Source organism: Pseudophaeobacter profundi (assembly GCF_029697505.1).
GTDB lineage: Bacteria > Pseudomonadota > Alphaproteobacteria > Rhodobacterales > Rhodobacteraceae > Pseudophaeobacter > Pseudophaeobacter profundi.
This window is the reverse complement of sequence record NZ_JARJEF010000009.1, coordinates 1-113,131: the sequence shown is the minus strand read 5'-3', so window position 1 is coordinate 113,131 and position 113,131 is coordinate 1. Positions and strand designations below refer to the sequence as shown.

At 60.7% G+C, this 113,131-nt stretch carries 109 protein-coding genes and 1 tRNA gene (1 of these 110 cut by a window edge); 46 read left to right on the top strand and 64 right to left on the bottom strand.

From position 1 onward, the window contains the following. The 3 genes in view from P2081_RS14885 to P2081_RS14875 are tightly spaced (at most 2 nt apart) and all read right to left on the bottom strand, a layout consistent with a single transcriptional unit that may run on beyond the window. Nucleotides 1-487: the 5' portion of an Hsp20/alpha crystallin family protein gene (locus P2081_RS14885; RefSeq protein ID WP_278923654.1), read on the bottom strand. 41 nt of this gene lie to the left of the window's left edge; the window shows 487 of its 528 coding nt (coding positions 1-487); it begins with the start codon at nt 485-487; the stop codon falls past the left edge of the window. After that, nucleotides 462-1,424: a Crp/Fnr family transcriptional regulator gene (locus P2081_RS14880; protein ID WP_278923653.1), complete on the bottom strand. Its 963-nt coding sequence runs from the start codon at nt 1,422-1,424 to the stop codon at nt 462-464. Before P2081_RS14880 ends, P2081_RS14885 begins: the two co-directional genes overlap by 26 nt. Before the next feature lie 2 nt (nt 1,425-1,426). After that, entirely contained in the window at nt 1,427-1,879 is a 453-nt protein-coding gene (locus P2081_RS14875) for a host attachment protein (RefSeq protein WP_278923652.1), read from the bottom strand. 209 nt (nt 1,880-2,088) lie between these two features. Here P2081_RS14875 and P2081_RS14870 point away from each other — a divergent pair, with 209 nt between their 5' ends. After that, nucleotides 2,089-2,862: a Crp/Fnr family transcriptional regulator gene (locus tag P2081_RS14870; protein WP_278923651.1), complete on the top strand. Its 774-nt coding sequence runs from the start codon at nt 2,089-2,091 to the stop codon at nt 2,860-2,862. A gap of 72 nt (nt 2,863-2,934) precedes the next feature. Here P2081_RS14870 and P2081_RS14865 read toward each other — a convergent pair whose 3' ends face one another. Genes P2081_RS14865 through P2081_RS14855 form a run of 3 tightly spaced genes read right to left on the bottom strand, consistent with a single transcriptional unit; the run spans nt 2,935 to nt 4,246 of the window. Further along, nucleotides 2,935-3,486: an HPF/RaiA family ribosome-associated protein gene (locus P2081_RS14865; RefSeq protein WP_278923650.1), complete on the bottom strand. Its 552-nt coding sequence runs from the start codon at nt 3,484-3,486 to the stop codon at nt 2,935-2,937. Between the two features lie 54 nt (nt 3,487-3,540). Continuing rightward, a complete protein-coding gene (locus P2081_RS14860; protein WP_278923649.1) occupies nt 3,541-3,960 on the bottom strand; it encodes a CBS domain-containing protein in 420 nt (139 codons plus the stop codon). Between the two features lie 58 nt (nt 3,961-4,018). Further along, nucleotides 4,019-4,246 carry a hypothetical protein gene (locus P2081_RS14855; protein ID WP_278923648.1) on the bottom strand — a complete coding sequence of 76 codons (228 nt, stop codon included), beginning with the start codon at nt 4,244-4,246 and terminating at the stop codon, nt 4,019-4,021. Here P2081_RS14855 and P2081_RS14850 point away from each other — a divergent pair. The 5 genes from P2081_RS14850 (at nt 4,231) to P2081_RS14830 (ending at nt 9,418) form a co-directional block, all read left to right on the top strand. Beyond that, nucleotides 4,231-4,902, top strand: a complete 672-nt coding sequence (locus P2081_RS14850; protein ID WP_278923647.1) for a DUF2267 domain-containing protein — start codon at nt 4,231-4,233, stop codon at nt 4,900-4,902. The genes P2081_RS14855 and P2081_RS14850 overlap by 16 nt on opposite strands. A gap of 273 nt (nt 4,903-5,175) precedes the next feature. Further along, nucleotides 5,176-7,044 carry an ATP-dependent zinc metalloprotease FtsH gene (gene ftsH / locus P2081_RS14845; RefSeq protein WP_278923646.1) on the top strand — a complete coding sequence of 623 codons (1,869 nt, stop codon included), beginning with the start codon at nt 5,176-5,178 and terminating at the stop codon, nt 7,042-7,044. Between the two features lie 365 nt (nt 7,045-7,409). Beyond that, nucleotides 7,410-7,745 (top strand): hypothetical protein, encoded by a 336-nt coding sequence (locus P2081_RS14840; protein ID WP_278923645.1) that lies wholly within the window; start codon nt 7,410-7,412, stop codon nt 7,743-7,745. An 86-nt stretch (nt 7,746-7,831) separates the two neighbouring features. Next, nucleotides 7,832-9,280, top strand: a complete 1,449-nt coding sequence (locus P2081_RS14835) for an oleate hydratase (protein ID WP_278923644.1) — start codon at nt 7,832-7,834, stop codon at nt 9,278-9,280. Nucleotides 9,281-9,283: 3 nt separating this feature from the next. After that, on the top strand, nt 9,284-9,418 hold the full coding sequence (locus tag P2081_RS14830; RefSeq protein ID WP_278923643.1) for a hypothetical protein: 135 nt from the start codon (nt 9,284-9,286) through the stop codon (nt 9,416-9,418). Between the two features lie 59 nt (nt 9,419-9,477). Here P2081_RS14830 and P2081_RS14825 read toward each other — a convergent pair whose 3' ends face one another. From P2081_RS14825 to P2081_RS14770, 12 genes are all read right to left on the bottom strand, one after another. Beyond that, nucleotides 9,478-9,945, bottom strand: coding sequence for a c-type cytochrome (locus P2081_RS14825; RefSeq protein ID WP_278923642.1), 468 nt, complete (start codon nt 9,943-9,945; stop codon nt 9,478-9,480). Between the two features lie 150 nt (nt 9,946-10,095). Further along, on the bottom strand, nt 10,096-10,986 hold the full coding sequence (locus P2081_RS14820) for a F0F1 ATP synthase subunit gamma (protein WP_278923641.1): 891 nt from the start codon (nt 10,984-10,986) through the stop codon (nt 10,096-10,098). Next, nucleotides 10,973-12,541 (bottom strand): F0F1 ATP synthase subunit alpha, encoded by a 1,569-nt coding sequence (locus tag P2081_RS14815; RefSeq protein WP_278923640.1) that lies wholly within the window; start codon nt 12,539-12,541, stop codon nt 10,973-10,975. The genes P2081_RS14820 and P2081_RS14815 overlap by 14 nt, the downstream gene beginning before the upstream one ends. Before the next feature lie 2 nt (nt 12,542-12,543). Next, entirely contained in the window at nt 12,544-13,320 is a 777-nt protein-coding gene (locus tag P2081_RS14810; RefSeq protein ID WP_278923639.1) for a F0F1 ATP synthase subunit B family protein, read from the bottom strand. Between the two features lie 3 nt (nt 13,321-13,323). Further along, entirely contained in the window at nt 13,324-13,611 is a 288-nt protein-coding gene (locus P2081_RS14805) for a F0F1 ATP synthase subunit C (protein ID WP_278923638.1), read from the bottom strand. A 1-nt stretch (nt 13,612) separates the two neighbouring features. Further along, the gene (locus tag P2081_RS14800; RefSeq protein ID WP_278923637.1) at nt 13,613-14,305 is read right to left on the bottom strand and encodes a F0F1 ATP synthase subunit A; all 693 of its coding nucleotides are present in this window, start codon (nt 14,303-14,305) and stop codon (nt 13,613-13,615) included. Nucleotides 14,306-14,308: 3 nt separating this feature from the next. After that, nucleotides 14,309-14,623: an N-ATPase subunit AtpR gene (locus tag P2081_RS14795; RefSeq protein WP_278923636.1), complete on the bottom strand. Its 315-nt coding sequence runs from the start codon at nt 14,621-14,623 to the stop codon at nt 14,309-14,311. Then, entirely contained in the window at nt 14,616-14,909 is a 294-nt protein-coding gene (locus P2081_RS14790) for an AtpZ/AtpI family protein (protein WP_278923635.1), read from the bottom strand. Before P2081_RS14790 ends, P2081_RS14795 begins: the two co-directional genes overlap by 8 nt. Further along, complete coding sequence (locus tag P2081_RS14785) at nt 14,909-15,295, bottom strand: ATPase (RefSeq protein WP_278923634.1); 387 nt, start codon at nt 15,293-15,295, stop codon at nt 14,909-14,911. Before P2081_RS14785 ends, P2081_RS14790 begins: the two co-directional genes overlap by 1 nt. After that, nucleotides 15,292-16,716 carry a F0F1 ATP synthase subunit beta gene (gene atpD / locus P2081_RS14780; RefSeq protein WP_278923633.1) on the bottom strand — a complete coding sequence of 475 codons (1,425 nt, stop codon included), beginning with the start codon at nt 16,714-16,716 and terminating at the stop codon, nt 15,292-15,294. The genes P2081_RS14785 and atpD overlap by 4 nt, the downstream gene beginning before the upstream one ends. After that, nucleotides 16,713-17,393, bottom strand: coding sequence for a phosphoribosyltransferase (locus P2081_RS14775; RefSeq protein ID WP_278923632.1), 681 nt, complete (start codon nt 17,391-17,393; stop codon nt 16,713-16,715). Before P2081_RS14775 ends, atpD begins: the two co-directional genes overlap by 4 nt. A 493-nt stretch (nt 17,394-17,886) precedes the next feature. Next, nucleotides 17,887-18,243 carry an SPW repeat protein gene (locus P2081_RS14770; protein ID WP_278923631.1) on the bottom strand — a complete coding sequence of 119 codons (357 nt, stop codon included), beginning with the start codon at nt 18,241-18,243 and terminating at the stop codon, nt 17,887-17,889. Between the two features lie 199 nt (nt 18,244-18,442). Here P2081_RS14770 and P2081_RS14765 point away from each other — a divergent pair, with 199 nt between their 5' ends. After that, a complete protein-coding gene (locus tag P2081_RS14765) occupies nt 18,443-18,871 on the top strand; it encodes a phasin family protein (protein WP_278923630.1) in 429 nt (142 codons plus the stop codon). Continuing rightward, nucleotides 18,871-19,272 carry an adenine nucleotide alpha hydrolase family protein gene (locus tag P2081_RS14760; RefSeq protein WP_278923629.1) on the top strand — a complete coding sequence of 134 codons (402 nt, stop codon included), beginning with the start codon at nt 18,871-18,873 and terminating at the stop codon, nt 19,270-19,272. The genes P2081_RS14765 and P2081_RS14760 overlap by 1 nt, the downstream gene beginning before the upstream one ends. A gap of 142 nt (nt 19,273-19,414) precedes the next feature. On the opposite strand, the gene ppsA is transcribed toward P2081_RS14760, so the two are convergent. Then, nucleotides 19,415-21,811, bottom strand: a complete 2,397-nt coding sequence (gene ppsA, locus P2081_RS14755) for a phosphoenolpyruvate synthase (protein ID WP_278923628.1) — start codon at nt 21,809-21,811, stop codon at nt 19,415-19,417. A 143-nt stretch (nt 21,812-21,954) separates the two neighbouring features. Here ppsA and P2081_RS14750 point away from each other — a divergent pair, with 143 nt between their 5' ends. Further along, nucleotides 21,955-22,308: a hypothetical protein gene (locus P2081_RS14750; protein ID WP_278923627.1), complete on the top strand. Its 354-nt coding sequence runs from the start codon at nt 21,955-21,957 to the stop codon at nt 22,306-22,308. 157 nt (nt 22,309-22,465) lie between these two features. Here P2081_RS14750 and P2081_RS14745 read toward each other — a convergent pair whose 3' ends face one another. From P2081_RS14745 to acsA, 6 genes are all read right to left on the bottom strand, one after another. Next, nucleotides 22,466-23,413: a 1-phosphofructokinase family hexose kinase gene (locus P2081_RS14745; protein WP_278923626.1), complete on the bottom strand. Its 948-nt coding sequence runs from the start codon at nt 23,411-23,413 to the stop codon at nt 22,466-22,468. Between the two features lie 193 nt (nt 23,414-23,606). Continuing rightward, on the bottom strand, nt 23,607-24,590 hold the full coding sequence (locus P2081_RS14740; protein ID WP_278923625.1) for a zinc-dependent alcohol dehydrogenase family protein: 984 nt from the start codon (nt 24,588-24,590) through the stop codon (nt 23,607-23,609). Between the two features lie 207 nt (nt 24,591-24,797). Beyond that, entirely contained in the window at nt 24,798-25,043 is a 246-nt protein-coding gene (locus P2081_RS14735; protein WP_278923624.1) for an acyl carrier protein, read from the bottom strand. After that, nucleotides 25,040-26,227: a dihydrolipoamide acetyltransferase family protein gene (locus P2081_RS14730; protein ID WP_278923623.1), complete on the bottom strand. Its 1,188-nt coding sequence runs from the start codon at nt 26,225-26,227 to the stop codon at nt 25,040-25,042. Before P2081_RS14730 ends, P2081_RS14735 begins: the two co-directional genes overlap by 4 nt. Further along, nucleotides 26,227-28,224, bottom strand: a complete 1,998-nt coding sequence (pdhA, locus tag P2081_RS14725; RefSeq protein ID WP_278923622.1) for a pyruvate dehydrogenase (acetyl-transferring) E1 component subunit alpha — start codon at nt 28,222-28,224, stop codon at nt 26,227-26,229. The genes P2081_RS14730 and pdhA overlap by 1 nt, the downstream gene beginning before the upstream one ends. Beyond that, the gene (gene acsA / locus P2081_RS14720) at nt 28,221-30,404 is read right to left on the bottom strand and encodes an acetate--CoA ligase (RefSeq protein WP_278923621.1); all 2,184 of its coding nucleotides are present in this window, start codon (nt 30,402-30,404) and stop codon (nt 28,221-28,223) included. Before acsA ends, pdhA begins: the two co-directional genes overlap by 4 nt. A gap of 262 nt (nt 30,405-30,666) precedes the next feature. Between acsA and P2081_RS14715 the strand changes: the two genes are divergently transcribed. The 5 genes from P2081_RS14715 to P2081_RS14695 all read left to right on the top strand — a co-directional run bounded on the left by P2081_RS14715 (nt 30,667) and on the right by P2081_RS14695 (nt 34,413). Next, on the top strand, nt 30,667-31,122 hold the full coding sequence (locus P2081_RS14715; RefSeq protein WP_278923620.1) for an Hsp20/alpha crystallin family protein: 456 nt from the start codon (nt 30,667-30,669) through the stop codon (nt 31,120-31,122). A 97-nt stretch (nt 31,123-31,219) separates the two neighbouring features. Continuing rightward, nucleotides 31,220-32,599, top strand: coding sequence for a Do family serine endopeptidase (locus tag P2081_RS14710; protein WP_278923619.1), 1,380 nt, complete (start codon nt 31,220-31,222; stop codon nt 32,597-32,599). A 149-nt stretch (nt 32,600-32,748) separates the two neighbouring features. Then, on the top strand, nt 32,749-33,699 hold the full coding sequence (locus P2081_RS14705) for a DnaJ C-terminal domain-containing protein (RefSeq protein WP_313790349.1): 951 nt from the start codon (nt 32,749-32,751) through the stop codon (nt 33,697-33,699). Beyond that, on the top strand, nt 33,696-34,103 hold the full coding sequence (locus P2081_RS14700) for a chaperone modulator CbpM (protein WP_278923618.1): 408 nt from the start codon (nt 33,696-33,698) through the stop codon (nt 34,101-34,103). Before P2081_RS14705 ends, P2081_RS14700 begins: the two co-directional genes overlap by 4 nt. A gap of 4 nt (nt 34,104-34,107) precedes the next feature. Next, nucleotides 34,108-34,413, top strand: a complete 306-nt coding sequence (locus P2081_RS14695; RefSeq protein ID WP_278923617.1) for a hypothetical protein — start codon at nt 34,108-34,110, stop codon at nt 34,411-34,413. Between the two features lie 66 nt (nt 34,414-34,479). On the opposite strand, the gene trpS is transcribed toward P2081_RS14695, so the two are convergent. Beyond that, nucleotides 34,480-35,508 carry a tryptophan--tRNA ligase gene (gene trpS / locus P2081_RS14690; protein WP_278923616.1) on the bottom strand — a complete coding sequence of 343 codons (1,029 nt, stop codon included), beginning with the start codon at nt 35,506-35,508 and terminating at the stop codon, nt 34,480-34,482. Between the two features lie 198 nt (nt 35,509-35,706). Between trpS and P2081_RS14685 the strand changes: the two genes are divergently transcribed. After that, on the top strand, nt 35,707-36,393 hold the full coding sequence (locus tag P2081_RS14685; RefSeq protein ID WP_278923615.1) for a rhomboid family intramembrane serine protease: 687 nt from the start codon (nt 35,707-35,709) through the stop codon (nt 36,391-36,393). A 105-nt stretch (nt 36,394-36,498) separates the two neighbouring features. On the opposite strand, the gene murJ is transcribed toward P2081_RS14685, so the two are convergent. From murJ to P2081_RS14670, 3 genes are read right to left on the bottom strand one after another with little or no spacing between them, the layout of a single operon-like run. Beyond that, a complete protein-coding gene (murJ, locus tag P2081_RS14680) occupies nt 36,499-38,055 on the bottom strand; it encodes a murein biosynthesis integral membrane protein MurJ (protein WP_278923614.1) in 1,557 nt (518 codons plus the stop codon). After that, nucleotides 38,052-40,886 (bottom strand): [protein-PII] uridylyltransferase, encoded by a 2,835-nt coding sequence (locus P2081_RS14675; RefSeq protein ID WP_278923613.1) that lies wholly within the window; start codon nt 40,884-40,886, stop codon nt 38,052-38,054. The genes murJ and P2081_RS14675 overlap by 4 nt, the downstream gene beginning before the upstream one ends. After that, nucleotides 40,846-42,015 carry a penicillin-binding protein activator gene (locus P2081_RS14670; RefSeq protein ID WP_278923612.1) on the bottom strand — a complete coding sequence of 390 codons (1,170 nt, stop codon included), beginning with the start codon at nt 42,013-42,015 and terminating at the stop codon, nt 40,846-40,848. Before P2081_RS14670 ends, P2081_RS14675 begins: the two co-directional genes overlap by 41 nt. Before the next feature lie 86 nt (nt 42,016-42,101). On the opposite strand from P2081_RS14670, the gene rsmI reads away from it, so the two are divergent. From rsmI to gshB, 3 genes are all read left to right on the top strand, one after another. Continuing rightward, a complete protein-coding gene (gene rsmI / locus P2081_RS14665; protein ID WP_278923611.1) occupies nt 42,102-42,959 on the top strand; it encodes a 16S rRNA (cytidine(1402)-2'-O)-methyltransferase in 858 nt (285 codons plus the stop codon). Between the two features lies 1 nt (nt 42,960). Further along, a complete protein-coding gene (locus P2081_RS14660; RefSeq protein ID WP_278923610.1) occupies nt 42,961-43,335 on the top strand; it encodes a YraN family protein in 375 nt (124 codons plus the stop codon). Between the two features lie 85 nt (nt 43,336-43,420). Then, the gene (gshB, locus tag P2081_RS14655; RefSeq protein WP_278923609.1) at nt 43,421-44,365 is read left to right on the top strand and encodes a glutathione synthase; all 945 of its coding nucleotides are present in this window, start codon (nt 43,421-43,423) and stop codon (nt 44,363-44,365) included. A 42-nt stretch (nt 44,366-44,407) separates the two neighbouring features. On the opposite strand, the gene P2081_RS14650 is transcribed toward gshB, so the two are convergent. The 4 genes from P2081_RS14650 to cobU all read right to left on the bottom strand — a co-directional run bounded on the left by P2081_RS14650 (nt 44,408) and on the right by cobU (nt 47,949). Beyond that, nucleotides 44,408-45,910 carry a YifB family Mg chelatase-like AAA ATPase gene (locus tag P2081_RS14650; RefSeq protein ID WP_278923608.1) on the bottom strand — a complete coding sequence of 501 codons (1,503 nt, stop codon included), beginning with the start codon at nt 45,908-45,910 and terminating at the stop codon, nt 44,408-44,410. 183 nt (nt 45,911-46,093) lie between these two features. Then, nucleotides 46,094-46,777 (bottom strand): glutathione S-transferase, encoded by a 684-nt coding sequence (locus tag P2081_RS14645; RefSeq protein ID WP_278923607.1) that lies wholly within the window; start codon nt 46,775-46,777, stop codon nt 46,094-46,096. A 75-nt stretch (nt 46,778-46,852) separates the two neighbouring features. Beyond that, the gene (locus P2081_RS14640; RefSeq protein ID WP_278923606.1) at nt 46,853-47,434 is read right to left on the bottom strand and encodes a histidine phosphatase family protein; all 582 of its coding nucleotides are present in this window, start codon (nt 47,432-47,434) and stop codon (nt 46,853-46,855) included. Next, nucleotides 47,431-47,949 (bottom strand): bifunctional adenosylcobinamide kinase/adenosylcobinamide-phosphate guanylyltransferase, encoded by a 519-nt coding sequence (gene cobU / locus P2081_RS14635; protein WP_278923605.1) that lies wholly within the window; start codon nt 47,947-47,949, stop codon nt 47,431-47,433. The genes P2081_RS14640 and cobU overlap by 4 nt, the downstream gene beginning before the upstream one ends. Nucleotides 47,950-48,272: 323 nt before the next feature. Here cobU and P2081_RS14630 point away from each other — a divergent pair, with 323 nt between their 5' ends. The 7 genes from P2081_RS14630 to P2081_RS14600 all read left to right on the top strand — a co-directional run bounded on the left by P2081_RS14630 (nt 48,273) and on the right by P2081_RS14600 (nt 55,517). Further along, the gene (locus tag P2081_RS14630) at nt 48,273-49,151 is read left to right on the top strand and encodes an RNA polymerase factor sigma-32 (protein ID WP_278923604.1); all 879 of its coding nucleotides are present in this window, start codon (nt 48,273-48,275) and stop codon (nt 49,149-49,151) included. Then, nucleotides 49,148-50,062, top strand: coding sequence for a ChaN family lipoprotein (locus P2081_RS14625; protein ID WP_278923603.1), 915 nt, complete (start codon nt 49,148-49,150; stop codon nt 50,060-50,062). The genes P2081_RS14630 and P2081_RS14625 overlap by 4 nt, the downstream gene beginning before the upstream one ends. A 134-nt stretch (nt 50,063-50,196) precedes the next feature. Then, a complete protein-coding gene (coaBC, locus tag P2081_RS14620; protein WP_278923602.1) occupies nt 50,197-51,411 on the top strand; it encodes a bifunctional phosphopantothenoylcysteine decarboxylase/phosphopantothenate--cysteine ligase CoaBC in 1,215 nt (404 codons plus the stop codon). 52 nt (nt 51,412-51,463) lie between these two features. Beyond that, complete coding sequence (dut, locus tag P2081_RS14615; protein WP_278923601.1) at nt 51,464-51,919, top strand: dUTP diphosphatase; 456 nt, start codon at nt 51,464-51,466, stop codon at nt 51,917-51,919. Continuing rightward, nucleotides 51,919-52,962 (top strand): HesA/MoeB/ThiF family protein, encoded by a 1,044-nt coding sequence (locus P2081_RS14610; RefSeq protein ID WP_278923600.1) that lies wholly within the window; start codon nt 51,919-51,921, stop codon nt 52,960-52,962. The genes dut and P2081_RS14610 overlap by 1 nt, the downstream gene beginning before the upstream one ends. Before the next feature lie 19 nt (nt 52,963-52,981). Further along, on the top strand, nt 52,982-53,332 hold the full coding sequence (locus P2081_RS14605) for a hypothetical protein (RefSeq protein ID WP_278923599.1): 351 nt from the start codon (nt 52,982-52,984) through the stop codon (nt 53,330-53,332). A gap of 166 nt (nt 53,333-53,498) precedes the next feature. Beyond that, nucleotides 53,499-55,517, top strand: a complete 2,019-nt coding sequence (locus P2081_RS14600; protein ID WP_278923598.1) for a M3 family metallopeptidase — start codon at nt 53,499-53,501, stop codon at nt 55,515-55,517. A 136-nt stretch (nt 55,518-55,653) separates the two neighbouring features. On the opposite strand, the gene P2081_RS14595 is transcribed toward P2081_RS14600, so the two are convergent. From P2081_RS14595 to P2081_RS14565, 7 genes are all read right to left on the bottom strand, one after another. Then, entirely contained in the window at nt 55,654-56,580 is a 927-nt protein-coding gene (locus P2081_RS14595) for a 2-hydroxyacid dehydrogenase (protein WP_278923597.1), read from the bottom strand. Further along, nucleotides 56,577-56,987, bottom strand: coding sequence for a VOC family protein (locus P2081_RS14590; protein WP_278923596.1), 411 nt, complete (start codon nt 56,985-56,987; stop codon nt 56,577-56,579). Before P2081_RS14590 ends, P2081_RS14595 begins: the two co-directional genes overlap by 4 nt. A gap of 165 nt (nt 56,988-57,152) precedes the next feature. Then, entirely contained in the window at nt 57,153-58,292 is a 1,140-nt protein-coding gene (gene rodA / locus P2081_RS14585; protein WP_278923595.1) for a rod shape-determining protein RodA, read from the bottom strand. Beyond that, nucleotides 58,289-60,235, bottom strand: a complete 1,947-nt coding sequence (gene mrdA, locus P2081_RS14580; protein WP_278923594.1) for a penicillin-binding protein 2 — start codon at nt 60,233-60,235, stop codon at nt 58,289-58,291. Before mrdA ends, rodA begins: the two co-directional genes overlap by 4 nt. After that, the gene (locus P2081_RS14575) at nt 60,232-60,771 is read right to left on the bottom strand and encodes a rod shape-determining protein MreD (protein ID WP_278923593.1); all 540 of its coding nucleotides are present in this window, start codon (nt 60,769-60,771) and stop codon (nt 60,232-60,234) included. The genes mrdA and P2081_RS14575 overlap by 4 nt, the downstream gene beginning before the upstream one ends. After that, the gene (gene mreC, locus P2081_RS14570) at nt 60,764-61,729 is read right to left on the bottom strand and encodes a rod shape-determining protein MreC (protein ID WP_278923592.1); all 966 of its coding nucleotides are present in this window, start codon (nt 61,727-61,729) and stop codon (nt 60,764-60,766) included. The genes P2081_RS14575 and mreC overlap by 8 nt, the downstream gene beginning before the upstream one ends. A 71-nt stretch (nt 61,730-61,800) precedes the next feature. Then, nucleotides 61,801-62,847, bottom strand: coding sequence for a rod shape-determining protein (locus tag P2081_RS14565; protein ID WP_278923591.1), 1,047 nt, complete (start codon nt 62,845-62,847; stop codon nt 61,801-61,803). A gap of 300 nt (nt 62,848-63,147) precedes the next feature. Between P2081_RS14565 and P2081_RS14560 the strand changes: the two genes are divergently transcribed. Then, nucleotides 63,148-63,936: a 23S rRNA (adenine(2030)-N(6))-methyltransferase RlmJ gene (locus P2081_RS14560; RefSeq protein WP_278923590.1), complete on the top strand. Its 789-nt coding sequence runs from the start codon at nt 63,148-63,150 to the stop codon at nt 63,934-63,936. A 229-nt stretch (nt 63,937-64,165) separates the two neighbouring features. Here the strand turns inward: P2081_RS14560 and P2081_RS14555 are convergent, their stop codons facing one another. Further along, nucleotides 64,166-65,740, bottom strand: coding sequence for a 2-isopropylmalate synthase (locus P2081_RS14555; RefSeq protein WP_278923589.1), 1,575 nt, complete (start codon nt 65,738-65,740; stop codon nt 64,166-64,168). 291 nt (nt 65,741-66,031) lie between these two features. Continuing rightward, a complete protein-coding gene (locus P2081_RS14550; RefSeq protein WP_278923588.1) occupies nt 66,032-67,549 on the bottom strand; it encodes an MORN repeat-containing protein in 1,518 nt (505 codons plus the stop codon). Between the two features lie 194 nt (nt 67,550-67,743). On the opposite strand from P2081_RS14550, the gene P2081_RS14545 reads away from it, so the two are divergent. After that, on the top strand, nt 67,744-69,402 hold the full coding sequence (locus tag P2081_RS14545; RefSeq protein ID WP_278923587.1) for an NAD+ synthase: 1,659 nt from the start codon (nt 67,744-67,746) through the stop codon (nt 69,400-69,402). A gap of 193 nt (nt 69,403-69,595) precedes the next feature. After that, entirely contained in the window at nt 69,596-70,909 is a 1,314-nt protein-coding gene (locus P2081_RS14540; protein WP_278923586.1) for an NAD(P)/FAD-dependent oxidoreductase, read from the top strand. Nucleotides 70,910-71,017: 108 nt separating this feature from the next. Here P2081_RS14540 and P2081_RS14535 read toward each other — a convergent pair whose 3' ends face one another. Beyond that, nucleotides 71,018-71,959, bottom strand: a complete 942-nt coding sequence (locus tag P2081_RS14535) for an MBL fold metallo-hydrolase (RefSeq protein WP_278923585.1) — start codon at nt 71,957-71,959, stop codon at nt 71,018-71,020. Between the two features lie 309 nt (nt 71,960-72,268). Between P2081_RS14535 and gltX the strand changes: the two genes are divergently transcribed. Beyond that, on the top strand, nt 72,269-73,594 hold the full coding sequence (gltX, locus tag P2081_RS14530; protein ID WP_278923584.1) for a glutamate--tRNA ligase: 1,326 nt from the start codon (nt 72,269-72,271) through the stop codon (nt 73,592-73,594). A 122-nt stretch (nt 73,595-73,716) separates the two neighbouring features. On the opposite strand, the gene P2081_RS14525 is transcribed toward gltX, so the two are convergent. Next, entirely contained in the window at nt 73,717-74,286 is a 570-nt protein-coding gene (locus P2081_RS14525) for a gamma-glutamylcyclotransferase family protein (protein WP_278923705.1), read from the bottom strand. A gap of 110 nt (nt 74,287-74,396) precedes the next feature. Here P2081_RS14525 and P2081_RS14520 point away from each other — a divergent pair, with 110 nt between their 5' ends. Continuing rightward, the gene (locus P2081_RS14520) at nt 74,397-74,897 is read left to right on the top strand and encodes an RrF2 family transcriptional regulator (RefSeq protein ID WP_278923583.1); all 501 of its coding nucleotides are present in this window, start codon (nt 74,397-74,399) and stop codon (nt 74,895-74,897) included. Here the strand turns inward: P2081_RS14520 and P2081_RS14515 are convergent. Together P2081_RS14515 and P2081_RS14510 are read right to left on the bottom strand one after the other, a co-directional pair. Next, entirely contained in the window at nt 74,894-77,452 is a 2,559-nt protein-coding gene (locus tag P2081_RS14515) for an ABC transporter permease (protein ID WP_278923582.1), read from the bottom strand. The genes P2081_RS14520 and P2081_RS14515 overlap by 4 nt on opposite strands. Then, nucleotides 77,449-78,156: an ABC transporter ATP-binding protein gene (locus P2081_RS14510; RefSeq protein WP_278923581.1), complete on the bottom strand. Its 708-nt coding sequence runs from the start codon at nt 78,154-78,156 to the stop codon at nt 77,449-77,451. The genes P2081_RS14515 and P2081_RS14510 overlap by 4 nt, the downstream gene beginning before the upstream one ends. Nucleotides 78,157-78,206: 50 nt before the next feature. On the opposite strand from P2081_RS14510, the gene P2081_RS14505 reads away from it, so the two are divergent. Further along, nucleotides 78,207-78,872, top strand: a complete 666-nt coding sequence (locus P2081_RS14505) for an arylesterase (RefSeq protein ID WP_278923580.1) — start codon at nt 78,207-78,209, stop codon at nt 78,870-78,872. Nucleotides 78,873-78,954: 82 nt separating this feature from the next. On the opposite strand, the gene P2081_RS14500 is transcribed toward P2081_RS14505, so the two are convergent. Then, nucleotides 78,955-79,161 (bottom strand): cold-shock protein, encoded by a 207-nt coding sequence (locus P2081_RS14500; RefSeq protein WP_027241328.1) that lies wholly within the window; start codon nt 79,159-79,161, stop codon nt 78,955-78,957. A 303-nt stretch (nt 79,162-79,464) separates the two neighbouring features. Then, nucleotides 79,465-80,040, bottom strand: a complete 576-nt coding sequence (locus P2081_RS14495; protein ID WP_278923579.1) for a L,D-transpeptidase — start codon at nt 80,038-80,040, stop codon at nt 79,465-79,467. Between the two features lie 160 nt (nt 80,041-80,200). On the opposite strand from P2081_RS14495, the gene trxA reads away from it, so the two are divergent. Further along, nucleotides 80,201-80,629 carry a thioredoxin gene (gene trxA, locus P2081_RS14490; RefSeq protein ID WP_278923578.1) on the top strand — a complete coding sequence of 143 codons (429 nt, stop codon included), beginning with the start codon at nt 80,201-80,203 and terminating at the stop codon, nt 80,627-80,629. On the opposite strand, the gene P2081_RS14485 is transcribed toward trxA, so the two are convergent. From P2081_RS14485 to ettA, 3 genes are all read right to left on the bottom strand, one after another. Continuing rightward, the gene (locus P2081_RS14485) at nt 80,616-80,831 is read right to left on the bottom strand and encodes a hypothetical protein (RefSeq protein ID WP_278923577.1); all 216 of its coding nucleotides are present in this window, start codon (nt 80,829-80,831) and stop codon (nt 80,616-80,618) included. The genes trxA and P2081_RS14485 overlap by 14 nt on opposite strands. Nucleotides 80,832-81,026: 195 nt before the next feature. Further along, on the bottom strand, nt 81,027-81,398 hold the full coding sequence (locus P2081_RS14480) for an eCIS core domain-containing protein (RefSeq protein WP_278923576.1): 372 nt from the start codon (nt 81,396-81,398) through the stop codon (nt 81,027-81,029). A 339-nt stretch (nt 81,399-81,737) separates the two neighbouring features. Beyond that, nucleotides 81,738-83,405 (bottom strand): energy-dependent translational throttle protein EttA, encoded by a 1,668-nt coding sequence (gene ettA, locus P2081_RS14475; protein ID WP_278923575.1) that lies wholly within the window; start codon nt 83,403-83,405, stop codon nt 81,738-81,740. Between the two features lie 303 nt (nt 83,406-83,708). Between ettA and P2081_RS14470 the strand changes: the two genes are divergently transcribed. Then, nucleotides 83,709-84,365 (top strand): nicotinate-nucleotide adenylyltransferase, encoded by a 657-nt coding sequence (locus P2081_RS14470; protein WP_278923574.1) that lies wholly within the window; start codon nt 83,709-83,711, stop codon nt 84,363-84,365. 195 nt (nt 84,366-84,560) lie between these two features. Next, on the top strand, nt 84,561-86,069 hold the full coding sequence (gene dacB, locus P2081_RS14465; protein WP_278923573.1) for a D-alanyl-D-alanine carboxypeptidase/D-alanyl-D-alanine endopeptidase: 1,509 nt from the start codon (nt 84,561-84,563) through the stop codon (nt 86,067-86,069). Nucleotides 86,070-86,132: 63 nt separating this feature from the next. Here the strand turns inward: dacB and P2081_RS14460 are convergent, their stop codons facing one another. The 3 genes from P2081_RS14460 to P2081_RS14450 all read right to left on the bottom strand — a co-directional run bounded on the left by P2081_RS14460 (nt 86,133) and on the right by P2081_RS14450 (nt 89,059). Beyond that, complete coding sequence (locus P2081_RS14460) at nt 86,133-88,184, bottom strand: molybdopterin-containing oxidoreductase family protein (protein ID WP_278923572.1); 2,052 nt, start codon at nt 88,182-88,184, stop codon at nt 86,133-86,135. 122 nt (nt 88,185-88,306) lie between these two features. Beyond that, nucleotides 88,307-88,729 (bottom strand): tellurite resistance TerB family protein, encoded by a 423-nt coding sequence (locus P2081_RS14455; RefSeq protein ID WP_278923571.1) that lies wholly within the window; start codon nt 88,727-88,729, stop codon nt 88,307-88,309. Between the two features lie 150 nt (nt 88,730-88,879). After that, nucleotides 88,880-89,059, bottom strand: a complete 180-nt coding sequence (locus P2081_RS14450; protein WP_278923570.1) for a hypothetical protein — start codon at nt 89,057-89,059, stop codon at nt 88,880-88,882. Here P2081_RS14450 and P2081_RS14445 point away from each other — a divergent pair. The 3 genes from P2081_RS14445 to P2081_RS14435 all read left to right on the top strand — a co-directional run bounded on the left by P2081_RS14445 (nt 89,037) and on the right by P2081_RS14435 (nt 93,777). Further along, a complete protein-coding gene (locus tag P2081_RS14445) occupies nt 89,037-89,276 on the top strand; it encodes a hypothetical protein (RefSeq protein ID WP_278923569.1) in 240 nt (79 codons plus the stop codon). The two genes, P2081_RS14450 and P2081_RS14445, sit on opposite strands and share 23 nt — an antisense overlap. A 138-nt stretch (nt 89,277-89,414) precedes the next feature. After that, nucleotides 89,415-91,052 carry a lysine--tRNA ligase gene (locus P2081_RS14440; RefSeq protein WP_278923568.1) on the top strand — a complete coding sequence of 546 codons (1,638 nt, stop codon included), beginning with the start codon at nt 89,415-89,417 and terminating at the stop codon, nt 91,050-91,052. A 439-nt stretch (nt 91,053-91,491) separates the two neighbouring features. Next, the gene (locus tag P2081_RS14435) at nt 91,492-93,777 is read left to right on the top strand and encodes a glycosyl hydrolase family 28-related protein (RefSeq protein WP_278923567.1); all 2,286 of its coding nucleotides are present in this window, start codon (nt 91,492-91,494) and stop codon (nt 93,775-93,777) included. Nucleotides 93,778-93,864: 87 nt separating this feature from the next. On the opposite strand, the gene P2081_RS14430 is transcribed toward P2081_RS14435, so the two are convergent. Both P2081_RS14430 and P2081_RS14425 read right to left on the bottom strand, forming a co-directional pair. Then, nucleotides 93,865-94,359: a HugZ family pyridoxamine 5'-phosphate oxidase gene (locus P2081_RS14430; RefSeq protein ID WP_278923566.1), complete on the bottom strand. Its 495-nt coding sequence runs from the start codon at nt 94,357-94,359 to the stop codon at nt 93,865-93,867. A gap of 62 nt (nt 94,360-94,421) precedes the next feature. After that, nucleotides 94,422-95,123, bottom strand: a complete 702-nt coding sequence (locus P2081_RS14425) for a hypothetical protein (RefSeq protein WP_278923565.1) — start codon at nt 95,121-95,123, stop codon at nt 94,422-94,424. 183 nt (nt 95,124-95,306) lie between these two features. Here P2081_RS14425 and P2081_RS14420 point away from each other — a divergent pair, with 183 nt between their 5' ends. Together P2081_RS14420 and P2081_RS14415 are read left to right on the top strand one after the other, a co-directional pair. After that, the gene (locus tag P2081_RS14420) at nt 95,307-95,633 is read left to right on the top strand and encodes an antibiotic biosynthesis monooxygenase family protein (RefSeq protein ID WP_278923564.1); all 327 of its coding nucleotides are present in this window, start codon (nt 95,307-95,309) and stop codon (nt 95,631-95,633) included. Nucleotides 95,634-95,793: 160 nt separating this feature from the next. Continuing rightward, nucleotides 95,794-96,204 (top strand): universal stress protein, encoded by a 411-nt coding sequence (locus P2081_RS14415; RefSeq protein WP_278923563.1) that lies wholly within the window; start codon nt 95,794-95,796, stop codon nt 96,202-96,204. Between the two features lie 99 nt (nt 96,205-96,303). Here the strand turns inward: P2081_RS14415 and P2081_RS14410 are convergent, their stop codons facing one another. The 4 genes from P2081_RS14410 to P2081_RS14395 all read right to left on the bottom strand — a co-directional run bounded on the left by P2081_RS14410 (nt 96,304) and on the right by P2081_RS14395 (nt 100,022). Beyond that, nucleotides 96,304-96,915 (bottom strand): hypothetical protein, encoded by a 612-nt coding sequence (locus P2081_RS14410; protein WP_278923562.1) that lies wholly within the window; start codon nt 96,913-96,915, stop codon nt 96,304-96,306. Nucleotides 96,916-96,989: 74 nt separating this feature from the next. Further along, nucleotides 96,990-98,021 carry an ABC transporter substrate-binding protein gene (locus P2081_RS14405; protein WP_278923561.1) on the bottom strand — a complete coding sequence of 344 codons (1,032 nt, stop codon included), beginning with the start codon at nt 98,019-98,021 and terminating at the stop codon, nt 96,990-96,992. Further along, a complete protein-coding gene (locus P2081_RS14400) occupies nt 98,000-99,364 on the bottom strand; it encodes a sensor histidine kinase N-terminal domain-containing protein (protein ID WP_278923560.1) in 1,365 nt (454 codons plus the stop codon). The genes P2081_RS14405 and P2081_RS14400 overlap by 22 nt, the downstream gene beginning before the upstream one ends. After that, nucleotides 99,357-100,022, bottom strand: coding sequence for a response regulator transcription factor (locus tag P2081_RS14395; RefSeq protein ID WP_278923559.1), 666 nt, complete (start codon nt 100,020-100,022; stop codon nt 99,357-99,359). Before P2081_RS14395 ends, P2081_RS14400 begins: the two co-directional genes overlap by 8 nt. 107 nt (nt 100,023-100,129) lie before the next feature. Between P2081_RS14395 and P2081_RS14390 the strand changes: the two genes are divergently transcribed. The 7 genes from P2081_RS14390 (at nt 100,130) to P2081_RS14360 (ending at nt 107,214) form a co-directional block, all read left to right on the top strand. After that, a complete protein-coding gene (locus P2081_RS14390; protein ID WP_278923558.1) occupies nt 100,130-101,116 on the top strand; it encodes a Bug family tripartite tricarboxylate transporter substrate binding protein in 987 nt (328 codons plus the stop codon). Nucleotides 101,117-101,191: 75 nt separating this feature from the next. Further along, nucleotides 101,192-101,674: a tripartite tricarboxylate transporter TctB family protein gene (locus P2081_RS14385; protein ID WP_278923557.1), complete on the top strand. Its 483-nt coding sequence runs from the start codon at nt 101,192-101,194 to the stop codon at nt 101,672-101,674. A gap of 1 nt (nt 101,675) precedes the next feature. Then, a complete protein-coding gene (locus P2081_RS14380) occupies nt 101,676-103,190 on the top strand; it encodes a tripartite tricarboxylate transporter permease (RefSeq protein ID WP_278923556.1) in 1,515 nt (504 codons plus the stop codon). 172 nt (nt 103,191-103,362) lie between these two features. Then, complete coding sequence (locus P2081_RS14375; RefSeq protein ID WP_278923555.1) at nt 103,363-103,575, top strand: hypothetical protein; 213 nt, start codon at nt 103,363-103,365, stop codon at nt 103,573-103,575. Nucleotides 103,576-103,955: 380 nt separating this feature from the next. Beyond that, nucleotides 103,956-104,912 (top strand): TAXI family TRAP transporter solute-binding subunit, encoded by a 957-nt coding sequence (locus tag P2081_RS14370; protein WP_278923554.1) that lies wholly within the window; start codon nt 103,956-103,958, stop codon nt 104,910-104,912. Between the two features lie 53 nt (nt 104,913-104,965). Continuing rightward, nucleotides 104,966-106,753, top strand: a complete 1,788-nt coding sequence (locus P2081_RS14365; RefSeq protein ID WP_278923553.1) for a TRAP transporter permease — start codon at nt 104,966-104,968, stop codon at nt 106,751-106,753. A 383-nt stretch (nt 106,754-107,136) separates the two neighbouring features. Next, nucleotides 107,137-107,214, top strand: a tRNA-Arg gene (locus tag P2081_RS14360). A 152-nt stretch (nt 107,215-107,366) separates the two neighbouring features. Here the strand turns inward: P2081_RS14360 and P2081_RS14355 are convergent. The 4 genes from P2081_RS14355 to P2081_RS14340 all read right to left on the bottom strand — a co-directional run bounded on the left by P2081_RS14355 (nt 107,367) and on the right by P2081_RS14340 (nt 113,073). Then, the gene (locus P2081_RS14355; RefSeq protein ID WP_278923552.1) at nt 107,367-109,235 is read right to left on the bottom strand and encodes a TniQ family protein; all 1,869 of its coding nucleotides are present in this window, start codon (nt 109,233-109,235) and stop codon (nt 107,367-107,369) included. Nucleotides 109,236-109,551: 316 nt separating this feature from the next. After that, the gene (gene bla / locus P2081_RS14350; protein WP_278923551.1) at nt 109,552-110,655 is read right to left on the bottom strand and encodes a class A beta-lactamase; all 1,104 of its coding nucleotides are present in this window, start codon (nt 110,653-110,655) and stop codon (nt 109,552-109,554) included. Continuing rightward, nucleotides 110,652-111,173: an HdeD family acid-resistance protein gene (locus P2081_RS14345; protein ID WP_278923550.1), complete on the bottom strand. Its 522-nt coding sequence runs from the start codon at nt 111,171-111,173 to the stop codon at nt 110,652-110,654. The genes bla and P2081_RS14345 overlap by 4 nt, the downstream gene beginning before the upstream one ends. 256 nt (nt 111,174-111,429) lie before the next feature. Continuing rightward, nucleotides 111,430-113,073, bottom strand: coding sequence for an amidohydrolase family protein (locus tag P2081_RS14340; protein ID WP_278923704.1), 1,644 nt, complete (start codon nt 113,071-113,073; stop codon nt 111,430-111,432). Between the last annotated feature and the right edge of the window lie 58 nt (nt 113,074-113,131).

The following is a 113,131-nucleotide window of genomic DNA, read 5'->3' as shown; positions in this document are numbered from 1 at the left end:
TCGCTTCCGGGGTCTTTGGTAACGTCACGGTCAACACGCCATTGGCGAAATCTGCAGAAACGGCATCGGCGTCGACACCGGAGGGCATGGAAAGGGTGCGCTGGAATTCCCCGTAGCGGCGTTCACTGACGAGGTAGTCTTCCTTCTCCTCTTTCTTTTCCTCCGATTTTTCACCGCGAATGGTCATCGTTCCATCGCTCAGCTTGATGTCGATGTCCTCGGCGGTCATGCCCGGCAATTCGGCCGTGACCCGGTATTCACCGTCACATTCCACGAACTCCGTCGCCGGCTGCAGCGCCCACTCAGCGCTTTCGGGGAACAATGAATGGACCCGGCGCGGCAGCAGCGGTTGCCGCCAGAACCCCGTACCGAAATCGTCGAACAACCGATCAATCTCGTTTCTGAGCGAAAGCATTGATGGCCACCCCTCGACGGTCGCTGGTGGTGTCTCTCTGCGAACTTCAATCTCGGACTTTTTCTTGGACATCCTCAGGTCTCCTTCTGGCAAGGCCGCGCTTCTGCACGGACACAGGTTTCATGACAGCGTTTAATCTATTTGCACCGTGCCCCAGTGCATTGACGGCGGTCATCCGGTGGCCAGATTTCAGCGACCTGAAGCAGGTTTCCATCCGCTTTGAGTGGTCACCCTCTGCCACGCGACGAGCGGGCAGTTCCACGCCCGCAATGGTCGCGAGCGAGTCGAGATCGTGAATCCGGAACCGGTAGGGTGTAAGGCAGGTGATCAGCTTTTTCCCTTCCAGATATCGCAACGTCCGGCTGATCGTCTCGACGACGGTATTGGTCAGGTCCCCCCAGTCGCCCCGGTCGAGTTCCATGCTCAGGATAAGGCTCCCATCGGGGAGCGGCTCGGTCGGCATGAACTCGACTGCACTGATGAGGAAGCCAATGATCCGCTCGCGGCTGGTCAACGAACCATTGTGCCAAAGCGCGTCCAAAAGTCGGTGGTGCTGATGGTTCATTTCCTGCAGCAGTGACTTTCGGAAAGGCTGGTTGATTTCCAGCTGCCGCTTGATCGTCGCGCTGTCGTAAGAACAGATTTCGATGTCGGTGGCGGCATCGAAATCATAGCCATGCTCCTGACTGAGAAGCCCGCCAACGATGTCTCCGGGTATCGCTAGTCCCACCAGGATGCGTTTACCGCTCACCTTTATTACTGATCTTCGTGCATACCCGCGTCGGACAATTCCGAAAAAGCCGCTGCTCTGATCTTGTTCGAAGATTCGCTCTCCGCGGCCAAAACGGCGCAGAATTGGCGGATGAGTGCCGAAAACAGGCTCATTCTTGATGATGCGGCAAAGTTGAGAACCGCGTAACTTGCATGTGCGACACGCTTTGAATGCTGCGTGGATCTCGGTTCGGGGCCGAGGCAAACCCATTCCTAAATCACGTGCAGTCTGAATCATGTCTATGGCTCCTTTCTAATTGCCCGGAGTACGGCGTCGCGCAGATCCGTCTCCGGCAGGTTGATAAGATTGAGATCGCGTTCGAGGATCACGGCACGACTCAGGGTGGCGGATATTTCTCGGCGCAAGATGCCCAGCATCTTTGGTGCGGCGAAAACCGCCAGTCGGGTCAGATGCCCCTCACGAAAGTTGTCTTCCAGAACGCTGAGGGTTTCCCGCGCAAAATCCTGCATGTCGCGCAGGACCGGGTCGGACCCGGGTTCCATGGCAGAGCGCCGCCCTTCGCCGCCCGATGCGAAGCTGCGGCCCGCCTTGTCGGAGAGATATTCGCGCAGACGCGTCGATTTTGCCTTGCTGACGAGTTCTATCGGGTCATGCGAATCGCCGTCTTCGAGGTGCCGCAGAATGCGGGCACGGACGCCATCACTTATCAGGGCCCATGTCTTTTGACGCATCACATCCTCCACTGTGCACAGGTTGCGCATCTGGTATGGAAACCGATTTGCACCGAAAGGTCATTGATACCTGTCAACGCTGCCCCCGGTTCAGCGGTTTGCCACTTGTAGTCGTAGCGGCGGAATCATGGTACTGATCAAATACTGGTGATCAACACGAAGGTGGCGCGACTCGTTGAACTGGTCTGACAATTGGGGGGCACGGGGGGATGACGAAAAAGACTCACAAAGGGGTGCGCCTGGCTTTGTCTGGATCGATGGCGTTTTCGCAGCTTCGCCCCGAAACACGGGACGCGCTGAACGCGATGTGCCATTCGAAAAGCTATCGCGCTGGACAAACTGTCATTCATGCGCAGGAGAAATGCGATTTCATCGGCTGCGTTCAGTCCGGCATTTTTCGAATTCAAAGGACTTTGGCCGATGGGCGAGAGCATATCGTCGGGCTTCTTGTCGAGGGGGACACATTCGGAAGGGCTTTCGACGGCGCGGCAGAGTTTTCCATCGAGGCAGCGACAGACGCGGAAATCTGCGCCTTTCCCCGTGCGGAATTCGAGGCCCTGCTGACGCGATCGCCCGACCTTGAACGCGCTGTGATGTTGGCTATCACCAATGAGCTGGATCGGGCGCGCGAGTGGCTGATCATTCTGTCTAACCAGAAGATCGCCGGGCGGATTGCCGGATTCCTGCTCCTGATGTGTTCGCGCTTTCGCGATATCGACCATATCCTGCAGCCAGGTCCGCAGGGCATCGAGGTCAAGATACCTATCAGCCGTGCCGATCTGGCCCATCTGCTGGGCACACGGCCGGAATCGATATCTCGCTCCCTGCATGCGCTCAACGATCAACGGGTTATCGACATTCTCGAACCCAACCGCATTTTGATCCGGGACACAAAAGCCTTGGCCCGTGTGGCGGACGAAGACGAAATCGAGGCCCTTGCCACTCTGCAGGATCTGTTGAAGAACCATCGCCCCGCGCACTGAATGATGTCGAGAGGTCGGCCCGGATCGCGGTGGCTATTCGCATGTCAGCGGTTCCGCCACTGCTGATTGCCCTCAATCTGCAATCGTCACCGACGCGGCGTAGGCGCCCTTGTCGCCCTGCATCTCGCGAAACCGGAGCCGGGTGCCTTTGTCCAGGCGCTCCCAGTTGTCAGAGGTCAGGCTGTCGCGCTGGAAATATACCTTGCGTCCATCATCGGCCTGGACCCAGCCATATCCCAGCTCAGACTCCAGTTCGGTGATTTTGCCGTGATGCACGGGCGGATGGTGCTTTACCTCAATACCGTCCATCTTCTTTTTGCGCTTTTTCAATGCCTTTTCGGCGGCGGTGAAAGCGCGGTTCACGGCTAGAATCAAATCGTTCTGCGCGCTGCCTTGTGCGCTTTCCCGGGAAATCGACACATCCGGGCCGGGCAGATGCAGGTTGAGCCGTACCTGGAAGACGCGCCCGTGCCGTTTCCTTTTCTGTGGTGCCTCCATCGTCACCTCGCATCCGGTGAGCTGGTCATCCCGCCGTTCCAGCGCCTTGATGCGCCGACGCACGAGGTTCTCGACCGCCGGTGAGTGATCAATATTGTGATAGAAGATGATCGGTTCAATCTGCATCTTTGGGCCCCGTATCGCGGATATCACGGAAATCGAGCACGCAGGCGCTGCGGATCAGGGATGGTGATCCGCCACGGCATGCAGAAGCTCGCCGGACAATTCCCTGCTGACCGCGTGGGAAATGTCGCCGAGGCTCAGCATTCCCACAAGCCGCTTGTCATCGTCGATGACCGGAAGACGGCGGATTTTCTTCTGATCCATGAGATGAATGGTGTCTTCCACCGTCTCGGTCGTCCGGCAATAGACGATGCCCTTGGTCATGATCTCCTCGGCGGTTGTTTTCGCCGGATTGCGTCCCTCCGCAACCACCCGAAGCGCGATGTCACGGTCGGTGACCATGCCGACCAGCTTGTCATCTTTGCCGATCGGAATCGCGCCTATATCGTTTATCTGCATTATCTTTGCCACCTCGCTGACTGGCGTGTCGGCGCTGGCCCAATCGGCCTGTCGGTGCATTGCCGCAGTAATTTCCATTTGGGAACTCCTTTCAGCTTTGTTTTGGGGACATGATAGGGGCTATGGCGCGCCAGTTTCATTGACTGCCGTCAAGCGGATGATGCAATCGCTTGATCGTATCGGTAATCAGCTGGGAAAATGTCAGGACGCGCATGCGGTCGGCTAGGGTGCCGCTGGTTGCCGCAACAGCGGCAACGCTGTCGGTCAAGGTGATGGTGTCGACCAGAGTGGTCTGTGTGAAAAGGCCGAGATCGCCGCATTCGTGATCAGATCCTGCGTTGCGATGGCATGCACTTCGGGGCACCGTGGGCGCGCACCGCCTGTCACCTCCAGTGCCTCGCGCTCCTCGTGCCGGGAAATCTCGAATTCCCCGATCTGGGCAATCTGTCGAACCATCCTGTCGGATCTGTTGAGCGCAAAGAAAAGCAAATCCCGTCAACGCGGGCCGGGACGCTCTCGGCATTGACGGCCATCAATGCACTGCGCGCGATTACCACCCATCATGAAGTTCAACGATATTCAAGCGACAGGTGTTTCATGTCCACAACCGGTATCGCCACGCTCGATCATGCCCCGCAGGTTTTTGCCGAATGGCTGAATGAACTCTGCGATGATCTCGGTTTTTCAAAGCCACGGGCATACATGCTTCTACACGAAACGTTGCACGCCATTCGTGATTTTCTGACGGTTGATGAAGCCGCAGATCTTGCAGCGCAGCTTCCGGTGCTGGTGCGCGGCGTTTACTTTGAAGGTTGGAACCCTTCAAAAACCCCAGCCAAGCCACGCAACAAAAGTGACCTGATCGAACGGGTCGCATCGCGGTTTCAGAGGGATCCTTTGGAGGAGCCGGACCGGGCAGTGGCGGCGGTCATCGACCTTTTGCGTCGGCATGTATCCTGGGGCGAATTCGAGCAGGTCAAGCACGCCATGCGCAAATCTGTTCAGGAACTTTGGGAATAGGCGTAGGCCACATGTCATTGCCCGTCGGCACCCTGGCTCAAACGGAATGCGATCCGGTTGACCTGTCGCTGAAGGGCAAACGCGAATTCCTCAAGAAAGGGTGGCCCTGGCCGAATGAGCCGCCACCGGACTGTATCGAAACCCAGGCGTCCTATGTCTTATTCACTCGGGACCGGTTAAATTGGCCGTCATTGCCGCGACACCGGACGAAGTCAGGAAGGATCGCGAATGTCAAACTCTCCGTCTCGCAAACCGCCAACCGATGATCCCCAGATGCGGCGGATGATTTTTGCTCTCTGGGCACTAATTCTTGCGGCTTATGCGTTTGCCTCACTCACCAGTGTTGATTCCAGCATTCAGATCGTTTCCTACAGTGAAATCAAGCAGATGATCCGAAACGGTGAAATTGGTCAGGCGCTTCTGGAGGAGCACGCGATAACGGTCTCGGGTGAGGATGACGTTGCCGCAGCGCCGCCGCGGTTCCGCGCAGTGACACCTTCACAGGGCGATCCCGAGCTTCTGCCGCTGCTGGAGACGCATGGCGTCAAGATCACCGCCGAAGAACCCCGGCGGGTGTCGGTTCTCAGCTATCTCCTGCCGTGGGTTCTGATCCTCGCGGTCTATTTCTGGTTCCAGCGGCGGATGCTGAGCCAGATGGGAGGCGGATTTGGTGCGGGCGGCCTTGGCCCGGGCGGGTTGGGGGGGCTGTTCAGCGGACGGTTTTCCAAGCCCAACGAAAGCGGAACTAGGACAACCTTCGCCGATGTGGCCGGTCAGGACCAGGCGAAGAAGGAGGTGGCCGAACTGGTCGAGTTTCTGCGCGAACCCGAACGCTTTCAACGCGTGGGCGCCGAAGTGCCGCATGGGGTGCTTTTGATGGGCGCTCCCGGTACCGGCAAGACGCTTCTGGCCAAAGCGCTGGCGGGCGAGGCTGATGTTCCGTTCTTCTCGACATCGGGTTCCGAGTTCATCGAGGTTTTTGTCGGTGTCGGTGCCGGCCGTGTGCGCAAGATGTTCGAGGCGGCGCGCAATGCTGCCCCGTCGGTCATCTTCATCGACGAGTTGGACAGCATCGGCCGCACCCGGGGTACTGGGCTTGGCGGCGGCCATGATGAGCGCGAACAGACGCTGAACCAGATTCTGGCTGAGCTTGACGGGTTCGAGGGTAAAGAGGCAGTAGTGGTATTGGCCGCGACCAACCGACCCGATGTGCTTGACCCTGCTCTTCTGCGCCCCGGACGCTTTGATCGGCATGTTGTGCTCAATCTGCCCGACCGGTTGGATCGGCGGGCAATCCTCGACATCCATGCCAGGGTACTGCCGCTTGCCGATCCTGCGGATCTGGGTGCGATCGCTGATGGCACGCCGGGATTTTCAGGCGCCGATTTGAAAAACCTGCTGAACGAGGCCGCGATCCAGGCCGCCCGACGCAGCGCGGCCTCCATCACCATGGCGGACCTTCAGGAGGCCCGCGACAAGGTGATGATGGGTACCGTGCGCACGCTGGCAATCCAGCCCGAGGAAAAACACCGTCTGGCCGTGCATGAGGCGGGTCATACAGCGGCGGCATTTTATACACCGGGGGCCGATCCGCTCTACAAGGTGACGATCATTCCGCGCGGGCGCAGCCTGGGCGGCACACACATGCTCGAGCGTGAGGAGCATCACACCCTGCCCGAGAATTACCTGAAAAGCCAGTTGACCATCCTGCTGGCGGGGCGCGCGGCAGAAAAACACCTGCTTGGTACTGTCAGCTCCGGTGCCGACGACGACATCAAACGCGCCACAGAATTGGCCCGCTCGATGGTTGCCCGGTGGGGTATGAGCGACGACATAGGCCCGGTGGACCTACGTCAGAGTGAGGACCATCCCTTCCTCGGCCAGTCAATGGCCCAGCCGCGCGAACATGCCGACGAAACCGCCGCCCGGGTCGACAATGCAGTATCAATGCTTCTCAAAGATGCCGAGGCAGAGGCGACCGGCATCATCACCCGCCACGAAAAAGAGGTCCGTGCGCTGATCGACGAGTTGGAGGGCAAGGAGGTGCTCGATTTCAAGGAAATCGAGACCTGTCTGAAATCGGTCGTATCCGTGGTCAGGCCGCTGTCGCGCAAAAACGATGACAACGAAAGCGAAACGTGAACGGTGGCACCATCCAATCCTGCCAGATGTTGCCTCCCCTTATCCGTGACCTCCTCCCCGATGGCGGAACACACGGCATCGTCAAATCCTGAAAATACCCGCCATAGACGCCAAAGCCAGGCTTATCGGGTGCAGCGCAGCTACATTGGCTTGCGGTACGTTCATTTCTGAGACGGTTGTCAAATACGTGCGGTTTGATTGACTGGGGGCATCTCCGGGCAACCGATGCGCGTCGATATGCGGAATATGGCCAACGTAACATGGTCCAACGGCGCGGGAAACCATCCCGATTGACGACTGACAATGTGGCGAATCTGAGAATCGCCATACTCCATCTGGTTTCTACTTTTGGAGGGGGTTACGCAATGACGAGATTTGATGATGATGCGGCACTCAAAGCGGATGACCCATCGGTCCTCGCCTCTGAGAGTAAACCGTGGGTTCTTTTTCCAATGCGGCATACCGAATACCAGAATTGCCGAGACGATGCCGAAGATCTGCTCGGTCGGCATCCCGAACGGGCGGTTGCGACCTTTCGCGACCTTGGGCTGAGTGACGATGAGATCGCCAGGTATTTCAACGTCTCACCGTGCAGGATCAAGCGCCTGTCGGGTGGCGGCCAGCAATCAGACCGATCCGACAGCCTGCATGACGTTGCAAAGTTGATGCGGGTGAAGCTCTTTGGCGGGACAGACGGATAACCCGACCTTCGCCATTGATCCTGGTCAAGGCATACGGGCAGATTGTCCAGGATGAGCGGAACCAGAGTGAACAGGAGCCTCGCGCCATGCCGAGCGACGACGCCAAAGGGCAGCACCATATCGTCGGCGGCGGCATCGCCGGCCTTGCCACGGCAGTATTCCTGATCCGCGATGCCGGGGTCGCGGGCAAGAGTATCCGGATCTACGAACAACGCGACGTCGTCGGCGGGTCGCTGGATGGCGCGGGTGCAGCCGAATCCGGCTACGTGGTTCGTGGCGGTCGGATGTTCGAAGACCACTTCGCCTGCACCTTCGACCTGCTCGATACGATCCCCTCTGCCGACGATCCGGGCTTGACGGTCAGCCAAGACATCCGGGCCTTCAACAAGATGGTGCCCGGTTCATCCAATTGCCGCTTGGTGCGTGACGGAAAGCCCGCCGAGGATCGCTACGATCTCACGCTTGGCGCTCACGACATCGTCGACATCAACCGGCTGTTGCTGCATCCGGAACGCACATTGGGCGCGCGCAAGATCGATGATTGGTTCCGGCCCGAATTCTTCGATAGCAATTTCTGGCTGATGTGGGCCACTATGTTTTCGTTCCAACCCTGGCATTCGCTCATTGAGATGCGGCGCTATCTGCGACGCTTCATCCACCTGTTTCCCGGGTTCAGCCGGATCGCCGGGATCTTGCGGACGCGCTACAACCAGTATGACTCGCTCATTGGGCCGATTGTGACCTGGCTTCAGGAAAGGGGCGTTCAGATTGCGACCGGCGGGCAGGTCGCCAACGTAAGGATCGAGGGTACCCGGCAGGATCGCCGCGTTGTCGCGCTGGTCCTCGCTGGTGACGAAAGGGTGCCGATCAGCGAGGCAGACCGCGTTTATCTCACCTTGGGGTCCATGACCGAAGGGTCGGTTCTGGGGTCAAACACCAAGGCGCCCAGTCGCGACGATCACGAAGGCGGTGCATGGGCGCTTTGGCGCAGCCTTGCGGCAGAGCATGAAGGGTTGGGTAACCCCGAAGCCTTCTGCGGCGACATAAGCAAGACCGCCTGGCATTCCTTCTCCGTTACGATGGACAGCCCTGACTTCTTTGAATTCATGGAGGATTTCACCAACAATCGCACGGGCACGGGCGGGCTGATCACCTTTGCTGCGTCGGGCTGGACGCTTTCTATCGTGCTCATCCATCAGCCGCATTTCTGCGGGCAAAAACATGGCACATATGTCTTTTGGGGCTATGGGCTGCGCGGTGATCGCAAGGGCGATTTCGTGTCCAAACCGATGTGGGAGGCCACGGGCAACGAGATCATCGAAGAACTCTGTGGGCACCTGAACCTTAAGGCTGCACGGAGGAAATGGTTCAAAGACGCCCGCTGCGTGCCCTGCCGGATGCCCTTCATCACCAGCCAGTTCATGCCGCGCATCCTCGGCGACCGCCCTGACGTGCGCCCCCAGGGTGCCCGGAACTTCGCGGTGATCGGGCAATATGTCGAACTGCCCCGCGACTGCGTCTTTACCGTGGAGTAATCTGTGCGATCCGCGCGCACCGCCGTGGCAAGCCTGACCGGAAAGGCCGATCCGCCGCCGCCTGTCGCGCGCACCGATCTGGACCCGATGGTGCTGATCCGCGCGGCGCGGGTCTTGGTGGGCATGGGGGCAGCGTGATCATCGGCCACAGCGGCATCACCTTGCCGGATCAGGTCGGTGCAGGCACGATGACAATGTTAGTTCTCTGGCTCTGCGTCGACTGCCTGTATTGATTGCAGATAGTGGACCAGTTCATAGATGCGGTTGCGCACCCGGGTTTCGTTGATTTCATCCGGTCCGTATTCAGACATGACGGCATCCATGTACCGATCACCCCAGACTGGCATCTGGCGATCGCCATGTGCGGCGACTTCGGTTCGGCCATCGATGACCGAAAAGATGCGTTCCATCGGGAATGTGCCATCATTGCGGGCCGAAAGCTGGGTCAAGTCACCAGGGTCGATACCGCGAAACAGGCGCGTCAGAAAGCCCGCGCCCGTTCCGTCCCTTCCGTGGCAGGACGCACAGGAATTCAAGAACTCCCGCTCCATCGGTTCGATTATCACGGGTTCCCAAGGATGGGGCTGTTCTGTCGGCCCCTGGGCTTGCAATGGCGCTCCGGTTCCCAAGAGCAAAATGGCCAGGACTGCGGCTGTGCGTATCATGTTGCGCTCTCCTTTTTTTCAACAGGGTTGCGCCTCCAGCATCTCTGACTTGCCTTGCGGTGGCATTGACGCCGGACAACGGCCACTGCGGGCTTTTCTTATCTGGCACTTTGAAACCTTGGGATCAGTTCCTACCCAACGCGGCGGCTTCTACCGCTTGTCTAGCGCGGTTGCCCCTGCCAGCACGTCCAGCATTTCGCTGGTAATCTGCTCTTGGCGCCGAAACCGGAACGCGCTGTTCATTTCAGCCAGCCGGTCACCTATGCCCTTTTCGGCGGATTGCATGGCAGCCAGCCGCGAGGCATGTTCAGAGGCCTGCGCTTCAGCCAGAGCACGGAAGATACGGACGAAGACATGCTCGCGGATCAGGCAGGTCAGAACGATATTGCGCTCTTCGGTATAGATGGGCAGGTGCCGCGACGGCCATTTCCGGTTGGCCTGATGGCACAGATAGGCGGGCGAGACCGGTAACAGCGACATGGTCACCGGGCGGGCAGGGGACTCTGGTGTCTGGACGGCGTGGACAATGCGCAGCCGGGCGATGCCTCGCTGCGTGCGCCAGTGATCGGCCAGGGCCAGCAGGTTGCGTGTCGACGCGCGCAGTCCCTCGACCGAACCTGGCGTGGCATGAATCACGTCCGGTGTATGGCCGGTGCCTGCCAGCAATTCGGCGGCGCGGGTGCCGATCGCGGCCAGAGCGACATTTTCGGCTTGGCCAGACAGGATATTTTCCAAGGCGGCATTCAGGACAACTTTGTTGAACCGACCACAGAACCCGTGGTCCGACCCTGCCACGATCAGCCCCATAGGCCCGGTCTTCCGCTCCGCCTCAGAGGCGGCAATGGCGGCATCGGCGACTTCCTTGTCGCGTAGAACGATCTGCAGGCCATGGTCGATGGTTTCGTCATAGGCGCGCACCGCTTGGGCCGCGCGCTCGCAGCGCCGGATCGTGATCGAAGACAGTGTCTTCATCGTCTTCACGATGGATTGCAGGTCGCGCGTCGTGGCGATCCGGCGCTGAAGCAGTTCAAGCGTCTCCATTACCGCCCTCCTGTGTCAATGGCGCAAGGGCCTGCCGGATGGTCGAGATGAGGGCCGTGCGCGCGTCGTCGTCAAAAGACTCGCCATTCTCAATTCGGCGGCAGAGCGGGGCCTCCGTCTCCCGGATCGCCTGGGATATGGCTCGCTCGGCATCGGCCACGCGATCTAGCGGCAGTGCGTCCATCAAGCCATGGGTTGCGGCCAATAGCACCGCGATCTGTTCGGGGGGCGCTGGCCGCGCCTGCTCGCGTTGTTTCAGTGCCTCGCGTACACGGCGACCGCGTGTGAGTTTCAGCTGCGTAGCTTTGTCCAGGCGCGTCCCAAAGCGCGAAAACACCTCCAGTTCCTCGAACTGGGCAAAGGACAGAAACAGATCGCTGGCAACGCTGCGATAGGCGGGCAGCTGCGCTTTGGCGCCCACCCGGCTGACTGATCGCCCAAGGTCAACCGCCGGCAGCATGCCTTTTTCGAACAGAACCGGGGACAGGTAGATCTGACCGTCGGTGATCGAGATCAGGTTGGTCGGGATATAGGCGGCGATGTTCTGCGCCTGGGTTTCGACAATCGGTAGGGCGGTCAGCGACCCACCGCCCCGTTCGGGGCGCAGATGGGTCGCACGCTCAAGAAGCCGCGAATGAATATAGAAGATATCGCCGGGATAGGCTTCACGCCCTGGCGGTCGGCGCAATAGCAGCGACAGCTCGCGATAGGCGCGGGCATGGCGGGTGAGATCATCATAGACAACAAGGACATCCTCGCCGCGAGCCATGAAGAACTCGGCTATCGAAGTGGCGGCATAGGGGGCGATGAACTGCAGTCCCGGCGTGTCCTCGCTGCCTGCCACCACGACCACGGTGCGTTCCACCGCGCCCGCGCGGCGAAGCGTGTCGATGACGCGCGCAACCGCCGAGGCGCGCTGCCCCACGGCGCAATAAACGCAGAGCCCCGGTTTCGCAGCCGGTCCCTGACCGCCGGGCCGCCCTGCCTGGTGGTTGAGCATGGCGCTGACGGCGATGGCGGTCTTGCCGGTCTGACGGTCGCCGATGATCAATTCGCGCTGGCCACGCCCAATGGGGATGGCGGCGTCCACGGCCTTGACCCCGGTTTGCAGCGGGACTTCAACCGGGGCACGATCAAGGATCGCCGGGGCTGGGCGGTCGACCGGCCAACACTCTGTCGCACGCAGCGGGCCGGCTTCGTCGATGGGATGGCCAAGCCCGTCAACGACCCGCCCCAGAAGCGCCTGCCCCACGGGAACGTCGATGGCGCGGCCGGTAGGCCGTGCCTCGCTTCCGACGGCCAGCGCTGCGGCCGGGTCAAGCAGGATCACCCCGACGCGTTTTTCGTCAATATCCAGGGCAGCGCCCATAAGCCCGCCGGGAAAGGCAATCAGCTCGTCTGCGCCCAGTTCAGTGAACCCTTCAACATCCGCAACTGCTGCGCCCACCCGGACAACCGTGCCGATCTGTTCACTGCGCAGGCGCGCGTCGTAGGCGTCGAGCCCACTGTCGAGCGTGGCCAGAAGGTCCTTTGCGATGCCGTCGAATACTCCCATGGCTATTCCGCAGCCTCCTGTCCGTCCTCGCGGCCCATCCACGCGCCGATTTCCTTTTCCAAATCGTCGAGATAGGCATTCACGTTCCAGTGCAGGGTCTGGCCGCGCACCTTCAGCTGGATCCCACAGCCGATCTGTGCGTCGCGCAGAAAATCGGGCTGCGCCTCTTCGTGCAGGACCGCACACACCGCTTTGCGCAAACGGTTGCGCACCGGATCGGGCAGATCGAAGGCGCTGGTCACGGTGATCCTGCCGCCGGCCTCGGCCTCGGCGCGCAGATTATCGAGCGTCTTGCCTGTCAGCCCGTTCAGCCGGGTGATGAAAGTGTCGGCCATCGCCTCTTCCAGACGCACGTCGGCCAGATCGCCCAGAACCCGGCGGGCCACCCGCCCAACATGCCCTGCTACTTCGCGCCGAAGATCAACAAGGAAGGCTGCCGTCTCTCGGTCGACCTGCCTTTGCCAGGCGGCGCGCTGCGCAGCAACGCGCTCGTGCGCTTTTGCTTCCAGTCTTTGTTCCAGGTCCTGCGCCTCTTGTTGAGCCTGTGCCAGCATCGCCGCGCGCCGCTGTTGGAGCCCCAACTGTTGCTGTTTCAGTGTCTCGGCTTCCCTGGCGGCCTCGGCCTCGCGCTTTTCGGCCTCAGCGAACCGGTCGCTGATCGCCGCCTCCCGGTTCCGCATGGCCCGAACGATGGGCCGATAGAGCAGCCGCTGAAGCAGCCAAACCAGCACCAGGAAGTTCGCGATCTGGGCGGCGACGGTGATCCAGTCGATTTGCATCACCTAGCCTCCTGCTGCGGTCCCCGCCTGCATCGCGGCATCCCAGAACGGATTGGCGAAAATCAGGATCATCGCAACGACGAAACAGTAGATCGCGGTGGATTCGATCATCGCGAGGCTGACGAACAGGGTTCTGGTGATCGTGTTGGCCTCGTCCGGTTGTTGGGCGATCGAAGCCAGTGCCTGAGCGGCGGCCCGCGCTTCGCCAAGTGCCGGTCCAATCGAACCGATGGCGATGGTCAGCCCGGCGGTGAGGATGGATATTAGCCCGATCAGGGTCGCGTCGGTCATGTCAGTCTCCTTTCGCGGCATCGGCGCCGTGGTGCTCATGCGTTGCCGATGCGATATAGACCATCGCGAGGATGGCGAAGATATAGGCCTGGATCACCCCGGTCAGCAGCCCCAGAAGCTGCATCAGGATCGGAAAGAAGAAAGGGGCAATCGAGATCAGAATTCCGGCGATCACGGTGCCGCTCATGACGTTTCCGTATAGCCGGATCGCCAGCGCCAGCGTGCGTGATATTTCGCCAATAATGTTGAAAGGCGCCATCAGCGGTGTCGGCTGAATGTACGAGCGCAGATAGGTGCCAACGCCCCTGCGCGCCAACCCAAAGAGCGGCACCGCGATCAGCACGCAGATCGCCAGCGCCGTGGTGGTCGAGAGCGAGCCGGTGGGAGGTTGGAAACCGGGCACCACCGCCAGTATGTTCGACACCGCAATGAATACGAAAAGCGTACCTACGAAGGGCAAATAGGGGCCTGGCTCCTGGCCGCTGACCTCGCGGATCTGGGTGCGCATGGTCTCGACGAGCGCCTCCCAGAAGTTTTGGGCCGCTGTGAGATCGCCGGTCTGCGAAAGGCGCAGGCGCACCACCAGGGCGGAAAGCACGAGCAGCGCCATCACGACCCAGGTAAAAAAGATCGTCGCATTGATCGGCACCGGGCCAAGCATCACGACTATCCATGTGTCGGGGGTCAGTCCCATGGCCTATTCCCTTCGCCTTTGCCGTCCGGCTGTGATGTGACGAACAAGGCCAAAGCCAAGAACGCCTGCCAGCAGCTGTGCGGCCTCCGCGCCTGCTGCCAGCGCCAATACCAGAACCACCAGCGTCAGGGTCATGCGCATGGCAAAGCCGAGAAACAGGCGCGTAGCGCCAATCTGTTGCCTGTTGCCCGGCGCGCCACGCAGCCCGGTCAGATCCTGCGAAGCGCGCCACAACAGCCGGAAATACAGCGCCCCGAAACCCGCGCCCAGCAACAGCGACAGCAATAGACTTGCTCCAAGGGCCCATGCGTCAGTCATCGTTTCCGCTCTCCTTGCTGACCCACCACCAGGCGTTGATGCACCCTAATGCGACGCCGCCCAGCAGTAGCGCGAGCGTCCAGGAAAACTCTCCCGGTGCTGCGCGATCCAGCCATGCGCCCAGGGCGACCCCCAGGAGCGTCGGCACCGCCACAGCCCAGCCAACCAGCCCGAACATGCCCATCCCAAACCAGAAGGTGCGGCGCTTGCCACTTTCCTCGGCCTGCTGCTTGCGTTCGGCCTTGCGTGCTATGGCGTCCGCCTTCTCTTGTTCCTGTGCGCACACTATCGACGCTCCAGTTCGAGTATGCGCCTCAGCACGCCCGCCTCCAGACGGGCCAGTGCGCTGCGTGCAGCCATTTCTTCTTCGTCGAAGGTGACAAATTCCGCTTGCACCCGCCGTCGTAGTTCGGCCAGGTCGCGTCCCGGCAAGGCGCGCCGAACCGCGACCGTTACATCATCCGCGCATTTTACGAGAATGCCTTCGTCGATGCCGAAATACTGCGTCTTGCCGTCCATGCGATCACATAGCAGCACACCAGCGACCAGCGGAGCTGTCATGTCTATATGCCGTGGCAGCAGGGTGAATGCGCCATTCGTGGCCTCGGCCGTTACCTTGGCAACATCGCCGTGAAACACCTGGGCCTCTGGGGTCAAGACTGTCAGCTTCATGGCGCCTGCCTTTCGGTAACCTCGTCGATAGTGCCGGCCATGTAGAACGCGCTTTCGGGCAGGCCGGAGACCTCGCCCGACAGGATCCGTTCGCACCCTGCGAGGGTTTCGTCCAGCGTCACAAACCGGCCCGCCGATCCGGTGAACTGCTCGGTGGAAAAGAACGGTTGGGTCAGAAAACGGTCCAGCCGCCGGGCCTGTGCCACCGTGGCGCGGTCAGCCTCGGTCAGCTCTTCGATACCCAGCATGGCGATGATGTCCGCCAGCGCCTCGTATTCCGCAAGCACGCGCCGCACCTCGCGCGAGATACGGTAGTGTTGGTCCGACACGGTGCCGGGCGTCAGCATCTTGGAGGTGGATTTCAGCGGGTCGATGGCGGGGTAGAGCCCCTCGCTGGCCCGCTTGCGCGAAAGCGCCACTGAAGCGGAGAGGTGCGAAAATACATGCGTCGCGGCCGGATCAGTGAAGTCGTCGGCTGGGACATAGACTGCCTGGATCGAGGTGACGGCGCCCGCTTCGGTGTTGCAGATGCGCTCTTCCAGCTCACCAAGTTCTGTACCCAGTGTCGGCTGGTATCCCACGCGCGAAGGGATGCGCCCCAGCAGGCCTGAGACCTCCGCCCCTGCCTGGACAAAGCGGAAAATGTTGTCGATCAACACCATTACATCGCGATTCAGCTTGTCGCGGAAATGCTCGGCTATGGTCAGGGCCGTATGCGCCACACGAAAACGGGCGCCGGGGCTTTCATTCATCTGGCCGAAAACCAGAACGGCCCCGTCCAGCACGCCGGTCGCCTGCATTTCACGGTAGAGTTCTTCGGCCTCACGGCTTCTCTCGCCGATGCCGCAGAACAGGCTCACGCCTTCGTATTCGGTGACCATGTTGTGGATCATCTCTGTGATCAGCACTGTCTTGCCGACGCCGGCACCACCGAAGAGACCGGCCTTGCCGCCGCGCTCGATTGGCGAAAGCAGATCAATGGCCTTGATGCCGGTCTGGAAGATCTCACCGCCGGGACGGCGGTGGGCAAACGGGACCGGCGGGCGGTGGATAGCCCGGTATTCAACATCCTTGATCGGCCCCTTGCGGTCGAGCGGCGCACCAAAAACATCGATCATCCGGCCAAGCAGCCCGGGTCCAACCGGGGCCATCAGTGGGCCGCCACTGTCGACGACCTCCATGCCAAGCGCGATACGTTCGGCGGGATTCAAGAGCAGGCCTTGAATGGTATGCATATCAATCAGGCCGGCAACCTCGATCACCGATTTGCGGTCCGGCCCGGCAAACAGCTGCGTATTGATCGTTGGTGCTGTGCCTGGAAAACGCGCCTCAACCACCGCCCCGCGGATCGCCGTGATGACCCCCCGCCCTGCGGTTTCTTGAGACCTGGAGTTTCTCTCAAACGCGCCCGTACCCGTCATGACATCACGTCACCATGGGACCTGCCGCTGTCAGTCAGCCGATGGGCATGGCGTTCGATGATTTTGGACACGGTTGCATCTGAAACCTGCCCGAAATCGCGGTAATGCATCCCAACCGCACGGAATTCAGCCGGGCATTCAAGGCAGATTACTTCGTCGCAGTCATCCTCAAGCGCCGCAATCGTTGCCGCCGACCCAACGGGAATTGCCGCGATAACCTGTGCCGGATCTGCATCGCGGACCAATTGCAGTGCCGCGCGCATTGTGGCCCCCGTCGCTATGCCGTCATCAACGACAACCACGATCTTTCCCGCAAGTGGCACGTGCGGACGTCCATTTAGGTAAATGTCGCGTCGCCGCTGTATTTCTGGCAATTCGCGCTCGGCAAGCCGGGCGATGTCAGCATGGTCGAGCCCGGTCATCCGCGCCACATCCTCGTTGACCGTGATTTTCGGGTTATTGCCATCGGTCACCGCCGCAACCGCAAGTTCCGGCTGTCCGGGAACGCCAACCTTGCGGACAAGCACAATGTCGAGGGGGACGGCGCGCGCGTCTGCAATCACGTCGGCAACGGGCAACCCGCCGCGCGGTAGCGCCAGAATGACTGTGTTTTCGGGATCAAGCTGCCCCAGGTGTTTCAGCAGTCTCTGACCGGCCTCACGTCTGTCCGTAATCATGCGGATTGTTGCCTCCAGTGCTTGTCTCAGGGTGCGATGACCACCTTGCAGTTGGCGTGGTGCAGTGGCTGTTGTGGCAGGCGACCAAGCGGTACGTCCCGCATAGGGCCGCCTGTTGCCACAACGATTTTGTCTGCCATTGCTCCTTGCTCCATCGTCGATGCGTAATGTCGCCCAATCATCGCATGTTACGCGGTTTATGACATTGCGTGGCGTCAATGGGGGCAGAGCGGCGGTGGCTGACACTGGTGCTGCCAACCGGGGGACGATGGAACGGGCCAAAACGATCAAAGTTGTCTTCTCGGTCCGCCGTTGATGACCCTGTCGATGCCGTCAAGATGCATGGCGCCACAGTCGGGAAAGCGCTTGCGGACTATCAAGCACAGGCTCCCATGGTGCGGTGCCTAGGTTGCAATCTCTCTAGCTCACCTGAGCGCTCTGGAGTGTCAGCCTCCGAGCAAGCGGGCCGGGCACGGGAATGTCGCATAGGGTGTCAGTAGGCATGTTCGCCATTCTCCTCCACGGTTCTCCAGATCCCCATGGCAGCGATCACAATGCCGCAGGCAAACGCAATCCACATGGCCATTGGCGAATAGGTGAATCCCAAGACCCATGGCGAGGCCACGAGCCAGACACCAAGCACGATGTCGAGCCACTCTTCCCATTTCCTGAAATAGAAGAGAGCGGCCGCACCGAGAATGATGGCGGCGACACCCGCGATCGCGAAGTTGGCGATCAGCAGCGTCAGGCTCATACCCTCCGGCGGCGTGATCGCGAAAACGAAGGGGGTAGCAACAAGTACGACACCAGCAACGAGCGTGATACCATCCTGAAAATGCATCCGTTCCATGATTTCTTCCTCCAGTAAAAAGACATGGTCGGGCATTGTGCATTGGAAATGCCGAGTCTTCATTGACTGTAATCAACGGCTGTCCGTTCGTAGCGAATTTTTCATCCTCTGGTCTTGAATGACGGTATCGTGTTGTCCGCCGTCAATGCGTGAGAAACTGCATCCCGCAAAGTTCGACTCGCGAAAAAGGAGGAAACCGATGACCAAGACAAAACAGGAGCGCAGAGCGCGCCCGAATGGAGAAACGGCGTCACCGTTCAACTCTCCGCTTGATTTTTTCCAGCTTTGCGGAGCCATAGCTAAGGTTCAGGCAAGCGGATGGCAGCAGGTGGTTCGGATGAACCAGGAGTATCTTGAATTCCTGAACCGACGGCTGGAACGGGATCGCGAACTGGCCACTGACCTTGCGGACCGGAAGGATCCTGCCGAAGCCTGGGCGGCGTGGGCCGCATTCTATCAGGCTGCACAGCGAGATTACTCAGAGGAGGTCGACCGATTGACCGAACTTTATGCGAATGGTGCTCGCGCCGCGACAGCTGACATCCAGCAGCAGTTGGAGGAAACGGCTGCTATGGCGATGAACAGTGCATTTGCCGCCACGAGCGCGACAAAATCAGAGGCAGTGTGATGTTGGTCCAGACGGGGCTGACATGGTTTGACGGTTCGCCGGAGGGAGAGGCGCAATTGCAGTCTGCGATAGATGTTGCGCTTTGGTTCAAGGCACACCTCAGCGTGGCATCCGTCTCCTATATTCCCGAATTCCGGCCCTCCGCGCAATATACACCAGAACGCATCGTGCTTCGGATGCAGGCGGTGAAAGAAGCGTTGGACCGTACGCGGCTGGTGTTCGCCAGGCTCGACGCACAAGATGTCCCTGGCGTTGCGTTTCCGTTTGTCACGACACGGAAAAATTTCAAACGACAGTTCAAGGGTCTTTCACGATGCGCTGATATTATCGTGCAGTCCGAAACGTTGCGGCTCATTGAAGATAGGGCGTCGCCCTTTGGCGCACAGAAGATGACCGCCTGATAGGCCCGTGAAATCCATCTTGATGTGTGAAGACAGGTTTTCTTTCCCCTCCCCGAAATGGAGCGCGCCTTCAGAGAGCTATCAAATGGCCGTTCGAAATGATCTTTAAGCGGTTTCGCTGATCTTCCTTAAACCAGAGCAATCAAGCCTGATCATTGCTGACGTTATCCTTCTCGGCCTGCGCCACATTGCGTTTGACGTTCAAAAAACTGTCCGGCGTCACCGAGATCGTGTCGATCCCGGCGCTTACCAGCAGGCGCGCGAAATTCGGGTCATTGCTGGGCGCCTGACCGCAGAGCCCGACCTTCCGTCCTGCCTCGTGTGCACGCAGAATGGCGGTTTCGATCATCCAGAGCACCGCCGGGTCACGCTCGCGGAACACATCGGCCAGCGCTTCGCTATCGCGATCAACGCCCAGCGTAAGTTGGGTCAGATCATTTGATCCGATGGAGAAGCCGTCAAACCGCGCGGCAAACTCCTTGGCCCGGATCACGTTCGATGGGATCTCGGTCATCACGTAGACTTCGAGACCATTCTCTCCACGTCGAAGGCCATTTGCGGCCATTACTTCCAGCACCTTGTCCGCCTCTTCGGGGGAACGACAGAAGGGCACCATCGCGATGACGTTGGTAAAGCCCATGTCGTCCCTCAACCGCTTTAGTGCGGCGCATTCCAGCGCAAAGGCATCGCGGTAGAAAGCCGAATAATAGCGCGCGGCACCTCTGAGGCCGATCATCGGGTTTTCTTCTGATGGTTCGAAATGACGACCGCCCAGAAGGTCGGCGTATTCATTCGACTTGAAGTCGCTCAACCGGACAATCACCGGTTTCGGATGCCAGACAGAGGCAATCCGCGCCAGGCCCATAGCCAGCCGCTGTGTGAAATAGCTGGGGCCGTCCTGATATCCCTTCATCAGTTTTGTAATGGCACGGAACTCAGCCGCGTCCGTCACCTGCTCGGGCTTCAGCAGCGCGAGCGGGTGCACCTTTATTTCGTTGCTGATCAAGAATTCCATCCGGGCCAACCCGACGCCGTCCGCAGGGAGACGCCACCAATGGGCGGCGGCCGAAGGATTGGCGATATTCAGCATCACGCCGGTCTGCGTCTGTGGCACGTCGTCAAGCGAGATGTCGCTGACCTCGATCTGTCCGAGCCCATCATAGACCGCCCCAGTTTCCCCTTCGGCGCAAGAGACGGTAACGTCCTGACCTTCGTGCAGTATATGAGTTGCGTTGCCTGTGCCGACAACTGCCGGAACTCCCAGTTCTCGGCTGACGATGGCAGCGTGCGATGTTCGTCCGCCGTGGTCGGTGACAACGGCAGCGGCACGTTTCATGATCGGCACCCAATCGGGGTCGGTGGTCGAGGTGACAAGCACCGAGCCATCAACGAAGCGGTCGATCTCCTGCGCTGAGCGGATCAGGCAAACTCGGCCCATGGCGGCTGCATCCCCGACACTCAGCCCCTGTACTATCAGCTTGCCAGCGGGTGTGACGTTGAATGACTGGAACACCGCCCCAGACTTGCGTGATTGTACAGTTTCAGGGCGCGCCTGAACGATGAACAAATCACCGGTCTCGCCGTCCTTTGCCCATTCCATGTCCATGGCGACACCGTAATGCGCCTCGATGATCTTCGCATATCGGGCCAGTTCCACGGCTTCGGCGTCGCTCAATGTGAAACGCTCGCGTTCAGCCACCGAGGTTGGCACGTTGCGTGTCGCGGCTTCGTCGGACCGGCCATAGATCATCTTGATCTCCTTCGTGCCCAGGGTCTTGGCAATGATCGGCAGTCGGTCGGCATCGTCCAGGAAGGGCTTGAAAACCTGGAATTCATCCGGGTTCACCGCGCCTTGAACAACGTTCTCTCCCAACCCCCAGGCACCATTTATCAGCACGAAACGGTCACACCCGGTCTCTGTGTCTATCGAGAACATGACACCTGAACTGCCGATGTCAGAGCGCACCATGAACTGAACGCCAACCGACAAGGCGACTTCGGTCCGACCGAACCCCAGGAGTTGACGGTAACTTATTGCCCGGTCGGTAAAGAGCGAGGCATAGCACCGGCGGCACGCATCAAGCAGCGCCGCCTCTCCGGTGATGTTTAGAAAGGTCTCTTGCTGTCCGGCGAAACTCGCATCTGGCAAGTCCTCGGCAGTGGCGGACGACCGGACGGCAACCGATGGCTCTTTTTGACCACTGCGTTTTGCGAGCTCTCGATAGGCGGCGCGTATCGCTTCCGCTGTTTCCTTGGGCCATTTGGCGGCGATGATCGCGGCTCGAATGGCCGCACCCGCCTCATGCAGCGTCGTGTGTCCGTCCTCCAGCGCCTCAATCCGCTTGGTGATGACAGGTTTCAGACCGTTGGCCGCGATAAAGCCGCGATAAGCCCAGGCTGTCGTGGCAAAGCCGTCTGGCACTCGGATGTTCTTGGCCGATAGGGTCGAAATCATCTCGCCCAATGACGCATTCTTGCCGCCCACGACTGCGATATCGCTACGGCGCAGTCCATCGTACCAGACCAGGTGTTTGTCCAAATTCCATGCTCCTCAGCCAGTCTTGCAACAAACTGTGACACGCGAGGTCGCGCCGTCATTGATGGCAGTCAATGCGCAGGGGATCAGGCGCGTGGCACATTCTCGCAGGGCAATGCGAAATTGCGGCAAGGGGACCCGTGAACATGAAACTGCTGGCTGCGGCGGAGAGGATCGAGACGGTGGCGACACAACTGACCAAGGCTGAGGTTGCCCCTGTGCTTGAAGCGATCCGCAAGGTGCGGCCGGATCTCGCGGTGACGGAGGCAGAGTTGTGCTCGGTTGAGCAACTGCTGCACTTTGTTGATCGGGTGGTGCCGGGTTGGAGCATCCTGCTACGGGGCGATGCGCTGGAGCCTGACGGTCATTGGCGCTGCACATTGCGTGAGAATGTCTCACGGGACAGTGACGAATATATCGGGGTTGGCAAGGGGGCGTCCCTTTCATCCGCTATTCTGGCCGCAACCCTGCGCGTTATCGATTCCCAGGTATCCCCCTAGGCGTACAAATGACAATAATCCTATTGTCATTTGCCAGTTTATCATCAGATTTGGCGGATGAGGATGCGCAGATTGGTTGCATCGGATATCGGGGTTTCGCGCCGGAAGTTTGAGCAATCAAGAGATGTGTTGATCGTTGGGTTCAGCGCCAGTGATCCTAGCAATTCTCCAATCGGCATTGCGGCAATAGGGCCTTGGTTTCGGAGAGGTCGCAAAAGGTGGTGCCTTTGGTGCCAACTGTAGCGGCAGCAGCTGCAACGCCCCATCTGAGGGCCTGTTCAGGCCTGTCGCCACGCGAAAGCGAGAGGGTAAAGGCCCCTACGAAAGCATCACCTGCACCAATTTTGCTGCGCTGGGGGACTTTGGGGGCGTGGCAGAAAAATCTTCGATGTCCGGCAACCATAACTGACCCCTCTGCGCCGTGACCTGTCACGACAATCCTCGCAACCCCGCGCCGCACGAGCTGTTCGCTATAGGCTAGATTGTCGGAAATCGACCGCACCGGGTGCGCAACCGCCTTTTCGATTTCGCTGCGATCCAGCCTCAAGACATCAAGAGGGGAAACCGGGGCTTCAATCAGGCGCAACAGCGGTGCCTTGGATGTGTCGACAACCAACCTCCCATTGCGCCGCGAAACAGCTGCCTGCACATCTTGCGGATAGGTGTCAGCTAGGCCATTGGGGATGCCACCGCTGAGCACGACATAATCGTCACCTGCCAGTTTGCCAGAGATCTGGTCCAGTATTTTTTGAGCGTCACTTTCATCAACAGACGCACCGGGCACAGTAAAACGAAACTGTTCTTCGGTCTCTTCGTCGGTAACCGCTAGGCTGTAGCCGGTTTCTGCGGCAATCCGGCATTGCTCAACGGGGACGTTTTCTGCTGCCAACAACTGCAACAGGCGATTGCCCATTGCTCCGCCAACCACAACAAACGCCATGACAGGCCCACCCAGCTTGACAATCGTTCGGGCAACGTTGACCCCGCCGCCACCGGGATCAATCTGCGGTTGGCGGCAATACAGTTTCGGCCCGGCAGTCACATGGCTTGTCGATGTTGAATAATCAACGGCCGGTTTGAGGGTGATCGTCAGGATCTTGCGCATGATTTCCATTCTTATCTCGGCCTGCTCTCTGGACAAGAGGGTACGGCATGGTGGGCTTCACCGCTCTGCAACGAAAGGCGCGGGCCGCCTGCAGAAACGATACCGGCCTGGGGGCCCTGATCTGTTGCTTCGGCCTGTTCTCTCTGATCAAGATTCACGCTTTTGTCTTGGCAATCAGGACCAGGCCCATGCATCAGGGAACCAGAACGGCGGCCCCGGTGAACCGACCGGAGCGAAGGTCCTCCAGCGCAAGATTGGCCTGTTCCAGAGGATAGGTCGTGGTTTCGGTCTTGATACCGGCCTCAATGGCCAGCGGTAGAAACTCCTCTCCATCGGCACGCGTCAGGTTCGCGACCGAGCGGATGATCCGTTCATGCCAGAGGTCTGCGTAGGGAAAGGCAGGTATATCACTCATGTGGATACCGCCCGACACGACGCTGCCGCCCCGGCGCACCACCTTCAGCGCCTTGGGAACCAGCGCGCCGACTGGTGCAAAAATCAGCGCGGCATCCAGCGGTTCGGGCGAGCGGTCCTCGGACGAGCCAGCCCAGACCGCGCCCAGACGACGGGCGAAGGCCTGCGCCGACTGGTCGCCGGGCCGGGTGAAGGCATAGACCTTCTTGCCCTGCCAGACGCAGAGCTGGCACAGGATATGCGCCGCCGCCCCAAATCCATAAAGCCCGATATGGTCGGCGGCACCGGCGAGCGTCAACGTGCGATATCCTATCAGTCCGGCGCAAAGCAGCGGTGCCAGTTGCACCGGGTCTGCATCCTCGGGCAGAGGAAAGACATATCCGGCGTCGGCCACACAGAGTTCGCCATATCCGCCATTTTGGCTGTAGCCAGTGAATTCAGGCGCGGCGCAGAGGTTTTCGCGATGCGCACGGCAATGCGGACATGTCCCGCATGTGCGGCCAAGCCAAGGCACCCCGGCCCGCTGGCCCAGTGTCAGGCTTTTTACACCCGCGCCAAGCGCGTCGACACGGCCGACGATCTCGTGCCCAGGTATCAGCGGGAGCTTGGGGTGCGGCAGCTCGCCATCCAGAATATGCAAATCGGTGCGACAGACACCGCAGGCCTCCACCCTGAGCCGCACTTCGCCCGGCCCCGGGGCGGGGTCCGGCAGATAACGGAGGATCAGCGGGGCGTTCTGTTTTTCCAGGACCATCGCGCGCATAGGTGTCTTTACTTAGGTTGGCGGCCTATATGGCCGCATCAGTTATGGACCCCTTCAAGATGAGAGACCCTTCGGGAGGGGTGGCAAAATAGAAGGTCGGGTCGTTCCTCGCGGGTTCTGAAACCGCCGTTTGACTTTCCCGCTGAACAATCCGCACCGCATTGACGACGCTCAATTTCCGCCGCAATTCGGCTGCGCCGTCGTTGGTCACTTCACCCGGGCGGCCAGATAGGACAGTGCCAGCGCCAGGGTGGCGATCTGCGGATAATCCGTTTCCGGGATGTCGACATTCAGCCGCCGATGCAGGGCGGTCACCAGATTCAGGACATCCATCGAGTCGAGCTCCAGATCGTCCTGCAGGTGATCATCCTCGCCCAGGGTGGCCGGGTCGATGTCGGGGGCGATGGCGGTCAGTTCCTCGATGAAAGCGGTGCGAATGTCTGCCTTGGTCATAGTGTCTCCGGCGATGCGATACGGGATTGGAATTCGGCGATGAAGCGCGCTGCCTGCCGGCCGTCGCTGACGCGGTGATCGACGGACAGGGTCAGGGTGACAACGGTCCGTGGCACAACCGCGCCGTTCACCACCCATGGGCGCAGCTTGGGCGCCCCCAGACCGACCAGCGCGACCTGCGGCGGAAAGATAACACCGGCCATCGCCTCGGCCCCGGTCTCGCCGAGGCTGGAAATCGTGATGCTACCGTCGGTCAGTTCCGAGGACCGGAGCCGCCCGGCCCGTGCGCGCAGGACCAGGTCGCGCATGCCGGCCATCGTTTCATCGACGGACATCGCGCCCGCGTCGATCAGCGCCGGGGCTACCAGGCCGCCCCCCCGCAAGGCCACGGCGATACCGGCGTTTACCCGGTCTGAGGGGCAAAAAGCGCCGTCGACGTATCGCCCGTTCACCGACGCCACCTTCGCGGCAGCCAAGGCCGTGGCCCGCACAAACAGCGCCCCCAGAAGCAGCCGGTCAGAGGGCAACCGATCTGCGTTCCGGGCGTCCACCCACTCGTGCGCGAGCTGCACGTCTATGGTTTCTGACAGGTAGAAATGCGGGATCGTCTGCTTGGACCGCACCATCGCTGCGGCGATGGCCCTGCGCATTTCCGCCATCGGCGCGGCGGTCTGTCCTCTCGTTGCGGCCGACTTTGGTGCCTCCAGATCCGTCAGCAGGACCGCACCCGCCGGGCCGCTACCGGTGACCGTCGCCAGGTCGATGCCCAGTTCACGGGCCCGCAGGCGCGCGGCGGGCGAGGCAGCGGTAGCACTGCGGGGCAGGGTGGCCGCAACCGCTGGGCCGGGCGCGGCTTTGGGTTTGTCGGCAACGACCTCATTGGGCGCGGCTTCCGGCTTGGCGGCAACGGCAGGCGCTTTGGGCTTCTTTGGTTCCGGCGCAGTCTCGCCGGGGCCAAGGATCAGCGCCAGCGGCGCACCTACGGGCAGGGTCGCACCCAGATCGGCCTGCAATTCCTGCACTTTGCCATCTTGGAAACATTCGATCTCGATGGCGCCTTTCTGGGTCTCGACCACTGCAACCACGTCGCCCCGGTGCACCTCGTCTCCGGGTTTCACCAGCCACTCGACCAGCGTGCCCGCTTCCATATCGGCCCCCAGCGACGGCATGGCGAAGATACCCATCAGGCCCGCCCCAACATTGCGCGTGCGGCGGCCAGGATGTCGGGCGCTTGCGGTATCGCGGCGTCTTCCAGGTGTTTGGGATAGGGGATCGGCACTTCTGCCGCGCAGACGCGCCCCACTGGCGCATCAAGAGACCAGAAGGCCTGCTCCATGATCCGGGCCGAGATCTCGGCGGCCAATGATCCGCTGCGCCAACCCTCGTCCACGATCAGCGCGCGGCGCGTCTTGGCAACAGAGGCCATGATCGTCGCGTCATCCAGCGGGCGCAGGCTGCGCAGGTCGATGACCTCGGCCTCGATGCCGTCCCCGGCCAAGGCCTCCGCCGCCTGCAACGTCTTGAACAGCGACCCGCCATAGGTGATGAGGCTCAGCTCGCGCCCCTCGCGCCGCACAGCTGCCCTGGAAATGTCGACCGCACCGGCGTTGCTGTCGATCTTGCCCGTCATGTTGTAAAGCATCACGTTCTCGAAGATCAGCACCGGGTCGGGATCTTCCAGCGCTGTCCACAACATGCCGCGCGCGTCCTCCAATGTGGCGGGGGCCAGCACCTTCAGCCCCGGAATATGGGCATACCATCCCTCCAGACTGTGCGAATGCTGCGCCGCCAGCTGCTTGCCCGCGCCGGTCGCCATGCGGATCACCAGCGGGACGCCGAATTGCCCGCCCGACATGTGCCGGAGCGTCGCCGCCGTGTTCATGATCTGGTCAAGGGCCAGCAGCGAGAAATTGACGGTCATCAACTCGACGATCGGCCGCATTCCTGCCGCCGCCGCGCCGATGCCCGCGCCGGTGAACCCGCTTTCCGACAGTGGCGTGTCGCGGATCCGGTCCTCTCCGAATTCCGCCATCAGGCCTTTCGAGACCGCGTAGCAGCCGCCATAGGCCCCCACATCCTCGCCCATCAGGAAGACCCTGTCGTCGCGGATCATTGCGTCGCGGATCGCCTGTTTCACCGCCTCGCGGTAGGTGGTTTCCACCAGCTCACCCGAGGGTGTCGTTGGCTCTGGCGGTTCCGGCGCGGGGCCATGCACGTGCTGTGCCAGCTGATCAACCGGCTCCCATGTTGCACCCTCGGCAAAGGCCACGGCGCCTGCGATCTCGGCATCGGCCTCAGCTTCGATCTGGGCCACGTCGCTTTCGTGGATCAGGTGGTTTTCCAGCAGCCAGCCCTGGAAGCGGATGATCGGGCCGTGCTTGCGCCACTCCTCGATCTCGGCCTTGTCACGGTAGAGCTGCGCGTCAAACATGGAATGCGGCCGGAACCGGTAGGTCTTGCACTCGAGGAACACCGGCTTGCCGGTCTCGCGGATCTTGCCGATGGCCTTGCGCGCCGCTGCCTCCACCGCGACGACGTCCATGCCATCGACCTGGCGCGCCTCCAGCCCGTAGGAGGCTGCTTTCTTGTGGATATCAGTTTCCGACTCGGTCCGGGCCAGCGCCGAACCCATCGCGTAGCTGTTGTTCTCGCAGATGAACAGCACCGGCAGAGACCAGAGCACGGCCAGGTTCATCGCCTCGTGGAACTCCCCCTCGGCCACGGCGCCCTCGCCAAAGAAACAGGCCGTCACCGTGTCCGCACCCTGCATCCTGTCTGCCAGCGCGAGGCCACTCGCCAGCGGCAGACCGCCGCCCACGATGGCGTTGCCGCCGTAGAAATTGCTGTCGACATCAAAAACATGCATCGACCCGCCGCGCCCGCCCGAGCAGCCTTCGGCCTTGCCATACATCTCGGCCATGATTTTTGTCATCGGCACGCCACGGACCAGCGCGTGCCCGTGCTCGCGATAGGTGGCGACGACCCGGTCCTGTGGTGCGAGCACCGGGATGACCCCGGCGGCAATTGCCTCCTCCCCGTCATAGAGATGCAGGAAACCGCGGATTTTTTCCTGGGTGTATAGCTCGGCACATTTGTCCTCAAAACGGCGGACGCGGATCATGTTGCGGAGCAGCGCAAGAACGTGATTCCGGTCAAGTTTGGGTTTGTCGAGCGCGCTCATTTCTCATCAGTCTCCAGAGTGGAAATGTCACCTTCCGGAAGGCCCAGTTCCCGCGCCTTGAGCAGCCGCCGCATGATCTTGCCAGAACGGGTCTTGGGCAGGTTTTCGCGGAACACCACCGCGCGCGGAGAAACCGCCGGGCCAAGCCTTTTGCGGGCGTGGCCGCGCAAGTCGCGCTCCAACACCTCGTTGGCCGTGAAACCTGGATTCAGCGTGACATAGGCCTTCACGATCTCGCCTGCGGTTTTGTCCGGCAGGCCGATAACGCCTGCTTCGGCCACCGCAGGGTGTTCGATCAAAACGCTTTCCACCTCGAAAGGGCCGACCAAGTGGCCGGAGGTCTTGATCAGGTCGTCTGCCCGTCCGACAAACCAGAAATACCCGTCCTTGTCCCGCCTCGCGAGGTCGCCCGACAGGTACCATCCGTCCACGAAGCACTTGTCGTAGCGGGCCTGCTCGTTCAGGTAGGCCCGCATCATCGACGGCCAACCGGGCCGGAGCGCCAGTTCGCCGACCTCACCGGTGCCGAGTTCCTTGAGCCTACCATTCCCATGTTCGACGATGCCCGCCCGGATCCCCGGCATGGGCTTGCCCATCGAGCCGGGCTTGACCGTCATGCCGGGCAGGTTGGCGATCATGATCCCGCCGGTTTCGGTCTGCCACCAGTTGTCGTGAAATGGCTGGCCGAAGACCTTTTCAGACCAGATGACCGCCTCGGGGTTCAGCGGCTCTCCCACACTTGCAAGGAACCTCAGCGAGGAAAAGTCATAGGGTTTCGCCACATCCGCGCCCGCGCGCATCATCATCCGGATCGCGGTCGGCGCGGAATACCAGACTTCGACCTTCTCCCGCTCAATCGTGGCGTACCAGCGATCCAGGTCGAACTCTGCCTCGTCCACGATCATCTTTACCCTCTGAACCAGCGGCGCGATGATGCCGTAGGATGTGCCGGTGACCCAGCCGGGATCAGCTGTGCACCAGTAGGTCGTCCCCGGCGTCAAATCCAGCGCGTGCCGCCCTGAGAAGGCGTGGTAGAGCACCGCTTCGTGGACATGGACCGCGCCTTTCGGCCGCCCCGTCGTGCCGGAGGTGAAATGGATCAGCGCCGGATCTTCGGGCCGGGTAGGGATGGTGTCGAAATCGGGCGATGCCGCTTCCATCGCGGGACCAAGAGCAACGCAGCCCTCGGCGGCGTCTTCGCCGGTGACCAGGATCAGTTTCAGCGTGCCGATCTTGTCGCACCATGCCGCGATCTTGCGCTTGTAGAGTTCCGGCGTTGTGACCAGCACCCTCGCGGCGCCGATCTCCATCCGGGTGCGGATGGGGTCCGGCCCGAAGGCCGAGAAGAGCGGTGTGAAAACCATGCCGGCCTTCAGCGTACCGATCGCGGCTATGTAAAGCTCGGGAATGCGCCCCAGCAGCGCGAAGACATTGTCGCCAGGTATGAGCCCCTGGGCGGCAAGGAGGTTGGCGAAACGCGAGGATTGGCGGGCTAGCTCGGCATAGCTCAACTCCTGCCGATCTCCTCCTTTGCCAAGCCAGAGCATCGCCGTTTCATTCCCGTGCCCGTGTTTCACATGCCGGTCCACCGCCTCATGGGCGATGTTCAGCATACCGCCGGGCATGTCGAGCATTGCACGGGCTTCGGCCCAGGAGGCCGTAGTCCAATCGGACAGAACCGCGTTGAGCGCTACCCAGTCGGTATACTCGATATCAGCAGAAAGATCGGCTGACGGATCCTTTAGCGCAAGAATGCGGCGCATCACGAAACGGCGGAAAATGTCGTACTCAGAGGGTTTGTAGGCACCCGCCACCTGTTCGACCCGATTGGGGGTCCAGCCGGTGGCTGAGGTGAAATCGGTCAGAATTTTCTCCAGTGCCTGCCAGTCTTCGGCTTCGTGACCCGCAGCGACAAGTGAGACTGAAAGGAACAGACTGGGCAACGCAGACAGGGTGCCGGCATGTTTGGCGCAGAACTCCGTCAGCGCTTTCTGGTAGCGCCCGCCATGGATCGATGCTGCCAGCAACACCGCATCGAAACGCGTCAGGTCGATGTCATCTGCATCGGCAATCGGCAGGAGTTCGGCCATATGGCCCGCATCCGCAAGCCAATCCGCAGCGACGCGGCAAATCTTGCGGGTTTGACCGTCGGTCGAGGCGTAGGCGACGAGAATTTTCATGACTCTCCTCTTTAAATCGCTTCGGTTCCGGCAGCATTGACGGCTGTCAATCTGATCGGAGACCAGCGTTGCGCGGCTACGATGGGAATGCCTTGACGGCGATCAATGGCGGCGTGGCATCTGAGAGCTATCATCTAGGTGCTGGAGGGGGCGGCGTCCTCCAGATCGTGATTGGTCGCCCGGAAGAGGACAAGCCGAGGAAATGACAGTGACGGGATCTTGATCCTGGGCGCGCTACGGATGCCGAAAGGAGGAGAAAGACATGAAGATCAAAGATTTGATCCCTTGGGCGCGCAAAGACCATGCGCCCGAACCGAAGACCGACGATGAGAACTCCATTTCCAGTCTGCAGCGTGAAATGAATCGCGTGTTCGATAGCTTCTGGGCCCGCGCGGGCGATCTTGACTGGCCGTGGGCTGGCGGAGAGGCGAAATCCGACATGGTCGAAACGAACGACCGCGTCGAAGTCTCGATTGAACTTCCCGGTATGGACATGTCGGACATCGAGGTCACGGTCACCGACGACACGCTGACCGTGAAGGGCGAGAAGAAGGTCGAGCGGCAGGAAGAGAAGAAGGGGTATTACCTCTCTGAGCGCAGCTATGGCGCGATATATCGTATGATCCCGCTGCCCCCAGGCGTCGATGGCGAAAAAGCCGAGGCCAGCTTCAAGAACGGTGTGCTGACCGTCAAGCTGCCGCAACTCCCAGGGGCCTAGGTCAAGGCAAACGTGTCGCGGCTCAACCCGCCCGGCCCCGTCTCAAGGTGCCGCCGTGGGCGACCCCGGCGACGCGACTTTGCAAAGGAGATCAACCATGCTGAGCCGACTGGCTTTTCTTTTCGTCTTGTCGATTAGCGTTGCTGCGGGGGCCGCTTCTGCCCAAGTGGAAGCGCTAGAGCCGGATGAGCGCGGGATCCCGACCATCGCGCCGCTGATTGATGCTGTGGACGATGCGGTGGTCAATATTGCAGTCGTCTCTGAACGGCCTGCGCAGATGTCGCCCCTCTTTCGTGATCCATTCTTCCAGCCCTTTTTGCCGCCGCTTGATCAGCTGCCTCCACAGCGGCAGATGAGTGCTGGTTCCGGGGTCATTATCGACGCTGGTGAAGGGTTCATTCTGACCAATAATCACGTCATCGAAAACGGGGATGAAATCCGCGTCATCCTGCGCGACAACCGGACTTTCGAGGCCGATTTGATTGGCCGTGATCCATCCACTGATATCGCGGTGCTCAGGATTGCGGCGGGTGAACTCACAGAGGTGCCGTTGGGAAATTCCGAGAACCTGCTGGTTGGTGACTTCGTGGTCGCCATTGGCAATCCGTTTGGCCTCGGCCAGACTGTTACCAGCGGCATAATTTCGGCGCTTGGCCGGTCGGGGATCAATCCCGAGGGCTACGAGGACTTCATCCAGACTGACGCCTCGATCAACCCCGGTAATTCGGGTGGTGCGCTTATCACCCTCGATGGAAATCTCGTCGGCATCAACACGGCGATTATCGCCCCCAATGGCGGCGGCAATGTTGGTATCGGCTTTGCCGTGCCGATCAACATGGCGCTGGCCGTCATGGATCAACTTGTCGAATTCGGCGAGGTTCAGCGCGGGCGTCTCGGAGTTATAATCCAGGACCTTACGCCTGATCTGGCGGAGGCGTTTGATGTCGAAGCGGAGACTGGTGTCATCGTGAACTCTGTCGAACCTGGTATGCCCGCAGACGATGTCGGCCTTGCTGCCGGAGACGTCATCGTTGCGGTGGACGGCAAAACAGTCGAGGGTTCTGCCGATCTACGCCAGAAGATCGGGTTGCGCCGACCGGGCGATGAGATTGAAATCACTTATGTGCGCGACGGCGAGCGCCGCATGGTAGAGGTGGCGCTGGCCGATGCTGGTGGGCCGCGGAAGACCAAGCGTGAGCCTGGCGGATCCGACGCCCTGGCCGGTGTCCATCTGTCGATCCTGGACGGTTCGCACCCGGCATGGGGCGAGGTCGAGGGTGTTGTCGCCTCCGAGATCGCGCCCGGCAGCCGCGCTGCGCGTGCGGGGCTTGAAGTCGGCGACGTGATCACCGCCGTCAATCGGCGGTCGGTGGAAACGATACGCGAGATCGACCGCGCGTTGAAAGAAGCGCCCGGCGCTGTCGCCCTGACAATATGGCGCGATGGCCGGACGATGTTGATCGTGCTAAGGTCGTAGTCGGCCAAGGGACGCGTGACAGGGGTGCTTGGGAGTTGACGACCAATGCTCGGGCCGCCTGAGACTGAGGTGCGGCGGGCAACGCGCACGCGGCATAAGGCATAGGAGGGTTTCGGTCGGTTGCAGAACAGTCGCCCGGCCGACAAAAAATGATGAACTCAGATCCCTACAAGATACTTGGCCTGACCAAGACTGCGACGCAGGACGAAATCAAGAAAGCCTACCGCAAGCTGGTTAAGGATCTGCATCCCGACCTGCACCCGGACGATGCAGCCAAGCAGGAGCGTTTCAAGGCTGTGTCAGCCGCCTATGGTCTTCTCTCTGACCCCGAAAAGCGGCGCCGCTTTGATGCGGGCGAGATCGACGCGAGCGGGCAGGAGAGGCCGGAACGCCAGTATTATCACCAATATGCAGACCGGGAAGACGGTCACCGATATGACCCCAGAACCGGTTCAGGTACGGGGATGGGTGAGGACGACCTTGGAGGCATCTTCTCGCAATTCTTCGGTCGCGGCACCGGTGGTCAGGGGCGGGGCGGCTTTCGCCAAGAGATGTACGCCCGCGGCCAGGACCTGCGCTATCATCTTGAGGTTGATTTTCTCGATGCTGCGCGTGGCACGAAACGGCGCGTTACCATGCCGGATGGCAACGATATCGATATCACCATTCCACCGGGCCTGAAGGACGGCCAGACCCTGCGTCTGCGCGGCAAAGGGGCGCCGGGATTCGGCCAGGGCAAACCGGGGGACGCGCTGGTGACCGTCGCGGTGCGCCCGCATCCCGTGTTCAGCCTGTCCGGCGATGATATCGAGATGGAGTTGCCAATCACCTTCGACGAGGCCGTTCTGGGCGTAAAAGTTAATGTGCCGACCGTGTCGGGGTCGGTGTCGGTGACAATTCCCGAGGGCGCGTCTTCCGGGCAGCGCCTGCGCCTGCGTGGCAAGGGCATCAAGGGCTCCAGGGGAAAGGTCGGAGACCAGATCGTTCGGCTGAAAATTGTGCTGCCCAAACATATCGATGGAGACCTGAAAGACCTGGCGCGCCGCTGGCGAGACAAAGCCGGTTTTGACCCGCGGGCCGAATTGCGGAGGATGACATGAGCCACACGGAAGAGATGGTTCTGGCCGAGATCCACCGGCTGACCCCTCGCGAACTCCGTCTTTGGGTGCGCGAGGGATGGGTGCGACCGGTAATAAGCGAGACCGGGCCGCTCTTTGATGACCTCGACGTTGCGCGAATTCGCCTCCTTTGCGATTTGCGCAAGGATATGGCGCTGCCCTCAACCGCTGTACCGGTGGTTCTGACGCTGATCGACCGGCTGCATCAGACCCGGCGTGACTTGTTCAGCTTGTTGGAGGTGATCGAAGATCAGCCCGACAGTGTCAGGCACGCGGTTGTGGCACGCCTTCGCGCGCGGTTTGGTGAAAATGCACCAGGGGGACCAACTGATGAAAGTCAACGCCGTGGTCATCCTGGCGAGGAAACGTGGGGAAAAGGAGGGTAGTTGGATGCACAGAGCACTGACCGCACATTATCGCCTATTGGCGGTGGCCTATCGTCGCTATGTAGACGCCGATTTCAGGCTGATGAAGGCACGGAATGAATTGCGTTCGTTCTTTCCGGTCGATCGGGCACCATATCGCCGCACCATTGGCGCGCCGGGGTCGGCCATTCGCCGTCTTCACAAGGAGCGCGATCAGGCCTTGCTCCGATTTCAGTCGGCCTATGCGAAATTCAAAACGGCGAAAGCGCGCGTTCATCAAAGAGAAGCAAGCCGCCGGATAACGCTGCTTTTGAGCGTTCAAGGCGAATAGCGCGCCCCGCCTTCCCTCTGTTTCAGGTTAAAGGCGGGGCGCTTTGATCGTGCCAGACCCGAAGGCTTAGATGGTGACGGGGGGCACCATGCCGACGATGTCATAGGTTTGACGCAGGATTGGCGCGGTGATGGCGCGTGCGCGTTCAGAGCCGCGGGTCAGGATCTTGTCGATCTCATCCTGGTGCTGCATCAGCCGGGCCATCTCGGTTGAGATGGGGGCCAGTTTGGCAACTGCCAGGTCCACCAGCATTGGCTTGAACTCTGAAAACTGCTTGCCCCCGACATCGGCCAGCACCTGATCAACGGTTTGTTCGTTGAGCGCGGCATAGATGTTGATCAGATTTCGGGCCTCTGGCCGGTCTTCCAGGCCCTTGGCCTCGCTAGGCAGCGCGTCAGGATCGGTCTTGGCCTTGCGGATCTTCTTGGCGATGGTCTCGGCATCGTCGGTCATGTTGATGCGGCTGGCGTCAGAGGGGTCGGACTTGGACATTTTCTTGGCGCCGTCTCGCAGGCTCATCACGCGGGTGGCCGCGCCTTCGATCACCGGTTCTGTCAGCGGGAAGAAATCAACGCCATAGTCGTGGTTGAATTTGGTGGCGATGTCGCGGGTCAGTTCCAGATGCTGTTTCTGATCCTCACCCACTGGCACATGGGTGGCGTGGTAGATCAGGATATCTGCCGCCATCAAGGAGGGATACGCCAGCAGGCCAAGCGAGGCATTTTGCGCGTTCTTGCCGGCCTTGTCCTTGAATTGGGTCATCCGCTGCATCCAGCCCATGCGGGCAACGCAGTTGAACACCCAGGCCAGTTGCGCGTGCTCGGGCACCTGGCTCTGGTTGATCAGGATGGATTTTTCAGGGTCGATACCCGCGGCAATGAAGCCGGCGCAGAGTTCACGGGTGGCCTGACGCAGATTGGCGGGGTCCTGCCAGACGGTGATCGCATGCAGGTCAACCATGCAATAGATGCTTTCGACATCGTTGGCCTGCCAGTCGACAAAACGCTTCAGGGCGCCAAGGTAATTGCCCAGGTGCAGGTTGCCGGAGGGCTGAATGCCGGAAAAGACACGCGGCGTGAAGGTGGTGTCGCTCATGTGGGCGTAACTCCCGTCTGGAATTATGGTCCCTAGTCGCTTACCCATGGGTTTCGGCAGCGTCAACAGGCAGCATCAACAGGCGGTATCCAGCACGGTATCGGGGGCCCGATCCAGGGCGGGCCCCGGACAGGTCCCGGGGCGAGGCCCGAGCGTTACAATAAGGGTTGGTAAGGCCACCCAAGGAGGACAAGATCCATGAGCAATGATACGAATATCTCTCCGGTTAATCCGCTGCCGCCCGCCGTTGTGGCGCTCGTGCTGGTGATCATGGGGATCGAAGCGGTGTTCTCGCTGGGGCAGCGCGGTATCCTGGGCGGCCCCGAGGCGATTGGCTGGCGATTGGAGGCCTTTCAATCCTACGCGTTTTCGCCAGAAATATTCTGGTGGATGGTCGAGACGGGACAATGGCCGACCGAACATCTGATCCGGTTTCTGTCTTATGCCTTTGTACATGGGGCCTTTACCCATGCCTTGTTCGTCTGTGTCTTTGTGCTGGCCATGGGCAAGATGGTGGGGGAGGTCATGGGGGATTTGGCGATGGTCCTCATTTTTGTTCTCTCGGCCACCGGCGGCGCGGTTGGCTATGCGGTGCTGATCGACAGCGCGGCGCCGTTGATCGGTGGTTTTCCCGCGGTTTATGGCTTGATCGGGGCCTTTACCCATATCCTTTGGCGCCAGTTGTCGCTGGTGGGGGCACAGCAAAGCCGCGCCTTTTCGCTGATTGCCTTTCTTATGGGGGTGCAGCTGTTGTTTGGCCTGTTGTTTGGCGGCTCACAGGACTGGGTGGCGGATCTATGTGGGTTTGCCACCGGGTTTGGGCTGTCGTTTTTTCTGGCACCTGGCGGCTGGGCGCGGATCCGCAGTAAAATCAAACGCGACTAGTGGCTGCCCGCCGAGCAAGGGCTCCCGCCCGGATGGCGGCCGTGAAACACGGCCTTATCCCGTTGGGCCCGGCGCCGCGCTGACGCGCGGCGCGGCAGCGCTGGATTACCCGGATTGGCGCTTGCCACGACGCAGGGAGGTTTTCAGCTCTGCCAGATTGAAGGCCTTGAGCAGATATCCGGCGATAAAGAAGGTGATTGCACCGCTTAGGACCAGGGCCAGCAGGGCGAGGTAGCGCCAGCTTGGCAGGGTGAAGAATGCGCTGAACTGTTGCACGGTTAGGACCAGTTGCGCGCCCATGACCAGCGCGGCCAGAAGAATGCGCAGGCTGCAGCGGTAGAACCGGGCATCAAACCGGGCGGCGCTGCCCATGCGCGCAGTCCCCAGCCAGAGCAGGACCACCATGGCCCAGCCGGCCATAGAGGCGGCAATCGCAGGCGAGATCCAGCCCACCACGGGCTTCAGCCCCACCGCCAGCCCGGCGTTCACCACCATGGCCACAACGGCATAGGCAAAGGGCGAGCGCGTGTCTTCGCGGGCAAAATACAGCGGCTGCAGCACCTTTTGCAAAATGAAGGCCGGGAGGCCCGCGCCATAGATGGCCACCGCCAGGGCGATGGCGGCCGCGTCTTCAGGCCCGGTGGCACCACGTTGGTAGAGCACGGACACCAGTGGTAGCGGCACCAGCATGAAGGCCACAGCCGAGGGCAGGGTAAAGAGGAGCGAGAATTCACCAGCGCGCGACAGGGCATTGCGCGCGCCGTTGCCATCGCCATTGCGCAACCGGCGGGCCAGGTCCGGCAACAGCACGATGCCAACTGCAATGCCAATGACCCCAAGCGGCAGCTGATACAGCCGATCCGCGATGAACAGCCAGCTGACCGCGTTTTCAATATCCGACGCCACCAGTTGGCCAACCACCAGATTGATCTGCGTTACCCCCATGGCCAAGGCAGCAGGTATGGCCACCCGTACCAGGCGGCGCATTGCCGGGGTCACCCTAGGCAGGCCGGGGCGCAGGTGAATCCCGGCGCGGCTGCTGGCACGCCAGACCAGGGCCAGCTGGGCAATGCCTGCCACCGGGATGGTCCAGACCAGCCAGTCCACCACCGAGCCGCCTATCCAGGCGGCCAGGATCATGGCGCTGCAGGCAAAGATATTGAGCAACACTGGTGCGGCGGCTGCCGCCGCAAAGCGACCGGTGGCATTCAGCACCCCGGAAAACAGCGCCGCCAGTGACATGCACAGGATATAGGGAAAGACGATATAGCCAAAGCCAACCGCGATGTCGAAGCGGGCATCACCCTGAAACCCCTTGGCCGTGGCCCAGACCAGCGCGGGCATAAAGACCATGCCCAGCCCAACCAGCGCCAGAACGGCAGCCCCCAGCAGATTGAAGGCATCCTGGGCAAAGCCCTGCGGGTCTTCTCCGCTTTCCAACCGTTTGGAAAACTGCGGTACAAAGGCGGCGTTAAAGGCACCCTCGGCAAAAAAGCGTCGAAACATATTGGGCAGCCGAAAGGCCACCACGAAGGCATCCAACAGCGGGCCTGGGCCGATATATGCGGCGATCAGGATTTCGCGCAAAAATCCCAGAACACGGCTGGCCAATGTCCAGAAACCAACTGTGACAAAGCCGGAGAACAATCTGACCGGTTTCATGAACGTGCCTTTTTCGAGCCTTCTGAAATGGCCTCGCGCAGCTTCCGCTCCAAAAAGTCCTGTTTGGACTTGGAGTGGTATTTCAGGCCAAACATGTCTTTGACATAGAAGGTATCAACCACCTGTTCGCCATAGGTCGCAATCACGGCATTGGCGATATAGACATTGGCCGCCACCATGGTGCGCGCCAGATCATAGAGCAGCCCGGTGCGATCACGGGTGTCGACCTCGATGATGGTGTAGATTTCCGAGCCTTCGTTATCAAAGGTGATATGGGTCGGCACCTTGAAGGCTTGTTCCCGTTTCTTGAACTTGCCGCGGGTTTCCAGCGCCTCTCCGGCGATCACCTCGCCCTTCAGGGTTTTTAGGATCATCTGGTTCAGCCGGGGCAGGCGCGAGGCCTCAAAGGGGTGGCCCTCGGCGTCTTGGATCCAAAAGGCATCGGTGACATAGCCGTCTTTGGTGGTATAGCTGCGCGCATCGACCACATTGGCCCCGACCAGTGCCAAAGCACCGGAAATGCGGGCAAAGATGCCGGGGTGGTCAGCCATGACAAAACAGGCGCGGGTGGCATCTCGATCATCATCCGGGTGCAGCCGAATGACAATGCCGCCGGGATCGTTCTTGGCTTCCAGCTCTTTCAGCATTTCGGCAAAATCGACATGGGCGGTGACATGCAGCCCCTGCCAATAGGGATCATAATGCCGCCCGATTTCGCGTTTCAGATGGGCCTTTGGCCAGTCGGCCAGGGCCGCGCGCAGGGCTTTCTTGCCAGCCGCACCGCGATGTTCCCTGTTCAGCGCCTCCATGCCGTTGTCCAGCGCTTCGCGGGTCTGGTTATAGAGCGCGCGCAGCAGGGCCGCTTTCCAATTGTTCCATGTGTCCGGGCCGACGCCGCGAATGTCACAGACCGTGAGCAGCAGCAACAGATCCAGCCGCTTTACAGATTGCACCGCCTTGGCAAAGCCGCGGACGGTACGCGGATCGGCAATATCGCGTTTCTGCGCCATATCGGACATCAACAGATGATTGCGCACCAGCCATTCAACGGTTTCGCTGTCGGCCTTGTTCAGTCCAAGGCGCGGCGCAACCTTGCGGGCGATCTGCGCCCCCAGGATCGAGTGATCCTGTTCGCGGCCCTTGCCGATATCATGCAGCAGCATGGCCACCAGCAGGACCTTGCGGTTGATGCCCTTGCGGATCACCTCTGATGACAGCGGCAGCTCTTCTTCCAGTTCACCTTTGTCGATGGCGGTGAGGTTGGAAATCACCTGAATCGTGTGCTCATCCACCGTATAGGAATGGTACATATTGAACTGCATCATTGCCACGATGGGTTCAAATTCGGGGATAAAGGCGGCCAGCACGCCCAGTTCATTCATCCGGCGCAGGGCGCGTTCCGGATTGCCGTGTTTTAGCAGCAGATCCAGGAAAATGCGTCGCGCTTCCTTGTCGTTGCGCATGTCATCGTCGATCAGGTGCAGGTTGGCGGTGACCAGGCGCATTGCGTCCGGGTGGATCAACATGCCAGTGCGCAGTGCTTCCTCAAAGATCCGCAACAGGTTGAGCTTATCGTTCAGAAATGCATCCGGATCCGCAAGATCCAGCCGGTTGTTAACCACGTGGTAATCGGGTTTCACCCTGGGGCGGCGGCTGAAGATGCGTTCCAGAAGCGGCGCGCGTTTTTGTTGGCTTGCCTCCAGCTTGGTCAGCAGGATCCGGGTCAGATCGCCCACCGTCGTGGCGTGGCGGAAATAGTCCTGCATGAAGACTTCAACACCGCGCCGCCCGGCGCGATCCTTGTATCCCATGCGGTTGGCAACTTCGACCTGCAGGTCGAAATTCAGCTGTTCGGTGGCGCGTCGGGTGGCCAGATGCAGGTGCGATCGTACCGCCCATTGGAAATTGGCGGCGGTGGAAAATGTTTCCAGCTCTTCCGGTGTAAAAAGCCCAAGCGGCACCAGATCCGCCACGTCCTGGACCTTGTAGACGTATTTTGCAATCCAGTAGAGAGACTGTAGATCGCGCAGGCCGCCTTTGCCCTCTTTGACGTTGGGCTCCACCATATAGCGCTCTCCCTGTTTCAGGTGGCGCTCGTCGCGTTCGGCCAGTTTGGCCTCGATGAATTCGGTGACTTCGCGGTTGAACAGCTCTGTGCGCAGCCGTTCTTCCAGTTCTTCGGCAAGGGCGCGATCACCGATAAGATAGCGCTGTTCCAGCATGGCGGTACGGATGGTGAAATCCTCGGCCCCCAACCGCAGGCAATCCTTGATGGTGCGGCTGGAATGGCCAACTTTGAGACGCAGATCCCACAGAATATAGAGCATCGATTCAATGACGCTCTCGGCCCAGGCGGTGATCTTGTACGGGGTCAGGAACATCAGATCGACATCGGAAAACGGCGCCATTTCACCACGGCCATAGCCGCCTACCGCAATCAATGCGATCCGCTCGGATGAGGTTGGCGCACCGACCGGGTGCAGATAGGTGGTGGCCACATGAAAGGCGGTCAGCACCAGCCCGTCCGTCAGATAGCTGTAGGATCGGGTCAGGGCACGGGCCGAAAATGGCGCTTCGGCAAAGTGCTCGGCGATGAGATCGCGGCCCTGGGTATTGGCGGTGCGCAGCATGTTGACAATGCCGTTGCGCAGGGCGTCGGGCGGGGTTTCTTGTGCCAGCTGGGCAATCTTGTCCTGTATCTCGGCCAGATCAAAGATGGCCCGCGCATCGCAAATCAGCCCGGAGGGAAGAGACCCTCCGGGCTGATCGTCCTGGGGTGTCTGGGCTGGATCAGAATCCGGCGCCCGAGAAGCTTCTGGGGGCTGCGTCAAGGATGACTACCTTCTGTTCTTGAATCGTTGCAATGGCCAAACCGCGTTCATTGGTGCCATCGGCGCGCAGGCGGAAAATACCACCCGTGCCCTGGAAACCAGCCCCCTGGGTCAGGGCTGCGGCGGTCAAAGCATCGGATTTCCCGGCACTGACCAGGGCACCAATCGCGGCGATGCCATCATAGGCCAGCCCGCCAATCGCATGGGGGGGCGATCCATAGGTGGCTTCATAGCGGTCGCGAAAGCCCTTGGCCTTGCCGGGGTCGGGCATGGCAAACCAGCTCCCCTGTACACCGGGTAGAGCCAGGGTCTGGGCCGGTACATCCCAACGGGTCAAGCCCATATACTGGATATCTTCGGGTTTGACACCGGCCTCTGGGAGGAGCTGAGTCAGCAGAGGCAGCGCGCCGGCCGTGGTCGCGGTCAGGAACAGCGCATCAGCCCCGCTGCTCGTGGCTGATCGGATTTGCGGAATGGCATTGATCACGCCGGTCTGCGACAGATCATAGTCAATGGAGCTGACGATGGTCGCGCCGGACTGCGCCGCCGCATTGCGGATTGCTGTCTGCCCGGCAATCCCGGCGGCGTTATTACCCCCGGCAATCACGATCCTGCCCTTGCCCTGCGCCTTGGCATAGCTGGTCAGGCGACGGGCGGTATTGTCAAAGGTTGGCCCCAGGATAAAGACATTGCCCCCTGCGATGGAGGTGGTGTTGGAAAAGGCGAGGACATTGACGCCGCGTTTGGCAGCGGCGATCCCGGCGGCATTGGCCGCTTCGGCATAGACCGGCCCCAGAATGATGCGTGCGCCGCCCTTCACCGCCTCGGTGGCGGCAGCGGCTGCGCGGGTCGGGTCGCCTGCGGTGTCATAGATGCGCAGATCGACCTGCACACCCTGCAGATCGGCAATCGCCAGGCGGGCAGCGTTTTCCAGGCTCTGCGCCAGAACGCTGTCCCCGGACTGCGCCGATCCACGTGGCACCAGCAGCGCGACGGGGACGGGTTTAGAGGTATTGATGCTTGGGCCGCCGCCCATGGCGATTGGATCGCAAGCGGCCAATGCAAAAGTTGAAATAGCGGTGACGGCATACAATGTTGCCTTGCGGGCCCGTTTGAAAACAGCAAACATAATGGACTTGAAACTCCCCTTCGTCCGGCGCTTTGCACCGTGTTGGTTCGGGAGCGATAATAAACGACCAAAAAGGCGGGTCCAGCGTGAATCATCAGATCGTCAATTTGTTGCCGGGGTTATATTTTGTGGCAACACCTTTGGGCACGGCCCGCGACATTACCCTGCGCGCGCTGGATGTGCTGGCCTCGGCGGATTTGATCGCCGCCGAAGACACCCGGTCGCTGCGCCGCCTGATGGAAATTCATGGTGTGCCGATGCGGGATCGTCAGGTGATTGCCTACCATGATCATAGCGGGGTGGCTGCACGCGGTAAAATCCTGGCAGCGCTGGAGGTTGGGAAATCTGTCGCCTATGCCTCTGAGGCGGGAATGCCGCTGATCGCGGATCCGGGTTATGCCCTGTCAAAGGCGGTGTCCGAGGCGGGGTATCTGGTGACCACGGCACCGGGGGCGACGGCGGTGACCACGGCGCTGGCGCTGGCCGGATTGCCGACGGATGCATTCTTTTTTGCGGGCTTTTTACCCAATGCCAGCGGTGCCCGGCGCAAACGTCTGGAAGAGCTGCGTGCGATTCCGGCCACCCTGGCCTTTTACGAATCCCCCAAACGGGTGGCGGCTTCGGTGGCGGATATGGCGGATGTGCTGGGCAATCGCCCGGCGGCGTTGTGCCGCGAGCTGACCAAGAAATTTGAAGAGGTCCGCCGCCTGCCGCTGCAGGAACTGGCCGCCAGTCTGGTGGAGACTCCGGTCAAGGGGGAGATCGTCCTGCTGGTAGACCGCGCTGCTGCCGGGGTGGTCAGCGAGGGCGATATTGAAAGCGACCTGCGCGCTGCACTGATCGACAATAGCGTCAAAGACGCCGCTGCCATCGTTTCCGAGGCGCATGAGATGCCGCGCCGCAAGGTGTATCAGATGGCCCTGAAACTGGCGAAAGAGGACTGAGATGTCCAGGCCGCCTGTCGCTACCGGATTGCGGGCGCATCTTGCCGGTGCCGCGGCAGAAGAGCAGGCGGCGCGTGCCTATGTGGCGCGCGGCTACCAGTTGGTTGAACAGCGCTGGCGCGGGGCAGGGGGCGAGATCGATCTGATCCTGCGCCAGGGCGCGCTTTGGGTTTTTGTCGAGGTGAAGACCGGCCCCAGTTATGCGGCGACGGTTGCCCGGATCACCCCGCGACAGATGCAGCGGGTGCAGGCCTCGGCCGCGCTCTATCTTGATCAGCAGGCGGGCGGCGCCCTGGCAGAGGCGCGCATCGACGTGGCGCTGGTGATCGGCACCCAAGAGGTTGAAATTCTGGAAAATGCCTATGGTCAGGGCTGACGGCTTTCACGGCTTGTTGAACAAGGCATATTGAACCTTGCTGCGCCCTGCGTCATCTATGGCGAAAGAAACAAGGAAAACTGCCATGAAAATCGCCTTTCAGATGGACCCGATCATGGGTGTCGACATTAACGCCGACAGCAGCTTTCGCCTGGCGGAAGAGGCCCAGGCGCGTGGCCATGAGCTGTTTTTCTATCTGCCGGATCAGCTGGCCTACCAAGAGGGCAGGATTACCACCCGTGGTCAGGACATGACGGTGCAGCGGGTGGCGGGAACACCAGCCATCCTGGGCGAGATGCGCGAGGTGGATCTGGCCGATTTCGATGTGATCTGGCTGCGCCAGGACCCGCCCTTTGACATGCATTACATCACCTTGAGCCATCTGTTGGACCGGCTGAAGGATGACTGCCTGGTGGTCAATGATCCCTTCTGGGTGCGCAATTACCCGGAAAAGCTCTTGGTGCTGGATTTCCCCGACCTGACGCCGCCCACGGTGATTGCCCGCGATCTGAACACCATCAAGGATTTCAAAGAACGGCACGGCGATATTATCCTCAAGCCGCTCTATGGTAATGGCGGTGCCGGGGTGTTCCGGCTGGACGCCAATGACCGCAATCTGACCTCGCTGCACGAGTTGTTCACCGGCTTCAGCCGTGAGCCGCTGATCGCGCAGAAGTTCCTGCCCGATGTCAGCAATGGCGACAAACGGGTGATCCTGGTTGACGGCGAACCGGTTGGCGCCATCAACCGGGTGCCCGCCGCGGGTGAGACGCGCTCCAATATGCATGTGGGGGGGCGGCCAGAGAAAATCGGGCTGACCGAACGCGACCTCGAAATCTGCGCCGCCATCGGGCCGTTGCTCAAGGAAAAGGGGCAGGTCTTTGTCGGTATCGATGTGATCGGCGATTATCTGACCGAAATCAACGTAACCTCCCCCACCGGCATCCAGGAGCTGGAGCGATTTGACGGGGTGAATATCGCTGAAAAGATCTGGCTGGCGATCGAAGGCCGCGTTGCGGCGCGAGGCTGAAGCCAGGGGGCTGTGGTCTTCGTGCCGTGGCCCCCGTGTGTGTTACACGCCTGTGCGAAAGTTCAGCGCCTCGGCCAGATGCGGGCGCTGCACCTGTGGTTCGGCAGCCAGATCGGCGATGGTGCGCGCCACCCGTAGCACCCGGTGATAGCCGCGTGCGCTCAGCCCAAAGCGTTCAGCAGCCTGTAGCAACAGCGCGCGGCTTTCTGCCTGCAGGGCCACGGCCTTCTCCAGCACATCACCCTCGGCATCGGCGTTCAGGGTGATTTCAGCGTTGTCGCGATAGCGATCAGCCTGGATCTCGCGGGCGATTGCAACCCTCTGGGCCACCTCGGCAGAGCCTTCGCTGGCGGCGGGCAGGTCCAGATCCTTGAAGGCCACCGGCGGCATTTCGATGCGCAGGTCAAATCGGTCCAGCATCGGGCCAGAGATACGACCAAGATAGTCTTCGCCACAGCCCGGTGCGCGGGCGCAGGCACGGGCTGCGTCTGCCAGATAGCCGCATTTGCAGGGGTTCGCCGCCGCCACCAGCATGAAACGGCAGGGATAACGGATATGAGCATTTGCACGGGCAATCATCACCTCGCCGGTTTCTAGCGGCTGGCGCAGGGTTTCCAGCACCACGCGACTGAATTCCGGCAGTTCATCCATGAACAAGACGCCATTGTGGGCCAGGCTGATCTCGCCCGGCTGCGCCCGCTGCCCGCCGCCGACAATCGCCGCCACAGACGCGGTGTGATGTGGCTCGCGGAAGGGACGGCTGCGGCAGATGCCGCCGGCATCGATCAGCCCGCACAGCGACTGGATCATCGAGGTTTCGAGTGCCTCGACCGGGGTGAGCAGCGGCAGGATAGAGGGCAACCGGGCCGCGAGCATGGATTTGCCCGACCCCGGAGGCCCGGTCATCAGCATATGGTGGCGCCCGGCGGCGGCGATTTCCAGCGCGCGTTTTGCCTGTTCCTGGCCCTTGATGTCGCGTAGATCGCGCAGGGGTGCAGGTTGGCTCACCTCGCCGGGTCGGGCTGGGGTCAGGGGAAATTCGCTGGTGAAATGGCGCACCACCTCGGTCAGGCTGGCGGCACCAATGACCAGCGCATCGCCGGCCCAGGCTGCCTCGGCGGCGGATCCTTTGGGGCAGAGCAGCTGATGGTTGGCGCTGGCCGCAGCCATCGCGGCAGGCAGCGCCCCGGTGACCGGCATCAGCTGGCCGTCCAGCGACAGTTCCCCCAGGGCGAGGGTGTCGGCAACCGCCTCTGGCGGGATCAGACCTATGCCCGCCAGCAGCGCCAGGGCGATGGGCAGGTCAAAATGGCTGCCCTCCTTGGGCATATCGGCGGGCGACAGATTGATGGTGATCCGCTTGGCTGGCAGCGCAATCGACATGGCGGCAAAGGCGGCACGCACCCTCTCGCGGGCTTCGGACACGGCCTTGTCTGGCAGGCCAACGATGGCAAAGGCAGGCAGCCCAGCCACCAGCGAGCACTGCACCTCGACGGGGCGCGCGTCTATGCCGTGAAAGGCTACCGTATTGGCGCGGCTGATCATCTGGGCTCATTCCCTTGAACTGGCAAGGAAAAACAATAGGCACCGTTGGGGCAGAGTCAGCAGCAGAACTGTGGTTTTCGGGTATTTTACGGTGATTTCCCGCAAGCCTGCCACAGCCATCGGTCAGAAATGGACAGCGGCATGGCTTGTGGGCAGGGGCGGACGCGGGCGTCTGGGCACCGCCTAGTTGATGGGCCAGGGGCTGCGGGCGAGATCCTGGGCGTAGGGTTCCGGGTCATAGCTGACCTCGCGTGCCTGCGCCTGCCACTGCCGCACTGCCGGATCCGACAGCAGCATTTCGCAATAGCTGCGGGTTTGCGGCGCGACTGGCAGGTCATAGCCAACGATCCGGGCAGCAACGGGGGTGTAAAACACCTCTGCCAGACAGTAATCCCCAAAGAGATACCCCACCTGCGCGCCAGAGATGCTGCGGGCATGGGCAAACAGCGCTTCGATGCGGGCCAGGTCCGCCAGCACCGCCTGTGAGGGATCAAACCCCTGCCAGACATGCGACAGCTGCATCGGGCAGTCGCCCCGCAGGGCGGAGAACCCCGAGACCATCTCGCTTGCCAGCCAGCGCGCGGTGGCACGCTGATCCGCCGCCACAGGCCAAAGACCCGCAGTCGGAAAGGCCTCGGCCAGGGTTTCGGCCATGGCAAGGCTCTCGCCAATTACCAGGCCCTGGTCGGTTCTGAGCGTCGGCACCAGACGCGCCGGGGCCAGATGCGCCAAATCCTGGGCCATGGTGCCGGAATAAAGCCCAACCAGATGGGTTTGATGCGGGATTGCAAATTTTTCGAGCATGAGCCAGCCGCGCAACGACCAACTGGAATACATGCGATCACCAATGTAGAGTTCATAAGACATGAGGGCAGGCTAGCGCCTAGTTTAACATCTTGAAACGGAATATTTGTTGGTGAATATATCACGAAACCTGATGTTTCAGGGTGTCTGATTAAGCGCCCCACTGCGCCAGCCGTCCGGGCCATAGCTGAGGGTGCTGAGCGACAGATTGTCTATCTTGTGGGAAAAGGCGGCGGTGGGGCTTAGCCCTTCGGCCCGCTGGATCTGCGTCAGGATCTGACCAAAATGCCCGACAATCACCAGATCACGCCCTGCATGGGTCTGAAGCAGGTGATCCACCGTATCATTGACGCGGGCGCAGACCTGGTTCCAGCTTTCGCCGCCGGGCGGCGTGGTGTCGCCCGGTGTTTCCCAATAGGCGCGGATGCGGTCGGGGTCTTCGGCGTCAACTTCTTTCCAGCTGCGCAGCTCCCAGCTGCCAAAATGGATTTCACGCAGACCGGGCATATGCGGCAGACGTTGGCGCGGGCCCTGGATGGCGCTGGCGGTATCCACTGCGCGGCGCAGATCGGAAGACACCACAAGCGCCTCGGGTGGCAGGCTGGCTTCAAGCCGGGCCAGGGCGGCGGTATCGGATAGATCGGCTGGTAGATCGGACCAGCCCACCATGGCCTTGGCATGGGTCGGCCCGTGGCGAATAAGAAACAGGCGCGATGTCATAGCGTTCCCTTCAGCACCAGCGGCAGTCCGGCGGTCACCTGAACCACCCTGTCAGCCTGGGCCGCAAGCGCGATATTGAGCCGCCCCTGGGCCTCGCGGAAGCGGCGCGACAGGGCGTTTTCGGGCACAATACCCTGGCCCACCTCATTCGAGACCACAACCAGTTCTGCCCGGCAGCGTCCGATTGCCGTCAGCAGCTCTCGCTGTGCGGTGGCCAGATCGCCTTCGGCCAGGATATGATTGGTCAGCCACATGGTGGCACAGTCCAGCAGGCAAATTTGGTCCGGCGCAAGCTGGTCCAGAACCCGCGCAGGCGAGAGCGGTTCTTCATGAGTCTCCCAATCAGGTCCGCGCTGCTGTATGTGGCGTTTTACCTTGGCCTGCATCTCGGTATCAAATATTTGTGATGTGGCGAGGTAGCATTTTGATTTTGTTGACTTAAAGCACAAATCTTCGGCAAATTTCGACTTGCCAGAGGCGGCGCCGCCGAGAATGAATGTGACAGGTGCCGACAAGTTCTTTACCCTTGTAAATGAACGGTTTCTACCCTGTGCTAGCCGCTGGTGACGCTCAAAACAAGGGTCTAACCAGTATTGGCCGCGCTACCCCGGCTGGGCCGGTGCCTTGGCGGAAGGTTGCCAAGGCAGGTTCGTCAAAGAGCCAGGTGCCAACGGCCAGAGGCCGCACACTGTATGATAGAGACTGTGCCGTGGCATTGCGCTGCGGGGTGGCGGAGGACCGGGCATACCCAGTCCAATTCGCCGTCTGGGGCCATCCCCTGCGGCTGTCCGGTACGCTCTGCCATGTTTTCAAGACGATCTGATCCCGGAGGGAAACAATGGCGCTTGACCACATTACTGTTAATCCATTGCCGAAACAGGCGATGAAGGCAGAACTGCTGGATGCAGAGACCGAACGCAAACTTGCCTATGCTTGGCGGGATCAACGGGACGTGCAGGCGCTGCACCGGTTGATCAATGCTTATATGCGGCTGGCGATTTCAATGGCCTCCAAGTTCAAACGTTATGGCGCGCCGATGAATGATCTGATCCAAGAGGCCGGGCTGGGCCTGATGAAGGCGGCGGATAAGTTTGATCCCGATCGCGGCGTGCGCTTTTCCACCTATGCGGTCTGGTGGATCAAGGCCTCTATTCAAGACTATGTGATGCGCAACTGGTCGATGGTGCGCACCGGATCTACCGCCGCGCAAAAGTCACTGTTTTTCAATATGCGCCGGGTTGAGGCCCAGCTTGAACGCCAGGCCTATGCCCAGGGGGCGCGGCTGGATCGCCACCAGCTGCATGAAAAAATCGCCTCTGAAATTGGCGTGCCGCTGCGGGATGTGGAAATGATGGATGGCCGTCTGGCGGGGGGGGATTTTTCGCTTAACGCGGTCCAGTCGAGCGAGGACGAGGGCCGCGAATGGATTGATGTGCTGGAAGATGACAGCGCCCAGGCGGCTGAACTGGTCGAAGGCAGCCATGATCGTCGGCAATTGCGGCGCTGGCTTGTCGAAGCGATGCAGGGGTTGAGCAGGCGGGAAAAGCTGATCGTGGTGGCCCGCAAACTGAAAAGCCCGCCGCGCACGCTCGAAGACCTGGGGCACGAATTGAAGCTGTCCAAGGAGCGGGTGCGCCAGCTGGAGGCCGGGGCATTTCAAAAAATGCGGAAACTGCTTGAAACCCGCTCGCGAGAGGTGCAAAGACTGCTTTCATGAGAAAGCATAGTTTTTTAGTCAAGAATTTCGCAATCGCCCTTGTGGTCGCTTTGGTCGGGGGGCTACCCGTTGGGGTGCCTACCCAAGTCGCGGCTGAGGTCACCGCACAGGGGCCGGTTGATGCGCAGCCAGTTCAGCCAGACCTGGGCCAGGTTGTGGCGGCGCTGAAAGGGGCAGATGTAATCCTGCTGGGCGAGGTGCATGACAATGCCGTGCATCACCAGACGCAGGCAGAGCTGATCGCGGCCCTGCAGCCCAGGGCTGTGGTCTGGGAGATGATCACCCAGGACCAGGCCGCAACACTTACCGTGCCGGTCCTGCAGGATACGGCGCGCACCGCCGAGAGGCTGAACTGGGCGACATCGGGCTGGCCTGATTTTGCGCTATACGCCCCGGTGTTTCTGGCTGCCAGCGAGGCGGCGCAGTTTGGTGCATGGCTGCCGCGGGCTGAGGCCCGAATAGCCCTGCAAACCGGGATCGCCGACCATTTTGGCGACCAGGCCGCGCGTTTTGGTCTGGACCAGCCCCTGCCCGAGGCAGACCAGGCCGCGCGCGAGGCGGACCAAATGATCAATCATTGCAATGCCATGCCAGCGGAGATGCTGCCAATGCTGGTTGATATACAGCGCCTGCGTGACGCCCGTCTGGCGGCCCGCGCCGAACAGGCGCTGCAGCAAACGGGCGGGCCCGTGGTGGTTATCACCGGCAATGGCCATGCCCGGCTGGACCGGGGGCTTGCGGTCTATCTGAAACGGGCCGCGCCCCAGATCAGCCTGCGCGCGCTTGGCCAGATCGAAGAGGGTCAGGACGACGAGATGGGCGGCCAGGGGGAGCGGCGCTTTGATGTTGTCCTCTCGGCCCCTGCGCCCCTGCGCCCGGATCCCTGTCTGGCCTTTCGCAGCACCGATTAGCGCCGTGGCGGCGGCGCCAGTGGCCTGTTGATTGGCCCTTGAGATGGCCCTGTAAAAGCATTTCCCTCTTTGTGCTCCAGACGATAGGATTGCCAGGGGCCGGGGCGAGGCCGGGCAAACAAGAGGCAGTGAAAATGCTGGCAGGCAAGCGCATTCTTCTGATCATCGGTGGCGGCATCGCGGCCTATAAATCGCTGGAGCTGATCCGCGGGTTGCAAGACCAGGGGGCCGCAGTCACCCCTGTGCTGACCCGCGCAGGCGAAGAGTTCGTGACGCCATTGTCGGTTTCGGCGTTGGCGGCAACTGCGGTGCACCGGGATCTGTTTGATCTGACCGCCGAGGCCGAGATGGGGCATATCCAGCTGTCGCGCAGCGCGGATCTGGTAGTGGTGGCCCCCGCCACTGCCGATTTGATGGCCAAGATGGCACAGGGGCTGGCCAATGATCTGGCCAGCACGCTGCTCTTGGCCACAGACACCCCGATCATGCTGGCACCTGCGATGAATGTCCGCATGTGGGACCATGCGGCCACCCAGCGCAATATCGCCACCCTGCGCGCAGATGGCGTGCAGTTGGTCGGCCCAAATGAGGGCGGCATGGCCTGCGGTGAATTTGGTCCGGGCCGGATGGCGGAACCGAACGAAATCATCGCGGCCATTACAGCGCATTTCCGCCAGGGGTTGCTGTCGGGGCGGCGTGTTCTGGTGACCTCTGGCCCCACGCATGAACCCATTGATCCGGTGCGCTATATCGCCAATCGTTCTTCCGGTGCACAGGGCACTGCGCTGGCCGCTGCCCTGCGCGATCAGGGCGCAGAGGTGGTGTTTGTCACTGGCCCGGCAGAGGTGCCTCCCCCCGACGGGGTTGAGGTGATACCAGTGCAAAGCGCGCTTGAGATGCAGGCGGCCGTACAGGCGGCCCTGCCGGTGGATGTGGGGGTTTTCGCAGCCGCCGTCGCCGATTGGCGGGTGTCCAGTGCCTCGGATCGCAAACTGAAGAAATCCAAGGACGGCTTGCCGGTGTTGGAGTTTGCCGAAAACCCGGACATCCTGAAATCTGTTGCGCAGATGGGTACCGGGCGGCCGCCGCTGGTGGTCGGCTTTGCGGCGGAAACCAATGATGTGGTGGACAATGCCACGGCCAAGCGCCTGCGCAAGGGCTGCGACTGGATTGTCGCCAATGATGTGTCCCCGGCTACGGGCATCATGGGGGGGGCGGAAAACGCAGTGATCCTGATTTCAGAACAGGGGGCTGAGGCTTGGCCACGGATGGGCAAGGCAGAGGTGGCACGCCAGCTTGCCGCCCGGATCGCAGCGCATATTGCAGCCACGACTGGGGACACGCAGTAACCCTGCCAGAGGCTGGCCCCTGTGAAACATCAGCGACAAAAACGAGGACGAGATGGTTGAAATCCGGGTGACCCATGAGGCTGGTGCAGATCGGGATCTGCCGCTGCCCGCCTATGAAACCGCTGGCGCGGCTGGGGCTGACCTGCGCGCCAACCTGCCGGATCGTGGTAGCCTGACGCTGGCCCCCGGCGCGCGGATGCTGGTGCCGACCGGGCTGCGGCTGTCTATTCCGCCGGGCTATGAGGTGCAGATCCGGCCACGTTCCGGCCTGGCGTTGAAACACGGGATCACCCTGCCCAACAGCCCCGGCACCATCGACAGCGATTACCGTGGCCCGCTGGGGGTGATTGTGATGAACGCAGGCGATGCAGATTTTGTCATCTCGCATGGCGACCGGATTGCACAGATGGTGGTAGCTCCCGTTGTGCAGGCCCGGATTTCGCTGGTTGACACCCTAGAGGAAACCGCGCGCGGTCAAGGGGGCTTTGGCTCTACGGGGCGGCGCTGATGCTGCGGATCCTGGCCCTTGCGGCGTTTATCTGGTGGGGCGGCGGTTATCTTGGCTGGAGCCGCGCCCTGCGTGGCAGCCTGTTGGCGATCCTGTTTGCCGCTGTTCTGGCCTTGCAGGTGACGCTGCCTGCTGAACATGCTTTGCGTCAGGCCACGGGTGGCTCTGCCGCGCTATGGCTGATGCTGGGTGGCTTTGGCCTCTTGGCGCTGGGCTATGGCTGGATTATTTCTGCCCTCAAAGCCCGTGCACAACCAAAAGGCAGCACCATGTCCGACCCCGCCCCCCTGTTTAGCGAAACAGAGCTGAACCGCTATGCCCGCCATATTGTGCTGCGAGAGCTGGGCGGGCCGGGACAGAAAAAACTGAAACAGGCCCGCGTCTTGGTGATTGGTGCTGGTGGTCTCGGGGCTCCGGCACTGCAATATCTGGCTGCGGCCGGGGTAGGGACCATTGGGGTGATTGATGACGATGTGGTGGAAAATGCCAACCTGCAACGCCAGGTGATCCACCGCGATGCGGATATTGGCCTGCCCAAGGTGTTTTCAGCCGAGGCCGCGATGAAGGCGCAAAACCCCTATGTCGAGGTGCGCCCCTTTCATCGTCGCCTGACCGAAGAGATCGCCGCAGAGCTGTTTGCCGATTTCGACCTGATCCTGGACGGCAGCGATAATTTTGAAACCCGCTATCTGGTCAACCGCACAGCGGTAAAGCTGGGCAAGCCGCTGATTTCCGCGGCCCTGTCGCAATGGGAAGGCCAGCTGAGCCTGTTTCACCCCAAAGGCGGCAGCCCCTGCTATCAGTGTATTTTCCCCGAAGCTCCGGCGGCCGGGCTGGCACCGTCCTGTTCCGAAGCCGGGGTGGTTGGCCCGCTGCCGGGGGTGCTGGGGGCAATGATGGCGATGGAGGCGATCAAGGCGATCACCGGCGCAGGCGCGGGCGTGAAAGGCGAAATGCTGATCTATGATGGGCTATACGGCGAAAGCCGCAAGATCCGCCTGTCGCGGCGGCAGGACTGTCCGATTTGCAGCGACGGTCGTTAACGTCAGAAAGCCCGCAGCAGTGAATGAAGCCTTTTTTATTACCGCGCTTTGCGGTGCCCTGTTTGGCGGCGAGTCCGAGACCGTGCATGACTTTACCTATCCCGATGGTGCCGCCTCGATCCGGATAGATTGCGAGAATGACAACCGGGTGGTTGAGTTCGGTCTGGACAAGCGCAGCAGCCTGGACAGCATCCAGCAGGCCCTGTTTGCCGCGGAGGTGACCGGCAAGGAGGCGGTGGTGGTGCTGATCGACACCGATGGGCGTATTGGCCGGTTTGAATGGCGCATCGCGCGCGCGGCGAATATTGCCGGGGTTCCGATCCGTATTCTGCCAGCCTCTCTGGTCGACAGCCCGAAGGTGGGCGGCTAGATTTACCGCGTTCATTTGCGTTCTCCTGGCTGGCTCATCTCATTTGATTTTGCATGTTGTGCAAAACCGGTGCTCACTTTTGCGCGCCATGTCTTGGCAGGCGCTTCGGACCCTGATTGCAGCCGTCCGAATTTGCCGCTAGCGTCGCGATCAAAGGAGATTTGACATGTCCAACCCGCTTTTGTCCCATTGGGACACGCCGTTTGAAATTGCCCCCTTCAGCCGCATTAGTGATGATGATTTTGCCCCGGCACTGGAGCAGGCGCTGGCTGCCCATAGCGCCTGGATCGATGCCATCGCCAACAACACCGCGCCGCCCAGCTTTGCCAATGTGGTCGAGGCACTGGAGACCCCGGTGCGCGAGCTGGAGCAGGTCTTGTCGGTGTTCTTCACCGTGGCGGGGGCAGATAGCAACGCAAAGCGCGAAGAGCTGCAGCGTGACTTTTCCCCCAAACTGGCGGCACATTTTTCCGCCATCACTGCCAATAAAACGCTTTATGCGCGGGTGAAATCTGTTTGGGATCAACGCGATAATCTGGGTCTGACCGACGAGCAGAGCCGGGTTTTGATGCTGACCCATCGCGGCTTTGTACGCGGTGGTGCCGCCTTGACCGGGGCGGATGACCAGCGGATGCAAGAGATCAAGGGCCGCCTGGCCACGCTTGGCACCGCCTTTACCCAGAACCTGCTGGCGGATGAGCGCGACTGGCATATGGAACTGAGCGAGGCGGACCTTGAGGGCTTGCCGGACTTCGTTGTGGACGCGACCCGGGCGGCAGGCGCAGAGATGGGCGCGCCAGGCCCGGTGGTGACGCTGTCGCGGTCGGTTATCACGCCGTTCCTGCAGTTTTCCCCCCGCCGCGATCTTCGGCAAAAGGCCTTTGCCGCCTGGTGCGCACGTGGGGCCAACGGAGGCGACAGCGACAACCGTGCCATCGCGGCCGAGATCCTGGCGCTGCGAGCCGAACGCGCTGCCCTGCTGGGCTATGACAGTTTTGCCGCCTACAAGTTGGAAACCGAGATGGCCAAAACCCCGGAGGCGGTGCGGGATCTGCTGATGCAGGTCTGGCAGCCGGCCAAGGCGCAGGCCGACAGTGATGCCAGGATCCTGACCGAGATGATGCATCAGGATGGGATTAACGGCGATCTGGAACCCTGGGACTGGCGCTACTACGCTGAAAAGCGGCGCAAGGCCGAACATGATCTGGATGAGGCGGAACTGAAGCCCTACCTGCAGCTGGACCGGATGATCGAGGCCAGCTTTGCCTGTGCCAACCGTCTGTTCGGACTAGAGTTCAAACCGCTGGATGTGCCGCTGTACCACCCCGATTGCCGCGCCTGGGAGGTCACGCGCGCGGGCAAGCATCTGGCGGTCTTTATCGGCGATTACTTTGCCCGCGGCTCCAAGCGCTCGGGCGCCTGGTGTTCGGCAATGCGTGCCCAGGCGAAACTGCCGCAAGAGCAGAGCCCGGTTGTCATCAACGTCTGCAACTTTGCCAAAGGCGATCCGGCCCTGTTGTCCTGGGATGACGCGCGCACCCTGTTCCATGAATTTGGCCATGCGCTGCATCAGATGCTGTCTGATGTCAGCTACGAGAGCATCTCTGGCACCTCGGTTGCGCGTGATTTTGTCGAATTGCCAAGCCAGCTCTATGAACATTGGCTGGAGGTGCCCGAGGTGCTGAGCGAATTTGCCACCCATGCGGAGACCGGCGAAGCGATGCCGCCCGAATTGTTGCAAAAAGTGCTGGGGGCCGCGACCTTTGATATGGGCTTCCAGACGGTGGAATATGTGGCCTCGGCGCTGGCGGATCTGGAGTTTCATGAGGGGGCGCCGCCACAGGATGTGATGGAGAAACAGGCAGAGGTGCTGGCCGAAATCGGTATGCCCGCGGCCATCACCATGCGCCATGCGACACCGCAGTTTGCCCATGTGTTTTCTGGAGATGGCTATTCCTCGGGCTATTACAGCTACATGTGGTCCGAGGTGATGGATGCCGATGCCTTTGCCGCCTTTGAAGAGGCGGGAGGCGCCTTTGACCCCGAACGCGCCGCCGCATTGGAACGCCATATCCTGTCCAAGGGCGGATCCGTCGATGCGGCAGAGCTATACACCGCGTTTCGCGGCCGTCTGCCAGGGGTTGAGGCGCTGCTAAAGGGGCGCGGCCTGGCCGCTGTCGGGTGATGGTGCCGCTGGGCTGAGCAGAGAGGTGAGGTGGGCGGGGGCGCTGCCCCCGGTCTGCGACCTCCCCCGAGGTATTTTTCGTAAGATGAATATGGGGGAGGCGCCTGCCGTTGCAGGTGTTGGCAGCCTGGGCTGATCAGTAGCCGAGCTGGCGATCGACCTGGTTGAGAAAGGGCAGGCCGCTTTCGCCGCGCTGGATGTTTTTGGCAATCATCTGTGCCGCAGTCAGGGGGCGCGTTTCTGCCGCGATATGGGGCGTGACCGTGACCCGTGGGTGGGCCCAATAGGGGTGGGTTTGCGGCAGCGGTTCTTGGCGGAAGACATCAAGGGTGGCATGGGCAATCTGGCCGCTGTCGAGTGCGTCCAGCAGGGCGGCATCGTCGATCAGGGGGCCGCGGCCGGGGTTGATGATCCGCGCGCCTTTGGGCAGATGCGCCAGGGTTGTCGCATTCAGGGTGTTTTCTGTGGCGGCAGTGTCGGGCAGCAGCAAGATCACGATCTCGGCGGTTGCCAGGGCGCGTGTCAGCCCCTCGGCCCCGTGTTCGCAGTTAAGGCCTGCGAGCGTTTTTTGCGACCGTGACCAGCCGGTGACGGGAAAGCCGAGCCGCTGCAGCGCGGTGGCGCAAGCGGTTCCCAATGCGCCGAGCCCCAGCAGGGTGACCGCCCGTTCCTGTGCCAGGGGGGGCACAACCGGATCCCAGCGATCCTGGGTGGCGAGGCTGCGGTCGATGTCAAGGTGGTAGCGCAGCACATGACCGGTGACCCATTCCACCATGCCCGCTGTCAGACCGGGATCGACCATCCGGCACAGCGGCTGTGTCAGGCTGGTATTGCCCGTGATCTTTTCCACCCCGGCCCAGAGGTTGAGCACTGCCTTGCAGCGGGTGTAGGGGGTGAAATCCTGCAGGTCGGAGTTGGGGGCGTAGATCACATAGTCCACCTCTGCGGCGGGGTGATTCTGGCGCAGGTCGACCTGTAGTTGGGCGGCGGCGAAGGCGGTTTCGAGCGCAGGCCTATAGCTGTCCCAGCGTTCCGGGCGGGCGGCGAATTGAACCTTGATCATGTGGCAAATACCCCGGCCATGTCCTTGAAGCCTTTGATCTCGATCGGGTTGCCGGCGGGGTCGTGAAAGAACATGGTGCTTTGTTCACCCGGTTCATTGGCAAAGCGTGTGGTTGGGGGCAGGGTGAAATCCAGCCCCGCCTGCACCAGGTGATCGGCCAGGGCCTGCCAGTCCTGCTGGGGCAGGATCACCCCCAGATGCGGCATCGGCACCATGTGTTCCCCGACCTTTCCGGTCTTGGCGGTGGCAAAGGCCGTGCCGAGGTGCAGTGAGATCTGGTGGCCAAAGAAGTTGTAATCGACCCAGGTGTCGGTGCTGCGCCCCTCGGTGCAGCCCAACAGGCCGCCATAAAAGGCGCGGGCCTTGTCCAGGTCATCCACATGATAGGCGAGGTGAAAGATGCTCATGCTCTGTGCTCCAATCGCGGTGTTCCTTGATATCGGGGGATGTCAGGGAAAGCCGCAGCTTGTGTTCTGTGTTCTGGCATGGGTGTCTCATGGATGCAGGGTTTGACACAAGCATCAAGCCTGGTTGCAGATATTTGCCTTGTCCGCTGTTGGCTGGGGGCAGGCCTAGCGGGGGCGGTGTACATTGGCGCTTTGGACCAGACCAAAGGCGGCCAGCAGCACCAGCATCGCCGAGCCCCCGTAAGAAACCAGCGGCAGTGGCACGCCCACGACGGGGGCCAGGCCCATGACCATCGACATATTGACGGCAAAGAACAGGAAAAAGGTGATGGCCACACCCAGGGAGACCAGCGATGAAAACCGATCCTTGGCCGCCAGCGCGGTGGCGACGCAAAAGACGATGATCAGCATGTAGAGGCTGAGCAGGGTGAGGCCGCCAATAAAGCCAAACTCTTCGGCGAGGGTGGTGAAAATGAAATCCGTGTGCTTTTCCGGCAGAAAGTTCAGCCGTGACTGGGTGCCCTGCATATAGCCGCGTCCCGACCAGCCGCCCGAGCCCAGGGCGATCTTGGATTGGGTGATATGATATCCCGCGCCCAGCGGGTCTTGTGACGGGTCGAGGAAGGTGTCGATGCGGCGATACTGGTAGTCCTTGAGCAGTTGCCAGTCGGTGCCGCGGCTTTGGAATACGGCGCTCACCAGCCCTACGGCGGCACCAATGACGGCGGCAAAATAGGCCCAGTGGACCCCCGCCAGAAACATCACCCCGCCGCCGGCGGCCATCAACAGGATCGAGGTGCCCAGATCCGGTTGGCGCAGCACCAGAAGGGTGGGGAATAGGATCATCAGCAGTGGCAGCAACACCCAGATCAGCCGCGAACTGCGCTCTGGCGGTAGCCAGTCGTAATAGGCGGCCAGCAGCATGACCGAGGTGATCTTCATCAGCTCTGAGGGCTGCAGCCGCATAAAGCCAATGTCTATCCAGCGCTGTGCCCCCATGCCGACGGTGCCAAAGAATTCAACCGCCAGGAGCAGCGCAACAGAGATCAGATAAGCCACCACCGAGATATTGCGCCAGAACCAGATCGGCACCATGCCCACCACCAGCATCACCCCCATGCCCAGCAGGAAGCGTTTGAACTGTGGTTCGGCCCAGGGCGAAAAGGACCCGCCCGCGACCGAGTAGAGCATCAGGAACCCAACCCCGGCCACCGAGGCCAGCAACAGGGTCAGCGGCCAGTTCAGATAGAGGATCTTGCGAAACCCCGAGGGGGTCGCCTTGGCGTTATACTCAAGGTAGCTCATGCCCGGTCACTGTCTTGGGGAGTGTCGCGTTCGATGCGTTCGCGCTCCAGCCGCTCTTGTTGGGCCTTGATGCGGCTGCGATCGCCTTTGGGATAGGCGGAAAGGGGCGGGGTGCCATCGTAAAGCGCCTGCAACATCACATCGCGGGCAATGGGGGCCGCAGCGGTAGAGCCACCACCGCCATGTTCAACGATCACCGAGATGGCGTATTTGGGTTTGTCGAAGGGGGCAAAGCAGACGTAGAGCGCGTGATCGCGCCGCTCCCATGGCAGATCCTTGTTGCGGATTACCCCGGCGGCGCGTTCGGCGGCGGTGATATTGCGGACCTGGCTGGTGCCGCTCTTGCCGCCCATCCGCATGCCTTCGGCAATGATACGCGAGCGATAGCCGGTGCCGCGCCTGTCGTTGCTGACCGAATACATGCCGCGTCGCACCATGCGCAGATTGTTTTCATTCAGCCCCATAGAGGTGCCTGCCCCCGAGGGCTGTTCTACCCCGTCGATGGATTTCACCAGGCGTGGGGTCACACTGCGCCCGGTGGCCAGGCGGGCGGTCATCACTGCCAGCTGCATGGGCGAAGCCAGCATGAATCCCTGACCGATAGAGACATTGACGGTATCCCCGACCAGCCAGTCCTGGCCGCGTACCCGCGCCTTCCAGTCCCGATCAGGGGCCAGCCCGCTCGCCACCGCCGACATCGGCAGGTCGTGGCGCACGCCCAGCCCCATCCGGTTGGCCATGGCTGAAATCTTGTCGATGCCCACCTTGATTGCCAGATCGTAGTAATAGACATCGCAGGACTGCTTGAGCGAGGTATTGAGATCGACATGGCCATGTCCGGCCCGTTTCCAGCAGTGAAAGCGCCGCCCCGAAACCTCTAGATAGCCGGGGCACCAGACGGTATCTTCCGGCCCGATCAGCCCCTCTTCGAGTGCTGCCAGCGAGACAACCATTTTGAAGGTCGATCCGGGGGGATAGGTGCCCTGCACGGTCTTGTTGGCGAGGGGGCGGTAGGGATCCTCTGTGAGCAGGCTGTAGTCCGCCACCGAAATGCCGCGAACAAACAGGTTGGGGTCGAAACTGGGGGCAGATGCAATGGCGCGCAGGTCACCCGTGTCACAGTCTACCACCACCACGGCGGCGCTCTCGCCGCCCAGCCGGGCCTGGGCGTAGTTCTGCAATCCCGCATCTACCGCCAGCTGCATATCGGCACCGGCCTGGCCTTCCTTGCGGTCCAGTTCCCGCATGACGCGGCCAGTTGCGTTTACTTCGACCCGTTTGGCTCCGGCGGTGCCGCGCAGCACATCTTCGCGCTTGGCCTCAAAGCCGACCTTGCCGATCTGAAAGCGCGGAATGCGCAGCACCGGGTCCGGTGACTCCAGTTTGCTAAGATCATAATCGGACACGGGACCCACATAGCCCACCACATGGGCAAAATCGCTTTGTTGCGGATAGATGCGCGTCAGGCCGACCTCTGGGGTGATGCCGGGCAGGGCCGGGGCGTTCACCGCCACCTTTGAGATATCTTCCCAGGTCAGCTGGTCCGCCAGGGTGATCGGCAAAAAGGGCGGCGAGCGGCGCATCTCTGTGCGGGCACGTTCGATGTCTTCGGCGGGCAGATGGATCAGCTTTGACAGCCTGGCGATCACCGCCTCCACATCATCGGCATCTTCTGGGACGATGATGATCCGATAGGAGGGGGAGTTATGGGCCAGGGTCTTGCCATTGCGATCAAAAACTTCGCCACGGGCGGGGGCCAACAGGCGGATGTTGATGCGGTTCTCTTCGGCCAGCAGGCGGAACTGATCTGCCTGATCGACCTGCAGATAGCGCATGCGCGCAGCCAGCCCCCCGGCAAAGCCCAGTTGCAGCCCGCCCAAAAGCAGCGCGCGGCGGCTCAGCTTGCGATGGGCACCTTCCAGATCCTTTGGTGTGCGTTTCATTTGCGGGCTCCCAGAATTTCGGCCTCGGTGGCCGAGAGTTTGCGCACGCCAAGAAGCCCCTGGCTGAACAGCACCACCAGCGGGTAGGTCACAATGGTCGCTATGGTTTCGATGACCGACAGGCCCAGGGGCGCCTGTGGCACCGCAAAGAGTGAAAGGGTGACGCGGTTCAAGAGGGTGATAACCGTCAGGACCATCGCCACCGAGAGCCACTCGGCGGCAAAGGTTGCTTCGTTCTGGTTCTGACCACGCGTGCGCAGGAATTCACAGCCTAGAACCACCAAAAGTGTCAGCAGGCCAGGCGGGCGGTGAAACAGGAAATCCGCCAATAACAACACCGGGACCAGCAGTAAGATCGGCACATAATCCGGGCGGCGCAGCGACCAGGCCATGGCCAGGGCGGTCAGCAGATCCGGCGGTGCCCAATTGCGCGCCAGCGTATCCAGCGGCAGCAGGTGGAAAAAGATCACCAGAAATGCCAGCCCGGCAAAGCTGAACCGCATGAACAGAATTCTGGCGGGTGTGACCTCAGCCATTCTCAGCCCCCGTTGCGGTGTCGGCGTCTGTCTGGGCGTCGGGTGCAGTGGTGGCGGGGTCCAGATCTCCGGGGCGGGATTTCGGGGTGGTGGCACCGGGGGCGGGAACGATCAACCCGCCGGGATCACCAATCACCTGGGTGCCGTGATGGCGCAGCACCCGCAGGTATTCAAGCCGTTCATAATCGGCGGACAACCGCACCCGCATGCGGCCGCTGCGGTCCTCGGTGGCCTGCCCCACCAGCAGTCCGGCCGGAAAAACTCCGCCATCGCCCGAGGTCACAATCCGGTCGCCCGGGCGCACCAGATCGGCGTTCTCCAGAAAGGTCAGCAGTGGCGCGGCGCTGTTGTCGCCGGTCACCAGCGCAGTCTGCCCCGAGGGCTGGATGGTCACTGGCACGGCGCTGGCCGCATCGGTCAGCAGGATCACCCGCGCGGTGTTGCGCCCGGTACCGGAAATCCGCCCAACCAGACCAATGCCATCCATGGTGGCCCAGCCATCCTGGATGCCATCGCGGGCACCGACATTTAGGATGACAGACTGACGAAACGGCGAGCCGCTGTCGGCCATGACCACGCCGGTGATAAAGGTGAGCTTGGGGTCAAGCCGCACATTGTTGAGATCCAGCAGGCGGGCATTTTCCTGCTCCAGCTGCAGCGCCGCCTCTTTCCAGGCGCGCATCTGACGCAGCTCCGAACGTAGCTCGCGGTTTTGCTCTGCCAGACGTCGATAGCTTTGAAAATCGCGAAACAGATTGACGGTGCCGGTGACCGGTACCATGGCCCAATCCATATTGGGCACGACCGTGTCAATCAGCTGGGCGCGAAAGCGTTCCACCCTTGGGCTGTCGATGCGCCAGACCAGAAACAGGGCCGTCAGACAGAGGCAGACAACCACGACGAACAGACGGCGCAGCGGCGTTGCATAGTCTTCACGCTGGGAGCGATCTTTGGCCAAGGGGCTCCTTTCTGGGTGCTGCCCCCGCCCGCCCTGCGATCAGGTTGGTCGAGCGGGGCCGTGCTACCGGATCAGCTGTCGTAGTCGATGGCGTGGCGCAGCTGCTTTTCGTATTCCAGCGCTTTGCCAGTGCCAAGGGCCACACAGTTCAGACATTCATCCGCAATAGAAACGGCCAGACCGGTCTGCTCGCGCAGGGCAAGATCCAGATCGCCCAGCAGCGCGCCGCCGCCGGTCAGCATGACGCCCCGGTCGACAATATCGGCGGCCAGATCGGGCGGGGTGGTTTCCAGCGCGGTCATCACTGCTTCGCAGATCTGCTGCACCGGTTCTGCCAGGGCTTCGGCCACCTGGGCCTGGCTGATCTCGATTTCTTTTGGCACCCCGTTCAACAGGTCACGACCACGGATCTGCATCGACTGGCCGCGGCCATCATCGGGCATCCGGGCAGTGCCGATAGAGGTCTTGATGCGTTCGGCTGTGGCCTCGCCGATCAGCAGGTTCTGCTGGCGGCGTAGATAGGCGATGATTGATTCATCCATCCGGTCGCCGCCCACCCGAACCGAGCGCGCATAGACGATGTCGCCCAGCGACAGAACCGCGACTTCGGTGGTGCCGCCGCCGATGTCGACAACCATGTTGCCGGTGGGATCGGTGATGGGCATGCCGGCCCCGATCGCTGCGGCGATGGGTTCGGCAATCAGCCCGGCCCGGCGCGCCCCGGCAGACATAACCGATTGACGGATCGCGCGTTTTTCAACCGGAGTTGCGCCATGCGGCACACAGACGATGATCTTTGGCTTGGAAAAGGTTGAGCGTTTGTGCACCTTGCGGATGAAATGTTTTATCATTTCTTCTGCGGTGTCAAAGTCAGCAATGACCCCTTCGCGCATCGGACGGATCGCCTGGATGCTGCCGGGGGTTCGCCCCAACATCAGCTTGGCATCTTCGCCCACAGCCAGGACTTTCTTCACCCCATCCTTGATGTGGTAGGCCACCACGGAAGGTTCCGACAGGATCACGCCACGGCCCTTGACGTAGACCAGCGTATTTGCGGTGCCAAGGTCGATGGCCATGTCCGAGGTGAACAAACCGCCAAGATTTCCGAAAAACGCCATATAAAATGTGATCCTATTGACTGTAGCGAGGGGCGACTCCAACGGGGTCGCAGACCATGGTCTTATACCAGCGCAGCCCTGTCGGGAAAGGGCGTTTTATGCCCAACTAGCGCCTTTTCGCTTGCGCCGCATAAAGGAGGGGCTTTTGCCTTGCACTTTGCCCGCTTGCAGCCAGGACACCAAGGGGGCGCTGCGTTGATTGGCGGCGCAGGCCTGTGCCATCGGATCAAGCACCGAATTGTCCTATCGGGCGGGTCTTTGTGGTTTCGCCATCGGCAAATCCGCGCTACAGGCTGTTGCATGCTATCCTATCAACATATCTATCATGCCGGTAACCTGGCCGATGTGCAAAAACATGCACTTTTGGCGGTGATCCTGTCCTATCTGACCCAGAAGGACAAACCGATCAGCTATATTGAAACCCATGCCGGGCGTGGGCTTTATCATCTGGATGCTCCCGAGGCGGTGAAAACTGGCGAAGCGGCGGCGGGGATTGATCGCATTCTGGGCGATGGGCTCTTGCCGTCAGAACATCCCCTGCGGCAGGCGCTGGTGGCCTGCCAGGCGGCGCATGGCGACACCGCCTATCCGGGGTCACCGCTGATTGCGGCCAATCTGCTGCGCCCCCAGGACAGCCTGCATCTGGCCGAACTGCACCCAGGGGAACATGCGGCCCTGCGTCAGGCAATGCCGCGTGGGCGGACCAAGGTGCATCTGCAGGACGGGTTTGAACTGGCCCAGTCGCTGGCACCGCCAACGCCCCGGCGCGGGCTTTTGCTGATGGATCCAAGCTATGAGATCAAAAGCGACTACAGCCGCATTCCGGGGTTCATCTCGACCCTGCACCGGAAATGGAATGTTGGCATTCTGGCGCTGTGGTATCCCATTCTGAAAGACGGCACCCATACATCCATGCTGCGGGCGCTGGAACACCAGAACCTGCCCGGCGCGCTGCGCCATGAGGTCCGTTTTCCACCGGTGCGGGCCGGGCACCGGATGATTGGCTCGGGGATGTTTCTGGTCAATACCCCCTATGGAACCAAGGCCGAGTGCGACCGGCTGAACAAGATTTTCAGCAGTTTGAAGTAAGCGCTCAATCAGCCACTACAGGGCGGCGTCACGGGCTTCCCAGTCCTTGATACAGTCCCAGCCCCCAGTGCTTTGATCAGAGGTCGCAGCTGACTTTCATACCGCTTCCATTTGCCCAGCCCCGATCTGTTCACCCCTTCGCGACCTGCAAGGCAGAGGCCGTCTTGACCAGTCCTTTGGCGTTTTGCGGCCTGGCAGGCATATCAACACGACATGCCTGCCAGGTGGGTCAGGTTACATCTTTATACGATATTTCGCGGGTATCCGCGCCTTCGCCCATCCTCTCACGCCGCACGATCACCCGGTTCAGCGCATTGATATAGGCCTTGGCAGAGGCCACGACCGTATCGGTATTGGCGCTCTCGCCAGTGGCGATGATGCCGTCTTCTTCCAGGCGCACGGAAACGGTGGCCTGGGCATCGGTGCCTTCGGTGACGGCATTCACCTGATAGAGTTGCAGGCGGGCGGTGTTCGGGTAGAGCTTGCGGATCGCCCTGAAGGTGGCATCGACCGGGCCATCGCCTTCCTCAACGGCGGTCTGGTCCTTGCCGTCGATTTCCATCTCCACCGTGGCTTCTGCCGGGCCGCCGGTGCCGCAGACCACCTTCATCGAAACCAGTTGCAAGTGATCGTTTTCGGCGTCTTCGCCTGCGCGCATCAGCGCCAGGATATCATCGTCAAAGACTTCTTTCTTGCGGTCGGCAAGTTCCTTGAACCGGACAAAGACATCTTTGAGCTGGTTGTCGCCCACCTCAAAACCGAGGGTGGTGAGCTTGTCGCGCAGCGCCGCCCGCCCCGAGTGCTTGCCAAGCGGCAGCGAGGTGCCAGCCAGGCCGACATCTTCGGGACGCATGATTTCAAAGGTTTCTTTGTTCTTCAGCATGCCATCCTGATGGATGCCGCTTTCATGGGCAAAGGCGTTCTTGCCGACGATGGCCTTGTTGAACTGGACCGAAAAACCCGAAACCGTGGCGACGCGCCGCGAGATATGCATGATCTTCTTGGTGTCGATGCCGGTTTTCCAGGGCATCAGATCGTTGCGCACCTTCAAGGCCATGACGACCTCTTCCAGGGCAGTGTTGCCGGCCCGTTCGCCAAGACCGTTGATGGTGCATTCAATCTGGCGCGCACCGCCTGCCACGGCGGCAAGCGAGTTGGCCGTGGCCAGGCCAAGGTCGTTGTGGCAATGGGTGGCAAAGATCACCTCATCGGCGCCGGGCACGGTTTCGATCAGGCGCTTGATCAGATCGGCGCTTTCGACCGGGGCGGTATAGCCGACGGTGTCGGGGATGTTGATGGTGGTGGCGCCGGCCTTGATGGCGATTTCGATCACCCGGCACAGATAATCCCACTCGGTGCGGGTGGCATCCATCGGCGACCACTGCACGTCATCAACCAGATTGCGGGCATGGGTGACGGTTTCGTGAATACGATCGGCCATCTCATCCATGGTGAGGTTGGGAATGGCCCGGTGCAGCGCCGAGGTGCCGATAAAGGTATGGATGCGCGGCTTGGCGGCCTGGCGCACGGCTTCGGCGCAGCGGTCGATATCTTTGAGATTGGCCCGTGCCAAACCGCAGATCACCGCATTCTTGGACCGCTCTGCGATCTCGCTCACCGCTTTGAAATCGCCTTCGGATGCAATGGGGAAGCCGGCTTCGATAATGTCGACGCCCATGTCATCCAGCAGCTCGGCAATTTCCAGCTTTTCATCATGGGTCATGGTGGCGCCGGGGCTTTGTTCGCCGTCGCGCAGGGTGGTGTCGAAGATCAAAACGCGATCTTTATCAATGATATTGGTCATTTGGAGTGCTTTCTAGTTCTGTCCTGAGATCCGTTATGTGGATGTCCATCTGGGGCGCGTATAAGCCGGTCTCCTCTGAGCGGACGCGCCGAATGGCACGCTCAGAGGCGGACTAGGAGCAGTAGTAGGCCACGCAGAGACGCGCCGCGTGGGGCGGCGTCGATCACTAGGGTATCTGCGTAAACTGTCATGACTGCGATTTATACAGAGCTGCCGGCGAATGAAAAGAGGGAAATCAGACAGCCGGGGGAACAAAGTGATAAATCCGGATCGGCCACAGGGGGAGGGGCGTTAGTTGCCCGTACCCTCTGCCTCTGTCCCTGCCTCTGTTGGCTCTGTCTCGGTGGTGCCTGCCGCGGCATCGCTCTCTGGGGGTTCGGCTGCGGTTGCATCCGGGTCCGATTGCGCCGCGTCATCGGCTGTGGGAGGTGCGCCATTGTTCCAGGTGCCGCTGACCGTCTGGCCGCTGGTGTAGGTCATGGTGCCGGGGCCCTGCCGCTTGCCATTGACAAAGCTGCCGACATAGATGTCGCCATTGGCATATGTTGCAGTACCTTCGCCGGTGATCTTTCCTTCGGTCCAGTCGCCATCATAGCTAAACCCGCTGGGCATTTCGATCCTGCCCTTGCCGTGGCGCTGGCTGTTGACAAAACTGCCCGTGTAGACAGAGCCATCGGCATAGGTCACCCGTGCTTCACCGTGGCGCTGACCATCCATCCAGCCGCCGTCATAGCGATAGCCACTGGCATCGGTCATCACCCCCTGGCCATGGTTGCGCGCGTTCTTGAAATTGCCGGTATAGGTGACCCCATTGGGGTAGGTGGCAGTGCCTGTGCCTTCGATCACCCCGGCGATCCAGTCTCCTTCATAGGTAGAGCCATCGGGATAGGTGATCTTGCCGGTGCCATCCGAAAGATCATCCTTGAACTGACCTTCGTAGACCGATCCATCGGGATAGGTGACGCGGCCTTCGCCTTCGATCTGCCCGGCCAGCCAGTCGCCTGTGTATGTGTAGCCATCGGTTTTGGTAAAGGTGCCGGTGCCGTGGCGCAGATCGTCCTCGAACATGCCTTCATAGACATCGCCATTGGCATGGGTCTGGGTGCCCATTCCCTGGCGGCGGCCCTGGTCCAGTGGCCCGGTGTAAACATCGCCATTGGGCTGCGTCAGGGTGCCGTTACCATGCATCTGGTTTTCGACCCAGTCGCCAGTATAGTGCAGCCCATCCGGCATTGTCAGGGTGCCGACCCCGTGCAGCTGCCCATCAGAGATTTCACCCTCATAAGTGGCGCCGTCGGGATAGGTGATGATGGCGCGGCCTTCTTTGCGGCCTTCGACCCAGTCGCCATTGTATTCATAGCCGCCGGGATTTTGCATCACGCCCTTGCCGTGGTGTTCCCCCTGGACAAAGCTGCCCTCATAGCGGACCCCGTTGGAATAGACCGCAACACCCTGGCCATTGATCACGCCCGCCAGCCATTCGCCTTCATAGGTGCCGCCATCGGCCATGGTGATCTTGCCCAGGCCTTCGGGTTTTCCCTTGACGAAATCGCCTTCATAGACAGATCCATTGGGAAAACGCGCCACGCCCCGGCCTAGGATTTCTCCGTCCACCCAGTCGCCAGAGTATTCATAGCCATTTGGCAGCCGGTAGGTGCCTTTGCCATGTTGCAACCCGCCGCGAAAAGTACCCTCGTAAAGGCCGCCGATTTCATCCTCGTTGGTGATGATTTTGCTGTCCTGTGCCACTGCGGGCATGGCCAGGGTCAAAAGAAAGAGTGTCGCAAGCGTTCTGCTGAAACCGGTCATGAAAACCTCTGTCTGCCGCGTGCCGATATTATCGGCCGTGGAAATTGCATCTGCCAATAGGCTACCTGTGGGTTACTTGCTGGGAAACTATGCGAGCAAACAGCTTGTCGCAATGTCTTTTGCGCTCGGCCCTTTTCCTTGGCTGCCGATCTGATAAACGACTGGCAACATGTTTTGCAAAGGGCTTGTGCAGGATGGCAGATCGTTTCCGGGTAACTCTGGCGCAATTGAACCCCACGGTTGGGGATCTTGCAGGCAATGCAGCAAAGGCACGCGAGGCCTGGGCCGTCGGCTTGGCCGCAGGGGCCGATCTGGTCGCCCTGCCAGAAATGTTCCTGACTGGCTATAACACTCAGGATCTGGTGCAAAAGCCCGTATTCCATCAGGCCGCTATGGCGGCAGCGGCGCAACTGGCGCAGGACTGTGCTGCGGGGCCGGCCCTGGCCATTGGCTGCCCCTGGGCCGAAGAGGGCAAGCTGTACAACGCCTATCTGATCCTCAAGGACGGCAAGATTGCATCGCGCTGTCTGAAGCATCATCTGCCCAATGAGACGGTTTTTGATGAGATGCGGATCTTTGATGCCGGGCCGCTGGCGGGGCCCTATGTGGTGGGGGATGTGCGCATCGGATCGCCTATCTGCGAAGATGGTTGGCACGAAGACGTGGCCGAAACCTTGGCCGAAACGGGCGCTGAATTCCTTTTGATCCCAAATGGTTCGCCCTATTATCGCAATAAGATGGAAGTGCGGCAGAATCACACGGTGGCCCGCGCGGTCGAAACCGGCCTGCCGGTGATCTACCTCAACATGGTGGGCGGGCAGGACGATCAGGTCTTTGACGGTGGTTCCTTTGTGCTGAACCCGGATGGGGCGCTGGCGCTGCAGATGCCGGTCTTTGACGAAACCATCACCCAGCTTGATCTTGTCCGCACCGAGGCGGGCTGGCGCGCGGTCGAAGGCGAAAAGGCCCATTTGCCGGATTCCTGGGAGCAGGATTACCGGGTGATGGTGGAATCCCTGCGGGACTACATGGGCAAGACCGGGTTCAAAAAGGCGCTTCTGGGTCTGTCCGGCGGGGTGGATTCCGCCATTGTCGCCGCCATCGCGGTCGATGCCATCGGGGCCGACAATGTGCGCTGCGTTATGCTGCCGTCGGAATACACCAGCCCTGAATCACTGGAGGATGCCGAAGCTGTGGCCAAGGCACTGGGGGTGCATTACGACTATGTGCCGATCGCCGAGGGGCGCAGCGCCATCTCCAACACTCTGGCACCGTTGTTTGCGGGCTATGATGACGATCTGACCGAAGAAAACATCCAGTCCCGTCTGCGCGGGTTGTTGCTGATGGCGATGTCAAACAAGTTTGGCGAGATGCTCTTGACCACCGGCAACAAATCCGAGGTTGCCGTGGGGTATGCCACCATCTACGGCGATATGAACGGCGGCTACAATCCGATCAAGGATATGTATAAAACCCGCGTGTTTGAAGCATGCCGCTGGCGCAATGCCAACCACCGCCCCTGGATGATGGGGCCTGCCGGCGAGGTCATTCGCCCCAATGTGATCGACAAGCCGCCCTCGGCTGAGTTGCGCGAAGATCAGAAGGACAGCGACAGCCTGCCGGATTACCCCGAACTGGACGCCATTCTGGAAATTCTGGTCGATCAGGACGGATCCGTTGCGGATTGTGTTGCCAAAGGTTTCGCGCGCGAAACAGTCAAGCGGGTAGAGCATCTGATCTATATCAGCGAGTACAAACGCTTTCAGTCGGCGCCGGGGGCACGGTTGTCACCGCGGGCCTTTTGGCTTGATCGACGCTACCCGATTGTCAATCGTTTTCGCGACATGTCGTAACTATTGTCTCGCGATCAGGCCGGCCCCCGGCCGGAAGAGGTGATGAATTCGCCTGTTTTCAAATGATTTATCCGGAACTGCCCCGCCCCAGGAAGCTGACGATGCGTCCCAAAGATCACATTTTGTTCTTCTGCCATCGGTGGGCCGTTTTGCCCCCTAGACCGGCTGTCATTGGCGCGGCATAGACCTCATCATGCCAGGATTGAAACTGCCATATTTCCCAGCCGATCTTGCTCTGCCCAAACGTGTTGACGTGGTTGTGGTGGGGGGCGGCATCATTGGGGCCTCGACCGCGCTGGAACTGGCCGAACGGGGCCATTCTGTCTTGCTGTGTGAAAAGGGCCAGATCGCGGGCGAACAAAGTTCGCGCAATTGGGGCTGGGTGCGGATCTCGCAGCGCGACCCGCAAGAACTGCCCTTGATGCGAGAGGCGCTGCACCTTTGGGATGGGCTGGAGGCGCGCACCGGCCACCCAACCGGCTATCGGCGCTCTGGTATCCTGTTTACCGCAGACCGCAGTCGGGAAGAGGCAGATCTGGAACGCTGGGCGCCACATCTTGCGGCGATGGATCTGCCGGGCCAGATGCTGCGCGGCGATTTTCTGCGCCAGGTGATGCCCGGTTATCAGGGCAAAGCGATCTCTGGCTATTATACGCCGCTGGATGGGCGCGCCGAACCGCAGCTGGCCACCCATGCCATCGCGCGGGCGGCCCAGGCGGCAGGGGCCAGGGTGATGACCGAATGCGCGGTGCGCTCAGTCGAAAGCGAAGCCGGGCGCATCAGCGGCGTGATGACCGAGCGTGGCCGGGTGGCCTGTTCGGCCGTGGTGGTGGCAGGCGGGGCCTGGTCGCGGCTGTTCCTGGGGAATGCCAGGATCGCACTGCCGCAGTTGAAAGTGTTGAATTCGGTGTTGCGCACCTCACCAGTGCGGGGCGGGCCTGATTGTTCAATCTGGTGTAATGGCTTTGCCCTGCGCAAGCGGCAGGATGGCGGTTATACCATTGCCAGTGGCAGTGAAAACATTGTCGACATTGTCCCCGACTCATTGCGGCTGGGGCTGAAATTTCTGCCCAGCTATCTGCAAGAGTGGCGCTCTATCCAGTTCCGATTTGCCGGGTCGGGGCGGTGGCGCGAAGAGGCGGCGCAGGACCGGCGCTGGTCGGCGCAGCAGACCACCCCCTTTGAAACCTGCCGGGTGCTGGATCCAGCGCCTTCGCAAAAGGCGATCAAACAGGGCTGGGACGCAGCACAACGGGCCTTTCCTGTCCTGCGGGGCTGCGACGTGGTGCAAAGCTGGGGCGGGCTAATTGACGTGACGCCGGATGCGCTGCCGGTGATTTCGCAGGTGGATGATCTGCCGGGGCTTTTCATCTCTACCGGATATAGCGGCCATGGCTTTGGCATTGGTCCGGCAGCGGGGCGGCTGACTGCGGATCTGGTGACGGGTGATGCGCCCATTGTTGATCCGCATGGCTTTCGCCTGTCGCGCTTTAGCAAAAAGAAATAACCTTCCAGCCTCTCCCATATACAGACAAGCAAGACTGGTCGGCGATGGGATAGGCAGGCAGAGAGGCGCCGGGCACAAAAGGCCCGGATCAGCCCGTCCGGGCAATTGTCAGCCCATCATTTGATAGCTTACCGGCACAAAGCGGAACCCGCTGTCGCGCGTTTCAACATATCCTGCTGCAGGAAAGGGCATGTGGTAGCCGATCATCGGCGTGCCGGTGCTGGCCAGCATGTCCAGTATCCTGCGGCGAGAGCGCGTCGCTGCCTCTTTGTCCATGTCGAATTTGACCTCCCAGTCGGGATGGGCAAAGGACCAGACATAGTGGTTGGCCAGATCTGCGGTTAGCATCAGCTGCTGTCCGCCGCTTTCCAGCATATAGCCCATATGGCCGGGGGTATGACCAAAGCTGGCCATGGCGCTGATCCCTGATGCGACGCTGTCGCCGTCTTCCATGAAGGTCAGCTTTTCGGCAAAGGGCGTTACCTTCTGGGCCATCAGATCGCCGACCCGGTTGCCTTTGTCCTGGCCGCGCCAGAAATCAAACTCTTGTCGGCCAGTGATATAGCGGGCCTTGGCAAAGGTTTCTGCGCCATCCGTTGTCATGCCGCCGATATGATCCGGGTGCATATGGGTCAGGACAACAACGTCAATATCCTGCGGTGTCAGGCCGACCTCTGCCAGGGCCATCTGAATGCCGCCCTGGCCCAGGCCCGTGTCGAACAGGATCTTTTCCGCGCCAGTATCCACCAGCGTCGGGGTAAAGAAAAACTGCGCCATATCGGCTGGAATGAAGTTCTGCTTTGAGGTGGCGGCAAATTCTTCATCTGTTGCGCCGCCGCCAAAAATTGCTTTGGCGCCGTCCACGGGGCGGCTGCCATCAAGCAGGGTGGTTACGGTAAAGCTGCCGAGTTTGAAGCTACGGCTATGGGAGGCTGGCGCCCTGGCCATCTCGGTACTGTCGCTGGCAGCAAGGGTTGGGCGGGCCGTCGCCGCAAGGGGCAGGGCGGCAGCTGCGGCAAGGGCGGAGCGTCGGGTGAAGGTTGCGGTCATCGAAGGGTCCTCTCTGTAGGGGCAGCAAGGCGGGAGTGTGCTTTCAGGATCGCTTTGGGATGTGCTGGCTTTGGCATCCAGCTCGATGCTAGCCTTGCCTTGAGCAAAACAAAGGGATTTCGGCGAAAACTCACGCAATTGTGCACGCAAGGTGGCATCCCAGAGGCGGTGGCATCCAGTGTGGCAGCGGTAATCGCCATGGCTATGTGTGTCTTGATGTGTGGCAGGCCGACAGGGCCGGGCTGAGACTGGCAAAAACTGGACAAAGCCAGCCTCATGTGACATGGGCAAGGCAACAGGAGACATCTGATGACCACCACCCGTTTTGCCCCGTCGCCCACCGGCTATATCCATGTTGGCAATCTGCGCACCGCGCTGATGAATTATCTGATCGCCCGCAAGGCTGGCGGCAGTTTTATTCTGCGCATCGACGACACCGATCCCGAACGCTCCAAGGAGGAGTATGTCGATGCGATCAAGCAGGATCTGGAATGGCTTGGCCTGACCTGGGACCGGATTGAACGCCAGTCTGACCGCCTGGACCGTTATGTCGCCGCCGCCGATGAGCTGCGCAGCATTGGCCGGTTTTACGAGGCCTTTGAAACCCCGACCGAGCTGGATCTGAAGCGCAAGAAGCAGTTGAACATGGGCAAGCCACCGGTTTATGACCGGGCCGCGCTGGCGCTGTCAGAGGATGAAAAATCCGCCCTGCGCGCTGAACGCGGTGATGGCGTCTGGCGGTTCAAGCTGGACCATGAACGCATCGAGTGGAAAGACGGCGTCCTGGGTGATATCTCGATTGATGCATCCTCGGTGTCGGATCCGGTATTGATCCGGGGCGATGGTCAGTTCCTGTATACTCTGGCCTCGGTTGTGGATGACACCGAAATGGGCGTGAGCCACGTGGTGCGCGGTTCGGACCATGTGACCAATACCGCAACCCAGATCCAGATCATCAAGGCGCTGGGCGGCACCGTGCCCGAATTTGCCCATCACTCGTTGCTGACCGGCCCGCAGGGCGAAGCACTGTCCAAACGTCTGGGCACCCTGGCACTGCGTGATCTGCGCGAGGCGGGCGTACAGCCCATGGCTCTGCTGTCTCTGATGGCGCGGCTGGGGTCTTCTGATCCGGTTGAAGTGCGCAACGAGATGGCAGAATTGATTGACGGCTTTGACATCAACCGCTTTGGTGCTGCGCCAACCAAGTTTGATGTCGAAGACCTGTACCCATTGACTGCCCGCTATCTGCAGTCGCTGTCGCTGGAGGATGTAAAACCTCATATCGACGCGCTTGGCGTGCCCGCGGACAAGCAAGAGGCCTTTTGGGCGCTGACAAAAGAAAACATCACCACGCTGAAGGATCTGGCCGGCTGGTGGGAACTCTGCTGTGAGGGCGCCGAGCCGCTGATCGCCGAGGAAGACGCTGAGTTCATCGCCGAGGCCATGGCGCTGCTGCCGGAAGGCCCCTACGACGAAACCAGCTGGAAGAGCTGGACCACCGCCGTCAAAGAGGCAACCGGGCGCAAGGGCAAGGGACTGTTCATGCCGCTGCGCAAGGCGGTCACCGGGCGCGAACGTGGCCCGGACATGAGCGCACTTTTGGCGCTGATGTCAGTGGTGAAGGCACGCGGCTAGAACGCGCAGGGCCCAGGCCCCTATGCGGGGAATGACAGGGCAGGGATGACAGATACAACAGGCGGTGCCGAGCGCGCCGCCTGTTTTGTTTGTGCCTGGCGCCTATGCCTGCCTATGCCTGCCTATGCCTGGGGGATGATTTTCGACCCCAGGTCGGCAAGATAGCGATCCACCAGTGCGGTTTCAGAGGCGGATAGCTGCTGGTGGCGCGGGTATTTCGGTGCGGTCCGGTCATTCAGGATCGGGGCATCCCAGCCCAGGGTGGTAGAGAAAAAGTCATCCACCCCCGCCGCACCAAAGATCTGCAAATGCCCCTGCACGACCACATCAAGATAGCTCAGCAAAATCGGGTGCCGGGTGTCGTCTTGGCTCTGGCTGTGTGGGGGCACCGAATAAAACGAAATCTCTGGGCTGCGTGACAGGTCGTGGCTGATCAACCCGTTGCCTGGCAGGCGATCATAGGCGAATTCGCGTTCGTCCAGCGCCTGCCAATCGGCATTGGGAACGGCCGCGATCAGCCCGTCTATCTGCACCTGCGGCGCGGGCACCACGCTCAGGAAGGCTTCGTCGCGCAGGGCGGTATGGCACCAGCTGCGCTGCCAGCCGCTCAGTCGGGCAGGCTGAGGGTCGAGGTAGTCATGGGTGGCGGTGTTTACCAGGCTGCCATAGCCAAAGAAATAGGGGTGGGGCATCATGCGATCGTCATTCCATTGTTAAAACGCTGGGTGATTGATGTATGTCAAACTTCTTTTTCGCGGGCTGTGCAATATAGCATGATCGAAAACTAGGGCGGAGCCAGACCATGCGAATTACCAAAAGGACCAATATCGCCGTACGCCTCTTGATGTACTGTGCCGCAAATGAAGAGCGTCTGGTGACAAAATCCGAAATCGCCGAGTGTTGCAATATCTCTGAAAATCATTTGGCGCAGGTGATCAACCAACTCAGCCAATTGGGGTATCTACACACCCAGCGCGGCCGTAACGGCGGCATGACGCTAGGGCGGGACCCGGCGGAAATCCAGATTGGTCAGGTCTTTCGCCATGTCGAAGGCGCGCTGCCAATTGCCGAATGCTTTGCGGATACCGACAATACCTGTCCGCTGGCTTCGGCCTGTCGCCTGAAGCTGGCCCTGTCAGAGGCGGCGCAGGCCTTCTATCGGTCGCTGGATGATCTTTCGGTTGCAGATCTTGTCTGTGGCAACGTCGACTTGCTGCGCATTCTTCAGCCGGTGGCCTGTGGTACAGCGGCAGGGGTTGCTACTGCAAATGCCAGGCCACAGGCCGTGCCTGCCGCAGGTTAATCGCGGGTGCGCAGAATGCGCGCAGGCCGGGCTGCCAGGGGCCGCCAGGCAAAGATCAACCCGGCCAGCAGTGTGGTCAATACCCCGCCTGATATGACTGCCAGCGCATTTGGCCAGATCACCACAAAGCTGGTTTCAAAGACATAGTGGTTCACAGCCCAGGCCCCGCCTATCCCTGCGGTCAGTGCCACCGCCGCAGCCCCGGCGCCCAGGATGATTGAGCGCAGGGCAAAACTGGCAAGGATTCGCGCCCGCGACGCGCCCAGGGTTTTTAGCAGCGCGGCCTCGTAGCGGCGTGCCGGTTCCCCGGCGGCGGCGGTGCCCAGAAGCACCATAAACCCGGTCAACAGGGTGGCCGCCGCGCCATAGCTGGTGGCTGCCGCAAGCTGGCGCAGAATGTCAGACACCCGGTCGATGGCATCGCGCACCCGGATGGCGGTGATATTGGGCATCTCGCGGGCCAGATCGCGCAGGATCTGCGCTTCGGCTTCGGGCGCGGCATAGACGGTGGCAATGAAGCTGTGTGGCGCGCCCGCCAGGGTGGCCTCGTTCAGCGTCAGTACAAACCCCATGCCGGCGGTGGAAAAATCCACATTGCGAAAACTGGTGATTTCGGCCTGGATATCGCGCCCCAGCACGTTCAGCGTGATGGTATCGCCCAGGCTAAGGCCGAGTTCTTCCGCTTCTTCGGCGGCAAAGCTGACCTGTGGCGGGCCGGTGTAATTCTCGGGCCACCAGCTGCCGGCCACTACCTCTGTGCCCTTGGGCTGGGCGGCGGCATAGGTGACGCCGCGATCACCGCGTACCACCCAATGATCGCCGGCCACCTCCTGCGCGGGGGAACCGTTTATCTTGGTGATGACGGCGCGCAGCATGGGGGCGCTTTCGACCTTGCTGACTGCCGGATCGGTTTCAACCCGCTTCAGGAAGGCAGGCATCTGGTCGCGTTGAATATCAACAAAGAAATAGGACGGGGCCACATCGGGCAGGTTGCCCGCGATGGCGCGGCGCATATTGCCGTCGATCTGGCCAATGGCGGCCAGAACCGTCAACCCCAGCCCCAGTGCCAGCACCGCAGGCACCGCGCCATCGCGGGCTGTACCGATGGCGGCCAGCGCCCAGCGAAGCGCCGGTCGGCCACGGCTCAGCCTTGTACCATGGCGCGCCAGCCAGCCCAGGCCAAGCGCCGCAAGCAGCAGCACCAGCAAGGCCCCCATCAGCCCGCCCGCCGTCCAGAGCGTCAGCTCAGGCGCGCCGGAAAACCAGGCAGCAGACCCCACCAGCAGCACCAGCGCCAGCGCAGTGGTCAGGATATAACGCGGGGCGGGCAGGTGGCTTTCCTCGCCCAGGGTGCCGCGAAACAATGCGGCGGCGCGGATCCGTTCTGCCCGCGCCAGCGGCCAAAGCGCAAAGATGAAGGCCGTCAGAAAGCCATAGAGCGCCGCCTCAACCAGGCTGCCAGGGTAGAGCGCAAACAGCGCCGGAAAGGGCAGCTGCGCCGCAATCAGCGGCCCCAACAGAACAGGCCCCAGCCCACCAAGCCCCAGCCCAATGGCAACCCCCAGCAGGGTCAGCGCCCCAATCTGCAAGAAATAGGTCAGAAAGATCACCCGCCGGTCGGCGCCCAGCGTGCGCAGAGTGGCAATGGTGGTGGTCTTGGTGGCCAGATAGGCGCGCACCGCCGCCGAAACCCCAACGCCGCCCACCGCCAAGCCGGACAGGCCCACAAGCACCAGAAACCCACCCAGCCGTTCGACAAAAGTGGCAATGCCGGGGGCACCATTGCGGGCATCGCGCCAGCGCATGCCGCTGGCCTCAAACTGGGCGCGTGCCTCGGCCTGCAGTGCATCCAGGTCACTGTCTTCTGGTAGCGAAAGCCGGTATTTGGTGGAAAACAGTGATCCCGGTGCCAACAGCCCGGACTCTTCCAGCGCCGGACGGGCCACCAGGGTGCGTGGCCCCAGCGCAAAGCCCGAGGCGGCGGCGTCCGGTTCGGTCTTGATGGTGGCCATCAGGACAAAATCCTGGGTGCCAAAGCGGAGGTGATCACCGGGGCGCAGCCCCAGCCGGTCGGCCAGAACCGGCATCATCGCCACCCCCGGCAGCCCATCCCGGCCTGCCAGCGCATCGGCCAGCGGCATCTCGGGCGTGAGCGCGATCTGCCCCTCCAGCGGATAGGCGTCATCTACCGCCTTGACCTGAGTCAGGGCGCGCTCTTCCCCCAGAGTCGCCATAGAGCGGAATTCGACAATCTCTGACACGGCGGTAGAGTTTTTTGCCATCCAGGCGCGTTCCTGCGCATTGGCAAAGCGATAGGTAAAGGTCAGTTCGGCATCGCCGCCCAGCAGGCTGGCTCCTTCCTGTGTCAGCCCCGCCTCGATCGAGGCGCGGATAGAGCCGATAGCGGCGATCACCGCCACCCCCAGTGCCAGACAGGCCAGAAAGATCCGAAAGCCTTTTACGCCGCTGCGCAACTCGCGCCGGGCAAAGCGCCAGGCCAGCGACAGGGATTGCCCAAAGGAGGTCGCCGCTGTGGCAGGGCCGCTCCCCGTCATTCGGCGGCCTCTGTTGCCTGTTGTGGTGCGGCCAGTTGGCCATCGCGCAGGCGAACCACCCGGTCGCAGCGCGCGGCCAGTTCTGGCGCATGGGTAACCATGATCAGCGTGGCCCCGGTGCGGTCGCGCAGACCAAAGAGGAGATCCATCACCGCCGCGCCATTGGCCTCGTCCAGGTTGCCGGTGGGTTCATCCGCCAGCAGGATTGACGGGCGTGGTGCCAGGGCGCGGGCCAGGGCCACACGCTGCTGTTCTCCGCCAGACAATTGGGCGGGGAAATGCCCGGCACGATGGCCCAGCCCGACAGCCTCCAGCTCGGCCTGGGCAAGGGCAAAGGCATCGCGCCGACCGGCCAGCTCTAGTGGGGTTGCGACATTTTCCAGCGCTGTCATGGTGGGGATCAGATGGAAGCTCTGGAAGACCACACCCATGTGGGCGCGGCGAAATCGGGCCAGGGCGTCTTCATCCATGGCGGTGAGATCCTGACCCAGGGCGGTGATCTGACCACCTGTTGCCAGCTCGAGCCCGCCCATCACCATCAAGAGCGAGGACTTCCCCGACCCCGAAGGCCCGATCAGGCCCAGAGTTTCACCTTTGCGCACATCCAGCGAGATCCCGCGCAGAATTTGCACCGGCCCGGTATTGCCATTCAGCGTTAAAGACGCATCTTTGAGGTGAAGAACGGGTGGTTCTGTTTCGGTCATGAAGCTGCGCCTGTGAAATACACTCTATCGGATATGGAGCATTTAGCGCGATGCGCAAGGTTTTGGCCCTGTTGGGATTGATAATTTCTGTAAACGTTGCGGCCCAGAGCCAGGCAGAGGATCTGCGGATCACCGCCTTTGGCGACAGTCTGGTGCAGGGCTACGGGCTGCCACAGGGGCAGGGCTTTGTGCCGCAGTTGGCCGCCTGGCTTGAGGCGCAGGGGGCCGAAGTGACGCTGAACAACGCCGGTGTGTCGGGGGATACCACCGCAGGCGGGGCCGCCAGAGTTGACTGGACGCTGGCGGATCAGCCGCAGGGGCTGATTGTGCTGCTTGGGGGCAATGATCTGCTGCGCGGTCTGCCCGCCGCCGAGGCCCGCGCCAACCTGCGCAAAATCCTACAGGCGGCGCAGGCACGCAATGTTGAGGTTCTGTTGATCGGCATGCGGGCGCCGGGCAACTATGGCCCGGAATACAAAGCTGCCTTTGATAGCATTTATGCGGATCTGGCGCAGGAATTTGGCGCGCTGCTGCATGCCGATGCCTTTGCCGGAATTCGCGCTGAAACCGGGCAGGATCCGGCGGCGGCACAGGCCTATATGCAGGCGGATAACATTCACCCCAATGCCAAGGGCGTGGCGCTGAATGTAGCCGCAGTTGGGCCTGCGGTCATGACCCTGCTGTCGCGTCTGTCCAGCTCCGAGGAAAACGGCTAGGGGACAAGACAAGGGGCAAGGGGGGCGGGGACGCAAAAGCGGCCCCAAAAAATCAGGGCCGCCAATAAAAATGTTTTGGGGCTTAAAGCAGCGCGAGATCAACCGCGGATTCACGGCCATCACGACCGGGCTGCATTTCGTAGCTCACTTTTTGGTTGTCCGCGAGGCCTGTCAGACCGGACCGCTCTACTGCGGAAATGTGAACAAATACATCGCTTCCGCCGCTGTCAGGGGCGATAAAGCCAAATCCCTTGGTGGTGTTGAACCATTTGACGGTGCCAGTTGCCATCGTCTCTTCTCCTAGTTTCTTCTCACGCTTTCTGCCCGCAACATGCGGCAGTATGGCTTGCTCATTCTGGTGGTAGCCCATCCATCAGGGATAAATATCACCCCCTTTATGACCTCGCGATGACAGCATTGGACAGAAGCGGCTTTCGCGCAAGAAAAAATCGTCACCCCCCCTTTGTGCGGGGGGCGCCGGTGTCTATGTTACCGGGCCTGTTGCAGAAATTTCTTTTGCATGATGATTTTTTTGGCGATTTTCCGGGGCTGCCTGGTGCATTATGTCGGGCTTGCTGACCTATTTCCGGGTCTACAAAACCGTGACTTTGGTGCCCAGCGGTACCCGCTGATAGAGGTCGGTAACATGTGAATTCAACATGCGGATGCAGCCATTCGAGGCTGAGGTGCCAATGGTTTCGGGCTGGGTGGTGCCGTGAATGCGAAAGTAGGTATCCACTCCGTTTTGATAAAGATAGAGCGCCCGCGCGCCCAGTGGGTTGTCCGGCCCACCGGGCTGTACGTAGCTGTTATCGACAAAGCGCTGGTAGATGCGCGGGCTGCGTTCGATCATTTCCTGGGTGGGACGCCAGCCGGGCCATTCACGTTTTCGCTGGATGATGGCGCTGCCGGTGAATTCCAGCCCAGCCTTGCCAACCCCCACGCCATAGCGGATTGCCTTGCGCTGTTCGGTGACAAAATAAAGGTAGTAGGATCGCGGCAGGATCAGGATTTCGCCGGGTTGGTAATCTTTCTTGATCCTTACGTATTGCGGTGTCGGGTCAAAAACGGGTGCCGGTTTCGCGCGGGCGGGCATGGCAAGGCCCGACAGGGAGAAGGTCGAAACGGCTGCAAGAGCGGAGGTGGAAAAAACGCGGCGAGAAATCATCTGAACCTCACATTTTGGAACATACCTGCCTGTATATCTTGTGGTGCTGGTACCATTCCGTCAAGACGGCGAGGGGCAGGGAGGCTGGGCAGCGCTGGACCTTGCAGATTGCAGCAGCGCGCCTATGATCGCGCCGATTACCTGCACTGGGAGCGTTGTCATGGCGGAAAAAACCCTGACCTGCCTGGCCTGTGGCCAGTTGAATCGAGTGCCCGAGGCACGGCTGACGGCGGGCCCCAAATGCGGCAGCTGCGGCGCGGCGCTACTGTCAAAGCAGCCGACGGATGTGGATCCGGCGATCCTGCAAAAGGCGGTGCAGAACGATGATCTGCCATTGATTGTGGATTTCTGGGCGCCCTGGTGCGGACCCTGCAAAATGATGGCACCAGAGTTCACCAAGGCAGCCCGCACGTTGACCGGTCAGGCCCGTCTGGTCAAGCTTGATACCCAACGGCATCAATCCACCGGTGGGCGCTATCGGATCAAGGGGATCCCGACCTTGGTGGCCTTTGAACGGGGCAAAGAAAAAAGGCGCCAGTCGGGCGCCCTGCGTGAAGGTCAGATTGTTGCGTGGGTCAAAGCGCGTTAGCGCCGCCGGGCCCAGAGGCCGAAAACTGCGGCTCGGGAGTGCTGCGCAGTACCAAGATGCCAATCGCCAGCGCGGCAACGCCAACGCCCGTGCCGGAGTAAAGCAAGAGGCTGTGCCAGATGTGCAGATCAAACAGGGTAAAGCCTGTCACAGCCGTGACAAGGCCAACGAGCGATCCAAACATGATGCTGACAAATGCCATTGTGTCTCACCTTTTCCCAAAGATCTTGGCTCTAGCTTAGCGCGGCCCTGTCCTTTCAATACAGTTTGAAAAGGTTAAGATTTTCTTCAAACCCTTCCGGTTTTTGCATGGCGCATAAGGAATATTTGGCAAGGTGTTACAAATAATCCCAAAAATACATGATCACAGTGGGGGAAGACCCCTGTCGATGTTGGATTATTTTGACACGAGCGCCACGCCATCCCTTGGTTTTGGCATCCGGCCACGACCCTGTTGCAGGACATGGGCGAGTTCATGCACCAGAAAATCGGCTTTCTTGGCGCTGGCGGGTTTGGCAAAATAAACGTCATTGCCAATGGTAAAGGACTTGGCTTTCAGCTTTTTGCACAGATCCTTGGCGTTGCCTCCGACATGCAGTTTGACGCGGGAGAGCTTGCTGCCGAAATGCGCCTCTAGCCCCTTGCGCAGATCACCGGGCAGTTTGCGGCTCTTGGTGCCTTCGGGCGCGGTGTCGAGCCTTTTGCGTTTGGCTTTCCTGCCTCTCAGGGCCTCGACCTGACTGGTGATCTTTGCTGCGGTGATGGGCATGGGCAGGTGGCCTTTCAAAAATGATACTGATTAACCGTCGTTAGAAAATACGACGCGCCTGTATGACGTGCCCGTAGGATAGCGCGCGGGGGGCAAAACGCCAAATGCGTCTTTGCCGGCGAAGGGGCCAGGGCTGGGCCTTGCCTGCGGCGAGACTGTTTTTGGAAAAGTGGAAGGGGGGCGGCGTCGACACGCCCGGCGGGCTGTAGCTGACCCGGCAATGAGCGGCGGGGCGTGCAACATCCAGGAAGGTTCCCACCGGAAAGGGAGCGTGCCGCAGGGTGCCGTGGCAGTAGATAAGCGGGGGCGGCCGAAGACGGTCGCCCCCGCCCCGATATTTTATCGCACGAATTTCTTGTGCTTCAAACGCTTGGGTTCCAGGGCATCGGCGCCGAGGCGGCGTTTCTTGTCTTCTTCGTAGTCCTCAAAATTGCCTTCAAACCATTCCACATGGGCGTCGCCTTCAAAGGCGAGCATATGGGTGCAGATCCGGTCGAGGAAGAAACGATCGTGCGAGATCACCACGGCGCAGCCGGCAAAATCCACCAGCGCGTCTTCCAGGGCCCGCAGGGTTTCCACGTCCAGATCATTGGTTGGTTCGTCAAGCAGCAGCACGTTGCCGCCCTCTTTCAAAAGACGCGCCATGTGGACGCGGTTGCGTTCACCACCTGACAGCAGGTTCAGCGGTTTCTGCTGATCGCCACCTTTGAAGTTGAACGAAGAACAATAGGCGCGGGAGTTCACTTGGGCGTCGCCCAGTTCGATGATCTCGGCACCCCCAGAGATGGCTTCCCAGACGGTTTCATTGTCTTTCAGGTCATCGCGCGACTGGTCGACATAGGACAGTTTCACAGTATCGCCGTAAGAAACCGAGCCGCTGTCGGGCTGTTCCTGTCCGGTCAACATGCGGAACAGGGTGGATTTACCGGCGCCGTTGGGGCCGATCACACCGACAATGCCGCCGGGGGGCAGGTCGAAGGACAGGTCTTCCACCAGCTGCTTGTCGCCATAGTGTTTCGACAAACCGCTTACCTCGATCACCTTGCTGCCCAGACGCGGGCCATTGGGAATAACGATCTGGGCGCGGGTCAGCTTTTCGCGCTCGGACTGTTCGGCGAGGTCGTTATAGGCGTTGATCCGGGCCTTGCTCTTGGCTTGACGGGCCTTGGCCCCCTGACGCATCCATTCCAGCTCACGCTGCAGGGTCTGCTGTTTGCTCTTGTCCTCGCGGGCTTCCTGTTCCAGCCGTTTGGCCTTTTGTTCCAGCCAGGCGGAATAGTTGCCTTCATAGGGGATGCCCTTGCCACGGTCGAGCTCAAGGATCCAGCTGGTGATGTCATCCAGGAAATACCGGTCGTGGGTGACGCAGAGGATGGTGCCTTTGTAGTCGATCAGGTGCTGTTGCAGCCAGGCGATGGTTTCCGCATCCAGGTGGTTGGTCGGTTCGTCGAGGAGCAGCATTTCAGGCGCTTCAAGCAGCAGCTTGCACAGCGCAACCCGGCGTTTTTCACCGCCCGAAAGATTGGCGATTTCCGCGTCATCGGGGGGGCAGCGCAGGGCCTCCATCGAAATGTCGATCTGGCTGTCCAGATCCCAGAGGTTTTCCGCGTCGATGCTGTCCTGCAGCGCGGTCATCTCTTCCATCAGCTCGTCTGTGTAGTTCTCGGCCATCTCGACGGCGATCTGGTTGAAGCGGTCGACCTTGTCTTTCTTTTCCTTGACGCCAAGCATGACGTTTTCACGTACGGTCAGGCTCTCGTCCAGTTTTGGTTCCTGCGGCAGGTAGCCAACCTTGGCGCCTTCGGCGGCCCAGGCTTCGCCGGTGAAATCCTTGTCCAGGCCGGCCATGATCTTCATCAGGGTCGATTTACCGGCACCGTTGACGCCGACAACACCGATTTTCACGCCGGGCAGAAAGGACAGGTGGATGTTTTCAAAGCACTTCTTCCCACCGGGATAGGTCTTGGAGACCCCCTGCATGTGGTAGACATATTGATAGGCGGCCATGTGACTGCTCCGTGATGAGGGTAATTCTAGCTGGCTGGTGTGATAGCTGATGGCAGGGGCGGGGGCAATCATGGATACGGGCAAGGCAGCGCTTGCGAATTTCATGCGTCTCGGACGGATCCATTTTGTGGCCCGCTCCGCACGCGCCGCGCCTGGCCTTGCCATCCCGCCAATCGGCTGGGGGCAGCACGATGACGGCGGTTCATGTCTTCCCAAGGTCCATGCAGGCTTTGGGGTGAGGCCGGGTGCATTTACGTTGTGGTCGGCTTGATCTCAGCTTGGAAACTGTGCATCACCAAACGGATGAGACAGGGGTTTCCATATCTGCGGCCGGGGCTGCGCGTCGGTTTGCTGGGGGGCTCTTTTGATCCGGCCCATCAGGGCCATGTTCAGATCAGTCGCGCGGCGCTGAAGCGGTTCAATCTTGATCGGCTCTGGTGGCTGGTTTCGCCCGGAAATCCGCTGAAGGCGCATGCCCCTGCCAGCATGGCTGGCCGGGTTGCAGCGGCATCGGCGCTGATGGATCACCCAAAGGTGCATGTCAGCGATATCGAAGCCCGCCTTTGCACCCGTTACACGGCGGAAACGCTGCGGGCATTGCGGCGGATCTATCCGGGGGTGCGGTTTACCTGGCTGATGGGGGCGGACAATCTGGCCCATTTTCACCACTGGAAGGACTGGCGTCAGATCATGGAGACGGTGCCGATTGGGGTGCTGGCGCGACCTGGCGACCGGATCGCGGCGCGGCTCTCTCCGGCGGCGCGGATTTACCGGGGGGCGATGATCGGTGACCAGGATAGCCAGGCCCTGGCCCAGGCCTCGGCGCCGGCCTGGTGTTTTGTCAATATTCCGCTGATTGCCGCCAGCTCTAGCCAGATCCGGGCAGCCGGGAAATGGCCGGGCGGGGTGGCCAGCGGATGTGCCGCTGGGCCAGAGGCGGATCAGCCGCCATCTGCGTGACCCGCGCGGCATCATGGCGGGACGCATCCAGCCAGCAAACCGGGCTGAGCAGTGGTACATCTTGTAAAAAAACACTCTGGCAATCTGCATTTTTTGCAGGTGACACAGTATAAAATGCATTATGAGCGAGACAGCATGCCATATAGCGGGTCTTTGTTTGCTGTATCGTAGCTTTCTGATTAGATATTGACTGACATGTTATCGAGACGCTTTTTCCTTTCCTCTGCCGCAGCAGCCCTTGTCGTTCCGGCAGCGTCTGGTGCGCTGGCCAATGCGCCTACAACCTCTTTGCGGCCGCAGGCTCGGGCGGGGGGGGCATTGCTTCAGGGCGGCACTGGGGCCCCTTCTGTCAGCCTCAAGACGTTGCTGGCGCAGTCCGGCCTGTCGGGCCGGGTGGCCTGCGCCGTGGCCGAGGTGGGCAGCGGCAAGGTACTGGAATCCGAAGGCAGCCAAGACGGGCAGCCGCCGGCAAGTGTGGCCAAGGCGCTGACGGCGCTTTACGCGCTTGAAACATTCGGCGCACAACACCGTTTTATCACCAGGCTATTGGCTGATGGCCCGGTCTTGGGCGGCGTACTGAAGGGCGATCTGATCCTGGCGGGCGGCGGCGATCCGATGCTGAACACAGATCATCTGGCGCAGATGGCGCGGGCGTTGAAAAACGCCGGCATCCGCGAGGTGCGCGGTGGTTTCAAGGTCTGGGACGGGGCGCTGCCCCAGGTGCACAGCATTGACAGCGAACAGCCTGATCACGTGGGCTATAGCCCGGCGGTTTCCGGTATCGCGCTGAATTTCAACCGGGTGCATTTTGAGTGGAAGCGCGCCAGCAAGGGCTGGGCCGTCACCATGGATGCCCGCACTGCGAAATACCGCCCCGAGGTCAGTATGGCGCGGATGAAAGTCGCCAATCGCGCGCTGCCGGTTTACACCTATGCGGATCGCAATGGGGCTGACAGCTGGACCGTGGCTTCGCAGGCGCTGGGCAAAGGTGGGTCGCGCTGGTTGCCGGTGCGGCGTCCGGCGGACTATGCCGCAGATGTTTTTCGCACCATGGCCCGGGCGCATGGGGTCAAGCTGGAGGCTGCCAAATCGGTGCAGAACCTGCCACAGGCGACGCTTTTGGCGCAGCATCACAGCCCGCAGCTGGATCAGATGCTGAAGGGCATGCTGAAATATTCCAATAACCTGATGGCCGAAATGATTGGCATGGCGGCGACGGCCAAACGCGGCAAGCGCCCCAGGGGTTTGAAGGATTCTGCCAATGAGATGTCGCACTGGGTCGAGGCGCGCTACGGGGTCAGCGGCGTCCGCTTGGTGGATCATTCCGGTCTTGGTGATGCGTCACGGGTGACGCCAAGCGCTCTGCTGAAGGTTCTGGTCGCGGCATACAAGGGGGGCAGGCTGAAGCCGCTGCTGAAAGAGTTCCCCATGCGCGACAGCAATGGCCGGGTGATCAAAAGCCACCCGATCAAAGTGGCCGCCAAGACCGGAACCTTGAACTTTGTTTCCGGGTTGGGGGGCTTTTTGACGACCCCTGGCGGCACGGTGCTGGCTTTTGCGATCTTTGCCGCCGATACCCAGGCCCGCGCCCGTATCAGCCGGGCAGAGCGCGAGAGGCCAAAGGGCGCGCGCCGCTGGAACAAGCAGGCCAAGCGTTTGCAGCAACAACTGATTGAACGCTGGGGCCAAAGCTACGGCAGCTGAGGCCAGGCCGCCAACTGCCCCCTGTCTTGCCCGTTGCGGGAAGGGCAAGGCGCAAGGGGGGCGTTACAGCGCCGCTTGCACCTCGACAAAGGTTTCGTGATAGCAGGCGCCATCCTCGATATCGGTGCGCAGATCAGCCGGGATCAGCGCATTCACGGTAAAGCCGGTCTGCGATGTCGCACGCCAGGTGCCTTTGGGAGAATAAAGCACCCCCGGGCGGGTCGCATCAGAGATTTTCAGCTGCAGGGTCACCGCGCCACGCGCGTTTGAGACCAGGACAAGCGCGCCATCCTTCAGGCCACGGGCCGCAGCATCCTTTGGGTGCATTTCCAGCTGTTCTGGCCCAGAGGAGGCCGGGTCCGACCCAAAGGTGGCATTGGTGCGCTTGGCCGAGCTGGGGCTGATCAGCACCAGCGGCAGATCCTGCGCCACCGGGTCATAGCGCGGCACGCCAAAGCCATACCGGGTTTCATACGCCTGGCTGAACAGCTCAATCCTGCCCGACTTCGTCGCGGGGAGGACGTTTTGACACATAACCATGGGCGCGCCATCGGCGGCCCTGATTTCGATGGCGCGATCCAGCGCGATCTCGCTGGGGCGCTGGCCGTCCAGCTGTGGGTGATCGGCATCAATTGCCTCATCCATCAGCTGGCTGTCGCTGGCCTGAAACAGTGCATCCTCATAGCCAAAGCGCTTGGCTAGGCGGCGAAAAATTTCCGTATTGGGCAGGCTCTCTCCGACACGGGGGATCACCGGGGCAGCGCGCTGCAGATAGTTTTGCCCATAGGCGCCATAAATGTCGTCAAATTCAAAATGCGACGCGGCGGGCAGGATCACATCGCAATAGGCCATGCTATCGGTCATCACCACATCACAGCCGACAATGAACAGATCTTCACGCATCAGGGCGCGCATCAGATTGGCCTGATCCGGGTGGGTTGCCACCGGGTTGTGGTTGTAGATCATGGTGGCCTTGATCGGGGGTTCCAGCGTGTCGTCCTGCAGTTTTTCGGCGAGATCCACGATGTTAAAGGTCCGGGTGCCGGGTTTGATCAGGTGATCGCCCTGCAGCCGTGCCTGGGTCTTTGGGGTGGCGCTGCCGGATTTGGCCAGCACGCCGGCACCCAGCCGTCCATGATGCCCCAGCAGGGCAGGCAGGGCCATGGCCGCCCGCAGTCCGGACCCGCCAGAGCGGCCGCGTTCAATCCCGTTTCCAAAGGCGCAGGCCATGTTCTGCGCCGCCTGCATCATATCGGCAAGCGCATGAACCTCGGCAGTGGTGATGCCGCAGATCTCGACGATCTGTGCAATGCCATAGCGCCGCGCCTGTTCCATGAAGGGGGCAAAGCCATCGACCCAGCGATTGATGAAATCCAGATCCAGCGCCCGGCGGCGCTCTAGCTCGGCCGCCAGTCCCATGGCCAGTACCACATCGGTGCCGGGTTTGATCTGCAGATGCATGTCGCATTGTTCCGCGATCTTGACCCGCTTGGGGTCGATCACCACCAGCCGCCCGCCCTGGGCGCGCATCTTTTTCAGCAGCGGCGCCAGATGCAGGTTAGAGACGGTGACATTGTTGCCCCAGACCAGCACCAGGTCAGAATGGATAACTTGAAGCGGCGGCATGCCGGGCGCATTGCCAAACAGGCTGGCATAGGCTCCGCCCCGCACGCCACCGCAAAGCGGCCCACGGTTCAGCAGGCTTGCCCCCATTTTATAAAAGAAGCGCCGATCCATCGAGCCACCGGCCAGCTCTCCGTGTGGGCCGGCATAGTTGAAGGGCAGGATGCTTTGCGGGCCATGGCTGTCGATGGCTTTGGTAAAGCCCGCATGGACCAGATCCAGCGCGGCGTCCCAGCTGATGCGTTCAAATTGCCCGGTGCCGCGCAGCCCCACCCGTTTCAGCGGATGGGTCAGGCGGTTTTTGCCATGGACAAACTCGGGGTAGGACCGGGCGACCTTGTTGCAAATCACGTTCGCAGTAAAGGGGTTGGCCCGGGACCCCTTGACCTCGACCAGGCGGTCGCCTGCAACCTTGACAGAAAGGCTGCAGGTGTCGGGGCAGTCCAGCGGGCAGACCGTGGGCAGGGTGCGGATCGCGCGAGGAGTATTCATAGGCTGGCTCCGATTGCAGTGGCTGGAGCCTGTGTAGCCTTGAACTGGATCAGTGATTAAGCACCAAAAATGCAAAATTTCAGCAGACCAATTTGATCTGCCTGCGCTAGTCTTATGGTGGCTTAGACCATGTGACGGGCGCGGGCGCCACGCTCAATCGCTGCCGCATGCAGCCGGTCAATGTTCAGCTCATAGCGGACCTCGGCCAGGAACTCGAGCTCGGTTTCTGCCAGCTTGCCATCCGCTGCCGCCACATCACAGGCCAGCGCATAGGCGGTTTCAAAAAGATGTTCGGGCAGGTCGTCACGAACCAGACCAAACAGGGCCTCCAGCCCGTCTTCCTGTTCAAACAGGTCCAGAACGGTGTTCGAAACCCGGGTCATGCGGTCGATGTCGTAATCGGCAAAGACGGGCAGCATGTTGACGGCAGACTGGATCTTGATCAGCTCGGCTGTGCGGATGTTTTCATCCGAGGCAGAGACCGCCACCATCAGGGCCACGAGACAGTCCTGGGGGGACATGGATTGGGCGTTTTTCTCGGGCATGGGACATCCTTTGTGCGCGAAATTGCTTGTTCAAGAATAGGCTTGGCCAGAGGCAGGTTCAACTGCTGCCTCTGGCCGGTCGGTGCGAAACTGGCGGGAAACAGCCACTCGCGGTTGTTTTGCGGCCTGCGCTGATCCGCAGGGGCGCTTTTAAGCCTGTGCTTCGTCGGCGGCGGTAAAGCGATAGGTGATCTGTTCAAAGCTGGTCACGGCAAACCCATAGGAAAAGCGCAGACCATCCGGGCCGCCCTGGGTGCCATGTTCGGCATTGGCGGACACATAGATGGCAACATCGGGGCGCGAATTCTTGATTTCAGCTCTTAATGCCATGGTGGCGCATGCCGGGCTGGCCGGGCAGGGGATCTTTCTGGCCTGGGGCGGTATTGTCGATAGTTTGCTTGAGACGGGTGCCCTGTTGCAGCTGCAGGCGCCAACGACCACCTCGGCACGGGGGGATTTTGCCGGGTTGCGTGATAGCGCGGCTGCACGGGGGGATGTGCGTGAGATTCTCGACCGGATTGCCGAAAAGGCGCAATTTCATGGCTGAAAGCAGCGCAGCCACGGCTGTCTTTGTTGACTTATGCTGCATCTGCGCCATAGACCGGGCCGACCTAGTTAATGGGACTGCGGCATGGGGCTGCGGGCCATGGGTATGCGGCCACCGGGGCCGCCGATGGAGAACAAGATGTCTGATCTGCGCGAAACCGCTCTGACGAGCAAAGCTTGGCCCTTTGAAGAAGCCCGCCGGGTTCTCAAACGGTATGCAAAGGGCGCGCCTGAAAAGGGATTTGTTCTGTTCGAAACCGGCTATGGCCCGTCGGGCCTGCCGCATATCGGCACTTTTGGTGAGGTGGCGCGTACCACGATGATCAAGAACGCCTTTGAGGTCATCAGCGATATCCCGACCAAACTGATCTGTTTTTCTGATGATCTGGACGGCATGCGCAAGGTGCCGGGCAATGTGCCCGATGCCGACAGCCTGGTGCCACATCTGCAAAAGCCGCTGACTTCGGTGCCGGATCCCTTTGGCACGCACGAAAGCTTTGGCCATCACAACAACGCCATGCTGCGCCGGTTCCTCGATACCTTTGGGTTCGAGTATGAATTTTATTCCGCCACCGAATTCTATGGCTCGGGCCGGTTTGATGAGGTGCTGAAGCGCGCCGTCGACAAATATGACGAGATCATGGAGGTCATGCTGGCCTCCCTGCGCGAAGAGCGGCGCCAGACCTATTCGATCTTTTTGCCCTTCCACCCCGAAACCGGCCGGGTGCTATATGTGCCGATCAAGGTGGTTGACGCCGAAAACTACACCATCACCTTTGATGATGAAGAGGGCAGGGAATGGACCGTGCCGGTCACCGGCGGCAATGTAAAGCTGCAGTGGAAGCCCGATTTTGGTGCCCGTTGGGCGGCGCTTGAGGTCGACTTCGAGATGTATGGCAAGGATCACAGCACCAACACGCCGATCTATGACAAGATCTGCCGCATTCTGGGCCATCGGGCACCGGATCATTTCACCTATGAATTGTTCCTGGACGCCAATGGGCAGAAAATCTCCAAAACCTCGGGCAATGGGATTTCGATTGACGAATGGCTGACCTATGCCAGCGCCGAGAGCCTGTCCTATTTCATGTATCAAAAGCCCAAAACGGCCAAGCGGATGCATTTTGACGTGATTCCAAAGGCGGTTGACGAATATCACCAGCAGCTGCGGGCCTATGCGACGCAGGACACCAAGGCCCGGCTCAACAACCCGGTCTGGCATATCCACGCAGGTGATGTGCCCGCCTCCGATATGGTGGTGCCCTTCAGCATGCTGCTGAACCTGGCCAGTGCCTCTAGCGCCGAGGACAAGGCGACCCTCTGGGGCTTTATCAACAAATACGCCCCGGATGCGACGCCCGAAAGCAACCCAACCATGGATCAGGCAGCGGGTTTTGCGGTGGCCTATTTCAATGACTACGTGAAACCCAGCAAGGTGTTCCGCGCCCCTAGCGATGTGGAGCGTGCCGCGCTGCGCGATCTGGCAGAGGCGCTGAAATCGCCAGAGGCCGCACTGGCGGCGATTGCCAGGAAGAACGAGATTGCCGGCAATGACGAAGCACTGCCAGAGGCAGATTTAGCCGATGCCGATTTCCTGCAATCGGTGGTCTTTGCCATTGGCAAAATCCACGGGTTCGACCCGCTGCGCGATTGGTTCACCGCGATCTATGAGGTGCTTTTGGGGGCCAGCCAGGGCCCACGTTTTGGCGGCTTTATCGCGCTGTACGGTGTGCAGGAAACCATCGCGATGATCGACAAGGCCCTGGCCGAGGCGTAATCGGCGGCGGACCTGCCGCGCAAAGATCGGCACCGCCTAGCCTTCCTGTTTTGGGAGCATAAGAAGTAAGAATTTAGAATAATGGGCGCCCTTCGGGGCGCTCTTTTTTGTTTTTGGGTTTGAAGGCCGGATCCGGGGCCCACCCAAGCAAAGCTTTGAAGTCACCCATCCCCTGATTGAGGTCCTGGCAGGAGGCGGTCGCACCCGGCAAGGCAAATAGCCGTCTCCCCGCCCCCTGGGCAGGGCCCCTCGGCGATTTTCCTTGCCTGCTGCTCTCTTTTCCTGCCGGGCGGTCCTCAGGTGATGGGCGGCTCCAAAGCAAAGCGGCGGCGCGTGGTGGCAGTGCGGGGCCAGCGCGCGCCCTGCTTTTGGGTCCTTAAGTTGGGCGGGGTAGCTCTTGTCGGCGAAATGCGTCTGCGCTGCTGGAAAGGGTTATGGGATGAATAAAGTGATTTCTGCGGGATTGGAACTGATGCCGCCTGCGTTCGAGGCGGGGTTGGATACCTGGTCGAGTGGCGATGGAACGCCAGGGTCTGATACCTATGATGGCGCGCCTAACGCTGCCATCGTGGTGGCCGATCCGGATTTTGCCGGCTGCCTGGAAATGCAGAAGCTGCAGGCGACACAGAAGCTGCGCTACATGGGCAAGACGCCGCTGTTGCCGGGGTGTTATCTGCAGGTAAAGGCCCGGATCAAAGCGGTAAGCGGCGCCTTGCCAACGGTGCGTATCGCGGGGTGGGCTGGCGACAGCAGCGACACACATGTCGGGGGGGTGATCGAGGTGGGGGCGACCACCACGCTGACCTCTTATGGCACTGTGGTGGAGGTGACGGCGATCATTGGCACTGGGGCGCGGCAGGGGGTGGATATGCCCTGGGGATTGGCGGCGGGCTATGGCCATTTGGGGTTGGATCTGATTGGTCCCAATGGCGGTGTGGTGCGGATTGACGATATCGAGGTCACCGATGTGACCAGCGCCTTTCTGCGCGATATGCTGTCGCGCGTGGATGTCACGGATTACGGCGCCATTGGTGATGATGTAACGGACAATACGGCCGCCTTTGAAGCGGCGGATGCGGCGGCGGCCGGGCGGCAGATCCTGGTGCCCGCAGGCGCGTTTTTTTTGGCGCAGACGGTGTCGTTGAACAATCCGGTATATTTTGAAGGCAGCCTGCGGATGCCGGTGGACAAGATATTGCTGCTGCGCAAAAATTTTGACTTTCCCAGTTATGCGGCTGCCTTTGCCGATGAGGAAACGGGGTTTAAAAAGGCCTTTCAGGCGCTGTTGAATTCGTCGGATCATGAATCGCTGGATCTGGGCGGGCGTATGGTAACGGTCACTGCACCAATCGACATGCAGGCGGCGGTGCCCAATCGCAGCTCGTATTCGACCCGGCGGGTGGTCCGTAACGGGCAGTTTTCGGCCACTGGCGGCGCCGCCTGGGACACTGAAACCTGGAGTGAGCAGGCCACCTATGACACCAATGATCCGCGCAAGCTGAAGAACGTAAGCAACATCGCCAATATTCCCGTTGGCGCGTTGGTTGAAGGCAGCGGTGTTGGCCGCGAGATCTATGTGCGGTCCAAGAATACAGGCGCAGGTGAGATCACGCTGAGTGCGCCGCTCTATGATGCGGCGGGGACGCAGGTCTTTACCTTCAAGGATTTCAAGTATCTGCTGGACTTCAGCGGCTTTAGCGCCCTGAGCAAATTTGGCATGACGGAGGTGGAAATTCAGTGCAATTCTCACTGCAGCGCGCTGCGCCTGCCCTCGGCGGGGACGGTGTTCAGCCTGGATCACTGCTTTATTTCGCGGCCCAAGGACCGCGGGATCACTTCGATCGGGTCGGGCTGTCAGGGCATTCTGGTCGACAATTGCCAGTTCCTGTCGGCGGAAGAGGCCGAAGATGTGCCTGATCGCAGTTCCGTCGGGATCAACGTCAATGCCAATGATGCCAAGCTGCGCAACAACAGGGTGACCAAGTTTCGCCATTTTGCCCTGTTGGCGGGGGCGAACAATACCATCACCGGCAATCACTTTTTCCAAGGCGATGGTGTTGCGGGCGGGGTGCGGACGGCGGGGGTGGTACTGGCCACGACCTATTGTGCCACGACAGTGTCGGACAACTATGTCGACAACTGCTTTATCGAATGGACCAATGAACAGGATCCCACGCCTGATTTTTCCAATGGGTTTTCCTTTAGCGCGCTGTCGATCACCGACAATGTCTTCCTGTCCAGTGATGTGGCACCCTGGTTCAGCTATGTGGTGGTGAAACCCTATGGCACCGGGCACTTCCTGAATGGGGTAAGCATCTCTGGCAATAAGTTCCGTTCTATCAATGGCTATATTGACCGGGCCGACCGGGTGGATACCAGCTTTTCTGATCTGGAGTTCAACCGCTGCAAATCCGTGTTCTTTGAGGGCAATACCTTTCACGGGATCTCTACAGAGGTGGCGAGTCCGCTGCGTCTGCGTCATGAACAGGCCACGGTTGCCAGCAGTTGGGCGGTGTCGACGGATGGCGGGCTGCCATTTCAGGGCCATGCCCGGGCGGTGGATGCGGTGGTGGCAATTGGGCCGATGCGCGATTCCGCTGGCACCTACAAATATCCGCGCCCCTATGTGCAGCTGGAGAAGGGCAGCAACAAGGATGAGATCCGGCTGAACTGGGGCGAAAGCCTGCGCGGTGAAGTGCAGGTGGTGGTGCGGGTCGACAAGTAGCCGATCCCAAGACCGCCCGTCAGAGCGGCACAAAAGGCGACCGGGGAGGCAGGCGTTGTTTCCCCGGTGTGGCCCTGCCGGATCCCCTTATTGGGGCGTGCTGGGCGGGATCAGATCTGCCGGGTCAAGGTGAAAGGCCTTGCCAAATCCGCCATTCAGATAGCCCATATCCAGTGCGAATTGCACAAAGGAAAAGTCTGCAAAATCAATGTAGAGTTTGGCTTTGGGGTGGCTGCGTAGATAATGTGCCGCCAGCTGCGGATGCGCGGGGCTTTGCCGGTCGACAAAGGTGGCGCGGCCAACAAGGCTGATCCTGGGATGGGTCAGCGGATCACCCTTGGGGCCGGGGTCGCCAACCAAGAGCGAGCAGGCCGGGTTGCTGCGCAGGATCTGGCTGTGCTGTGACAGGCTGGAGATCAGGCTGATCGGATGCCCGGCGGGGCAGAGGCCAAAGGCAACCCGGGTGACCAGCGGGCAGCCGTCTGAGGTCACTGTGCCCAATGCGGCGCTGCGCGCGTCGCGCATCAGCTGTTGCGCCAGGGTACGGGCACCGTCATCGGTGGGGCGGATTGGGTTGGTCATGCGGTCCATTTCTGCCGTTCATTTCTGCTGTGCGAATCGGCGCTTTGTCTGGCCTGGCGGGATCAGAACCGCTGCCAGAGGGAGATCTTGAGGCCCAGACTTTGCCGGGGGTTGCGCCGATATTCAAGGCCGACGGTCAGGTCGCTGGTCTCAAACGGCTGATTGCCCAAGACCGACAGCCCGGCCAGCTTGATGCGCAGGGCCGGGGTGATTGAATAGCCAAAGTCAACATTCTGGCCAAAGGCTGTTTCAAAGCTGAGCAGCGGCGAGAACCGCTGACCAGTGGTCACTCCAAAGCTGCCGTCGATTTTCCACAGTGGATGGGCGGCATTGCCGCGCTGTTCTAGCATCAGATCCAGGTTGCCCCAGAGATCGCCCAGACGGGTCTTTTCCCCGCGCCCTGCCGACAGGGTGATGCGATACATCGGATGCCACAGCCCCTGTGCATGATTGGCCCCCAGCGCCAGTTCCGCAGCAATCTGAGTTCCCCCACCGCCCTGACGCAGTGGCAGGCGGGCAAACAGCAGCGCATGGCCGGATTGGATATCTGATTGGTTGAGGTCGATTCCAAGATCAAACTGCCCGGTGACACCAAAGTCGCGATAATAGCTCAGCTCTGGCTCTAGCCCTTGACCGGTGTCGCGCAGGGTCAGGCTCGTGGCGGCAAAGCCTTCACCCTTTGGGCGCTTCCAGGCACCAGCCGTGGCGGTCAGGGGCTGCAGCACCGTAAGGCAAAGCCCCAGGATCAGCACCCGTGCCCGCATGCAACCCCGCCTTTTGGTCAACGGGCCAAGGCAGCACAGAAAATCGCCGGAATTTCCAAAAACCATATACACGTTATAGGTGTGTTTTTGACGCCTGTAATCAGCCGATGGAAAAACGGTTCCGTTTTTTACCGCAACCATCGTAGGCTGGTCACACTCAGCGAAACAGCGAGGGAGACTCAAATGCCTAAAATCACCGATACGGCAGAGATCCAGACAGTCATCACCACCTTTGAGATGACGCCGGGAACCTGCCAGGATCTGCTGGATGCTCTTCAAGACGCCTATGCCGAGTTCATCTCTAAACAGCCGGGATTTGTGGCGGCGGGGCTGCATGTGAATGACGCCCAAACCCGCATTGCGAACTATTCACAGTGGCGGACCCGTGAGGATTTCTTGCGGATGCTGCGCTCTTCCGAAATGCGCGAGCGCAATCGCAAGATAAACGAGCTGTGCCGCAGCTTTGAGCCAGTGATGTATGAGGTCGCAGCCACCTTTGACGCGCCCTGACACCAGCCTTTGACTGGACCTCTGATGGGGGGAGGCGTGGGGATATCACGCTGTTTGGCCAGGAAATGTCAATTGGCCAGCCCTGCACTGACCTGGATCAAGGCCTGTGTGGTCAAAGTTGTCTAGTGTAGCCTCATGCGAACAGAAAAGGAGATTTCCTATGTATCACAATATTCTCGTGCCGATTTCCTTCGACCCAGAGCGCGATGTCACTGCGCCGTTGAAACTGGCCCAACTTTTGGCGACGCCAGATGCCAAAATTACCCTGTTGCATGTGGTTGAGCAGGTTCCGAGCTATGCCATTTCATATCTGCCGACCGAATACATGGCCCAGGCCCGCGCCGCCCTGCAACAGGAACTTGACGGGCTGGCCCAAACCCTGCCGGACCAGGCCGTGGGGCTGGTGATCGAGGGACATTCCGGGCGCTCTATCCTGGACTGGGCAGAGCAGAACAAACCGGATCTTATCATCATGGCTTCGCATCGTCCGGGCATGCAGGATCTGCTGCTGGGGTCGACAGCCAGCCAGGTGGTGCGCCACGCAGCCTGCGCTGTGCATGTTGTGCGCTAGGCGGCACTGCCACCAAGGTGAATGCCCTAGTCTTTGTGATCCGCCGCTTCCTGATATCGCAGGCCTTGCCCGTGGTATCTGGGGCGGCGTCAGGCTGGTTCAGGTCTGCTGCAGCAGACGGTTCAACACAATACCGGCAAAGCGGATTATCCCGCCGGGCAGCAGGGCAGAGCGCAGCAAGGTCTTGTTGGAGTTCACTGCCTCGGCAATGCGGGCATAATGGACTTGCTTGCTGGCAGGAGAGCGCAGCAATACGGTTTCGGCCCTGTCTAGGGCCTGTTCGGCGCCGCGGGTCACCTTGGGGCGGCTTTCGGGTTTGACCGGAGTATAGGTTTCCAGCGCCCGCCGCCGCACGGGCTGGCTGGGGTCGCGGTTCTGTCTCACCAGGGTGTCTAGGCTGGTCTCTACATCTGTCAGGGCCTTATAGGCCTCGGAATAGGCGGTATTGCCCACCAATTTATCCGCCGCGCGTTTATAAACCCAGCGGTAACAATCATATTTATAAGTCCAGGGCAGCCTTCTACAGCTACTGGCCCCCCGGTTGAGGATGTTTACAACACTGCGGGTCGTCGCGTTGTTCAGCCCCTGCGAGGCACCGGAACCGCCGCCATAGTCGCCGCCGCCGCCACCCTCGCTCCCAGCGCCTGTTGACGGAACCAGCCAGAGGCCAGCCACGACCGCAATAGGCGCTGCGTATCTAAAAACACTCATACAAAATCTCCTCGCTACAGGCGCAAGGTTAGCATGGCGGCGGCCTGTGGCAAGGCGCGGGGCGAGGATTGCCCCTAGCGGATGATGGCGCGGGTCCATTCTTTCAAGAACATGCGCCGCTTGAGCCTATCCAGATAGGTCATAAGGGCGGGCCCAAGGGCGATGGTCGATTGCGCTGGTGTTATCTGGGATTGGATCAGTGGCGGTAGAAGAAAGCTTTCCGGATCAACTGCTTGGGTTTGGACCCGGATCAGATGACGGATGAACTCCTTTGCCAGTTCCGGCTGCGGTGCCGAGGCGGTCACAAAACCTGTTCGCATCATGGTGGTCGGAAAATCCGCCGCCAGAACCACCGTCAGCGCTGATGCGGTTTCGGATCGTGCCAGCGCATAGCTGCCCAGCACATTGTAGGCCACAGCCAGCTTGCCATTGGCCAGATCAGTGATCATGTCTCCGGAACAACAGTATAGCCGGGTGCCCAGATTGCCCATTACCTCTGTCAGGCGCCAATAGGTTTCCGAAGCCCGCGCGTCTTGGGTGGCAAAGAGATACCCCAGCCCGGAGCGGCGAATATCATAGGTGCCCAACCGGTTGCGAAACACCTCGGGGCGCGCGCGCATGGCTTCGATCAGCTCTTGCCGGGTCTGTGGGATGGGATGGCCGTCAAAATCAGCCCGCCGGATGACAATGGCGGCTGGCTCGCTGGTAAAGGCAAACAGGCTCTGGCGCCACTGCGCCCAATCGGGGGTCACCAGATCTTCGATCGGTTGGGCATAGCCATCATTTGTCAGCTTGAATTGCAGGTCCATGGCGCTGGAAATGACCAGGTCATACTGGGCTGGGGCCTGGCGGAATATATGGTCGATCTGCGCCGATCCGGCGACCAGATATTCAATCGACACGCTTGGCCGATCGGCCAGAAAGCGGCGGATGATGGGGATGAAAAAGGCGGTGTCGGTGCTGGATAGAATGCGCAGCTGCACCGCATCAGTATTGGCAGCAGTGTCGTGCAGCGCTGCGCCGCGAAAGATCTGGCGATCCTCCCAGTTTTGCGCCGAAAGCGCCAGTGGCCAGAGTGCAAGGATCAGACAGAAAATATAACGCATGCGCCGCCTCCGGCTGTGTTGGACAGGGTCAGGCTTCCGCCATGGGCGGCGGCCACATCCTGGGCGATTGTCAGCCCCAGGCCGGACCCGATGGTGCCGCGGGCATTGTTGCCGCGTGAAAATCGCTGGGCAAGATCGGCAATTTCGTCGCTGGGAAAGCCTGCCCCCTGATCGCGCACGGCGACCTGCGGATGGGGACTGGCAGTGACGGAAATTTCAATGACGCTCTCGCTGGGGGAATATTTCAGTGCATTGTCAATCAGGTTGCGAATGGCATTTTGCAGCAGGATCGCATCCCCAATGAGCCGCACCGGCCTGTCGATCTGCAACACCAGGTCGATGTCCTTCATCTCGGCCACCGGGGTCAGGCGTTGCACCAGTTCCTGCACCAGATCTCCCAGGTCAAGATCTTCGTGCTCCAGATGGTCGGCGCGAAAGGTGATCATGGCATGATCCAGCAGTTGCCCCGCCGCGCGCGAACTTTCGTCAATGGCCCGGACCATCGAGCGCAGGGCCTGACGGTTTTCTTCCTTGTCGACCCGCTGCAGCGTGGTTTCGGCGTAGGAGCGCACTGTCGCCAGTGGTGTGCGCACCCGGTGGGCGGCTTCGGCGATGAAATCCTCGGATTGCGACAGAGACTGATTGAGCCGCCTCATCAGGGTGTTGAGCGAGTTGACAAGCGGCAGCATCTCGCTGGGTACAGGCTTGGTGAGTGGTCGCAGATCCTGCGGTCCGCGCCGGGTAACCGATGTTGTCAGCCGTTTCAGTGGCGCAATGGTCACCGAGGAGACCCAAAAGGACAAAAGCACCGCCAGCATGAAAAACCCAAAGCCAAAAGAGGCCACATTGGTGGAAATCTGGTTCAGAGTCTCAGAGAGCGCATCCTGGGTCTGGGCCACCGAAACGGTGATGCGGGTTCTGACATCCGCCCCCAGCAGGGTGCGCGCGGCGGTGGAAATCCGCACAGTCTTGCCATCATACTGCGCGGTCTGAAACTGCTTTGGCGCGGCTCTGTCGGCCTGCTGCGGCAGGTCTGCGTATCCCGACAGGAGCTCACCATCACGGTAGATGGCGTAAAACACCTGGTCATCTGCGGGGGTGGTCAGCATGGAAAAGGCGGCATAGGGAAAATCAATCTCGACCTGATCGTCGCGCAGCACCGCCGCATCCAGGATAGAGGACACAGAGGCCGTAAGAATACTGTCCTGGCCCTGTTGGGCGATCTGCGCAGCATAGCTGCGCACAACAAAAAACAGCAGCAGCGCCAAGAGCGCAGCCCCCCCGATCAGTGTCACCGCAAGGCGATTGCGCAGGCTGCCCTGAACCTGCCCCGGCTCAGCCATGATCCAACCGGTATCCCAGCCCGCGCAGGGTGGTGATCTTCAGCGCAGAGCCTTCCAGATGTTTGCGCAGCCGCGCGATATAGACCTCGATGGCATTGGCAGAGACATCTTCGTCATAGGAAAACAGCCGGTCTACCAGTTTCTGCTTGGGAAAGATCTGCCCCGGGGCGTTGAACAATAGTTCCAGCAGGCGCAATTCCCGGTTGCGCAGGCTGACGGCCTTGCCGCAGACGGTGACATGGCCGGCCACCGGATTAAAGGTCACATCCGCAAGTTGCAGAACGGTCTGTGCCGCCCCTGCCTTGCGGCGCAAGACCGCCCGACAGCGCGCCTGTAGTTCTTCGTGATCAAAGGGTTTGGTGACATAGTCGTCCGCCCCCAGATCCAGCATGCTGATTCTATCGGAAACCTGTGATCTTGCGGTCAGAACGATGACCGGTGTGTCGCGTTTCTGGTCGCGGTGCTGTTTCAAAAAGCTGCGGCCATCGCCATCCGGCAACATTATATCCAGCAGGATAAGATCGTAGTCTCCGATCTCTGAAAACGCGATAGCATCCGAAATTGTTCCTGCATGATCAATGGTATGCCCATCCAGTTGCAGGCGGACACAGACCGCAGCCGCCAGATCAGGATTGTCTTCCACCAGCAGGAATTTCATGCGCTCATTTCACTTTTTTCATCGCGTGACAGGTCTGTGACAGGTTCTTGTGTTTGCCTCTCAGCAACTGAGCCGCCTTTCGGACAGTTGTCAAATGGGAGGAAAACATGATGACATTTAAACTGGGCCGCCGCGCCCTGCTGGCGGGTGCTATTGCAACCCTGGGCTTTGCAGCACCTGTTCTGGCCGATGGGCAAAAGGTGCTGGACAGCATTCACTTTCTCATCCCCGGCGGCGCAGGCGGCGGTTGGGATGGCACCGCGCGCGGCACCGGCGAGGCCCTGACCAAGGCAGGCCTGGTGGAAACCGCCTCCTATGAAAACATGTCCGGCGGTGGCGGCGGCAAGGCGATTGGCTATCTGATCGAAAACGCCGAAAGCAACCACGGCACCTTGATGGTCAATTCGACCCCGATCGTGATCCGCTCGTTGACCGGCGTTTTTCCCTATAACTTCCGCGACTTGACGCTGGTTGCCGGTACCATCGGCGATTACGCCGCGATCGTTGTGGGTAAAGACAGCTCGATCAACTCCATGTCGGATCTGATGGCAGCCTATGATGCTGATCCGTCCAAGACGGCGATTGGCGGCGGTTCGGTGCCTGGCGGCATGGATCATCTGGTTGCCGCCATGGTGATGGAAGCCGCAGGCAAAGACGCGCTGGAGGTGAAATACATCCCCTATGACGCGGGCGGCAAGGCCATGGCAGCGCTGCTGTCGGGCGAGATTGCGGCCCTGTCCACCGGATTTTCCGAAGCGGTCGATCTGGCCAACGCGGGCGAAGTTAAGATTATCGGCGTCACCTCAGAGGAACGTGTTGCCGCCGCTCCGGAGGCCATGACCATGAAAGAGCAGGGGATCGACACCAGCTTTGTCAACTGGCGCGGCTTCTTTGGTGCCCCCGATCTGTCGGCAGACCAGCTGGCGCTGTTTCAGGAGGCCTTGGCCAAGATGTATGACACCCCCGAATGGGAAGAGGTGCGCGCGCGCAACGGCTGGGTGAATATCCACAATTCCGGCGATGATTTCAAAAGCTTCCTGGAAGATCAGGAAAAGGCCATCGGCGATCTGATGAAGAAACTGGGCTTTCTGTAAGGCCCGTGCAGGCAAGAAATCTGGTGGCAAAGCGGGCAATCGCTTTGCCACATCTTAAATGAGGGGGAGGGAAAGATGGCCCTGGATCGATGGATCGCGCTGGTCCTGCTAAGTATTTGTCTGGCCTATGGCTATACCGCCTGGTTCACCATGGATAGCGGGCTAGCCCCGTTTATGAAACGCAACCCAATCTGGCCTAGCACCTTTCCCAAGGTGCTGTCGGTCCTGGGGGTGATTGCCTCTTGCATCATTCTGTTTGGCCTGGAGAAGAGCGCGGAAAAAACCGCAGAGATCGATTACCGCCGTCTGGGTGACTACCACCTTGGCCAGGCGCTTTTGCTCTTGGCGCTGATGGTGGTCTATGCGCTCTGTCTGCGCCCTGTCGGTTTCTTGCTGTCAACGACTGGGTTTCTGTTTCTTGGCGGCGCCATCCTGGGCGAGCGCAAGTGGTATATCCTGATGCCCGTCGCGGTCTGTGCGGCGCTGGTCGTGTGGTATCTGGTGCAACAGGTTTTGGGCATCTACATGCGCCCGTTGCCTGGTTTTTGGGGGGCTTGAGATGCTTGAAGGACTTTTGATTGGTCTGCAAACCGCGCTGTCGATGCAGAACCTGCTGATGGTGATCGGCGGCTGTCTGATTGGCACCTTTATCGGCATGTTGCCGGGGCTGGGGCCGATGTCGATCATTGCGATCATGATCCCGGTGGCCATTTCGATGGGTGACCCTTCGGCGGCGCTGATCCTGCTGGCGGGGGTCTATTATGGTGCCATTTTTGGTGGCTCGACCTCGTCGATCCTGCTGAACGCGCCGGGGGTGGCGGGGACGGTTGCCTCTAGTTTTGATGGCTATCCGATGGCGAAGCAGGGCAAGGCGGGCAAGGCGCTGACCATTGCAGCCGTGGCCAGTTTTGCCGGTGGCACAATTGGTGCGCTGTTGCTGATGGTGTTTGCGCCGGCGCTGTCTTCGGTGGCCCTGTTGTTCCATTCCGCAGAGTATTTTGCCCTGATGGTTGTGGGCCTGTCGGCGATTGCCGCCTTTGCCGGCACCGGGCAGGTTGCCAAGGCAATGCTGATGACAACCCTTGGCCTGATCATGGCGACAGTGGGGGAGGGAGCGCTGTTTAATCTACCGCGCTTTACCATGGGGATCATGGATCTGCAGTCGGGGTTTGGCTTTATCACCCTGGCGATGGCGATGTTTGCCTTGCCCGAAGCGCTGTTTCTGGTGCTAAGCCCCAAGACCACCCAGCAGGGTGATGGCGAGGCGATCAAGGATCTGCGCATTACCGGCACCGAGGCCAGGGCCATTGCCCCGGTGATCGGGCGGCAATCTGTTCAGGGCTTTTTCATTGGGGTGCTGCCGGGGGCTGGTGCCACCATTGCCAGTTTTCTGGGCTACGCGGTGGAGCGCAATATCGCCCCCAAGCACGAGCAGGAAGAATTTGGCAAGGGCTCTATCAAGGGCTTGGCGGCACCAGAAACCGCTAATAACGCCGCCTGCACCGGGTCTTTTGTGCCGCTGCTGACGCTGGGCATTCCGGGGTCGGGCACGACGGCAATCTTGCTGGGCGCGTTGATCGCTCTGAATGTCACACCGGGGCCGCGGCTGATGATTGACCAGCCAGAGGTGTTTTGGGCGGTGATCATGTCGATGTTCATCGGCAATCTGGTACTGCTGGTTTTGAACCTGCCTTTGATCCCGTATATTGCCAAGGTCCTGTCGGTGCCACGCACCTACCTTATTCCGTTCATTTTGTTCTTTACCCTGATGGGGGCCTATATTGGTCAGAACAATGCAACAGAGCTGTTGCTGCTGGTGGGCTTTGGTGTCTGTGCCACGGCACTGCGCTTTGCCGACTATCCGCTGGCGCCGCTGTTGATCGGCTTCATTCTTGGCGGCATGCTTGAAGATAACTTCTCACGCTCGATGCAGCTGTTTGATGGCCCCTCGTTCATCTGGGAACGCCCGATCACGCTGGGGCTGCTGGTGCTGGCAGTCCTGCTGGTCGTGCTGCCCAGCTATCGGGCCCGGCGCGCCCGGTTGCGCATGCGCGGGGTGGCAGACGGGGATTAAGGCAAAGGCACTATGGTGGCAGGCCTATGGGCGCAATGACTACCTGTCCGCCGACAAGGCGCTGCGGGTGCCGCCGCTGTTGCCGCCGTGCGCGCCGCGCAAACTGAAAATCTAAAACCAGACTGCGGCTGCCCCCTTGGGTGGCCGCGCCTTGTTTAGGAATGGGGCACAGATGGCGCCTAAAATTCAAACCTATATTCGCACCATGGATGCGGTTTCGGAAACCACCGGAACAATCGCCGCCTGGATGTTTTTCACCACCGGCATTATCGTCTCCTTTGAGGTCTTTATGCGCTATATGCTGAATTCACTCACCATTTGGGTCGATGAGATGAGCCGCTTTTTCAGGTCTGGGCCGCCTATCTGGCGATTGGCTATGTGCTGAAGCACAAGGCCCATGTCATCATTGATGTGACCTTCCGCAATCCCCATACCTTCAACCGCAGGCTGGTGGACAGTCTGCGATCTGGGTTGGTTTTGATGTGATGGCGCTGCAGGCTTTGGCGGAAATCTTCAAGATATGGACTTGGGCCCCTGACGACCTACCCAAGCAAACATTGGTATACTGACATGGAAAGCATTCTCATTCTCGGCAGTCTGATCGGGTTGCTCTTGCGGCGTGTGCCTGTCGCCTTTGCGATGGGGGGCTTGGGGGCGTGCTTAATTGGCACAAAGACGCAGGCGGCGGCAGCTAGAATGCTGTCGCCGCTTGCATTTCCACGGCCTAGGCTCAATTGTCTCGGCAGTTCAATGGGAGGGATCAAAATGACCTTTATGAAATCTATTGGCGCAGCTGCGGCTGTTGCCCTGATGATGACCGGCGTGGCCTCGGCTGAGACGCGCATTACCTATAAATCGGCCAAGGCGGGGTCGTCTTATTTCCAGATGGCTGCGCAGATTGCCGAAGCGATGAAGGCAGGCACCGGCGGGGATATCTCTGTCACTGTCGAAGAAAGCCAGGGATCGGTGCAAAACGTGATGGAGGTGCGTGCCCGCGGGGGGGATTATGTCTTTACCACGCCACCGGCACTGGTGGGGCTGGCCCAGGGCGGCAAGGCGATGTTTGAAGGCAAGGGCGATCCGGCCTTTGATGAAATCCGGGCTCTGTTCCCGATCCCGTCGCTGACCATGCATTTTGTAATGTCGACAGACAGCGGCATCAGCAGCTTTGCCGATATGGAAGGCAAGACAATCCTTTTGGGCAGCGGTTCTTTTGGTGCACGTGAGGGCGCAAAATATCTGAATCTTTTTGGGCTAGAGGGCAAGGTGACCATCGCCGATTCCGAACTGTCCAATGCGGTGAATGCGCTGAAAAATGGTCAGATCGACGGCTTTGTCACCGCCGGGTCCTTTCCGGCGCCAAATGTGATCGAAGCGGCGGCTTCGACCGGGGTGACCGTGTTGTCGCTGGATGATGACCAGATCGCTGCGTCCAAGCGGACCCGTCTGACCATCCCAGCGGGCACCTATACGGGCCAGGCTGAAGATATCACCACAACCTCGCTGCCGGTTGTGGCCTATTCCACCACCAAGATGGATGATGACACGGCCTATATGCTGACCAAGACATATTGGGAAACCCGCGAAAACATGGCCAAGGACGCGGCCTGGTGGGCGGGTGTTTCGGCCGACATGCTGAGCAACATCACCACGCAGATCCACCCTGGTGCGATCCGGTATTACCAAGAAATCGGTGTGGCGCTGGACGCCGCGCATATGTAATTTTTGGCCCCGCCCCGGTCTTGTTCCGGGGTGGGGCGCATTGATCTGATCTCATGACATCTTTATCCCCCCGTTTCGCGCCACATGCAGGCCATGTCTGGATGCTGTTTGGCGCTATCACTGCCGTGTTTCACATCGGGCTGATCTTTTACGGATTGGTGCCCAATCTGGTCGCGCGCCCCCTGCACATGGCGCTGATCCTGCCTTGGGTGTTCTTGTACTCCGCCAAGACCCCATTGGCCTGGTGGTCCGGTCTGGTCATCACCATTGTTGGCATTGCAGGCTGCATCTGGATCGCGCTGAGCCATCAGATGCTGCGGAACCAATATGGTTTTCTGGAAAACTCTTTTCAGGTGGTGCTGGCCATCAGCCTGTTGCTGATCGCGATGGAGGGGGCGCGCCGGATGATCGGCTGGCCGCTGCCATTGGTTGCGCTCTGTGCTCTGGCCTATGGGCTTTGGGGGCAGCATATCCCCGGTGAATTTGGCCATGCCGGCACGCCTTTGCGCAGTTTTCTGGGCACGCTTGTTATCGCCGAAGGCGGGCTTTGGGGCAGTCTCACCGGGGTGTCGGTCGGGGTTGTCGCAATCTTTGTGATCTTTGGTGCGGTACTGAACGCGGGCGAAGCGGGACAGGGGTTCATGAATGTGGCCGCTGCGGCTGCGGGGCGTCTGACCGGTGGTGCGGCCAAGGTTTCGGTGCTCTCTTCAGCGCTATTTGGCTCTATCTCGGGCTCGGCCTCGGCCAATGTGGCTTCAACCGGGGCAATCACATTGCCTGCAATGACCAAGCTTGGCTATCCCAAACGCCTGGCCGCCGCGGTAGAGGCTGTTGCCTCATCCGGTGGGCAGATCATGCCGCCCCTGATGGGGGCGGGGGCCTTTGTCATGGTGGAACTGACAGGCGTGCCCTACACGCAGATCATGCTGGCGGCGCTGCTGCCTGCGGTGCTGTATTTCCTGACGGTCTGGGTTGGCATCAATGCCTATGCCCAACGTTTTGACCTGCAAGCCGTGCCGGAAGACCAACGGCCCGGCCCGCGCATGGTCTTTGTGACCTCATGCTTTTTCCTGGTGCCCTTTTCGGTGCTGCTGATAGCGATGTTTGCCGCCGGATTTACCCCGCAGTATGCAGCTGTTCTGGCTATCTTTGCGGGTGCTGCCGCGCTGTTCTTTGACGCCACGCCGCGCATGAACCTGACCCAGGGCCTGGCCCGTTTGGGCGGTGGCTTCACGGCGATCGGCAGACAGGTTGCGATGATTGCTGCCATTATCATCTGCGCCTCTATCATCATCGGCGTGCTGGGCATCACCGGTCTTGGCATCAAGATCACCTCGGTGATCCTGTCCGGGGCGGGCGGGCTGCTTTGGCCCGCGCTTTTGCTCACGGCGTTGGCCTGCCTGCTGCTGGGCATGGAGGTCCCGACCACCGCCGCCTATGTGATCTGCGTGTCGGTGGCAGGCCCGGCCCTGACTGAATTGGGGCTGGAGCCCCTGCAGGCGCATTTGTTTGTGTTCTGGTTTGCACTGCTCTCAACCATTACGCCGCCAGTCTGCGGTGCTGTCTTTATCGCGGCCGGCATGATCGCAGAGAACTGGCTGAAGGTGGCACTGACGGCGATGGCGCTCGGGGTTGGGCTCTATGTGATTCCGCTGGCGATGATTGCAAACCCCGCTTTGATCCGTCTCACCACCAATCCATTTGGGGCCGTCATCGCCTTTGCCCTGGTCGGTACCGGCCTGGGCTGTCTGTCTTACGCTCTTATCGGGCGGCTGCGCCTGCCGCTGCGGGTTCTGCTTGCCGCCCTTGGCCTTGCCGCCTGCTTTGGGGCGGCGTTCTGATCGTGCAAAGATGTTTCCCCTGACCAATGCGGAACGGGGAAACATCGCCGACAGTGGCAGTAACGCAGTCATTTTGCAGGAACACGATGCGCGCGGCGATGGTCTGTTTTGCATGTGGAAATCGTAAATGCCGCGCGACGGATGGTCCCCAAAAGGGAACGCGTTTTGTATCAGCACGCAGAGACCTCTGGTCCGGCGCTGGACCTGTGCTATTGGCCCTATGCGTCGCAGGATGGTCTTAAGGGATAGCGATATCCAGAGCCCCGATTTCTGCCACAGACAGGGGTTACAGTGAAAATAAATGGAAATTTCTGGGTCGGCATCCCATCCTTCTACCACGTTGACACGGCGGGGAATTTGGCTGATATAGCCGAAAGAAGAGTGGGCCGTTAGCTCAGCTGGATTAGAGCAGGGAACTTCTAATTCTCAGGTCGGGGGTTCGAGTCCTCCACGGCTCGCCATTTCTTTCCATTTGTGCCAATGAACCATAAGCTTGCACGTTTTCGCGGTTTTCATGCACACCCCCTGTCAAGAGGCTATGGGGTGCCATAGTGGCGATTTCTTATAATGCGCTGAAATATAATCGTTTTTCAGCATGGTTGGCGCTTGGCCGTTACTTTTCGCGCTGAGTTTTCAAGAGCGCCACAACTGGTTCAACCTCGGTCCGAAGATAGACCGGTCCGAGATCCAAGCCGTTCGGTCGGAACGGCTGGATCCCTTCGCTCTGGAGAATAGCCCGAATTGTGTTCCAATGCGCACCGGTTTCGGCCAACAGAATCGTTGGTGTCGTGTAGCTGGCTTCAAACGCAGCGATGTCGTCGCGGCTCATTCGCCATTCCCGACGCTTAGTCGTGGGATTCAAAACCAACATCGCAGGCGTGTAACCACCTTCGATCAGAGCCAGGAATTGACCTTTCCCCCGAATACCCGCCGACCGAGCGAAGGCCGCTGCTGTCATCTCCACTTGGTTGGTCGATGGCTTGCGCTTTGGCGCGACCTTCGCCTTGAACGCTGCAACTTCAATGATTTCCACCACAAGCCCGTGGTAGCCGAACACATCAGGACGCTGACCAAGGCGCAAAGCACCCGTCCGGATGGCCGCAATGATCTCGCCAACAGGAAGGTCCAGCCGCTTGTGAACGAGTTGGATCGTCTCCCACCCTGGCTCCTCTGCGGCAACCGGCTGCGCATAGGCCTCCAGCTCCTCAAGAAGAGCTTGGCCATCCGCAATCCGCCAAGGCGATTTGATTGTTGGGACGTTGGTCCTTGGGACGAGGACACCATCAGCCTTCAACCCGTTCAGTTCGGCCAGCGTTGCGCCGATTGCACGTCGCAGCGCAATCGGACCGACCAATGTCGGGATTTCATCAAGAATGTGCTGCCAGGTTTTCGCATCAAAGGTCTTGCGGGCATCGGCACGCGCGTCACTGGGCGCAAACGCGCCCGCTTCTGTCAAGAAATCATCCAGAACAGCCGGGCCGATGCCTGTTTCCTTGGATGCTGTTGTAAGGGAGTGGAGACGCCGCTCTGGGACGATCTGCCCGAGAAGGTCATCACCTGGCGCCAAGGGCCATATTTCCAGAAAGTAGTCACGAAGGATCCCGCGAAAGCCCTCAAAGGCATCGTCATCAAGATAGATGCCCTTGAGATGTTTGAAGAGCGGACCCAATTCGCCCTGCGTCACGAAGTGGCCACCGTCCTGTGATCGCATAAGGATGTCCAGAGCCGCTCGGATCCCGTCAGGGCCTTGCGAGACGAAGACAAAGCCCTTGGCCTTGGCGCGCCGATCGTCCGAGGCCTCGCCTTGTGTGCGCAGCAAGGCTGCACCTATGAACTCACAGAGTGTGATCGTCGGAAACACCGGCTGTGAGGCCAGCCATGTTTTGTCCGCAGCGATACCCTGCGATAGACGCTTATCAAGCCAAAGGTCATAGTCGGTAGGATCAAAGCACATGCGGTCGAATGATCCTGCTCGCAGGTCTGGCAGGATTTCCGCCAATCTCGCTCCAATGTCATCCCGTTCGATGGGGCGCGAGCTGGACCACAAGGGAACCAGCGGATGGTGGTGCTGGTGGCAGATATCAACACCTCTGCAAAGCCAGTCGCCCCGCAAGGCAATGTGCCGCAATGGATGGGGCTGATCGGCTGCATGCTCACGCATGCAAAGTGGACAGCCCCGAATGATCGGGTTTCGTAGGGCCCGCGAGACAAAGACTTCCTGCCGAAATCGCATCCGGACGTCTCCGATGCGTTCACCTGTCCATGAGAGCATTTCGGCGAGCTGCGTGGCCGACAGCCCTGCGCGTTCTGCAAAAATCGCGACCGCCTCTTCGTCCTGCTCCAGGATACGCCGAAAGGTGGTACCGAGATCGAGGGCGAAGTTGGCAGCGTCGGTTCCATTCAGGATTGCCATGCGCGAAAACAGCGACGGGAGCGTCTCGCGGTCAACGGGCTCCACCGTAAGGGCAAGTTTCCTCAGCAAGTACACCTCCTAAGCGCTCAGATGCTCCATGTGTTTTGATACGCGGTTCCATAGCCGTTTCAGGATCGGAAGCGAAGTCGCCATTCGCCGCAAACGCGGATGAGACATGTGCAAAGCCGGGGCCCGGTAGGGATGCTACCGACGTGAACGGCCCAGACCTGCCGTTCATAGGGCCTGATCAATGCTGCGCCGCAGCCTGCCAAACCTGCCGTTCGCTGCGAACGCCATACCCGTCACGGAGGCTGTGGGATAAGCCCGTCAGGGGAAAGGGGAACCTCGGCCATCACCCGATTTGTGCAACAGAGCCGTTGCGCATCTATTGCTTCGCCACCGGAGCCAGGTAGAAATAGTCGAACACCATGCGGGCGATCTCGGCAATTGCGCGATCCCTGTCCGAAACGGGTGTCTCGTTGCTGTTCGTGTACACTGCGATGGCAAACCGCCGACCGTCGGGGAGCGTGATGTAACCAACGTCGTTGGCAATTCCGCCTGCGGTTCCAGTCTTGTGCGCGACGAGCGTTCCCTTCGGCATCAGCCCCTTGAGACGGCCAGGGCCGCTGCGCGTGCGCGACATGACTCCCAGCAGGAACTCGCGGCTTTCCATGCTCATCGCCGTGCCACCGTCGATGGCAAGCAGCAGTTGCAGCATCGCAAGGGGCGTTGCGTGGTCGCGGGGATCCGCCTCGAAGTCCGGATTGGGATCAATCTGGGCCATCACCAATGCCGGGTTGTTGCTGATGGCCTCAGCGATAGCTTCTGGCGTGACCGCCGACAAGCCGTAGAAATCCATGAGAATATCGCGGGTCGTCCGATCGACCCTGATATCGGTGATCCCGAGGTTTTGCAGATACTCGGTCACCGCCGCTGCTCCGCCGACCAGTTCCATGGAAACGTCGGTCGTAGTGTTGTCGCTTTCCGTGATCATCACCTCGATCAGGTTCGCCACCGAGAGCTGGATCCCGGGGTGAGGGAATGTCTCGGCAAGCGCAAATACGCCGGTGACGTACATGTCGGGCGGGACTTCGACCAGTTGGTCGAGATTGAGTTCCCCCCTGTCCACGCGATCCAGCACGGCAGCAGCGATCGCCACCTTGTACGTGCTAGCCATGGCGAAGGTCTCATCACCATTGAACGCGATGACCTTGTCGCCGCCGATTTCCTGCGCCGCGAAGCCTATGCGCCCGGCAAGCCCCGACGCGATCTGTTCGATCGCGGCACCAACGGACTGTCCTTCCGTTGTCTGGCCATATGCCGGGCCGAAGGTAGCCACCGCGGAAACCGCGAGGGCTACGATAATCCGACGATATTTCATTTTTGGTTTCTCCTTCTGTGAGATGAGGCCTAGGAATGTCACAACCAGTTGCCGCCATTCGCCGGAAAGGCTGGCGTGATATCGGGCATCGAATCCAAATTTCGTCACTGACGGGTTTCCTTGAGAGACATCCCCATCATAGTCAGGCTCGCGCCTGAACAAAGCATCTGGATTCCGAGCAGGCTCCCGAGCAGGACCAGCGTTGCACCCGGCGATGACAAGACAATTATTGCCAGGACGACAGTCACTGCCCCCACCAACAAAAGGGGCCTAAAGAACCGTGTACTTCTAACGCGGAAGGCGTACAGGATCTGGACTATGCCGCTTGCCGCGAGGAGGATCAGCAGGAAGGTAGATAGCGATATGATGCCGGCAAGCGGGTTGGCCATGAATGACCAGCCCAGAAATGCTGTCAGAGCGCCAAGGCACCAGGTCAGTATCCTGTTGCCCAGGCCTTCAGTCCAGAACCCGAGGACAATTTGCGAAGCGCCGCCAAGCAAGAGAAATATTCCCGTAACCGTAACAATAGCCGCGGACGCGATCACGGCATTGAACAGCACGACGACACCGAGAGCGATTATCAGCACCCCAAGCCAGAAATATTTTGTCGAAATTCTCATCGCCATAGCCGGTTCTTCCTTCCTTAATTGCTTATCGGGGAGACGGAGATCAAATGCCGCATGATCCCGCCTCCCCTTGCCTCAGTGCGCCACCATCAGTTTTCGACTTTCTGCGGTAAAGGCACCCGTGAAGTCAGATGGCAAAGGCATACCGGTCGAGAATTCGGCATTCCGCGCCTCTGTCGAAATCGGCTCGAAGCGCCGCTTGTCTTCCGGGTCAAACCGGATCGGCTGACCCGCGAAGACAGGAAGCAGCTCCTCGTCACAGGCAGCAGGGGATGACCCGGGGGTCGTAGACCGGCTGCGAGTTCGGAATGCCGCCGCCGAAATCCTGTGGGACGGCGTAGAAAGCCTGTGTCCACACCTCGACGTCCAGCGGCTCGAACAGGCTTTCCCGCGGCTCGTGGCGGATCGGCTGTCCCGGATTGACGTCGCGCAAGACCTCGCCGCCATCGACGACCACCGTGCCGTTCACGATCACTAAGGGAATGCCCGAGGACGGCCGGTTGCCCTCAGCATAGGTCGCGTTGTCGGTGACCGTCTCGGGATCAAACATCGTGATGTCAGCGACCATCCCCTCCTGCATCCGGCCGCGCTCCTGCATAGCCTGCAGCCCCGTCAGGCCGAGCGGGCGCGCGGAGTTCCAGCTGAGCTGCGCGATGCTCTGCATCAGAGGGATCCCGTTCTCGCGCCCCATGCGCAGCGTCCGCGCGCAGGAGCCGGCTCCGCGCGGGTGACTGTTGGGCAGATCTTCGAACGGCGTGTCCCAAGTGATGCTGTCGTCGAGGATCGGCATGCCGTCCGACGCGATCGCCACGTCCGGCATTCGTAGCCAGTCGACGATGGCGCTCTCCGGCATCTTGTAGACCAGTACGAGCCGTGCGGGCTCGCGGGCGATCATCTCGGCGCGGCTCTCCCGCGTGTACCACTCACCGGTGAGTGCGTCCTGGATGGTCGTCTCGTATTTGTAGCCGAGCTGGTCGACCCAGACCTCCGGCTCGAGGAACACGGCGTTGAGCGCCGTGGAGCCCGCAGCGTAAGGGTAGAGCTCGCCCCAGACGTTCATGCCCTGCCTCCGCATACCTACGAGCAGTTCATGCACGAGGTTGTAGCCCGGGTTGTTGAAGTGGCAGGCGATGCCCGGGGCGCCGAGCGCAGCAGCGTTCGCCAGCATCTCTTGGATGCCGTTCGACTCGGTGGTGTCGGTGCCGGGCGTGTAGCGGAAATGGAACCCGCAGGGTCGCCCGTAGCGCGCGGCGACGCGCTGGATCTCGTAGACCTCGCGCGCCGAGGCGCCGTCGCGCATGTAGCCGAGTGTCGAGCCGATGCCGACGGCCCCCGCGGCGAGGCCGACGTCGAGCAAGCGCAGGATCTCGTTGCCCTGTTCGAGGTCCGGGCGGGCCAGGGACCAGCCGGTCTTGTCCGTGCCCCGGTGGTTCAACATCTCGGGTGCATCTTCCGTCGTGATGCCGTCGAGAACCTGCGTCCGCGCTAATTCGTGCGCGGTGGCGCAGCCGTAGTTGATCTGGTTGGCACCGGCGCGTGCGGCGTACCAGTTGTCCACCAGCGGCCCGTGCGTGCCGATCTCGAGATCCATGACGGTCGTGCGCCCATCGAGCAGCGCGAGCTTGTTGCCCATCGGCCGGGGCCAGTGAAAATGCGTGTCGATGAAGCCGGGTGCTACGACATGGCCTCTCGCGTCGATCTGTCGGCCGCCCTCGAGGGGGTCGGTCGTGATGGCGACGATCCGGCCGTCCTTGATGCCGACATTGGCGATCTGATCGAACCCCGTCTCCGGGTCCATCACGCGGCCCCCGTTAATCACGAGGTCGAACCCCTCCGTCTGTTGATTGTCACTGAGAACTGACCCGGTATTTTCACCGAGATTTGACCCACCTTCAGTTATGCGCTGTAGTTTATGATGTGGTCAATGTTGCGGTCTCCTTTCCTGTTTTCTTTGCAGC

Bases quoted from the DNA above. Each gene is read 5' to 3' on its own strand.
- dut (WP_278923601.1), top strand. From the start codon at position 51,464: ATGGTTGAAATCCGGGTGACCCATGAGGCTGGTGCAGATCGGGATCTG.
- P2081_RS14640 (WP_278923606.1), bottom strand. From the start codon at position 47,434: ATGACATCGCGCCTGTTTCTTATTCGCCACGGGCCGACCCATGCCAAG.
- P2081_RS14630 (WP_278923604.1), top strand. From the start codon at position 48,273: ATGGCGCTTGACCACATTACTGTTAATCCATTGCCGAAACAGGCGATG.
- P2081_RS14880 (WP_278923653.1), bottom strand. From the start codon at position 1,424: ATGATTCAGACTGCACGTGATTTAGGAATGGGTTTGCCTCGGCCCCGA.
- P2081_RS14735 (WP_278923624.1), bottom strand. From the start codon at position 25,043: ATGACCAAGGCAGACATTCGCACCGCTTTCATCGAGGAACTGACCGCC.
- P2081_RS14510 (WP_278923581.1), bottom strand. From the start codon at position 78,156: ATGACCGAAACAGAACCACCCGTTCTTCACCTCAAAGATGCGTCTTTA.
- P2081_RS14840 (WP_278923645.1), top strand. From the start codon at position 7,410: ATGACGAGATTTGATGATGATGCGGCACTCAAAGCGGATGACCCATCG.
- P2081_RS14650 (WP_278923608.1), bottom strand. From the start codon at position 45,910: ATGATCAGCCGCGCCAATACGGTAGCCTTTCACGGCATAGACGCGCGC.
- P2081_RS14560 (WP_278923590.1), top strand. From the start codon at position 63,148: ATGCTATCCTATCAACATATCTATCATGCCGGTAACCTGGCCGATGTG.
- P2081_RS14800 (WP_278923637.1), bottom strand. From the start codon at position 14,305: ATGGGACTGACCCCCGACACATGGATAGTCGTGATGCTTGGCCCGGTG.
- P2081_RS14810 (WP_278923639.1), bottom strand. From the start codon at position 13,320: ATGCAAATCGACTGGATCACCGTCGCCGCCCAGATCGCGAACTTCCTG.
- P2081_RS14345 (WP_278923550.1), bottom strand. From the start codon at position 111,173: ATGGCGATGAGAATTTCGACAAAATATTTCTGGCTTGGGGTGCTGATA.
- P2081_RS14455 (WP_278923571.1), bottom strand. From the start codon at position 88,729: ATGCCCGAGAAAAACGCCCAATCCATGTCCCCCCAGGACTGTCTCGTG.
- pdhA (WP_278923622.1), bottom strand. From the start codon at position 28,224: ATGAGCGCGCTCGACAAACCCAAACTTGACCGGAATCACGTTCTTGCG.
- P2081_RS14685 (WP_278923615.1), top strand. From the start codon at position 35,707: ATGAGCAATGATACGAATATCTCTCCGGTTAATCCGCTGCCGCCCGCC.
- P2081_RS14535 (WP_278923585.1), bottom strand. From the start codon at position 71,959: ATGACCGCAACCTTCACCCGACGCTCCGCCCTTGCCGCAGCTGCCGCC.
- P2081_RS14470 (WP_278923574.1), top strand. From the start codon at position 83,709: ATGAGACAGGGGTTTCCATATCTGCGGCCGGGGCTGCGCGTCGGTTTG.
- P2081_RS14700 (WP_278923618.1), top strand. From the start codon at position 33,696: ATGAGCCACACGGAAGAGATGGTTCTGGCCGAGATCCACCGGCTGACC.
- P2081_RS14820 (WP_278923641.1), bottom strand. From the start codon at position 10,986: ATGGAGACGCTTGAACTGCTTCAGCGCCGGATCGCCACGACGCGCGAC.
- P2081_RS14795 (WP_278923636.1), bottom strand. From the start codon at position 14,623: ATGACTGACGCATGGGCCCTTGGAGCAAGTCTATTGCTGTCGCTGTTG.
- P2081_RS14505 (WP_278923580.1), top strand. From the start codon at position 78,207: ATGCGCAAGGTTTTGGCCCTGTTGGGATTGATAATTTCTGTAAACGTT.
- P2081_RS14565 (WP_278923591.1), bottom strand. From the start codon at position 62,847: ATGGCGTTTTTCGGAAATCTTGGCGGTTTGTTCACCTCGGACATGGCC.
- P2081_RS14740 (WP_278923625.1), bottom strand. From the start codon at position 24,590: ATGCGCGCGATGGTCCTGGAAAAACAGAACGCCCCGCTGATCCTCCGT.
- acsA (WP_278923621.1), bottom strand. From the start codon at position 30,404: ATGAAAATTCTCGTCGCCTACGCCTCGACCGACGGTCAAACCCGCAAG.
- atpD (WP_278923633.1), bottom strand. From the start codon at position 16,716: ATGACGGGTACGGGCGCGTTTGAGAGAAACTCCAGGTCTCAAGAAACC.
- P2081_RS14730 (WP_278923623.1), bottom strand. From the start codon at position 26,227: ATGGGTATCTTCGCCATGCCGTCGCTGGGGGCCGATATGGAAGCGGGC.
- P2081_RS14435 (WP_278923567.1), top strand. From the start codon at position 91,492: ATGAATAAAGTGATTTCTGCGGGATTGGAACTGATGCCGCCTGCGTTC.
- P2081_RS14875 (WP_278923652.1), bottom strand. From the start codon at position 1,879: ATGCGTCAAAAGACATGGGCCCTGATAAGTGATGGCGTCCGTGCCCGC.
- P2081_RS14590 (WP_278923596.1), bottom strand. From the start codon at position 56,987: ATGAGCATCTTTCACCTCGCCTATCATGTGGATGACCTGGACAAGGCC.
- P2081_RS14365 (WP_278923553.1), top strand. From the start codon at position 104,966: ATGACATCTTTATCCCCCCGTTTCGCGCCACATGCAGGCCATGTCTGG.
- P2081_RS14500 (WP_027241328.1), bottom strand. From the start codon at position 79,161: ATGGCAACTGGCACCGTCAAATGGTTCAACACCACCAAGGGATTTGGC.
- P2081_RS14695 (WP_278923617.1), top strand. From the start codon at position 34,108: ATGCACAGAGCACTGACCGCACATTATCGCCTATTGGCGGTGGCCTAT.
- coaBC (WP_278923602.1), top strand. From the start codon at position 50,197: ATGCTGGCAGGCAAGCGCATTCTTCTGATCATCGGTGGCGGCATCGCG.
- P2081_RS14775 (WP_278923632.1), bottom strand. From the start codon at position 17,393: ATGATTACGGACAGACGTGAGGCCGGTCAGAGACTGCTGAAACACCTG.
- P2081_RS14760 (WP_278923629.1), top strand. From the start codon at position 18,871: ATGTTGGTCCAGACGGGGCTGACATGGTTTGACGGTTCGCCGGAGGGA.
- dacB (WP_278923573.1), top strand. From the start codon at position 84,561: ATGTTATCGAGACGCTTTTTCCTTTCCTCTGCCGCAGCAGCCCTTGTC.
- P2081_RS14515 (WP_278923582.1), bottom strand. From the start codon at position 77,452: ATGACGGGGAGCGGCCCTGCCACAGCGGCGACCTCCTTTGGGCAATCC.
- P2081_RS14625 (WP_278923603.1), top strand. From the start codon at position 49,148: ATGAGAAAGCATAGTTTTTTAGTCAAGAATTTCGCAATCGCCCTTGTG.
- P2081_RS14545 (WP_278923587.1), top strand. From the start codon at position 67,744: ATGGCAGATCGTTTCCGGGTAACTCTGGCGCAATTGAACCCCACGGTT.
- P2081_RS14595 (WP_278923597.1), bottom strand. From the start codon at position 56,580: ATGATCAAGGTTCAATTCGCCGCCCGCCCGGAACGCTGGGACAGCTAT.
- P2081_RS14745 (WP_278923626.1), bottom strand. From the start codon at position 23,413: ATGCGCAAGATCCTGACGATCACCCTCAAACCGGCCGTTGATTATTCA.
- P2081_RS14805 (WP_278923638.1), bottom strand. From the start codon at position 13,611: ATGACCGACGCGACCCTGATCGGGCTAATATCCATCCTCACCGCCGGG.
- P2081_RS14705 (WP_313790349.1), top strand. From the start codon at position 32,749: ATGATGAACTCAGATCCCTACAAGATACTTGGCCTGACCAAGACTGCG.
- gltX (WP_278923584.1), top strand. From the start codon at position 72,269: ATGACCACCACCCGTTTTGCCCCGTCGCCCACCGGCTATATCCATGTT.
- murJ (WP_278923614.1), bottom strand. From the start codon at position 38,055: ATGAAACCGGTCAGATTGTTCTCCGGCTTTGTCACAGTTGGTTTCTGG.
- P2081_RS14870 (WP_278923651.1), top strand. From the start codon at position 2,089: ATGACGAAAAAGACTCACAAAGGGGTGCGCCTGGCTTTGTCTGGATCG.
- ftsH (WP_278923646.1), top strand. From the start codon at position 5,176: ATGCGGCGGATGATTTTTGCTCTCTGGGCACTAATTCTTGCGGCTTAT.
- P2081_RS14485 (WP_278923577.1), bottom strand. From the start codon at position 80,831: ATGGCATTTGTCAGCATCATGTTTGGATCGCTCGTTGGCCTTGTCACG.
- P2081_RS14785 (WP_278923634.1), bottom strand. From the start codon at position 15,295: ATGAAGCTGACAGTCTTGACCCCAGAGGCCCAGGTGTTTCACGGCGAT.
- P2081_RS14420 (WP_278923564.1), top strand. From the start codon at position 95,307: ATGCCTAAAATCACCGATACGGCAGAGATCCAGACAGTCATCACCACC.
- P2081_RS14660 (WP_278923610.1), top strand. From the start codon at position 42,961: ATGTCCAGGCCGCCTGTCGCTACCGGATTGCGGGCGCATCTTGCCGGT.
- P2081_RS14860 (WP_278923649.1), bottom strand. From the start codon at position 3,960: ATGGAAATTACTGCGGCAATGCACCGACAGGCCGATTGGGCCAGCGCC.
- P2081_RS14540 (WP_278923586.1), top strand. From the start codon at position 69,596: ATGCCAGGATTGAAACTGCCATATTTCCCAGCCGATCTTGCTCTGCCC.
- P2081_RS14850 (WP_278923647.1), top strand. From the start codon at position 4,231: ATGCACTTCGGGGCACCGTGGGCGCGCACCGCCTGTCACCTCCAGTGC.
- P2081_RS14370 (WP_278923554.1), top strand. From the start codon at position 103,956: ATGACCTTTATGAAATCTATTGGCGCAGCTGCGGCTGTTGCCCTGATG.
- P2081_RS14815 (WP_278923640.1), bottom strand. From the start codon at position 12,541: ATGGGAGTATTCGACGGCATCGCAAAGGACCTTCTGGCCACGCTCGAC.
- P2081_RS14865 (WP_278923650.1), bottom strand. From the start codon at position 3,486: ATGCAGATTGAACCGATCATCTTCTATCACAATATTGATCACTCACCG.
- P2081_RS14375 (WP_278923555.1), top strand. From the start codon at position 103,363: ATGGCGCCTAAAATTCAAACCTATATTCGCACCATGGATGCGGTTTCG.
- P2081_RS14715 (WP_278923620.1), top strand. From the start codon at position 30,667: ATGAAGATCAAAGATTTGATCCCTTGGGCGCGCAAAGACCATGCGCCC.
- P2081_RS14495 (WP_278923579.1), bottom strand. From the start codon at position 80,040: ATGATTTCTCGCCGCGTTTTTTCCACCTCCGCTCTTGCAGCCGTTTCG.
- P2081_RS14405 (WP_278923561.1), bottom strand. From the start codon at position 98,021: ATGCGTTATATTTTCTGTCTGATCCTTGCACTCTGGCCACTGGCGCTT.
- P2081_RS14425 (WP_278923565.1), bottom strand. From the start codon at position 95,123: ATGCGGGCACGGGTGCTGATCCTGGGGCTTTGCCTTACGGTGCTGCAG.
- P2081_RS14380 (WP_278923556.1), top strand. From the start codon at position 101,676: ATGCTTGAAGGACTTTTGATTGGTCTGCAAACCGCGCTGTCGATGCAG.
- P2081_RS14825 (WP_278923642.1), bottom strand. From the start codon at position 9,945: ATGATACGCACAGCCGCAGTCCTGGCCATTTTGCTCTTGGGAACCGGA.
- P2081_RS14770 (WP_278923631.1), bottom strand. From the start codon at position 18,243: ATGGAACGGATGCATTTTCAGGATGGTATCACGCTCGTTGCTGGTGTC.
- P2081_RS14670 (WP_278923612.1), bottom strand. From the start codon at position 42,015: ATGTTTGCTGTTTTCAAACGGGCCCGCAAGGCAACATTGTATGCCGTC.
- P2081_RS14610 (WP_278923600.1), top strand. From the start codon at position 51,919: ATGCTGCGGATCCTGGCCCTTGCGGCGTTTATCTGGTGGGGCGGCGGT.
- P2081_RS14835 (WP_278923644.1), top strand. From the start codon at position 7,832: ATGCCGAGCGACGACGCCAAAGGGCAGCACCATATCGTCGGCGGCGGC.
- trpS (WP_278923616.1), bottom strand. From the start codon at position 35,508: ATGAGCGACACCACCTTCACGCCGCGTGTCTTTTCCGGCATTCAGCCC.
- P2081_RS14385 (WP_278923557.1), top strand. From the start codon at position 101,192: ATGGCCCTGGATCGATGGATCGCGCTGGTCCTGCTAAGTATTTGTCTG.
- trxA (WP_278923578.1), top strand. From the start codon at position 80,201: ATGGCGGAAAAAACCCTGACCTGCCTGGCCTGTGGCCAGTTGAATCGA.
- P2081_RS14750 (WP_278923627.1), top strand. From the start codon at position 21,955: ATGAAACTGCTGGCTGCGGCGGAGAGGATCGAGACGGTGGCGACACAA.
- P2081_RS14550 (WP_278923588.1), bottom strand. From the start codon at position 67,549: ATGACCGGTTTCAGCAGAACGCTTGCGACACTCTTTCTTTTGACCCTG.
- P2081_RS14440 (WP_278923568.1), top strand. From the start codon at position 89,415: ATGTCTGATCTGCGCGAAACCGCTCTGACGAGCAAAGCTTGGCCCTTT.
- P2081_RS14710 (WP_278923619.1), top strand. From the start codon at position 31,220: ATGCTGAGCCGACTGGCTTTTCTTTTCGTCTTGTCGATTAGCGTTGCT.
- P2081_RS14520 (WP_278923583.1), top strand. From the start codon at position 74,397: ATGCGAATTACCAAAAGGACCAATATCGCCGTACGCCTCTTGATGTAC.
- ettA (WP_278923575.1), bottom strand. From the start codon at position 83,405: ATGGCCGCCTATCAATATGTCTACCACATGCAGGGGGTCTCCAAGACC.
- P2081_RS14460 (WP_278923572.1), bottom strand. From the start codon at position 88,184: ATGAATACTCCTCGCGCGATCCGCACCCTGCCCACGGTCTGCCCGCTG.
- P2081_RS14395 (WP_278923559.1), bottom strand. From the start codon at position 100,022: ATGAAATTCCTGCTGGTGGAAGACAATCCTGATCTGGCGGCTGCGGTC.
- P2081_RS14645 (WP_278923607.1), bottom strand. From the start codon at position 46,777: ATGTCTTATGAACTCTACATTGGTGATCGCATGTATTCCAGTTGGTCG.
- P2081_RS14575 (WP_278923593.1), bottom strand. From the start codon at position 60,771: ATGGCTGAGGTCACACCCGCCAGAATTCTGTTCATGCGGTTCAGCTTT.
- P2081_RS14765 (WP_278923630.1), top strand. From the start codon at position 18,443: ATGACCAAGACAAAACAGGAGCGCAGAGCGCGCCCGAATGGAGAAACG.
- mrdA (WP_278923594.1), bottom strand. From the start codon at position 60,235: ATGAAACGCACACCAAAGGATCTGGAAGGTGCCCATCGCAAGCTGAGC.
- gshB (WP_278923609.1), top strand. From the start codon at position 43,421: ATGAAAATCGCCTTTCAGATGGACCCGATCATGGGTGTCGACATTAAC.
- P2081_RS14430 (WP_278923566.1), bottom strand. From the start codon at position 94,359: ATGACCAACCCAATCCGCCCCACCGATGACGGTGCCCGTACCCTGGCG.
- P2081_RS14390 (WP_278923558.1), top strand. From the start codon at position 100,130: ATGATGACATTTAAACTGGGCCGCCGCGCCCTGCTGGCGGGTGCTATT.
- P2081_RS14525 (WP_278923705.1), bottom strand. From the start codon at position 74,286: ATGCCCCACCCCTATTTCTTTGGCTATGGCAGCCTGGTAAACACCGCC.
- P2081_RS14410 (WP_278923562.1), bottom strand. From the start codon at position 96,915: ATGAGTGTTTTTAGATACGCAGCGCCTATTGCGGTCGTGGCTGGCCTC.
- rodA (WP_278923595.1), bottom strand. From the start codon at position 58,292: ATGAGCTACCTTGAGTATAACGCCAAGGCGACCCCCTCGGGGTTTCGC.
- P2081_RS14555 (WP_278923589.1), bottom strand. From the start codon at position 65,740: ATGACCAATATCATTGATAAAGATCGCGTTTTGATCTTCGACACCACC.
- P2081_RS14480 (WP_278923576.1), bottom strand. From the start codon at position 81,398: ATGCCCATCACCGCAGCAAAGATCACCAGTCAGGTCGAGGCCCTGAGA.
- P2081_RS14450 (WP_278923570.1), bottom strand. From the start codon at position 89,059: ATGGCATTAAGAGCTGAAATCAAGAATTCGCGCCCCGATGTTGCCATC.
- P2081_RS14600 (WP_278923598.1), top strand. From the start codon at position 53,499: ATGTCCAACCCGCTTTTGTCCCATTGGGACACGCCGTTTGAAATTGCC.
- P2081_RS14400 (WP_278923560.1), bottom strand. From the start codon at position 99,364: ATGGCTGAGCCGGGGCAGGTTCAGGGCAGCCTGCGCAATCGCCTTGCG.
- P2081_RS14415 (WP_278923563.1), top strand. From the start codon at position 95,794: ATGTATCACAATATTCTCGTGCCGATTTCCTTCGACCCAGAGCGCGAT.